Origin of the sequence: Amycolatopsis sp. WGS_07 (assembly GCF_045278895.1) — a bacterium.
Taxonomy (GTDB): Bacteria; Actinomycetota; Actinomycetes; order Mycobacteriales; family Pseudonocardiaceae; genus Amycolatopsis.
The window spans coordinates 6,196,168-6,307,871 of record NZ_CP136053.1; the positions used below are offsets into that span (position 1 = coordinate 6,196,168).

Here is a 111,704-nt window from a genome sequence, read left to right on the forward strand (position 1 = left end):
TGCTCGACGCGTCGCGGGTGGTCGGCGTGGTGTCCGACCTGCTCGACACCGACCGCGCGGACGCGCTCGACACCGCAAACCGCGCCGAGCAGCAGCGGCTGCGCGTCCAGCACGAAAACCGGCACGCGACGCCGATGCTGACGCTCGAACAGGCCAGGGCGAACGCCGAGAAGGTGTCGTTCGACGAGATCCCGACGCCGGAGTTCACCGGCGTGCGCGTGGCCGAGCCGTCGATTCCCGAACTGAGGGAGATGATCGACTGGCAGTTCCTGTTCCTGGCCTGGGAACTCAAGGGCAAGTACCCGGCGATCCTCGACCAGCCGGTCGCGCGCGAGCTGTTCGACGACGCGAACCAGCTGCTGGACGAGATCATCGAGAACGGCTCGTTCACCGCGCGCGGCGCGTACGCGTTCTGGCCCGCGCACTCCGAGGGCGACGACATCCTGCTCGACGGCGAGTATTCGGACTGGAAGTTCCCGATGCTGCGCCAGCAGACGCAGAAGCCGGACGGCCGCGCGAACCGGTGCCTGGCCGACTACATCGCGCCCGCCGGTTTCGGCGACCACCTCGGCGGGTTCGCCGTCGCCATCCACGGCGCGGAGGACCTGGCCGCGCGCTACGAGGCCGAACACGACGACTACCGGGCGATCATGGTGAAGGCACTGGCCGACCGGCTGGCCGAGGCGTTCGCCGAGTTCCTGCACCTGGAAGCCCGCCGCCGCTGGTTCGAGCCGGACGTGCAGCCGGACCTGGCGGACCTGCACGCGGAACGCTTCCGCGGCATCCGCCCCGCACTCGGCTACCCGGCGAGCCCGGACCACAGCGAGAAGAAGGACCTGTTCGCGCTGCTGGGCGCGGAGGAGCTGGGGATCGGGCTGACCGAGTCGTACGCGATGACCCCCGCGGCGGCGGTGAGCGGGCTGATCTTCGCGCATCCGGACTCGCGGTACTTCACGGTCGGCCGGCTGGGCCGCGACCAGATGGAGGACTACGCGGCTCGGCGGGGCGAGGAACTGTCCGAAGTGGAGCGGTGGCTGCGGCCCAATCTGGCTTACTGAGCCTCTTTTCGGGGCGCGGTGCCCGGAGGTCCGTGAAGGGCCCCTTGAGGGAATCAGATTCCCGTGCCGGGGCTTGAGCGGCGTGGCTTCACGCCTGTGGACCGTCCACAAAGGACGCCAGGGCCGCCGAATTGCCCGATTGATGCCCGCATGACCGTATCCGAAGGTCCGTGAGGGGAACCCTGAGGGAATCAGATTCCGTGAAGGTGCCCCTCACGGACAGCCGGATTCGCGCCCGCCACCTGTCGGCCCGCCAAGGGGTTCGCCTGGGCGGGCGGGACTCAGCCGCACCGATAGCGTCGCCTTAAGTCCCTGGCAGGGGAACCAGATTCCCGCGGCCGTTTGCGGACTTCTGCGGCGGTCTCGTCAGGACAGGAACTCGGCGAGCCGTTCGGTGTCGCGCAAGTACTGCTCGTACGGAAACCCCGACTTCAGCAAGGCCTCGCGCAGCTCGTCCCGCAGCGGCTTCCCAGTCTCGTGGAAAGCGGTGCGGCCCGCGTCGGTGAGGGTGACCAGCCGGCGTCGGGCGTGGTCGGGGTCTTGGCGCACCTGCACGAGCCCGGCCGATTCCAGCGGGCGCAGCGCGCGGCTGATCGCCGGGTCGGACACCGACATCGCCTGCGCCAGCTGATGCTGTGTCGCGGGTTCGATGTCTTCCACCGTGCCCAGCAGGCGGAGCTGGCTGTAGGTCAGCCCGTCTGAATCGTCCGCGCGTTTCCGCGCCGCTTCGCCCAACAGGAACACCACTCGATGCAGCGCTTCGGCAAGTCCGTCGTCCACGGGAGCGAGCCTACCAGGAGTGTTGACGAGTTAATATTAACTATGCAAGACTCATCGGCATGGAGATCCCTTACGTCGCTCAGACCCTGTTCCCCCTCGTCTGGCCGCTGATCGCGGTCGTCGGTGCGCTGATCCGCACCCGCAAGAACCCCTCGCCGCAGGCCCGGCTCGAAATCTGGCAGCGGTGGTGGGCCGTCGCCGCGCTCGGGTGCGGCAGCCTGTGGATGGTCCTCGCCTTCCTCGGCGCGCCGGGCGTGATGGCCGACGTGATCGGGTTCGCGCGCTCGCCGTTCCAGTTCGAGATCGCGTTCGCCAACCTCGGGCTCGCGGTGATGGGCTTCCGCGCCGCCTCGTCCTCGGCTACCGCGCGGGAGCGCATCACGATCGGCCTCGGCGCCGGGATGTTCCTGTGGGGCGCGCTGATCGGCCACGTGTACCAGTGGTTCGCGAACGGCGACCACGCGCCGGGCAACACCGGCGGCGTCCTGGTCTGCGACCTGCTGTTCCCGGCGATGGTGATCGTCTTCGCCCGCCGCGCGCAGCGGCTGGCCGCGGTCAAGGAGCCGGCGCTGGTCTAGCCGGCCTGCGCGGCCTGGCGGCGGGGTTTAGTTTCGACGCCGTGGCGAGACTCAGTATGGTCCGATTCGGACTGGTCGCGGGACTGGCGGTGCTCGCGGCCGGGGCAGTGGTGCTCAGCGTGGCGGCGTCAGCCTGGTGGTGGTTCCTGGCGGCGCCGTTGCTGGCGTTCGCGGCGACCGGCGGATACGACGTGACGCAGCGGCGGCATTCGGTCCTGCGGAACTATCCGGTCATCGGACATCTGCGATTCTTGCTCGAAAGCATCCGGCCGGAGATGCAGCAGTACTTTGTGGAACGCAATTTCGACGGCCGTCCGTATGACCGTGACGTCCGGTCGATCGTCTATCAACGGGCCAAGGGCACTGCCGCGGAAGAACCATTCGGCACCGAGCGCGACGTGTATGCCGAGGGGTACGAATTCCTTGTCCCGTCGCTTGCGCCCGTGCCGGTTCCGGAGACCGCGCCGCGGGTCCGGGTCGGCGGGCCGGACTGCACGCGGCCGTATGACATGGCGTTGCTGAATGTGTCCGCGATGAGCTTCGGTTCCTTGTCCAGCAACGCGATCCTCGCGCTGAACCAAGGTGCCGCGCGCGGCGGTTTCGCCCACGACACCGGCGAGGGCGGGCTCTCGGAGTACCACCTGCGCGGTGGTGGCGACCTGATCTGGGAAATCGGCACCGGCTATTTCGGTTGCCGGACTTCGGAGGGTGACTTCGATCCTTCGACCTTCGCCGACAAAGCAGCGCAGGACGCAGTGAAATGCGTTTCGCTGAAGCTTTCGCAGGGTGCTAAGCCCGGAATGGGTGGGGTGCTGCCGGGCACGAAGGTCAACGCGGAGATCGCCCGGGTACGCGAAGTGCCGATGGGGGAGACTGTGGTTTCCCCGCCGTATCACCGGGTCTTCTCGACTCCTCGCGAACTGGTGCTCTTTATCGCGCGGATGCGGGAGCTGTCCGGCGGGAAACCGACCGGATTCAAGCTGTGCGTCGGTTCGCGGGTGCAGGTGCTGGCGGTGTGCAAGGCGATGCTGGCCGAAGGGGTGACGCCGGACTTCATCGTGGTCGACGGTGCGGAAGGCGGGACGGGCGCGGCTCCGCTGGAGTTCGCGGACCACCTGGGCACGCCGCTCACCGAGGGCCTGCACACTGTCCACAATGCACTCGTCGGCACCGGGCTGCGGGACCGGATCCGGCTCGGAGCGAGCGGAAAAGTCGCGACCGGCGCGGACGTGGTGAAGCGGCTGATCCAGGGCGCGGACTACACGAACGCCGCGCGGGCGATGATGTTCGCGGTCGGATGCATCCAGGCGCAGCGGTGCCACACCAATAAGTGCCCGGTGGGAGTCGCGACGCAGGATCCGCGCCGGGGACGGGCGCTGGACGTGGCGGACAAGACCGAGCGAGTGCGGCGCTACCAGGAGGCGACGGTCGCCTCGGCGATGCGCATCATGGCGGCGATGGGGGTTTCGGAACCAGGAGCGTTGACGCCGGACTTGCTGCGGCGGCGGGTGGATGCGCGGACGGTGCTGTCCTATGCGGAGTGGTTCGACTGGCTCGAGCCGGGGGAGTTGCTGGCGGAACCGCCTGACGGGTGGGCGAAAGAGTGGGCGGCGGCGGATCCGGACCGGTTCGCTTGAGTCCGGACAGTTTGCTCGATGTCCGTGAAGGACTCCTTGGGGGAATCTGATTCCCTCAAGGAGTCCTTCACGGACCTCTGGGCCCGTCTTGCCCGGCCGGTGCGCGTTGGCGGGCAGCGCTGCCGAGAACCCATTGGGCGCATCTGACGCACCGGATGCGGCGTTGGGTGCGTGGGATGCACCCAACGCCACATTGGGGTCGCGGCAGGGCGGCGGCGTCGAGTTGGCCTGCGGGCGGAGTGAGCCGTCGGCAAGGCGGGGCGATCGCTTCGGCGGGGCGGGCCCGGATCGCGTTGCGGCGGCAGCGGGGTTCTGGACGTGTGGTCCGGTGCGGGCGCGGAGCCGGGTTTCAGGGGATCTTTTTGGGTGTGTGGTCCGCCGTGGGCGGTGGGCTCTCGATCAGGGCTGCGGCGCGGCGGCGTTCCGGGCGTGTGGTCCGCCGTGGGACATGCCGGGTCCCGGGCAGGCGTCGTCGCGAGCGGGTGCGGTCCGGACCGGCTGATGGCGGAGCGGGGGCGCGGCCGAGCGGCGGGGCCGGGGTGCGGCCGACCGGGGGTGCACTGGCGATCCGTCCGCTGATCGGGCACGATCGGCAATCGTGGCTTCGGGAGACGGGCAGGACGTGGGCGACCTCGAGGTTTCCGTCCGGTGGCGGGGACCGGCGGCGGTCGTGACCGTGGGCGGCGAAATCGATCTGGTCACCGCGCCGGAACTCGGCGAGTTCGTGGGCGGGGTGCTCGAGCGCGAGCCCGGGGTGCTGGTCGTCGATCTGCGGGCGGTCGATTTTCTCAGCTCGTCCGGGCTGCAGGTGCTGGCCGGCGCGCATCGCAAGCTCGACGCCGGCGCGCTGCGGGTGGTGAGCACGTCGTCGATCACCTCGCGGCCGTTCACGACCACCGGGCTCGACGAGTGGATTTCGCTCTTCCCGTCGGTCGACCAGGCGCTGGCCGGGGTGGCCGGAGCGGGCGGTTGACCGTGGACGTGCAGGAGGACACGCGCGCGCTGAGCTGCCACGGCATCGTGGCCGAGCCCGGGGCGTTGCGCGCGTTGCGGCATCGGCTGCTGGCGTGGGCACTGGAGTCGGGCATTCCGGACGACCGGGCGCACGACATCGTGCTCGCCGGGTATGAGGCGCTGGCGAACGTCGCCGATCACGCGTATCCGGGGGAACCCGGGCTGGTGGATCTCGACGCGGTGTGCCGGCCGGACAGCGTCGAGGTCGTGATCGCCGACCACGGGGAATGGCGTCCGCCCAAGGAGGCCGAGGACGATCCGGTTTCCGTGCGCGGGCGCGGGTTGCTGCTGGTGCAGGCGACGGCTGACCGCGCGGACGTGCGGACCAGCGCGGACGGCACGGTGGTCACGTTGAGCTGGCAGCTCGGTTAGCTCACCGGTTCGGCGGCGCGGCGGCGGAGCAGGTAGCGCTGCACTTTGCCGCTCGGGTTGCGCGGCAGGTCCGAGATGAACTCCACCCGGCGCGGGTATTTGTACGGCGCGGCAAGGGATTTCGCGAAGTCCTGGAGTTCTTTCACCTTCGCGTCGTCACCGGCGACGCCCTCGTTGAGGACCACGTACGCGGCGACGATCGAGCCGCGAGCCTCGTCTGGGGCGGCGACCACGGCGCACTCCAGCACGTCTGGGTGGCGCAGCAGCACCTCTTCCACCTCGGGGCCGGCGATGTTGTAGCCGGACGAGACGATCATGTCGTCGCTGCGGGCGCGGTAGTGGAAGTAGCCGTCGGAGTCGCGGACGTAGGTGTCGCCGGTGAGGTTCCAGCCGTCCTCGACGAAGACGGTTTGCCGGTCGTCGGCCAGGTAGCGGCAGCCGGTCGGGCCTTGGACGGCGAGGCGGCCCGGGGTGCCGTCGGGGACGGGGCGGCCCTCGTCGTCGACGATCTGCGCGCGGTAACCCGGTACGACGCGGCCGGTCGCGCCCGGGCGGGCGTCCTCGTCGGCGGCGGAGATGAAGACGTGCAGCATTTCGGTGCTGCCGATGCCGTCGATGAGCCAGTGGCCGGTGGCCTCGTGGAAGTCGGTCGCGACGGACTCGGGCAGCGCCTCGCCCGCCGACACCGCGCGGCGCAGGCCGGATAGCAGCGGGCGGCGGTCGGACGCCAGGATCGCCCGGTACGCGGTGGGCGCGGTGAACAGGACTGTCACGCGGTGCTCGGCGACGAGGTCGGCCAGTTCGGTCGGCGTGGCGCGCTCGACGAGCAGCGTCGCGGCGCCGGCGTGCAGCGGGAACACCAGGAGGCCGCCGAGGCCGAAGGTGAACGCGAGCGGCGGAGTGCCGCAGAACAGGTCGGTTTCCTGGGGTTTGACCAGGTGCCGGGAGAACGTGTCGGCGATCGCGAGCAGATCGCGGTGGAAGTGCATGGTCGCCTTGGGGCGGCCGGTGGTGCCCGAGGTGAAGGCGAGGAGGGCGACGTCGTCCGCGGCGGTGTCGACGTCCTCGAACGTTTCGGGGCGGGTAGCGCAGCGGGCGGCGAGGTCGTCGGGGCTGTCGCCGCCGTAGGGGATGAAGGGGAGGTCGAAGGACTGCAGTTCCTCCGGGTACCGGTGGTCGCAGAGGGCGATGACGGGGGTGCTGGCTTCGACGATCTTCGACAGCTCGTGCGCGCGCAGCATCGGCATGGTGGCGACGGCGACCGCGCCCGCCTTCAGCACGCCGAGCCAGCACGCGGCGAGCCATGGGGTGTTCGGCCCGCGCAGCAGCACGCGGTTCCCCGGTACGACGCCCTGTGCGGTGAGTTCGTGCGCGATTTGGTTCGCGCGGGTCAGCAGGTCGCGGTAGGACCAGGATTCGGTGGGGGACAGGAGCGCGGGACGGTCGGCTCCCCAGCGCGCGATCGTGTCGTCGAGCAGGCGCGTGGCCGCGTTGAGCCGGTCGGGGTACTGCAGTTCGGGCAGGTCGAACCACAACCGCGGCCACTGTTCGAACGGCGGGAGGTGGTCCCGGCAGAACGTGTCGACATGCGCACTCGGCTGGAGCTGCACCACGTGCCCCCAATTCGGACGACGGCCATTCACGCGTCCAGCTACTGTAATACTTTTTGCGACCGTCAGGAAGGCGCAACATCGGACGGCGCTCGCGGGGGCACGGAGCGCAGTCGTTATGGGCGGAGCTGTGCGCGGAAGGAGGCGATCGGCTTGCGGAGGAGGTCGACGTTTTCGGCGGTGGGGTCGAGCGTGGAGAGGATGCGTTCGAGCCGGTCGAGGTGGTCGTGGTGGGTTTGCCAGTGGGAGGGCGGGACGCGCAGCGTCGACGCGAGGAGATCGCCGGGGTAGAGGTCGCCTTCCCGGAGCGGGTCTTGCTCCAGCATGGCCAGCGCCCGCGGCACGAGGAACGGCACGCCGACGCGCTGGCCGAGCAGCAGGCGGACGTCCTCGGCGGTGAGCAGGGCGATGGGCTTGCGGCGCAAGCGATGCACGGTCTCGATCAGCCGGGTCGCGCCGGTGGGCGGATCGGCCCGGGCGGAGTTTTCGAGCTGCTGCAGCGACAGGGCGGGGCGGTCGGCTCGGTGGGCCAGGGGCGGTCACCTCATTTCCGGCGGACGCGGGCGGTGTTGCGGGAAGTTGGTGCGGGGCCTTGGGGGTCCTGCACCGGAGCGGGCTCGGGCGGGGTGCCCGGGTAGGCCGGGGCGGAAGCGGGTGGCATTGCGGGGGAGTCCGTGCGGGGCCCTGGGCCAGAGCCCCGCACGGAGCCCGTCAGGCGTGGGCGTCCAGGTAGGCCGGGTCTGGGGGCGGGATCGGGACGTCTGGTTGTCCGGCCAGCAGTTGGTTCATCGCGGCGAAGTACGGCGGCGCGGCGACTGTGCCACCGAAGGCGCCGTGGCCGCAGTCGCCTAGGTGGACGGGGGTGCCGGGGCAGATTTCCTGGGGGTGCGGGCCGTCGGCGAAGACCATGGACGAGACGGCGTAGTGGTCGACTCCGCCTACGAACGCGACCGATTCGCTTTGCTGGGTGGTCCCGGTCTTGCCGATGTCGGGGTGCGTCCAGCCGGCCGAGCGGGCCGCGCGGGCGGATGTGCCGATGGTGGTGTCTTGGCTCAGCCCGGCTTCCAGGGTGTTCGCGACGCCGGGCGGGATGACCTGTTCGCACGGTTGCTGGTGCAGGGCGACTGGCTGGCCGTGGCGGTCGGTGACGGACAGGATCGGGTCGGGCGGGCACCACTTGCCGCCGCTCATCAGGGTGGCGGAGACGTTCGCCATTTCCAGTGGGCTGACCGGGCTGTTGCCTAGGGTGAAGGACAGCAGGTTTTGGAAGTACTGCGATTGCGGTTCGTTGTATTGCGGGTTTTTTGACCGGGCGTCGGACGGGTCGGTGATCGGTTTGCTGCCTGCGTCGTTCGTGGCCATCGTGTTGCGCAGGCCCAGTTTTCGCGCCATGTCCAGCACGGCGGGCATGCCGACTTGCGATTCCAGGCCGACGAACGCGACGTTCGGCGACGTCGCCAGGCCCGCGGCCAGCGAGATCGGGTTCGGGTAGCTCGTGCCGTCGTTGCTGACCGGGTAGCAGTGCGTGTACTTGTTCATGTTGGGCGGGTTGAAGCAGTCGCTGAACGGGTTCGGCAGCGGCGTGTTCAACCCCGCCTTCCCGGCCACCATCGCCGCGGCCGAGGTGAAGATCTTGAACGACGAGCCCGCGCCGAACTTGTTGCTCGCGTCGGCCACGATGTTCGTGGACGTCTCGCCCTGGTCCGGATCGGTGCCGTAGTTGCGGTTCGCGACCATCGCGAGCACCTGGTGCCCGTCGGTGCCGGGCTGGACGACCGCGAAGGTGTTGGCGACGCCGTCCTGGGTGGTCGGGACATTCGCGTTGACCGCGTCCTTCGTCACCTGGCTCACGTGCGGGTCCATCGTGGTCTTCACGGTGTAGCCACCGGTGTCGATCTGGTCGGCGGTGAGCCCGGACTGCACGAGGTAGCGCACCGCGTACGCGCAGAAGAACCCGGCGTCCGGGGCCGCGCCGAGACACGTGCTCGACGGTGCTTGCGGCCGGGAACCGCTGAGCCCCAACGGGGTTGCCTTCGCGGCCGCCCCATAGGAGGCCGGGATCGAGCGGGCGGACACCATCGAGTCGATCACCAGATTGCGCCGTTGGAGCGCCTTGTCCGGATGCGTGTACGGGTTGTAGACGTTGGGGTTGTTCACCATTCCGGCGAGCAGCGCGGCTTGCGGCACGGTCAGTTTGTCCGCGGTCGTCCCGAAATACGCTTGCGCGGCCGCGCCGACGCCGTACACCGTGCCGGTGTATTCGACCACGTTCAGGTAGTCGGCGAGGATGTCGTCCTTGGACACGGTCTGGCTCAGCTGCACGGCGATCTTCGCCTCGCGCAGTTTGCGTGCCAGGGAATCCTCCTGATCCCGTTGCTGCGCCGTCTTGTTGTCGCGGTCCACGACGTTCACGAGGTAGTTCTTCACGTATTGCTGCGTGATCGTGGACGCGCCCTGCAGGTTCCCGCCCGAGCTGTCGTGCACCGCGGCGCGCAGCATGCCCTGCGGGTCGACGCCGCCCTCGCTGTAGAACCGGCGGTCTTCGATGTCGACGATCGCGGCTTTCATCGCCGGGGAGATCTGCGCCGCGGTGACCGGAATGCGGTACTGCGAGTACAAAGTCGCGATCGTCCCGCCGTTGCGATCGGTGACCGTGGTGACGAGCGGCGGCTCGGCGTGCACGAGATCCGCGGAGATGGCGTCGACGGAATCGCTGACCTGGTTGGACAGCACGCCGGCTCCGATCGCGACCGGGGCGAACGCGCCCGCGACGAGAATCCCGGCCAGCACGCACAATCCGAGGAGCGGGGCTATCCCCCTGCGATGAGACACGGTTCTCACGTTATGCCCGCTCTCGTGAGAAACCGGTGTGTGCGTCAGGGTGTTTCATCGAGCCAACCTTCCCAGCAGAGCCGAAGCGACCGCGATCGCCACTGCGGTCGCACCCCCTAAGACGCCGAAGTCCGCCCAAAGGTTCTCCGGGGTGCCGATCAATAATCCGCGCAAGGCATCGACTTGGTAACTCAGCGGGTTCACGTGGCTGAGCACCTTGAGCCAGGACGGCATCAGGTTCACCGGATAGAGCGCGTTGGACCCGAAAAACAGCGGCATCGTGATCGCCTGGCCGATGCCCATCAGCCGTTCGCGCGAAAGCACCAAACCGGCGATAACGATGGAAAAACAGCAGAAAAAAGCCGAACCGAGCACAACGGCCACCGCGGCGCCCAGCAGCCGCAACGGGTTCGCGGTGAGCCCGACGCCGAGCAGTGCGGCGAGGATCACCACGATGAACGCCTGCACGAGCGCGCGGATCCCGGCGGCGAATGCCTTGCCCGACACCAATGCGGCGCGCGGCGTCGGCGTGACGAGAAGCTTCGCGAGGACGCCCGCGTCGCGTTCCCAGATGATCTGGATGCCGTAGAAGATGGAGATGAACAACGCGGACTGGGCGAGGATGCCGGGCGCGAGATAGTCGAGGTAGGGCACCGGACCGGTCGGGATCGCGCGCAGCCGGGTGAACGTTTCGCCGAAGATGAGCAGCCACAGCGCGGGCTGGATCGCCCTGGTGAGCAGTTCGGTCTGGTCGCGGCGGAGTTTCTGCAGTTCCACCAGGCACATCGCACCGGCCCGGGAGAACAGCACGCGCAGCTGCCCCAGCGGGCCGGGGTCAGCCGAGACGGCGGGCGGTGCGGCGAGCGGTGCGGACATCGCGGATCCCTCCTGCGTCGAGCGCGTTCCCGGTGACGGCCCGGAACACGTCGTCCAAAGTGGACTCCGGGCCGAGCCCGGCTTCGAGGTCGGCGGGCGTGCCGAGCGCGCGGATCCGGCCGGTGTGCATCAGCGCGACGCGGTCGCAGTACTGTTCGGCCTCGTCCATGTAGTGGGTGGTGACGAGCACGGTCATGCCGGTCTTGACGCGGATTTCGGAGATCCGCTCCCACACTGTCGAGCGCGCCACCGGGTCGAGTCCGATGGTCGGCTCGTCGAGGATCAGCAGCCGGGGCGAGCTGACCAGCGCCTGCGCGAGTTCCAGCCGGCGGATCATGCCGCCGGAGTAGCGGCCGGCCGGGCGGTCCGCGTCGTTCTCCAGCCCGACCAGTTCCAGCGCCTCGCAGACCTGCGCGGCGCGCTGGGCTCGCGGCACGTCGAAGAGCCGGGCGAACAGGGCCACGTTCTCGCGGCCGGTGAGGGAGCCGTCGGCGGAAAGCTGTTGCGGGACATAGCCGATCAGCCGGCGCACGGCCATCCGGCGGCGGGCGACGTCGAGCCCGAAGACGGTGATGTGGTCCGCGGTGACGGGCAGCAGCGTCGTGATCATCCGGATCGTGGTGGTTTTCCCGGCTCCGTTCGGGCCGAGGAGGCCGAAGACTTCGCCGGGCTCGATGGCGAGGTCCACGCTGTCGACCGCGACAGTGGTGCCGAAGGCGTGGCGCAATCCGGTGCAGCGGACTGCTGGTTCGCTCATGCGGTGTCCTCCTTGAGTGCTTCGGTGAGCCGTTCGAGGGCGGGCAGCGCGGCGACGATGGCCGAGGTGTCCTCTTCGGACAGTTGGGCGAGCGCGGTGGAAACCAGCCCGATCCGGGCGCGCCGCCAGGTGGCTATCCGTTCGCGAGCCGCGTCGGTGAGCTGCAGTCGAGCCGCGCGGCGGTCGGCAGGGTCGACTTCGCGACGCAGCAGACCGGCCTCGGTGAGCGCGTTCACGAGCGTGCTCACCGAATTCCCGGCCAGGTTCAGCTCCCGGGCCGCCGCCGCGACGCCGATGCCTGGGTTTCGGTGCACCACGCGCAGCAGTTCCACTTGCGAGCCCGGCAACGGTCCAGGCAATTCGGCTCGCACGCGGCGGCGTACGACGCGGCGTACGCCCAGCACAGTGGTGAGGACGCGTTCGGCGAGGTCGATCCGGGGTGCGGGCATGCCGCCAATTTAGCTCTGACCCAGAGCCATTAGCAACGCTAAATGTCTTGTTCGCCGGAAGCCTGCTGGTTTATCCCTGGTGGAGGAGAAGAGCGATGCCCAGCGCGATCATGGTCGCCGCGATCACGCCGTCCAGGATCCGCCAGGCCGCGGGCCGGGCGAACACGCCGGACAGCTTGCGCGCGCCGAGCCCGAGCGAGCTGAACCAGACCGCGCTCGCGACCACCGCGCCGATGCCGAAAAGCCAGCGGCCGTCGCCGTGTCCGGCCGCGACGGAGCCGACGAGGAGGACGGTGTCGAGGTAGACGTGCGGGTTGAGCCAGGTGAGCGCGAGGCAGGTGAGGAGAGTGCGCTTCGGCGAGGTGAGGTCGGCGGGGGAGACGGTCAGCGCGCCCGGGCGGAAGGCGCGACGCGCGGCGAGGATCCCGTATCCCACCAGGAAGAGCCCGCCGACGATCGCGATCGCCTTGATCGCCGACGGCCACCGCTGCAGCACCGCGCCGATCCCGCTCACGCCCGCGGCGATGAGGACCGCGTCGGACAGCGTGCACACGAGGATCACCGGCACGACCAGACCGCCGCGCAGTCCTTGGCGGAGCACGAAGGCGTTCTGCGCGCCGATGGCGACGATGAGGGACATCCCGGTGCCGAATCCAGCGGTGAGGGCAGCGATCACGCCGCCGACGTTAGAAGGGCTGGCGAGCATTATTCCAGGTAAAGATTATGAACTAAGATAAGCGATCGTGATGTCCGATCTTCCGCTCGACCAGGTCCGCACGCTGCTGGCGGTGGTGGACGAGCAGTCGTTCGACCGCGCCGCGGCGGTGCTGCACGTGACGCCGCCCGCGGTGAGCCAGCGCGTGAAGGCGCTGGAACAGCGGATCGGCCGGGTGCTCGTGCTGCGGTCGAAACCCGTGCGGCTCACCGAATCCGGCGAGGTGCTGGTGCGGTTCGCGCGGCAGCTGACCCGGCTCGAAGCGGACACCCGCGCGGAACTGGGCCTCGGCGGTCCGGGCCGTCCGGCGACGCTGCCGATCGCGGTCAACGCGGACTCGCTGGCCACCTGGTTCCTGTCCGCGCTCGAGGAGGTGCCCGCCGAGCCGCCGGTGTCGTTCGACCTGCGCAGCGACGACCAGGACCACACGACCGCCCTGCTGCGCGAGGGCCTGGTGATGGCCGCGATCACGGCGACGCCGCAGCCGGTCCAAGGCTGCACGGTCAGCCGTCTCGGCACGATGCGGTACCGGGCGGTGGCGTCGGCGGAGTTCGTCCGCCGATGGCTGGACGGAGGCTCGCTGGCCGAACGGCTGCCGGGCGCGCCCGCGGTGTTGTTCGACCGCAAAGACGACCTGCAGGACCGGTTCTTGCGCCGGCTGACCCGGCGCAAGCTGCCGAGCCGGGTCCGGCACTACATCCCGGCGTCAGTGTCCTTTGTGGACGCGGTGGCGGCCGGGCTCGGCTGGGGGATGGTGCCGGAACTGCAGTTGTCCGGGCGGGAGCTGGTCGATCTGGCACCGGAGCGGGCGGTGGACGTGGCGCTGTATTGGCAGCAGTGGAAGCTCGACTCGCCTTCGCTGGCTGTGGTGGCGGAGGCGGTGGGGAGGGCGGCTGGACGGGCGCTCGGGCCGTAGGGCTCAGCCCTGCGCGATCGGCCAGAGGTCGTCGTTCAGCAGGCGTTTCACGATCTTCCCGGTGGCGTTCCGCGGCAGCTCCGGCACGAAGTACACGTCGCGCGGCACCGCGAACCGGGCGAGTTTCTGGTGGATGTAGTGCCGGACGTCTTCCGCGTGCATGCGCGCGCCGTGGCGGAGGACGACGTATGCGGCGAGGCGCTGGCCGAACTCGTCGTCCGGGACGCCGACCACGGCCGCGTCCGAGACGCCCGGCAGTGCGGCCAAGGCCTCCTCCACCGGGCGCGGGAACACGTTCTCGCCGCCGGACACGATCATCTCGTCGGCGCGGCCGGTGACGAACAGCCTGCCGGACGCGTCCTGGTAGCCGACGTCGCCGGTGGCCATCAGGTCGTGGGCGCGGGCGACGCTGGACCCGTTGGTGTAGCCGTCGAACAGCATGTCGTTGCCGACGAAGATCTGGCCCTCGTCGCCGGGCGGGACGGGGCGGCGGTCCTCGTCCAGGATCGCGACCTGGGTGCCCGGCGGGCAGCGGCCGGCGGACGTCGGGGCGGCGCGCAGGTCGGCCGGGTCGGCGATGCTCGCCCACGAGACCTCGGTGGAGCCGTAGAAGTTGTAGAGGACGTCGCCGAAGGTGTCCATGAACGAGGTGACGAACGCGCCCGGCATCGCCGACCCGCTGCTCGCCACGATCCGCAGCGACGACAGGTCGTACCGGTTGCGCACGCGTTCGGGAAGGTCGAGGATCCGCTGCAGCATGATCGGCACCGCGAACAGCGCGTCGCAGCGGTGTTCGGCGATCGTGCGCAGCGTCTGCTCCGCGTCGAACCGGCGGATCAGCGACAGCTCCGCCCGCAGCGCCATGCCCAGCTGCATCGCGGCCAGCCCCCAGCTGTGGAACAGCGGGGCGGCCACGGCGATCTTGTCCCTCGCCCGCAACGGGATCCGCGACAACACGGTCGCCGACGTGCTCACGCCCTTCGGCGTCGGACGGCGCGCGCCCTTCGGGGCCCCGGTGGTGCCCGAGGTCAGCACGACGATCCGGCCCTCGCGTTCGCTCGGCTTCGGCCGGGTCGCCGGCGCGTCCTGGAGCAGTTCGTCGAGCGTGCGGTAGCCCTCCTCGGCGTCGTCCCAGGTGCTCACGCGCGGGAATTCGCCGGGCACCGACGCGATGATCGGCGCGAACTCGTCGTCGGTCAGCACCGCGGCGGGCGGATGCTGGGTGAGCACCTCCTCGACGGCGGCGGGGGAGAGGCCGGTGTTGAGCAGCACGACGTCGGCGCCGAGCTTGCTGCATCCGACGAACGCCTCGACCATCGCCGCGTGGTTGCGGCACATCAGCGCGACCCGCGAACCGGCCTTGACCTCCAGTGCGGCCAGCGCGTTGGCCAGCCGGTTGCTGCGCTCGTCGATCTCGCCGAAGGTGCGGGTGTTGCGCTCGTCGTGCACCGCGATGTCGTCGGCGCCGCGCGCGGTCGCGGCGAGGTAGCCGCCGGCCAGTGTCGCGCCCCAGCGGGCGAACGAACTGAGCTGCTTGACCACTTTGTCCGGCCGTCCCGCGGCCAGCACGCCCGCGCGGACCAGCGTGTTCGCCGTGCGCAGGGCGGTGGCCGGCTCGTGCTCCGGCGGGTCGCCCGGGAGCCCGGACAGCTGCTGGCCGATCCGCTTCGCCAGCTGTTTGAGCAGGCCTTTCACCGTGCCGCGGGCGAGCAGGCCGGAGTGTTCCGGGGGCAGCGACGGGAGCATCATCCGCAGCACGATCTCGGTGCCGCCGCGCGGGACCGGGCGCAGTTCGACCGACACCCAGGTCCGCTCGTCCGGGAGCCCGCACCAGACGACGTGCTCGCCCGGCCGGTACACCGCCGCGTGGACGGTGCCCTCGACCATGGTCTCCCGGTCCGGGGCCAGCCGGATCAGGCAGTGCGGCCCCCGGCCCCGTTCGGCCGGCACGGTGACCTCGCACCAGCTGATCGCCGGCACGAACCTCGGGTACAGCTCGGGGCTTCCGACGATCTGCCATACCTGCTCGGGCGAATGCCCGACCACGGCACTCGCCTCGACTACATCGTCTCGCATCGCGATCCGCCTCGCCGCCGCACGCGTGTGGGCTCCCCGGTCCTTCCCGGACGCGTGTTCAGGTTGCGGGGACGCTACCAGGCAAGAGTCGTCCGGGGTACTCCGAAGGACGGGAAATCCAACTGGGTGGGAATTTTCTTCCGGCGTTCCCCCGCCGGTGACGGACGCGACCGGGCGGGTTCCGGCGCCGGCGACATAATGGGCCGGGTGGAGCAATTGGTCGAGGAATACGGACCCAGCTGGGACCCGGGCCCGTACGAACGGGGCACCGACGGACCGCGCGTGATCCTGGTCGGCGCGGACACGTCGCCGACCGGGCTGCGGGCGACGTCCTACGGCGGCGGGCTCGCCCGGCGCCAGCGCGCGCGGCTGGTCGTGGTGTACGTGGCCGCGCCGACGGTGTGGACCGGCCTCGCCGCGTCCGCGGTCGTCGACGTGCAGCAGCAGACCTTCGAGGAGGAGATCGAGCAGCTGCGCGCGGAACTGCGCGACCGCGCGGCCGACCTGCAGGTGCCGGTCACGTTCGTGGTCCGCCGCGGCGAGACCTTCCCCGAACTGCGCCAGGCCGCGCAGGAGGCGAACGCCGACATGGTGGTGGTCGGCGCGTCCGAGCAGGGCGGGCACCGGCTCGTCGGCTCGGTCGGCAACCGGCTGGTGCGCGCCGCGACCTGGCCGGTCGTCGTGGTGCCGTGAGCGACGGGGCCTTCGAGGACGTCGTCGCGCGCTTGCGGGCCGCCGGATGCGTGTTCGCGGAGGAGGAAGCCCGGCTGCTGCTGGGCCAATCGGGCGACGTGGCCGGGATGGTCGAGCGCAGGGCCGCCGGGGAACCGCTGGAGTACATCCTCGGCTGGGCGGAGTTCGCCGGCCGTCGGTTCGCTGTCGCGCCGGGCGTCTTCGTGCCCCGCCATCGGACGGAGCTGCTCGTGCGGCTGGCCGCCAGGTTCGCGCGCGGCACAAAGGTGGTGCTCGATCTGTGCTGCGGTTCCGGTGCGCTGGGCGCGACGGTCGCGGCCGAGGTGCCCGGGATCGAACTGCACGCGGCGGATGTCGAGCCCGCCGCGGTCGAGTGCGCGCGGCGGAACGTGCCTGGTGAGGTCTACCAGGGCGACCTCTACGCGCCGCTTCCGCCGGAGCTGCGCGGCCGAGTGGACGTGCTGATCGCGAACGTCCCGTACGTCCCGACCGGCGACGTCGCGCTCATGCCGCCCGAGGCGCGCGACCACGAACCCCGCGTCGCGCTCGACGGGGGAGCGGACGGCCTTGACGTGCTCCGTCGCGTCGTCGCCGAGGCTCCGGAATGGCTCGCGCCTGGCGGGCATGTGCTTTTCGAAGCCAGCGAACGCCAAGCCGAAGCCGCGGCCGTCGAGGTGCGGCGAGCGGGGTTGACCGCGTTCGTGGAAGAGGATGACGAACTCGGCGCGACCGTCGTGGTGGGACTGCGCGAACTCTGAGCGGCTAACCGGATTCGCCCGCTTTCCGTACTGCGTGCGGCCGGTCGGGACGTCTAGGGTCGACGCATGAAGGTCGGCCTGCTCACCCGGGAGTACCCGCCGGACGTGTACGGGGGAGCGGGGGTGCACGTCGAGTTCCTGGCGCGGGAACTGCGGTCGCTGGTCGACCTGGACGTGCACTGCTGGGGTCCGGACCGGCCGGACGGCGCGCACGGGCACCGCGACGCGCACGGCTACGTCCAGCCGGCGTTCGCCACCATGGACATCGCGGTCGCGATGGCCGACGCGCTCGCCGGCCACGACCTCGCGCACAGTCATACCTGGTACGCGAACCTCGGCGGCCATCTGGCGAAACTCGCGCACGGCATTCCGCACGTGCTCACCGCGCATTCGCTCGAACCGCTGCGGCCGTGGAAAGCCGAGCAGCTCGGCGGCGGCTATCGCGTGTCGTCGTGGATCGAGCGCGAGGCGTACGAGGCGGCGGACGCGATCATCGCGGTCAGCTCCGGCATGCGACGCGACGTGCTCGCCGCGTATCCGAACGTCGACCCGGCGCGGGTGCACGTGGTGCGCAACGGCATCGACACCGAGCTTTACCAGCCTGATCCGGACACGGACGTGCTTGCGAAGCACGGCATCGACCCGAACCGGCCGTACGCGCTGTTCGTCGGACGGATCACGCGGCAGAAAGGCGTGCCGCATCTGGTGCGCGCCGGGGCCGCTCTGGATGAAGACGTACAGCTGATTCTGTGCGCGGGCGGCGCGGACACGCCGGAGCTGGACGCGGAGTTCCGCGGGCTTGTCGCGCAGCTGCAGGAAAAACGGTCCGGGGTGCACTGGATCCCGGAAATGCTGCCGCGCCGCGAAGTCGTCCAGTTGCTGACGCACGCGCTGGTGTTCGTGTGCCCGTCGGTCTACGAGCCGCTCGGCATCGTGAATCTGGAAGCGATGGCGTGCGGGACCGCGGTGGTGGCCAGCGACGTCGGCGGCATCCCGGAGGTGGTCGCCGACGGCGAGACCGGCGTGCTGGTGCATTACGACGAGACCGAGCCCGGCGCTTTCGAGGCCGGGCTCGCGCGCGGGATCAACGACCTGGCCGCCGACCGGGCCCGCGCCGCCCGGATGGGCCTCGCCGGACGGGAGCGCGCGGTGGGAGAGTTCGGCTGGGCAGCGATCGCCGCCGCGACGGTCGGGGTGTACGAGGCGTGCGGGAGGGTTTCGTGATCGACGGTTCCGATGTGCTGGGCATCGTCCTCGCCGGCGGCGAGGGCAAACGGCTGATGCCGCTCACCACCGACCGCGCGAAACCCGCGGTCCCGTTCGGCGGCGTGCACCGCCTGATCGACTTCGTGCTGTCCAATCTGGTGCACGGCGGGATCCGCCGGATTTGCGTGCTGACGCAGTACAAATCGCATTCGCTGGACCGGCACATTTCGACGACGTGGCGGCTGTCGTCGCTGACCGGCGAGTACGTCACGCCGGTGCCCGCGCAGCAGCGGCTGGGCCCGCGCTGGTTCCAGGGCAGCGCGGACGCCATCCACCAGAGCCTCAACCTCGTGCACGACGAATCGCCCGCGTACATCGCGGTATTCGGCGCGGACAATATTTACCGGATGGACCCGCGGCAGATGATCGACGCGCACATCGCGTCCGGCGCGGGCGTGACGGTGGCGGGAATCCGCGTGCCGCGCTCCGAAGCCCGGTCATTCGGCGTGATCCGCACCGAGGACGGCACCAAGATCGACGCTTTCCTGGAGAAACCCGACGAACCGCCGGGCCTGCCGGATGCGCCGGACGAATCGTATGTGTCGATGGGCAATTACGTGTTCACCACGCAGGTGATGCTCGACGCCCTGCACGCGGACGCGAAGAACCCGGCGTCCAAACACGACATGGGCCGCGACATCATCCCGGCCCTGGTGGAAAAATCCGAAGCGGCGGTCTACGACTTCAGCGGCAATGTAGTGCCCGGCGAGACGGATCGGGACCACGGCTACTGGCGCGACGTCGGAACGATCGACAGCTATTACGACGCGCACACGGATCTGATTTCCACCCAGCCGATTTTCAACCTGTACAATCGGAAATGGCCGATCCTGGCCCACCCCGGCCAGCGCGCGGCGGCGAAGTTCGTGGAGGGCGGCACCGCGACTCAGTCGATCGTGAGCAACGGCTGCATCATTTCCGGGGCACAGGTGGTGGATTCGGTGCTGTCTCCCGACGTTTTCGTGGAAAACGGCGCGGTAGTACAGGGTTCGGTACTGCTGGACGGCGCGAGGGTGGGTCGTGGCGCGGTAGTACGGCGCGCGATCCTGGACAAGAACGTCGTCGTCCCGCCAGGAGCCCACATCGGCGTGGATCTAGCGCGAGACCGCGGCCACTACCACGTCAGCGATTTCGGAATCGTGGTGCTGGGCAAGGGCGAAACCGCGATCTAAACAGCCACCCACGCACCCAACAAGCGGTGCACCCAGCCCTTCCCCCGCACCCCGATACGAAGCCTCCCTGCGGTTCGGGGGTGTTTGTCAAGGCATCTTTCCCGCCTTGACAAACACCCCCGAACCGTCAGCACACTTGGGCTTCGGGGTGCCCCACCGCAACCCCTACCCGGCGCGCAGCGCCGCAATCACCCTCTCAACAACCACCGCCGGACTGGGCTGCGCAGCCATCTCATCCCGCACCTCCGCCGCAGCAACCCGGAACGACTCATCCTCAAGCAACTGCCGCACCAGCTTCCGCACCGTGTCGACGTCCACAGTGGCCGGATCATGACTGACCCCGACCCCGCGATCGACCACCCGCTCCGCCGACATCGGATTATCCGCGAAACTCGGCAAAACCAACTGCGGCACCCCGTAAAACAACGGCGCGGCAGTAGTCCCGGACCCGCCGTGATGGACAATCGCGGAACACCCGGGCAGGAACACCGACAACGGCAAATAACCCACCGACCGCACATTCTCGGGCAATTCGCCCAGCTCGCTCAAGTCCGTGGTCCCGGCCGCGAGGACGACCTCGACGTCCATCTCGCCGAGCGCGTCCAGCACCACCTTCAGGCTGCTGATCCCGGACATCACCGGCACGACCGTGCCCAGCGTGACCGCGACGCGCGGCCGTTCAGCCTTCCGCAGCGCCCATTCCGGAAGCACCGAACCGCCGTTGTAGGGCACGAACTGCATCGGCCACCAGGGCACGCCGTCGCGGTCGTCGGCGTACTCCTCGTCCGCGCGCAGGCCGCCCATGCTCGGCGCGCGCGGGTCGATGCGGGCGAGGACGTTCGGCGGTGCGTCGCCGAGGCCGAGTTTCTCGCGCATCAGGGCGATGAGGTCGCCGGACAGGAAGTCCTCGTGCTCGGAATGCCAGGAGACGTCGCGGGCGGACCACGAGATCCGATTGCCGACCTCGAGCGCGGGCACGCCGAGCGCGACCGCGGCGAGCGGGCCCGCCCCGTGGTCGGACGGGTACACGACCAGGTCCGCGCCGAACGCCCGGCCCGCCTCGATCGTGCCCGCGGTCATCGCGGCGGTGAACAGCCCGAACGGGCCCCGGTGCTGCCGGGCGATCCGGTATTCCTCGGGCTCGTCGGGGTCCGGGCCGGTTCCGTCCTTGACGCCCGCCAGCAGGTCGGTCCAGATGTCGCGGCCGGGGAAGACGTCGCAGACCGGGAGACCGGCCCGCGCGGACACCTCGGCGATCTCGGACGTGGTGGCCAGCAGCACGTCGTGCCCGGCGGCGCGGGCCGCCCAGACGAGCGGGATCAGCGGGAGGGTGAGCCCGTAGCCGGGCGCGGAGGCGAACAAGATCTTCACGTCCCCGAGACTGCCAGAACCGCATCGGTCCCCGCATCCCGGATTCCGTTTCCGCACACCGGTAACGCGCGGGGCGGCCGCGGCGACAGATCCGCAGATCGTCTCTCCCGGAAAGGCCCGGTCCCCATGCGAAGATCCCGTATCGCGGCGTTGCTGACCCTGGTCGGCTTCGGCATCGCGTTGTCCCCCGCCGTCGCCGCCGACGCGGGCCAGACCAGCACGTGGTGCACCAAAAAGAGCAGGTCGCGATCATCGGCACGTCGGCCGACACCGGCTACGGGACCACGGGCTATCAGTCCACTACGGACACTTACGCGCCCACCACGTACGGCTGGACCACGAAAATCGCCAACGACCTGCGTGCCGAATGGGGCACCACGACGAAGAACTACGCGCACAACGGCGCGATGGCCGCCGACTACCTCCCCGGCGGCCGCTGGCCCGACACCACCGCCGCGCTCGGCGACATCGCGCAGCGCCAGCCCGACCTGGTGCTCCTCGACCTCGGCGGCAACGAGCTGATCGCGCAGATCGACCCGGCGGTGTTCAAGGCGAACCTCGGCAAGGTCATCGACACCATCCGCGCCGCGCGGCCCGGGGTGGACATCCTGCTGTCGATCTACGCCGAGCTGAAGTGGACGCCCAACCCGTGGGGCGGGCAGACGCAGAAGTACTTCTGGCCGCAGTACGCCACGGCGATCTACCAGACGGCGGTCGCGAAGGGCACCGCGCTCGTGGACCTGCGGCAGTACATCCCGCCCGCCGGTTCGGCGAATCTGCCCAATCCGAGCCCGTGGCTGGCGGACAACATCCACCTGAACGACGCGGGGAACCTCGCCGAGTACGGCATGTGGTGGGGGTGGACGTCCAGTCTCGGCAGCATTTGCTGAGGAGGTCGGCGTCCGCGTGCGGCGTTCGGGAAGAACGCGAACCCGTCCGCGCGGACCCCGAAGACGGTCATGATTCCTCCCCTGACGGCGAGCTTGCCGCGGGTGCCGCAGGCTCCGGGTGGCGGAACGCGCGGACGGGCCGCCATCGGCGCTGCTCACGGCGTTTCCGCAGGTCAATGTGGGTGGCGTAACCTCGGCGTAATCAAAATCCGGGTAACGTCGCCGGCGTGGCGACTGAGCGGCGGAGGGCGGAGCGGGCCCGCGAGACGGCGGACGGACTGCGGCAGCGGATCGTCGCGGGCGAGGTCGGCGAACTGTTGCCGAGCGAGCGGGAGCTGGGCGAGTGGTTCGGCGCTTCGCGGAATGTCGTGCGGGAAGCGCTGGCGTTGCTGCGGGACGAGGGGCTTGTCGAGCGTCGGCAGGGTGTCGGGACGTTGGTGGTGCGCCCGAAGTACGGGCATGGTCTCGACCAGCTGACCGGGCTGGCGGAGGCGCTCGAAGGGCACGGCGAGGTCGTGAACGAGGTGCGCACGGCGGAGGTCGTCGCCGCGCCGCCGTCGGTGGCGGAACGGCTTGGGCTCGCGGCGGGGGAGAAGGTCGTGCACCTGGAGCGGGTCCGTCGCCTCGGCGGGGCGCCGTTGTCGCTGGACTCGACGTATCTGGTGGCGGATCTGGGGATTCCGTTGCTGGAGAAGGACTTGGCGCACCGGGATCTGTTCGCGCTGCTGGAGGAGACGAACGGGATCCGGCTGGGGCGGGCGGAAGTCGAGGTGCACGCGGTGTCCGCCGGGCCGGATACGGCCGCGTTGCTGGACGTCGCGCCGGGGACGGCGGTGTTCGCGCTGGACCGGTTGACCCGGTTGCCGGACGGGCGGCCGGTGGACGCGGAGTGGCTGCACATCCGGGCGGATCGGCTGACGCTGCGGGCTACGTTGCATCGCGGTGCCGGGTGATTGTGGCTGAGGAAGCCGGTTTGTGACGCGGTGATGTCTTGCCGTGCGGTGATTCTGCGCGGGTTTGACGACCGCGCGGCGCACGGGCAGTTGCCGTCGCGCTGTTTGGTGACTTCGTAACAAGGTTGGGAGTGGTTGTGCTCGTCGCGCTCATGGTCACCGGGTTGCTGGCCGGGATCGGGATCACCGCGGTCGGGCCGGGCGGGGTGCTGGCGACGGTCGGGTTGTTCGTCTTCACGTCGCTCTCCCCGGCGCAGGTCGCGGGGACGGCGATCGTCACGCATGTGGCGACCGGGATTCTCGGTAGTGCCGCCTTTGTCCACTCCGGACAGTTGAAAGAGCCGGGCACGCGGCGGGTGGCGGGGGTGCTCGCGGCGGTCGCCGTCGTGGGGACGCCGTTGGGAGTGCTGCTGAATTCCTGGGTGTCGGCCAAGGCCTTCGGGATTGTGCTCGGCGGGTTCGCTTTGATCGTCGCGGTGTTCGTCGGGCTGAAGGGCCGGGAGCGGCCGGTGGGGTTGCCGCTCGCGGGAGCGATCGGGGCCGGGGTCGCGGTGGTGGCGGGGCTGGTCGGGGTCGGCGGGCCGATGCTGGCGGTGCCGTTGCTGGTCGTCGCCGGGATGCCGGTGCTCGGGGCGCTCGCGGCGGCGCAGGCGCAGTCGGTGGTGATCGCCAGCGTCGGCACGGTCGGGTACGTCCTGCACGGCGCGGTCGACTGGCGGCTGGCAGCGGTTGTCGGGATTCCGGAGCTGGCCGGAGTATTGATCGGCTGGCGGATCGCGCACGCGCTGCCGACCAAGACGCTCAAGGCCGCGCTGGTCGCGGTGCTCGTCGGGATCGCGCCGTATCTCGCGTTGCACGGCTGAAGCCGGGTGGCGAACACCCGGCTTCAGCCACGGAGTTACCGGTCGAAGGGAAGTTCCATGACCGCGCCTGAGACTGGCTTTCCGGCGCGGACGGTGGTCAAGTCCGCAGTGGACAGTGCCCGCCGGTAGAGCCGGGCGTCGTCGAGCGAGCCGGTCAGGTGCTGGGCGCCGTCCAGGCGTTCGCCCAGCCACAGCTGGAACGAGACGGTTTGGGTGACCGAACCGGGGGAGTCGGGGCCGGAGGCGGCTACGGTGCCGTCGACGATGATGCGGAGCTGGCCGCCCGATCGCTGGAGGGCGATGTGGTGCCATTTCTGGTCGTCGTAGGCCGATTGTGTGGTAACCGATTTGCTTCCGGCCGAGGTGGTCATCATCGCGATCAGACGGTGCGACGCGGGTTCGGCTCGCAGCCACAGCTGGGGCGCGGTGGAGCCCATGCCGCCGAGCCACAGGATCGGCTGCGGGTCTTTCACCGCGCCGTACTTGACCCAGGTGGAGAAGGTGAAGTCGCCGGAGCCCACCAGTTGCGCCGGCGAGTACGGGACGCGCACGAAGCCGTTCTTGAGCTGGACCGCTTTGCCGAACTTGCCGGAAGCCAGACTGGCGTCGCCGAGGATGCGGGCGGGCTGTCCACTTGCGACGTCTGGAGTGGACACTCCGGGATCGCGCTTCCAGCCTAGGTAGTTCTCGTCGAAGCGGGCGAAGCGGATCTCGTCGCGGGCGTCTACGGGACCGCCTTCGTACAGCAGGCCGATTTTCGCGTTTCGGTCCTGCGGGCCGCTCAGCTGGACCAGGTCGGAGTAGCCCGACCAGTCTGTCGTGACTCGGGTGCCCTGCTCGGCGGTTTCCCAGGTGCGACCGTCGTCATAGGACGAACGGATGGTCATCCAGCGCCGTCGGTCGGTGTCCGCGGGGGAGGCGAAGAGAATCCGCTTGCCGCCGGGACGGTCGAGGCGCAGCAAGGAACCCTGCACCATCGGGGTGACGAGGTCGGGGATGGTGGTGAAGCGCTGGGCGAAGGTCTGGCCGCCGTCGCGGCTCAGCGCGTAGTCGCGGTTGCCGATGTCGGTGCCGCTTTGTTCGCGGCCGCCGGCGTAAATGGTGCCGTCCGGCAGTTCCACGACGCTGACTTCCGACGGTTTCTGCGTGAAGGTGCCGCCGACCGGATGCAGGTAGTTGTCGACCGCGCCGACGTGCCAGGTCGAGCCGCTGTCGTCGCTGTAGATGAGTCCGGCGTAGTTTTCGACGGAGTTGGTTCCGTCGCTGCGTTCGGCGTTCACGCCGAAGACGAGCCGGCCCGCGTGCTGGCCGCGCTGGAGCTGGATGCCGTGCACCGGGCCCGAGGCGTACCACGAATCCCAGGCTGGGAGTTTGGCTTGCGCGCTGATGTCGACCGGTGCCGACCAGGTACGGCCGTCGTCGGTGCTGTACTGCGAGTGCGGGGTGCGCGGGCACGGCACGTCGCAGCCCTTGTCGTCGGTGCGGCCCTTGTTGTACGTGGTGATCAGGACGATCCGGCCGGTTTTAGCGTCCACAATGGGCACTGGGTTGCCGTGGGTGTCCCCGCCGCCGCGGTTCACCACCTGCAGCGGCGACCAGGTGGTGCCGCCGTCGGTCGAACGCTTCAGGACCAGGTCGATGTCGCCGGTGTCGCCGCAGTTGTCCTTGCGGCCCTCGGCGAAGGCCAGCAGCGTGCCGTGCGTGCTGCGGACGATCGCCGGGATGCGGAAGCAGGCGTATCCTGTTTCCTGGTGCGGGTTGAAGAGCGCTTTCTGGTCGAACTGAGGGGCGGCCTGTGCCGCGCCGACGGGAGCGAGGAAAGCCAGCAGCACGAATGCCAGCACCACGCGGAGGGCGGTTCTCATCTGGTCTCCGTTCCGAACTGTCCGGAAAGGACGGCCACGCCGTGCGCGGCCAATTCCACTTCGGACGATGGCTGGGCGGGATCGGTGAGCAAATCTGTACCGGGCGAAGGAAGCGAAACCGTGACGGGATGCGCGTTGTGGTTGAGCAGGAACAGGTAGTCGTCCGCGCCGTGCCGCACGATCGCCTGGACACCGTCCGGAAGGCCGGAGAGCACCGGGGAGACTCCGGCGTCGGCGGTGATCCGGTCGAAGAGGGTCCGCATGACGGCCGCGTCCGGGCGGGTGCCGAGGTACCACGCGACGCCGGAGCCGAACTCGTGCCGGGTGATCGCGGGGCGGCCCGACAGCGGGCCTTCGGCGAAGGTGGCGACGACGTCCGCGCCCTCGGTCTCGATCCATTCGGACCAGATCGTCGCGCCCACGGAGGCGCCGTCGAGGTCGAGGGTGGTGGAACCGCCTTCGGGCAGCGGCCAAAACTCGTCGACGACCAGGCCGAGAATGTCGCGCAAGGGAGCGGGATAGCCGCCGGTGTACACCCGGTCGTTCTCGTCGGCGATGCCGGAGAAGAACGACACCACCAGGTGCCCGCCACCCTCCACATAGGAGCGGAGGTTGGCGGCGACCGCACTGTCCATCAGGTACAGATTGGGCACCACGACGAGCTTGTATCCGGACAGATCCTGCGCCGGGTGCAGGACATCGCAGGTGACGTTCGCGTCGAAGAGCGGCGCGTAGTGCGCGAGGTGCGTTTCGAGCTGGTCGAGGTCATCTGAGGGATGCGAGTTCAGCTCCAGCGCCCACCAGTTGTTCCAGTCGTGCAGGAAGGCGACGTCGGCCCGTACCCGGGATCCGGCGATCTGCTGCACTGTGGACAGTTCCTGGCCGAGATCGCGGACTCCGCGGAAGGTACGGGTCTCCGCGCCGCCGTGCGGCACCATCGCGGAGTGGAACTTCTCGGCACCGCCGGAGGTTTGCCGCCACTGGAAGAACAGCACCGCGTCGGCTCCGCGCGCGATCGCTTGCCAGCTGTCCAGTCGCATCGTTCCCGGCGGCTTCGGGCCGTTGCGGGTGCGCCAGTTCACCGCGCTTGGCGCTTGTTCGAGCAGCAGCCACGGCTGACCGTCCTTAAGGGACCGGACGAGGTCGTAGGCGAACGCCGCTTCCACGTGCGAGCGCGGATCGTGCGGGTCCGGGTAGGAGTCGAGGCTCACCACGTCCTCGTGCTGAACCCACCGGTGCCAGTCGAGCGACTTCTGCACCCGGCCGACGAAGTTCGTGGTCACCGGGACGTCCGGGGTAATGCGAGCGAGCACCTCGCGCTCGTTGAGATAGCAGCCGAGCGACGCGTCGGAGGAGAACCGGTGGAAGTCCAGCTGCTGCGCCGGGTTCGGGAAAGTCGGCGCGACCCGCGGCGGCTGCACCTCGGCGAAGTCGGAATACCGCTGCGACCAGAACGTCGTGCTCCAGGCTTCGTTCAACGCCTCGATACTGCCGTAGCGTTCGGTGAGCCAGCGCCGGAAGTCCACAGCGGACTCGTCGCAATAGCAGGCGCGGATGTGGCAGCCGAATTCGTTCCCGATGTGCCACATTTCCAGCGCCGGATGTCCGGCGTACCGCGTAGCGACCTTTTCCACCAGCCGCGCAGCGTGCTCGCGGAAAATCAGGCTGGACGGGCAGAATTGCTGCCGCGCGCCGGCGGAAAGCCGGGTGCCGTCCGCGCGTACCGGCAGGATTTCCGGGTGCTGGTGGGAAAGCCACGGCGGCGGCGAGGCTGTCATGGTGGCGAGACAGGCGCGGACCCCGCCGTCGGCGAGATTGTCCATCACCGTGTCGAACCAGCCGAAATTGAATTCGCCCGGCCGCGGTTCGACCTGCGCCCAGGAGAAGATCCCGACGGTCACCATCGAAACCGAAGCCTCGGCCATCAGTTTCAGGTCTTCCGCCCACACGTCGGGCGACCAGTGCTCGGGGTTGTAATCCCCGCCGTAGTACAGACGGTCCATCAGAGGAGACCCGCTTCCGCTAGCTTTCCCTTGATCTGCAGGAGTTCGTCGTCGTTGAGGGGGAGTTGCGGCGGTGCCATCACCGCGTTGTCGATGAACCCGCGCATCTTCATCGACGCCTTGAACGCGCCGAGCGCGGCCGAACCGCGGCCCATCCGGTGCGGCGGCGCGACGTCGGTGATGCTGAACAGCGTCAGCAGCCGTTCCTGCTCGCGCCGCGCGGCCTGCGGGTTGCCGCCGCGGAAGTGGTCGTAGATCAGCACATAGCCGACCGGGTCGACGTTGCCGAGGCCCGGCACCGCGCCGTCCGCGCCCTGCGCGAGCGCGGCGTCCACGAGGAGTTCGGAGCCGGTGAACACGGCGAACTGCTCCAGACCGCGCTCGCGGCGGGCCTGCAGCACCATCCGGAAGCCGGCCTCGTCGCCGCTGGAGTCCTTGAGCCCGGCCAAAACGCCGTCCGCGGCCAGGTTCAGCACCATGTCGCGGTCGAGTTTGGTGTGCACGGCCATGGGGATGTCGTAGGCGAAAATCGGCAGCGACGTCCGCTCGTGCAGCAGCCGGAAGTGCCGGTCGATTTCCGCGACGTGCGTGCGGGTGTAGTACGGCGCGGTCACCACGATGGCGTCCGCGCCGGCCGCTTCGGCGGTCTTCACGTGCTCCGCGACGCGCAGGGTCGTCATGTCGATGCAGCCGGCCAGCACCGGGACCCGGCCGGCGACCTGGTCGACCGCGGTTTCGACGGTGATCCGCCGCTGGTCGTCGGGGAGGAAGGCGACCTCGCTGGACGAGCCGAGCACGAAGATCCCGTGCACGCCGGCGTCGAGCTGGAAGTCGATGTGCCGCCGCAGCGACGCGGTGTCCACCGTGAAATCGTCGTGGAACGGCGTGCACAGCGGCGGGATGATGCCGGCGAACTGGGGCGCAGTCATGAGGAAGTCACTCCGATTTCTGGGTGGATGCAGCGGTAGGTGTGCTCGTCCGGCCCGGACTGCGGTGGCAAGGCGAGAGAGCACTCGTCGGTGGCTCGGGGGCAGCGCGTGTGGAACGGGCAGCCGGGCGGCGGCGCGGTGGCCGACGGCACGGGTCCACTGAGGACAATCGGTTCCACCGGGTGCAGCAGGCTCGGCGTCGCCGAGAACAACGCGCGGGTGTACGGGTGATGCGCGTGGTGCGGCAGTTCGGCGGCCGGGGCCTGTTCGACGATCCGGCCGAGGTACATCGTCACGATGCGGTCGCTCATCCGGCGCACGGTCTGGATGTCGTGCGACACGAACACCATCGCGAGTTCGAGCTGTTCGCGCAGTTCCAGCAACAGGTTCAGGATCTGCGCGCGCACCGAAACGTCCAAAGCGGACGTTGGCTCGTCGGCCACCAGCAAGGCTGGCCGCAGGGCGAGCGCACGGGCGATCGCGACGCGCTGCCTCTGCCCGCCGGACAGTTGCGACGGCAGCGCATCGGCCACACTGGACGGAAGGCCGACGAGGCCCATCAGCTCCCGGACCCGCTCGGCGCGCTCCTCGGCAGTGCCGACCTGGTGCACGTCGAGCGGGTCACGGAGGATCTTCGCGACCGGGAGCCGCCGGTTCAGCGCGGTGGACGGGTCCTGGAAGATCATGCCGACGGTGCGGCCCAGCTCGGCCGAGCGCAGCGCGGACAGCGGCTGCCCCGCGTACCGCACGGTGCCTGCCGTCGGCTTCTGCAGCCCGACCAGCACTTTGGCCAAAGTGGACTTTCCGCAGCCGGATTCCCCGACCACGCCGACGGTTTCGCCCTTCGCGATGGACAAGGTCGCGTCGGTGAGCGCGTACACCTTGTCGTGTCCGAAAAGGCTCGAACCGCGGATCTTGTGCACCACGTGCACGCCGTCGACTTCGACGAGGCTCATGCCTGCGCTCCTTCCGTCAGGACCGCGACCGGGCTCTCGGCGGGGTAGTGGCAGGCGACGAGATGTCCGTTGCCCGACGGTTCGGGTGCGACCTCGAAGCAATGCCCGCGCGCGGCGGGACACCGGCTGGCGAACCGGCAGCCGGGCGGGAAGTCCGCCGGAGCGGGTACGACGCCCTTGATCTGGGTGAGCGTCGCTTCGTTTTCCTCCAGCGACAGCACCGCGCTGAGCAGGCCGCGCGTGTAGTGGTGCTGCGGCGCGCCGACGACGGCCGCGGTCGCTCCGGTCTCGGCGACCTGCCCGCCGTACATCACCACGACCCGGTCGGCGATGTCGGACACCAGCGCGAGGTCGTGCGAAACCAGCACCAACGCGAAGCCCAGTTCCTCCTGCAACCGCAGCAACAGGGCCATGATCTGCGCCTGCACGGTCACGTCGAGCGCCGTCGTCGGCTCGTCCGCCACGATCAGTTTCGGGCTCCGGGACAGCGCCATCGCGATCAGCACGCGCTGCCGCTGCCCGCCGGACAGCTCGTGCGGGTACGCCCGCAGCGTCCGGCCCGGATCGAGGTTGACCAGTTCCAGCAGCTCTTCCGGCGTGCGGGTGCCGCCGCGCCGGGTGAACTGCTTGAGCTGCGCGCGGATCGTCATCGCCGGGTTCAGCGAACTGAGCGCGTCCTGGTACACCATCGCCAGGTCGTGCCCGAGATGCCGGCGGCGGGCGCTCGGCTTCATGGTGAGCAGGTCGTCGCCCGCGAACCGGATCTCGCCGCTGAGCCGCGCGGCGTCCGGCTGCAGGCCCATGATCGACAGCGCGGTGAGCGATTTCCCGCAGCCCGATTCGCCGATCAAGCCGAGCACCTCGCCGGAACGGACCGAAAAGGACACTCCGTCGACTACGTTGACGCCGTTGTGCCGGTCCGGGAACGAGATCGCGAGATTCTTCACCGCCAGCACGGTTTCCCGGCCGGACAGATCCCTCGCCTTGGCCGCCAGCCGTTGCCCGGCCTCGCGCAGACCACGCAGGGGCAGCACCGCTGGAGCGGTCTCCGGGGCCAGTTCGATTTCTTGCGCGGCTTCGGCCGCCTTGGCGGTGCGAGCCGACGGCGCGGCCCACGCGTCCGAGATGCCCTCGGAGAGAATGTTCAACGCCAGCACGGTGATCAGGATCAGCAGGCCGGGGAACAGCGTCGCCCACCAGCCGCCGGTCAGCACCAGGTCCTTGCCGTCCGACAGCACCGAACCCCACGACGGGTCGGGCGGCTGGATGCCCGCGCCGATGAACGACAGCGACGCCTCGAAGACGATCGCGTCGGCGACGGTCACCGTGCAGTAGACGAGGATCGGCGCGGCGCAGTTCACCGCGACGTGCCGGGCGAGGATGAACAGCCGTTTCGCGCCGATCACCCGTTCGGCCGCGACGTAGTCCTCGCCGTACTGCGCGAGCACGTTCGCCCGCACCACCCGCGCCACCGGGGCCATGTTGAGGAAGCCGATGGCGAGGATCAGCACGAGGATGCCGCGCCCGAACACCGCCACCAGCACCGCGGCGAGCGCGATGCCGGGGAAGGCCATCAGCACGTCGAGCACCCGCATGACCAGGCCGTCGACCCGGCGGCCGGACGTCGCCGCGAACGAGCCGACGAGGACGCCCGCGACCAGCGCCAGCAGCGTCGCGCCGAGGCCGATCGCGAGCGACCAGCGGGTGCCCGCGACGAGCCGGGAGAAGATGTCGCGGCCGGACTGGTCGGTGCCGAACCAGTGCGCCGCGCTGGGCCCGCCGGTGTCGGTGCTGAGCACGTCCGGGTTGTGCGTGGCGACGGCGGTGCCGAGGACCGCGACGAGCCCGAGCACGATCAGCACGCCCAGCGCGATCCACGAGGACAGGGGAAGCCGCCGGAACCGGACGCCGGGCCGCGAAAGCCGGGCGGTGAGGCCGGGGCGGAGGACTGGGCGCATCACGAGCGGCTCCGCAGACGGGGGTTGGCGACGAGGTACAACACGTCAACAATGAGGTTGACCAGCACGAACCCGGCCGCGATGGTGATCACGAAGCCCTGCACCTTGGCGGTGTCGCCGTCCTGCACGGCCTGGATCATGTTCTGGCCCATGCCGGGCAGCGCGAACATCGTCTCGATCACCACCGCGCCGCCGAGCAGGTAGCCGACCCGCAGGCCGAGCACGGTCAGCGGGTTGACCAGTGCGTTGCGCAGCACGTTCCGGCCGACCACGACGACCGGCGGCAGCCCGCCGCCGCGCGCGGTGCGCACGTAGTCCTTGTCGAGTTCCTCGACCATCGACGTCCGGATCACCCGGGTCAGCTGCGCGGCGACCGGCGCGGACAGCGCGATCGCGGGCAGCGTCAGCGAGTTCAGCCAGCCGGAGAAGGAATCCGCCGGGCTGACGTAGCCGCTGGTGGGGAAGAGACCCTTGCCGACGGCCAGCCACTGCACCAGCAGCAGCGCGATCCAGAACGCGGGCGCGGCGACCCCGGCGAGCGTCACGAAGCGGATCAGGTGGTCCGGCCAGCGGCCCCGGAACAGCGCCGAGGTCACGCCGAGCACCACCGACACGACGAGCGCGAGCGCCAGGCCGAGCAGGGTCAGCTGCACGGTGAGCGGGAGCGCGGTGGCGATGGTCTGGCCCACCGGCTCCTTGGTGATCACGCTCGTGCCGAAGTCGCCCTGCAGCAGGTGCCACACGAAGTGCACGTACTGCAGCGGCAACGGGTCGAGCAGGCCGTTCTGCTCGCGGAACTGCTGCAGCTGGTCGGCGGTGGCGTTGGCGCCGTTGAACGCGGCCATCGCCGGGTCGACCGGCGAGAACCGCATCACGATGAACACGAACAGGATCACGCCGAGCAGCAGCGGGATCAGGGCGAGGATGCGACCGGCCAGCATCCGCACGACGACTGTCACTTGCGTCTCCCGTCAGACCGGTTTGGCCTGGTTGAGGTAGATGCCCGGGTAGCCCTGGGCGCGCACGCCGGAGATCGCCTTCGGATCCCACGCGGTGCCCATTTGCGTGAAGACGACCGGGTAGATCACCGCCTGCTCGGAAATCTGGTCGAGCAGCTGCTTGTACAGCCCGTTCCGCTTGGTCTCGTCGGTTTCCGCGGCGGCCCTGTCCTGCAGCGCCAGCAACGCGTTCGTGTCGTCGCCGCTCCAGCGCGCGTACCTCGTCATGAGCACCGATTGCGCGTCGTAGTAATAGCGGATCAGCAGGTCCGGGTCGTTGCCGAACTGGAGCGGGTTGTTCGTGGTGGCCACGACCTGGAAGTCGTCGCCGTTGTCCAGTTTGGAGAACAGCGCCTTGGTGTCCTGGGAGTCCAAAGTGGTCTGCACGCCGATCGCGTCCCAGCCCTCTTTGATCACCTTCACGCAGTCGAGCACCAGCGAGGTGTTCGTTGTGGACAGTGAGATCTTCAAGCCGCTGACGCCCGCTTCGGCGAGCAGCTGCTTCGCCTTCTCCGGGTTGAACTCGAAACTCTGCGACGCCGGCTGCGAACCGGGGAGCTTGGGGTTGATGAACGACGTGCCCGCGGTTCCGGTGCCGCGCAAGCCGATCCCGATCATCTTCTTCTTGTCGATCGCGTAATGCAGCGCCTGGCGGACCCGTTTGTCGGCGAACGGCGAGTGCTTGGTGTTGAAGAGGAGGAACAGGTTGTTGCCGCCGTCGGCGAATTCGACCGTGCGGCCCGCCTTGCGCAGCTGCTCGGCGTTGGCCGGCGGGATGTTCTCCGCGATCTGCGCGTCCGGCTTCGCCCCGGAGATCGCCGCTACTCGCGGCGCAGAATCCACAATGGACTTCCAGAGCATCTTGTCGTACGCGGCCGGGCGCGGGCCGTTGTAGTCGGCGAACTTCTCGAACGTGGTGTGCGAAAGCGGGGCCTGTTCGGTGATCTTGTACGGCCCGGAGCCGACGACCTTGCCCGCGGCGGCGGCCTTCCAGTTGTTCTCGAACACGTGCTTGGGCACGATCTTGCAGATCTGGATCCGCTGCAGCGCGTACGGGAACGCGAACTTCAGCGTGAACTCCACGGTCTTCTCGTCGACCTTGGCGACCGACTGCAGCCACTGCGAGAAGAAGCTGTGGATGAGAACGTTTTCTTTGGGATCGAGGACGCGGGCGTAGGTGAACACCACGTCGTCGGCGGTCACCGGCTTGCCGTCGTGCCACTTCGCGCCGTCGCGCAGTTCGAAGCGCAGCTTGGTGCTCTTGAGGTCCGCGGGCAGCGCCTTCGCCAGGCCGGGGAAGGGTTCCCGGGTGACCGGATCGCCTTCGACGAGCGATTCGTAGCTGTGCAGGATGGCCGCCATCGCGAACGCCGACGCGGTCTGCAGCGGGTCCCAGGTCTGGTTGTTGCCGTACCCGATCACCGCGGTGACGGAACCGGACGAACTGCCGGTCTTGTTGGTCGACGCGGGACCGCCGCACGCGGCGAGCGTCGACGAAACCGCTGCGGCAGCCCCGGCGAGGCCGGCGTAGCGCAGCAGTGCGCGCCGGTTGAACTGAGTCCCCATGGCGGTTCGGGACATGGCGTCTCCTGACTTGATGCGGTGTTCCACCCAGAAAGCATCGAGAAGTAGGACGTGGGACGTCCTATGACTTGCCGGAACCCTAAGTCTCGTTCCCGCCCCGGTCAAGAGGCTTGTTCCCACCCGCGCGGGTGCAGCGGCACCAGCCGATCATGACGTAGGATGTCCTCCGATGGCGACGTGCCAGTGCAAGAAAGACATCCGGGAGACACGTGTGGCGCGCCCGCAACGCAGTGAAGAGATCACCAAGCAGATCATCGACCTGATCGTCGACCGGCAGCTGCCGACCGGCGCGCCGATGCCCACCGAGCTGAGCCTCGCCGAGGACATCGGGGTCAGCCGGAATTCGATCCGGGAGGCGGTCAAGGCGCTGCAGGCGCTCGGGATCGTCGAGGTCCGGCACGGCTACGGCACGTTCGTCGGCTCGGCGGGATCGGAAGCGCTGCAGACCTGGCTGCTCTTCCGCACGCGCAGCCGCGGCAGCACCGACGCCGGGCGGCTGCGCGACCTGCTCGAGGTCCGCGAGATGATCGAAACGGAGCTGACCAGCCGGGTCGCGCGCGATCACCGGCCGGAGCTGATCGGCGAACTGCAGGCGTGCGTGGCGCGGATGCGCCGCAAGGGACCGGACGCGGCGGTCGCCGACCGCGAGTTCCACGACCTCATCTGCGCCGAGGCGGGCTTCGACCTGGCGCGCGAGCTGACCGGGCTGTTCTGGGACGTCTACCGGGCCGCGGAAGGTGAAATGGGCGGTCCGGTGTCGTCGGCCCCGGCCACGGCGAAACGGCATCAGGCGATCGTGGACGCCCTCGTGAACGGGGACGCGGAAGAGGCCGCGCACGCGGTGCACCGGCATTTCGACGAGGTGCGCAAGCGGGCGAAGGCGGGCCGCTACGGCGGCTTCGGCGAGGCGCGGCCGGCGGTTTCCGGTTCGGCCGCGAGCTGACTGCGGTTAGGCTGGGCGGGTGACGACTCCGGAGATCGCCTTCCTGCCGCCGTCCGCCGCCGAGGATGCCGAGCTGGTGGCCACGCTGACTGAGCTGGTGAACACCGTCTACGCGAAGGCGGAAGCGGGATTGTGGGCCGGTTCGGCCGATCGGACGAACGCCGGGGAGATGGCCGGGCTGGTCCGCGCGGGCGAGATCGCGGTCGCCCGGCTCGGCGGGGCCGTCGTGGGTTCGGTCCGGATCCAGCGGCTGGGCGAGGAGCTGGGGGAGTTCGGCCTGCTGGCCGCCTCGCCGGAGGTGCGCGGCGCGGGGATCGGGCGGGAGCTGGTCCGGTTCGCGGAGAGCCATTGCCGGGCCGCCGGGTGCACGCGGATGCAGCTCGAGCTGCTGGTGCCGCGCGAGTGGACGCATCCGTCGAAGGAGTTTCTCGCGCAGTGGTACGGGCGGCTCGGGTACCGGGTCGTGGAGACCTCGACGATCGACGGGCCGCATCCGGAGCTGGCGCCGCTGCTGGCCACTCCGTGCGATTTTCTGATCTGGCACAAGGAACTCGGCTGACGCTGTCCCGGGATTCCGTCCGGTTTTGTCCTGGTGTCAATTCTGACCAAGTGGTAGAAATTGGCGAAAGCCGTCTAGCCGCTAGGAGTTGGCATGGGAGTCCCTTCGGTGCAGCTGTACTCGGTGCGCGAGGCGTTCGCGGCTGATCCGGACGAGACGTTGCGGCGGCTGGCCGCGATCGGGTTCACGCGGGTGGAGCCGTATGGGGTGGTGGAGAACGCCTCGGCGCTGAGGGCTGGGCTGGCGGCGCATGGGTTGAGCGCGCCTACCGCGCATGCGGCGGTGCTTGGCCGGGATCAGAATGCGGTCTTCGCCGCGGCTCGGGAGTTGGGGATCGGGGTGGTTGTCGAGCCGTTGATTCCGGCTTCGCAGTGGGAGGCGGTGGAGGATATTTCGGCTACTGCTTCGGGGCTTAATGCGGCGGCTGAGGTGGCTGCCGGGTATGGGGTTCGGGTGGGGTATCACAATCATTGGTGGGAGCTGGAATCGCGGATCGACGGGCGCAGTGCGCTGGAGGTTTTCGCGGATCTGCTTTCTCCGGAGATTGTGTTGGAGGTGGATGCTTACTGGGCTTCCGCGGGCGGCGAGGACGCACCTGAGCTGTTGCGGCGGTTGGGGGAGCGGGTTTTCGCGATTCATGTGAAGGACGGGGCGTTGGCTACTGATGCCAGTGGGCAGGTGCCTGCTGGGAGGGGGTCGGTGCCGATGCGGGCTGTGCTGGCTGCGGGCGCCGGAGGCGTTGCGGGTGGTGGAATTCGATCAGCATGAGGACGTTTTTCAGGGGATTGCGGAGAGTTTCGCTTATCTCGCTGAGGTGGAGAAGTGACTGTCGGGGTCGGTGTCGTGGGGGCTGGGTTTATCAGTGACACCTATCTGGAGAATTTGACGGCGTTTCCGGATCTTCGGGTGGTGGGGGTTGCTGATCTCGACGTCGGCCGGGCGCGGGGGCAGGCGGAGAAGTACGGGGTGCCGTGGGGTGGGGTGGCGGATCTTCTTGCTTCGCAAGACGTTGAGATCGTGGTGAATTTGACTGTGCCCGCGGTGCATGTCGAGGTCAGTCTCGCGGCGGTGGAGGCGGGGAAGCACGTTTGGACGGAGAAGCCGCTCGGGTTGGATCGGGGGAGTGCGCGGAAACTGCTTGATCGGGCGCGGGAGAAGGGGGTTCGGGTGGCTTGTGCGCCGGATACCCTTCTCGGTGCTGGGCATCAGACCGCGCTTCGTGCTTTGGCGGACGGGCGGATTGGGGCGCCGGTTACGGCGTTGGCGTTGTTTCAGACGCCTGGGCCGGAGGGGTGGCATCCTTCGCCGGAGTTTTTGTATCAGGCCGGGGGTGGGCCGTTGTTTGATATGGGGCCTTATTACTTGACGCAGCTGGTGCAGGTGTTTGGGCCGGTTCGGAAGGTTACCGGGGCTGGCGGGACGGTGCGGGGGACTCGGGTGGTTGGGGCTGGGCCTCGGGCTGGGACGGAGTTTTCGGTTTCGGTGCCTACTACGGTTACTGCGTTGGTGGAGTTTGTGCGCGGGGGAGTGCGCAGGTTGTTTTGACGTTTGATTCAGCCTTGCGGCGTACGGGGGTTGTTGAGGTTACTGGGGAATTCGGTACTGCGGTGTTGCCGGATCCTAATCGGTTTGATGGGGCGACTGTGGTGCATTCGGCGGGGCGGGAGGAGGTGGCCGCGGTGGGGCATGCGGGGTCTCGGGGGACTGGGGTGGTGGAGTTGGCTCGAGCCGTTCGGGCGGGGGTGCCGGAGCGGGCTTCTGGGGAGCTGGGTTTTCACGTGCTGGATGTGGTGCTGGCTGTCGAGGAGTCGATGGAGTCCGGGGTTTCGGTGGGGGTGGAGAGCGGGGTGGAGGTGGCGGAGCTGCTGCCGGTTGAGTGGGATCCGTTTGTGCGGACGTTGTGAGGGGGCTCGTCGCCTGGCGGCGACATTGCGCCCGGGCGCTGGCGTGGGGCACCCCGAAGCTTGATTGTGCTGACGGTCGGTGGGTGCTTGTCAAGGCGGGAAAGATGCCTTGACAAGCACCCACCGACCGCAGAGAGGCTTCGTATCGGGGTGCGGGGGAGGGGCTGGGTGCCTCGACAGTTGGGTTCGTTGGTGGCGGATTTTGCGGCCATCTGGGCGAGATCTGCGGATTCCCTCGGTTACGGGAACAGGGGGACGGTCAGGAGAGTTTGCAAGGAGAGGCGGAGGGAAGCGACTACATCGACTTGCGTGGGGGTGGTGAGCCACTGGACCTGGAGGCCGTCCATCAGCGCGATGAAGGTGAGCGCCGCCAAGTCCGGGTTTACGCCGGGGCGCAGCTCGCCGGTTTTGGCGAGCGCGCGGAAGGATTCGGCGATGGCTTCGCGGGCCTCGCGGTAGTGGCGGGCGAAGTAGGCGTGGGCGGGGTGGTCTTCCGAGATCGCTTCGGCGGCCAGGCGCGAGTACAGGTCGACGATGCCTCGGTGGCGGACGTTGTGTTCGGCCAGCGCTATGAATCGCCGCAGCACCTCCAGGCCTGGGGGTGCGCTCAGCTGTTCGCGGGCGGAGTCCTCGGCGTCGCGGCGTTCCAGTACCGCGGCGAGCAGCGCTTCCTTCGTCGGGAAGTGGTACAGCAGCCCGGCGTGGGTGATGCCTGCTCGTTTGGCGATTTCCCGCAGCGACGACGCGTGGTAGCCGGCCTCGCCGTACACCTTGGCGGCCGCCGAGACGAGGTCGTCGCGGCGGATGCGGCCCTTCTCGTAGCCGCTCACGGTTCGGACTCCACGCGTCCCATTCTGCCCGCCCGCACTGTTCCTGCCTGGACCCGACCCCGAAGAGGAGCCGAGCCCGATGACTGAGCTTTCCCCGCCCCCGGTGCTGCCCCGCGCGGCCCGCGTCGCCACCTGGATCGTGTTCGCGCTCTGCGGGTTCGCGGTCGGCATGTGGGTGGTGCACATTCCGGTGATCGAGCGCGCGACCGGCGTTTCGCACACCGCGCTCGGGGCGCTGCTGCTCGTGCTCGGCGGCTCGGCGCTGGTCGGGATGCAGGTCACCGGGCCGCTCGCGGACCGGTTCGGGCATTCGCGGGTGGTGTGCGTCGCGGGGGTGCTGGTCGGGGTCGCGGTGGTGCTGCCGGGGCTCGCGGCGAACTGGTGGACGCTCGGGCTGGCGCTCGCGGCGTTCGGGTTCTTCAACGGCTCGCTCGACGTCGCGATGAACGCGCACGCGGTGGTCGTGGAACGTGCCTATCCGCGGCCGATCATGGCGGCGTTTCACGCGATGTGGTCGATCGGCGGTGCGATCGCCGCGGTCGTCGGCGCGGCGGTGCTGGGGGCAGGGGTGCCGGCGATCGTGTCGCTGGGCGGCACGGGGGCGCTGTGCATCGTGATTTCGCTGGCGGTCCGCCGGTATCTGCTCGATTCGTCGGACACGGCGGTCGAGGAAACCGCCGAAGAGGCCAAACCGACTCGCACGCCGGCCCGGGTGGTCTGGCTGCTGGGGCTGCTGGCGTTCGCGTTGATGCTGTCCGAGGGCGTCGCGAACGACTGGGCCGCGCTGTATCTGCGCGACGGGCTCGGGACGTCCGAAAGCACCGCCGCCCTCGCCTACGGTTCGTTCGCGGTGGCGATGACGGTCGGCCGGTTCGCGACGGACCGGGTGGCCGCGCTGGCCGGGCCGGTCGCGGTGGTGCGGTACGGGAGCGGGCTGGCTGCGCTGGGGTTGGCGATCGCTTCGCTGGCACCGTGGGTCCCGTTGTCGCTGTGCGGCTGGGCTTTGTTCGGGCTGGGGCTTTCCGGCGGCGTCCCGCAGTTGTTCACCGCGGCGGGCAACCTCGACAAGCGCGCGTCGGGTGCGCTGATGGCGCGGGTGGTCGGCGTCGGGTACGTCGGGCTGCTGGCCGGGCCCGCGATCATCGGCGGGCTGGCGCACTGGGTGCCGCTGAACGTCGCGTTCCTGCTGCCGTTGGCGTTGTGCGTGGTGGCGGTGGTGTTCGCGCCCGTGATGAAGCAACGGGGCTGAGTCAGCCGCCGCACCCTTGCGGCCGCAGGGTCTGGCCGCCGCCGGAAAGGGTGACGGTCTTGGCCGGGCCGCCGCCGCCCGCCGCGATCACCGTGCAGACGAGCTGGCCCACCGCGTTCGGCGTCAAGTCCCGGACGTTCACGCCGATCGCCGCCTCGCTGATCCCGACCGCGATCGGTTCGAACGACGGCGGCAGCTCCGTCGTGTACCCGCTGGCCCGTTCGTCCTCGTTCGGCCCCTGCTCCAGCGCCCGGACCCGGTCGGCGGGCACCTCGCCGACCCCGTTGCGCACCACCGGAACGAGCTTCCCGTCCAGCACGAAGTACACCGTCGCGGTGTTCCCGACGCTGCCGACCGCCGGCCCGCTCGGCGCCTCTTCCCCGGGGATCACGCCGCTGGGCCGCACCCCGCAGCCCGCCGCCAGCAGCATGATCGCGATCAGTCCGAGCAGCCGCTTCATCGCACCTCCCGAGGCAGCCACAAGGTGAACACCGCACCGCCGCCCGCCCGGTTTCCCGCGCGTAGTTCCCCGTGGTGCAGGCGCGCGTTCTCCCAGGCGATGGCCAGCCCGAGCCCGCTTCCCTCGGACCGGCTCCGGGCGGTGTCCGCCTTGTAGAACCTCGCGAACACGTGCGGAAGCACCTCCTCGTCCAAGCCCGGCCCGGAATCCTCGACCGACAGCCAGACCCCGGCCGGATCGTCCCGCAGCCGGACGGTCACCGGCTCCGCGCCGTGCCGCAACGCGTTTCCGACGAGATTCGCCACGATCACGTCGAGCCGGCGGGGGTCGACCCGGGCCCGGATGCCGGACGGCAGGTCCGTCTCCACCTCGAAGCCCCGCGCCCGCAGCGTCGCGCGGACCGCGTCGGCGACGTCGACGTCGTCCAGCTCCAGCGACGCGGTGCCGGAGTCGAACCGGGTGACCTCGATCAGGTCGTTCACCAGCCGGGTGAGGTTGTGCGTTTCCTGGCTGACCAGGCGGACCGCCTCGCCCGCCGCGTCCGGCAGCCGTTCCGCCTCGTCGTCGAGCATGTCGGTGACCGCGGTCATCGCGGCCAGGGGAGTGCGCAGTTCGTGCGACACGTCGGCCACGAATCGCCGCGCGTCGGCTTCCATCCGGCGCAGTTCGCCGACGTGGCGTTGCAGCGAGTCGGCGGTCGAGTTGAACGTCTCGGCGACGCTGGCCAGCTCGTCGCTGCCGCGGACGACGATCCGGGCGTCGAGGTCGCCCGCGCCGAGCCGGCGGGCCGCGCGCTGCAGCTCTCCGACCGGCCGCAGCACGCTGCTCGCGGCCAGCACGGCGAGCACCAGCGCCACCACCAGCGCGGCCCCGCCGGCGAGCCAGGCGTCCCTGGCGAGCCGGTTCACCGCCTCGATTTCCGCGTCGAGGCTGCGCAGTTCGAAGACCTCGATGCCGGACGCCACAGCCGGTTTCGACCGGTCGCCGGTCGAGATGAGCAGCGGCGCTCCCAGCAGCAGCTGCGTCACGCCGCCGACGTCCACCCGCTGCCACGCGACCCGGCCGGATCGCACGATCGCACGCAGCTCCGGCGTGATCACCGAGGCCGGCATGTCGCCCGCGCTGTGCCCGCCGCTCGTCACCAGCGCGGAGTTCTTCCGGCCGTTCAGCCGGTCGGCGGCCGACGCCAGCGCGCTCGTTTCCACTGGCTGCCTCGGCAGCGGGTACAGCTGCTTGATCTGCGTCGTCATCTCGACGGCGGCGTTGTCCTGGGTGCGCTGCAGGATCCCGTCACGGGCCCGCACGTAGCCGATTCCGGCGACGGCCACCGCGGTGAACACGCTCAGCAGCGCGAACGCCACCAGCAGCCGGACCCGCAGCCCCCGCCACCGCCAGCCGGTCACAGCGGCCCGAAGCGATAGCCGAAACCGCGCAGGGTCTGGACGTACACCGGTTTCGCGGCGTCGTCCTCGATTTTGGAGCGCAGCCGCTGCACGCACGCGTCGACGAGCCGGGAATCGCCGAGATATCCCTGGTCCCACACGGATTCGAGCAGCTGCTGGCGGCTGAGCACGCGGCCGGGCGACGCCGACAGCTCCAGCAGCAGCCGCAGTTCGGTCGGCGCGAGCCCGATGACCTCGCCGTTCTTGCTCACCACGAGACCCTCGCGGTCGATCGTGAGGTCGCCGTGCCGTTCCGGGCCCGGTTTCGCGTCCGGATGGCGCGGTTCGCCGCCGGTGCGGCGCAGCACCGCGCGGATGCGCGCCTCCAGCACCCTGGCCTGCGCGGGTTTCACGACGTAGTCGTCGGCTCCCGCCTCGAGCCCGGCCACCACGTCGATGTCGTCGTTGCGCGCGGTGAGCATGATGATCGGCAGGTCGCCCGCCGCGCGGATGCGCCGGCACACCTCGAAGCCGTCCATCCCGGGCAGCATGAGATCGAGGACCACGACGTCGGCCGGGTCGCCGGCGAGCCGGGCGAGCCCCTCCTCGCCGGTCTCCACCGCGTCGACCGTGTGCCCCTGGTAGGTCAGGGCCAGCCGCAGGCCGTCGCGCACGGCCTGGTCGTCTTCGATCAGCAGCACCCTCGGCATGTCTCCCACTATCCCAGCCCGCCCGTCCGGCCGCCCGGACAGTCCACAGCGGACACCCGGGCCCCAGCCTGCCCGGCCCGGGTCCCCGCCCGGTGCGGGCAGTGTCATCGTTCGGTAACAGCGCGCTCGCGGGGAACTGTTACAGAGCTGTCAAACTCCGTGCGCAGTGCGCGCACACTGGGGCCCGAAAGTGGACGTCATGATCGAGTCGCTCAGCCGGCCCCGGGTCCTCGCGGCCGTCACCCGCTTCCTGGCCGTGGCCCTGCTCCCGGCGGCGTTCCTGCGTTCGCCCGGCCGCGGCCGGTACCTGGCCTGCCAGTGGGCGCTGGCGATGCGCTACCCGGCCGAGGACCTGGCGGGGCTCAGCGAACCGGCCCGCGCGGCTTTCACCGCGGCGCGCACCGAGGCGTTCTGGCGCGACGGGCAGCTCATCGGCCTCACGTCCGGCCACCGCGACGCGGCCGACCAGCACCGGATGTTCGCCGAAGAGGTGCACCGCACCGGCTCGGTCGCCGCGGCCCGGCGCCGGGTGCTGCCGCCGCACGAATCGGCGCACGTCCGCGGCACGGCGATGGACGTGCGGCCGATCGAGGGCGCGGCGTGGCTGGAGCGGCACGGGGCGGGCTACCGGTTGTACCGGCGCTACGACAACGAGTGGTGGCATTTCGAGTACCACGCGGACACGGTGCCGATGCGGTTGCCGAACCCGGACGCGCTGCGGGCGCCGCGGATGGCCCGGGTGGCCGGCTAGGGCGATCTCCCTGATGCGGCACGGGATTCCAGGTACCGCCGTTCCGGAAGGCTGAGCGTTTTCTCCGCCGCGGAACGGTAATAGGACCGCGCTCGCCCGTGTTCGCCGGCCAGATCGAGCAGGTGCGCGCGCACCACGTCGACTCGATGGTGTTCGTCCAGCCCGGTGATCTCGTCCAGCTGCCGCAATCCCTCGCGGGCGCCGTGGACCATGGCGACCGGGACGATCCGGTTCAGCGCCGCGACCGGACTCGGCGCGACGGCCAGCAGAAGGTCGTAGAGGGCGAGGACCTGCGGCCAGTCGGTGTCCTCGGCGCGCGCCGCCTCGTCGTGCACGGCGGCGATCGCGGCCTCGATCTGATACGGCCCGATCCGGGCGGTGGACAGGGTTTTCCCGATCAGCTCGAGCCCCTCGGCGATCGCGGCGGAATCCCACCGGGTGCGGTCCTGCTCGGCCAGCGGCACCGCGCTGCCGTCGGGCCGGGTCCGCGCGGGCCGGCGCGCGTCGGTGAGCAGCATGAGCGCCAGCAGCCCGGCCACCTCGCCGTCTTCGGGGACCTGTGCGTGCAGCTGCCGGGTGAGCCGGATGGCCTCGGCGGTGAGTTCGACCCGGTTGACGGCGGTCCCGGAGCTGGCGGTGTGCCCCTCGGTGAAGATCAGGTACAGCACCTGCAGCACCGCGGCCATCCGCTCGGCGCGCTCCTCCGGAGGCGGCATCCGGAACCGGGCGCCGGCCAGCCGCTTCTTCGCCCGGTTGATCCGCTGGCTCACGGTCTTCTCCGGGACCAGGAACGCCCGGCCGATTTCCGCCGTGGTGAGCCCGCCGACCGCACGCAGCGTCAACGCGAGCTGGGACGCTTTCCCGAGTTCCGGGTGACAGCACAGCATCAGCAGGGTCAGGGTGTCGTCGTCGGCTGGTGCCGATTCCGGCTGCGGCACGGCCAGCGCCGCTGCCGTGTTCTCGCGCTGCCTGCGGGCGGACTCGCTGCGTTCGATGTCGATGCGCCTGCGCGCGGCCGCGGTGATCAGCCAGCTCTTGGGGCTGTCCGGCAGGCCCTGCTCCGGCCACTTCAGCGCGGCGGCCAGCAGCGCTTCCTGCACGGCGTCCTCGCAGAGCGCGAAGTCGCCGAACCGGCGGCAGACCGCGCTGAGCACCTGCGGCGCGAGGTCGCGTAGGAGCTGTTCGAAGCCGGCCGGGGGAGTCAGAGATCCAGCTCTTTCACGCTGCGGATCGGCCGTACCTCGATCTTGCCGTACAGCGCGTCCGGCACCCGGGCCGCGTGCTCCAGCGCCCGGTCCATGCTCTCGCATTCGACCAGGTAGAAGCCGACCAGATGCTCCTTGACCTCGGCGAACGGCCCGTCGCTCGGCACCGCCTTGCCGTCGCGCACAGTGACGCACTTGGCCTCGGCGGGATCGGCCAGCCCGTCGCTCAGCACCAGTTCGCCGGACTCCTCGAGCGCCCGGTTGAGCGCGAGGTGGGCCCGGCCGAACTCGGCTTTCTTCTCGTCCGGCAGCTCTTCCCAGAGCGCGCGGAACCGCGGGTTGCTGTGGATCATGATCAGGTACCGCACGACGGCCCCCTTCAAAGTTCTTCCGCCGCCGGTGTCGCCTCCGGGATTCCGGCTCCGACGTCCCCCGTGCACAGATCAGCCGAAGAAGGAGCATAGCCGTGTTCGACACCAGCAAAGCGTTCAGCGGGTTTTCGGTGGACGACATCCCGGCCGCGCGGGAATTCTATGCCGGGACGCTCGGCATCGAGGTCACCGAAAACTGGGGGATGCTGCGCCTGCACCTCGCCGAAGGACGGGAGGTGCTCGTCTATCCCAAGGGCGACAAGCACGTTCCCGCCGAGTACACCGTGCTCAACTTCCCGGTGGACGACATCGACCAGGCGGTCGCCGGCCTCGGCGCGGCGGGCGTTTCCTTCGAGCCGTTCGACGGGGTCGACGAAAAGGGCGTCTTCCGGCTCGGCGGCCCGCTGATCGCGTGGTTCAGGGATCCGGCCGGAAACATTCTTTCGGTCCTTCAGGAGAACTGAACCGGTTGCCCGGGCGGCGCGGGCAGAATCACTGCCTGCGCGCCTGTCACCGGGCTTCGCCGCGGCGGTTCCGGCAGTAGGGTCGCGGGCATGAACGCGTTCCAGGTGTGCCTCTGGGTGTTCGCGGGCGTGTCCGCCGGCTGCTGGCTGCTGTCGGTGCTCACCAGGGAGTACTCCTGGGTGGACCGGATCTGGTCGGTGGTCCCGGTGGTCTACGCCGGGATTTTCGCCGGCCACGCGGGGTTCGCGGACGCCCGGCTGGACCTGCTGTTCGCGCTGGTCTTCCTGTGGGGCGCGCGGTTGACGTTCAACTACGGCCGCAAGGGCGGCTACGCGCCCGGCGGCGAGGACTACCGCTGGGCGGTGCTGCGCGGCCGCATGGCCCCGTGGCAGTTCCAGTTGTTCAACCTCTTCTTCATCACGCTCTACCAGAACGCGATCCTGCTGCTCATCACGCTGCCCGCGTGGACGGCGCTGGATCACCAGACCCCGCTGGGCACCGCCGACATCGTGCTCGCGGCCGCGTTCGTGGCCTGCCTCGCCGGCGAAACGATCGCCGATCAGCAGCAGTGGAACTTCCATCAGCGCAAGAAGCGCGAGACCGCCGCCGGGCGCACCCCCGACCCGCGCTTCGCGCAGACCGGGCTCTTCCGTTTTTCCCGGCACCCCAACTTCTTCTTCGAACAAGCGCAGTGGTGGCTGGTGTTCCTGTTCGGCGTGTCCGCGGCGGGCGCGGTCACCTGGACGATCGCCGGCGCGGTCCTGCTGACGCTGCTGTTCGTCGGCTCCACGATCTTCACCGAGAGCATCACCCTCGGCCGCTACCCGGAGTACGCGGACTATCAGCGGCGCGTTTCGCCGATCGTGCCGTGGTTCCCGCGCCGTCGCGCGGCGGCGTCCGGTACGTGACCGCTGTCACGTTAATGCCGTGAACCACCTCGTTGTCCGGTGAGTCGGAAGGGATACCGTACGCCCGGTACGGTCACGGTTCACACGACTGGGGGTAGTTCCATGATCGGTTTCGAGACCGACCTCGACGACCTGCGCAAGGCGAGCGGGTTCGTCGCGGCTGCCGGGGACGCGGCCGAGACCGCGCGCGGCGGAGTGCGGCGGCTCGACCTTCCCGACGCGGTCAGCCCGGCCGCGATCGTCGGCTCGATCAACCCGTTCGGCGGCGGCCCGACCACCGCGTTCGGCGGCTCGCTCGGCATGCCCAAGGTCGCTGCGGCGTACGAAAACCACCGCGCGAAGGTGGAGGAAGCGCTCGCGAAGCTGGCCTACACGACGCACCAGACGAGCGAAGCGCTCAAGCGCGTGGCTGAGCTGTACGAGGCGTCGGACGCCGACGCGCAGTCCGCGGTGCGGCGCGCCGGCGGAGAGGTGCGCTGACGTGAGCGAGCAGGAGGACTACTTCGGGCTCAGCGGCGGCGGGGAAGGCCGTCCGCGGGCGGAGCTGCTCGAAGGCATCAGCGAGGATCTGCACAAGGGCGCCAACGACGCGCTCGACGGCGTGGAATTCCTGCGCTACGCGGAGTTTTTCAACTTCGCCATGACGGAGGAGCTGTACGCCGCGTACCAGGACAAGGTCACCGAGGTCTTCCGGGAGTTCTCCGAGGCCGACCTCAAGGACACCGGCGGCGGCCTGCAGTCGATGATCAACTCGTACGAACCGGTGTGGAAGAACCTCAGCCGAGGGTCGCTCACCGAACTGCGCCGGGCGAAGGAACTGCTGGCCTCGTGGCGCGGCAACGCGGCCGAGGACGTCAAGACCTATCTCGACCGGCTGTCGGAGACCTACGAGGCGCTCGCCGCCGAGATCACCGTCGTGGAGAGCGACCTGGTCGCCAGCCGCGACGGCGTGTGGGCCGCCCGGGACGACCTCAGCTCGCTCGCGCTGACCTTCCGGGAAACCGCGGAGAAGTATCAGAAGGCGAAGGCCAAGGAGGGCGAGATCTCCTGGTCGAAGGTGGCGGCGGTGGCGTTCACCGGTGCGCTGGTCGGGATGCTCGCCGTAGTCGCCACCCCGGCGGCGGGCGCGGCTGCCGGGGCTGAGCTGACGATGAGCGCGGTCGGCGCGCAGGCCGCGGTCGCGGGTGCGGGGGCCGGGCTCACTGAGGTGACTGCGCAGGCGTCGGCGAAGGTCGAGGGCGACAACGCGAACGACATCTTCGAGAGCTTCCTCAGCGGTGCGGACAAGATCCGCTCGCACATGCAGGAGTCGGCGGGGCGGCTCGCGGACAAAATCCACGAGAAGTCGGTCGACCTGCCGCCGATCCCGAACCCGCCCGACGTGAGCCCCGGCGACACGTTCGACCCGTCCAACTTCGAGACCTCGAACACCCCGAAGGGCACCGAAAAGCGGGTCCGGGACAAGGGCGTCGACATCGCGCCGGACGGTTCGGTGTCGCAGCCGATGTCGCCGTCCACAATGGACTGACGTGGCCGGTCCGGAAGAACTGGTGCAGGCACTGTCCGCGTTGTCGGTCGAGGCGGTCTCGCCCGGCAACGCGGTCACCGCCACGGTCAACACCGACGGTGTCCTCACTGGACTGAAACTGTCCGCCGAGGTACGGAATCTGCCGCCGGACGAGTTGGCCGCGCTGGTGCTGCGCACGTATGCCGAAGCGCAGCGGGAGTCGGCGAACCGGACGGCGGCGCTGCTGGCGCCGCTGGGCACTCGCGGGTATGTGATGGACCGGCTGAAATGGCGGGCCGGGTTCGCTCCGGAACCACCTGCTGCTCCCCGGCGACCCGCGCCGCCCGCAGCCCCGGAGCCGTCGAAACCCGTTGCTGCGCCGGAGAAACCGGTCGTGCCTGCGGTAGTGGGGGAGGGCGATTACCTGCGCAACCGTTCCGCTGATCCGGAGCATCCGGCGGAACCGGATCGCCCGGTGAGCGACGAGGATTGGTACGAGGCAGGGGTCCGGTTCGACCAGGCGTGGTAGCCGCGTCTGCCGCCGGGCGAGCTGGCCGCGCAGGTATGTCGCGGCGCGGCGGGAATCCGCGAGCCGGATGGTCGCGCTGCCCGGCGAAGCTCAGCCTGCTGACCCTGAAACCCGTTACTGCGCCGCTAGATCCCCGTCGTGCTGGGGAGGGCAGCTACCTGCGCAACCGTTCCTCCGGGTCCGAGCGCCCGGCGGAGCCGGATCGTCCGGTGAGCGACGAGGATTGGTACGAGGCGGGTGTCCGATTCGACGAGGCGTGATAGCTGTATCTGCCGCCGGGCGAGGCGGCTGCGCAGGTATGTCGAAGCGCGGCTGAATCCCGTCGTGCTCGGGAAGGCGGCTACCTGCGCAACCGTTCCGCCGATCCCGAGCGTCCGGCGGAACCGGGCCGCCCGGTGAGCGGCGAGGCCTGGTAGCCGCTCAGCCGAGCGAGCCCTCGTCGCCGAGCAGCTTGCGCAGCCCGGGCAGCACGGCGGAAAGGTCTTTGCCGGTACGGAAAGCGACGACCGTCGTCTCCGTCTCGCCGGTGCTGCCGAACAACGCGACGGTGTCGGCCATCGCGGAGTCGAACGCCGCCTCCGGGTCCGCCGCCTGTCCGCGCAGCCAGCGGCGGAGCACGTGGTTGTGCGCGGTCACCACAGCCGCCGCCATGAGTTCGGCGCGCAGCGCGGTTTCCTCGCCGCCGCCCATCCAGCGGTGGACGAATTCCTGGAACAGCCGCTGGTACTGCCGCGTGCCGGCGATTTCCCGCGCCCGCAGCGCCGGCACGCTGCGGGTGAGCCGGTAGCGCGCCAGCGCCAGGTCGCCCTCCGCGACGTAATGCCGCAGCACGAGCCGCGCGGCCTCGGTGACCGCGACGAGCGCGGTGCGCGGGTCGGAACCGGCCAGCCGGGCCTCGATCGCGCTCAGCAGCACCTCGTGGTCCGGGAAGATGACGTCCTCTTTGGACCGGAACGCGCGGAAGAACGTGCTGCGCCCGACGCGGGCGCGCTCGGTGATGTCGTCCACCGTCGTCTGGTCGTAGCCGCGTTCCTCGAACAGCGCGAACGCGGCCTCGGTCAGCCGTTGCTTGGCCGGTTTCTCGGGCATCGGGCCACCTTTCGCACACACGCTGCGGCCAGCCTAATCGGCCCCGGCCCGCGGCGAGCAGGGTGAGGTGGGCCACCCCGGTCTCGCCTACTCGCCGGTACTGAGTACCGTCATCATGAAACCAAGTACCGGAGGATGGGGTGAGGCACGTGGAGCGAGTCGGCGTGGTCGGCTGCGGCCAGATGGGTGCGGGGATCGCCGAGGTGTGCGCCCGGGCCGGCCTGGACGTCGTGGCGGTCGAATCGAACCGGGCGGCCGCCGACGCGGGCCGGGCGCGGCTGGAGGCCTCGCTGGGCAGGGCCGAGCGCAAGGGGAAGATCGAGTCCGCCGCCGCCGTGCTGGAGCGGATCCGGATCACCGAGGACCTCGACTCCCTCGCCGACCGCACGCTCGTGATCGAAGCGATCGTCGAGAACGAGGCGGTCAAGGCGGAACTGTTCGGGAAACTGGACAAGATCGTCGCCGCGCCGGACGCGGTGCTGGCCTCCAACACGTCCTCGATCCCGATCATGAAACTCGGCACCGCGACCGAGCGCCCGGCGCAGGTGCTCGGCATCCACTTCTTCAACCCGGTCCCGGTGCTGCCGCTGGTCGAACTGGTCCCGAGCCTGCTGACCGGCGACGAGACCACCGGCCGCGCGCGGAAGTTCGCCGAGGGAACGCTCGGCAAGCACGCCATCCTGTGCCAGGACCGGGCCGGTTTCGTCGTGAACGCGCTGCTGATCCCGTTCATCCTCGCCGCCGTGCGCATGCTGGAATCGGGTTTCGCCACGAAGGAAGCGATCGACGAGGGCCTGGTCCGCGGCGCCGCGCACCCGCAGGGCCCGCTCGCACTGGCCGACCTGATCGGCTTGGACACCACGAAGGCCGTCGCGGAATCCCTGTACGAGGAATTCAAGGAGCCGCTGTACGCCCCGCCGCCCCTGCTGGCCCGAATGGTCGACGCCGGCCTGCTTGGCCGCAAAACCGGCCGCGGCTTCTACACCTACTAGGAGATCTCCCCATGAGCTTCGACCTGTTCAAAATCAACGAAGACCACGAAGCGATCCGCGAGGCAGTCCGCGCGGTCGCCGAAGAACAAATCGCCCCGCACGCCGCCGAGGCCGACGAGCGCGAAGAATTCCCCAAAGCGTCCTACGACGCCCTGGTCGCGTCAGACTTCCACGCCCCCCACGTACCGGAACAGTACGGCGGCGCCGGAGCCGACGCGCTGGCCACCTGCATCGTGATCGAAGAAGTAGCGCGAGTGTGCGCGTCGTCCTCGCTCATTCCCGCGGTGAACAAACTCGGCAGCCTGCCTCTCATTCTGGCCGCCAATGAAGATCTCAAGGCGAAATACCTGCCCCCGCTGGCGTCCGGCGCCGCCGGATTCTCCTATGGACTGTCCGAACGCGACGCAGGCTCGGACACCGCCTCGATGCGTTGCCGCGCCACCCCTTCCGGCGACGACTGGATCCTCAATGGACAGAAGTCGTGGATCACGAACGCCGGTGTTTCCGAGTACTACACCGTCCTGGCCGTCACCGACCCCGAAGGCCGCCGCGGAGCCAACGTAAGCGCCTTCGTGGTCGAGAAGTCCGACCCGGGGTTCTCTTTCGGCGCCAAGGAAAAGAAACTGGGCGTCAAGGGTTCCCCGACGCGTGAACTGCTCTTCGACCAGGTCCACATCCCCGGCGACCGAATGGTCGGCGAGCCGGGCCAGGGTTTGAAGATCGCCCTGCGCACCCTGGACCACACCCGCGTGACAATCGCCGCGCAAGCGGTCGGCATCGCGCAGGGTGCGTTGGACCACGCATTGGCGTATGTCAAGGAGCGCAAGCAGTTCGGCAAGCACATCGCCGATTTCCAGGGTATCCAGTTCATGCTGGCGGACATGGCGATGGCGGTGGAAACGGCCCGCCAGATGGTGTACACAGCCGCCGCGAAGTCCGAACGAGGCGACGATGATCTGTCGTTCTTCGGCGCGGCGGCGAAGTGCCATGCCTCGGATGTGGCGATGAGCGTGACCACGGACGCGGTCCAGCTGCTGGGCGGTTACGGGTACACGCGCGACTTCCCGCTGGAGCGGATGATGCGGGACGCGAAGATCACCCAGATTTATGAGGGCACGAACCAGATCCAGCGATTGGTGATGGCTCGGCAGCTGCTGAAGGGCTGAGGTTCTTCGGCGGTCGAGCGCTAAATGTGTTGAGGACGAGCGGGCAGCGCGCCATACTTCGGTTAGTCCCCGACAACAGGCGCGCGGGGCGCCCGAGGCGAAAGCCGAACCGGCGAGGGTAAGCGGCGAAGCGGGGTTCTCGCACGCGTGGTGCGCGATCGGTACCTGCGAGTCCCTGCTGGACCCGCATGGACCAGCGGCTGGTGAAGAGCTAGGTCGGAAACGGCACCGTCAAAACGGCGGTGCCGTTTCCGCGTTTACCGCTCAAGACTCCGGCTTGTGCAGCCGGTCATGCCGCCGCTGCGCCCGCACCACGTCCACGGTCCGCGCGCCGACCCAGTCCAGCAGCCCCTGCAGTGGCGTGGCCAGCTCCCGCCCCAGCTCGGTCAGCGAGTACGTCACCTTAGGCGGCGTATCCGGCTCCACCTCGCGCCTGATCAGGCCGTCCCGGGTCAGGGTGCGCAGGTTCTGCGACAGCATCTTCTCGCTGATTCCGCCGATGGTGTCGCGCAGTTCGTAGAAGCGCGCCGGTCGTTCGCGCAGCGAGAGCAGGATCAGCGTGCCCCAGCGGCTGCACACGTGGTTGAGCACCGCGCGCCCGGGGCATTCGCTGTCGAATGCGTCACCCAGCGCCGCCGCGGTGCGGCGTCCTGTCTCGGAGCCTACTCCCATGCCGGGAGCTTACCTCAGGGTTCGTACTTACGAAAAGATAGCTCAAAACCTACGGTGAGCTTCAGTGCGACACAAGGAGGTACTACCCGTGACCAGTTTGGTGATCGGCGCGACCGGCAACGTCGGCCGCCGCGTGGCTGTGCGGTTGAGCGAACTCGGCCGTCCGGTGCGTGCGTTGGTCCGGAGGCCCGAGCGGGCGGATCTGCCCGGCGTCGAGGTCGTTCCCGGCGATCTGTCTGATGTGGACAGTCTGCGTGCCGCGGTGAAGGGGGTGGAATCAGTGTTCCTGATGTGGCCGTTGGTTTCCGGCGATCCGGCCGCGGCGATTGCGGACACCATCGCCGGCAGTGCTCGTCGTCTGGTGCTGCTGTCGTCGGCCGCGGCGCAGTACGGCGACGATCCGGGCAACGTGATCGGCCAGGTGCATCTCGCGGTCGAGAAGGCGATCGAGCGCACCAGTCTGGAGTGGACGTTCCTGCAGCCGCACGGCTTCGCGGCCAACACGCTCAGCTGGGCGCCGCACATCCGCAAGGACGGCGTAGTCCGCGGCGCCTACGGTTCGATGCACTCGACGCTCATCCACGAGGCCGATATGGCGGCGGTCGCGGTGGCCGCGCTGACCTCTGACGGGCACGTCGGCGCCAAGTACGACCTCACTGGTCCCGCCGCGCTCACGCAGGTCGAGCAGGTCCGGGTGATCGGCGAGGTGATCGGCCGCGAGACCCGCTGGGAGGAGGTGTCCCGGGAGGTCGCGCGCGAGCTGCTCCTCGAACGGATCCCGGCGAAGTACGCGGACGCCATGCTCGACGCCTACGCCCGCCTGGCCGGCCGCGAACCCGACCAGCCGACGACCACGGTCGAGGAGGTCACCGGGGTTCCGGCGCGGACCTACGCCCAGTGGGTGGCCGACCACGCGGCTGAGTTCACGGGGAGTTGACCCGGGGGCGAACGGGCCGAAGCCGGCGGGCTCAGGGGCGCTGCGGCACCCCGCCGCATCCACGGTTCAGCAATTGCTAATATTCGCAATTGCTGAACCCTTCCGTCCCGCTCGCCGGGCGGGCCCGGACCGCAGGAGGCGTGTGTGAGCAAGCCGCTCTACCAGCTGAAAGCCGAGTTCTTCAAGACGCTCGGCCATCCGGCCCGGATCCGGGTGCTGGAGCTGCTGTCGCAGCGCGAGCACGCCGTCGCGGAGATGCTGCCCGAGGTCGGGATCGAACCGGCGAACCTGTCGCAGCAGCTGGCGGTCCTGCGCCGGATGGGGCTGGTCACCACGCGCAAGGAAGGGTCGAGCGTCTACTACTCGCTGATCAGCCCGCAGGTCGCGGAGCTGATGGCGGTGGCGCGCGAGATCCTGACCGGCGTGCTGTCCGGCCAGGTCGAACTGCTCGACGACCTGCGCACGGCGCAGGCGGGCAGCACGCGGCCCGCGGAGCGCTGACGTGCGAGGGGGTGCGCGGTGCTGAGGCTGTGGCGGGCGATCCGGAGGACCGGGCGGGCCGCCGAACCCGCTCCGCCGAGGCCGGAGCCGTTGCCGCGGGCGGGTGAACTCGGCGGTTCGGTCCAGTTGCGGCACGTCGACGCGGGATCGTGCAATGGCTGCGAGATCGAGATCGGCGCCGCGTTCGGCGCGGTCTACGACGCCGAGCGGTACGGCGCGCGGCTGGTCGCGTCGCCGCGCCACGCGGACGGGCTGCTGGTCACCGGACCGGTCACGCGCAATATGACCGAGCCGCTGAAACGCACGTACGAGGCCGTGCCGAGGCCGCGGACGGTCGTGGCGATCGGCGACTGCGCGCGGAATTGCGGCGTGTTCGCCGGCGCCTACGGCGTGACCGGCCCGGTGCGCGACGTCGTGCCGGTCGACCTCGAAGTGCCCGGCTGCCCGCCGCGGCCCGAGGCGATCGTCGAGGCGGTGCGAAAGCTGACGGGCCGGTGAACCTCGCGGCGACAGCGCTCGGGACGGCGGTGGCGAGCGGGGCGGCGGCAGCGCTGGTGAGCCTCGTGACTCCCGCCAAGGCCCGGACGCGCGTGTCCGGAATCGGCACGATGCTCACGGGCGCGGCCGGGGTAGCGGCGGGGGCGGCGGCGCTCGCGGGGCAAACCGCGCAGGCCAGTTTTCCGTGGCTGCTGCCGTTGTCCGGGTTTTCGCTCGAACTGGACCGGATGGGCGGCCTGTTCACCGCCGTCACCGGCGCGGTGGCGATCGCGGCGGGCCTGTACGGCATCGGTTACGCGCGATACGGGCGCACGGTGCAGGCGGTGCAGCCGCTGTTCGTGGTCGCGATGCTGCTGGTGCCGGCGGCGGCGTCGGTCGGCACGTTCCTGGTGTGCTGGGAGCTGATGGCGGTCACGTCGCTGGTGCTGCTGCTGGCCGAGCACCGGCTGCGGCCCGCGGTCGCGTCGGCGGGCCGCTGGTACGCGGTGATGACGCATCTCGGGTTCGTGACTGTCCTCATCGGACTGCTCTGGTTCGCCGCGCTCGCGGGCGGCGACAGTTTCGCGGGATTGCGCGCCGCTTCGCCGCCGCCAGCTGCGGCGAGCGCGATCTTCCTGCTCGCACTGGCCGGATTCGGCTCGAAAGCCGGGATCGTGCCGCTGCACGCCTGGCTGCCGCGCGCGCATCCGGAGGCGCCCAGCCACGTGTCCGCGCTGATGTCGGCGGCGATGGTCAATCTCGGCGCGTACGGCGTGCTCCGCGTCGGGTTCGACCTCCTCGGCGGCGGCCCGCGCTGGTGGTGGGTCGTCGTCCTTACGCTGGGCGCGGGCTCTGCCGTGTACGGGATCCTCCAGGCGGCCATGGCCTCGGATCTCAAGCGGCTGCTGGGATATTCGACGACGGAGAACCTCGGGCTGGTCTTCGCCGGGATCGGGGCGGCCGGGCTGCTCGCGTCCTCCGGGGCCAGGGCCGCAGCCGGGCTGGCGCTCGCCGCCGCGCTGCTGCACACCGTGGGCCACGCCGCCTTCAAGACGCTGCTGTTCCTCGCCGCCGGATCCGTCGTCCACGCGACCGGCACCGGCGACCTCGACGCGCTCGGCGGTCTGCGCACCCGGATGCCGTGGACCACCGGCCTGTTCGGGCTCGGCGCGCTGGCCGCCTCGGCACTGCCGCCCGGCACGGCTTTCGTGTCGGAATGGTTGCTGCTGCAGGCTTTGGTGCACGGTCTCCCGGCCGCCGGAATGGTGACCGCGATCGCGATGCCGCTCACGATGGCCGCCGTCGCGCTCACCGCGGGCCTGGCGGTCGCGACGTTCGTCAAGGCGTTCGGCATCGGTTTCCTCGCGAAACCGCGTGGCACCGCCGCGGAACGAGCGCACGAAAGCCCGAAGCCGATGCTCTTCGGCATGGGCCTCGCGGCGGTGGCGTGCGCGGTGCCCGCACTGCTCCCGACGCTGGTCTTGCCCGCGGTAGGCGCGGCGGCGGGCTTCGGCGATCCGGCCGAGCGCGATCTGCTTACCCTGCGGCTGAACGGTGTCTCGGGCACGGTTTCCCCGTTGCTGATCACCGTCGGCCTGCTCGGCGGCGCGCTGCTCGTGGTCGCGGCGGTGCGGATGCTCGCGGCGGGCCGGGCGCGCCGGGAAGCGCGGCTCTGGGACTGCGGCGGCGGTCCCGCGACGGCCAGGGCGGAGTACACCGCGACGTCGTTCGCCGAGCCGCTGCAACGGGTTTTCGACAACGTGGTGCGCCCGGAGACCGATGTGGACGTCGGCCACTACGACGAAGCGCGCTACCTCGTGCGCCAGGTCGCCTACCGTCGCGAGGTGCCGGACCGGATCGAACGGGTGCTGTACCGGCCGGTCCTCGCCGCGGTCGCGACGTGGGGCCGCGCCGGGCGGCGGCTGGCCACCGGCAGCGTGCACCGGTACCTCGGTTACGGCTTCTCCGCGGTGGTCCTCGCGCTGATCCTGCTGGCGGTGACGCGATGACCGGGTTCGCCGTCGCCGGAGCGGTCGTGCAGACCGCGCTCGTGGTCGCCGGAGCGCCGGTGCTGACCGGCCTGATGCGGCAGGTCCGCGCCCGGCTGGAGGGGCGCGCGGGCGCTGGCGTGCGTCAGCCGTGGCGTGACCTCCGGAAGCTGTTGCGGCGCAAGGAATCGGTGACGCCGCGCGGCACCGGCCAGGTCTTCCGGACCGCGCCGGTCCTGCTGATGGCGACGACGCTGCTCGTCGCGTTCGCGGCCCCGTTCGTCACCACCGCGTCGGCGCTGCCGCCGGTGGCCGACCTCTTCGCGGTGGTCGCGCTGCTGGCGCTCGGCACGGTCGCGCTCGCGCTCGCCGCGCTCGACACCGGCACCGCGTTCGGCGGGATGGGCGCGAGCCGGGAGATCACCGTCATCGCGCTGGTCGAGCCGACGCTGCTGGTCGCGATCCTGGCGCTGTCCGCGCGGGCGGGCAGCACCGACCTCGCCGCGATCGTGTCGTCCACAGTGGACGATCCGGCGCGGGTCGGTTCGCCGGTGAGCCTGCTGGCCGCGGTCGCGCTGGCGATCGTGGCGGTCGCGGAGACCGGGCGGCTGCCGGTGGACAACCCGGCCACGCACCTCGAGCTGACGATGGTGCACGAGGCGATGGTGCTGGAGTACGCCGGGCCGGATCTCGCGCTGGTCGAACTGGCGTCCTCGATGCGGCTGACGGTGTTCCTCGGCCTGCTGGCCAACCTGTTCGTGCCGTGGGGGATCGCGACCTCGGCGTCGCTGCCCGCGCTGCTCGTCGGCGTCGCGGCGTTCGCGGTGAAGGTCGGCCTGCTGGGGGTGCTGCTCGCGGCGGCCGAGGTGTTCTTCGCGAAGCTGCGGCTGTTCCGGGTTCCGGAGCTGCTGGCCGGGTCGTTCCTGCTCGCGTTGCTGGCGGTGGCGGCGTCCTTCGTCCTGCCGGGAGGGGTTTCGTGACCCAGTTGCTCTACCTGGTCTGCGGCGTTTTCCTGCTGACCGCGGTGCTGGTGCTGTGGCGGCGCGAGCTTTCGGTGCTGGTGCGGGTGCTCGCGGTGCAGGGCTGCGCGCTGGCGGGCATGGCCGCGGTGCTCGCGGGCTCGGTCGAGGCCGGACTGACCGCGGCGGGGCTGCTGATCCTGCGCGCCGGTGTCCTCCCGTGGCTGGTCCGGCGGATGACCGCGCGCCAGGGCCCGGACCGGCGCGAGACGCGTCCAGTCGTGAACGTGACGGCTTCCCTGCTGTCGGCCGCTTTGCTGGCGCTTGTCGCGTACGCCGTGTCGCGCCCGCTCGTGGAACTCGATCCGTCTCCGGCGTCGGCGGCCGCTCCGGTGGGCCTGACCGTGGTCCTGATCGGGTTCTTCGTGCTGGTGACCCGGCGGCGCGCGGTGTCCCAGCTCGTCGGATTCCTGGTGCTGGACAACGGAATCACCGCGACCGGCCTGCTGCTCGGCGCGGATCCGGGGCTGCTCGTGGAGATCGGGGTGTCGCTGGACGTGCTGCTGGCGGTCCTCGTGCTGCAGATCCTGTCCGGCCGGATGCGGCAGCTGTTCGGCGGCACGGACCTCGGCGAGCTGCGGGAGTTGCGCGACTGATGGCGATCCTGGTCTTGGCGATCCCGGTGGTGACGGCGCTGGGTTTCCTGGTGCCCGCGTGGCGGCGCGGAATGCTGTGGGCGGGCGCGGCGAGCGCGATCGCGAGTCTCGCCGCCGCGATCGCGCTGGCCGCGACGGTGGTGCGAGCCGGTCCGGTCACCGCGCTGGGCGGGCTGCTGCGGGCCGATGCGTTGTCGGCGTTCCTGCTGGTGGTGATCAGCGCGGTCGCGGTTCCGGCGACGCTGGCCACGCCAGGGCATTTCGCGGCCGAACGCGCCGCAGGCCGCGCGACCGCGCGCACGGCGGCGAGGCACGGCCTGCTGGTGCACCTGTTCCTCGCCGCGATGACGCTCGCCGTTCTCGCCGCCAACCTCGGCCTGCTGTGGGTGTCGATCGAAGCGACGACGGTCGTGACCGCGTTCCTCGTCGGCCAAAGCCGCACCCGGACCGCGGTCGAAGCGGCGTGGAAGTACGTGGTGATCTGCTCGGCCGGGCTCGCGCTGGCGCTACTGGGCACGCTGCTGCTCGGGTACGCGTCCGGACACGCCGGGGGCGGCCTCGACCTGGCTGGCCTGGCGGCCGGGGCGGACGGCCTCGACAACGGCGTCACGCGGATCGCGGTCACCCTGCTGGTGCTCGGCTTCGGAGCGAAAGCGGGCCTGGCTCCGCTGCACGCCTGGCTGCCGGATGCGCATTCGCAAGCGCCCGCACCGGTGTCGGCGCTGATGTCCGGGGTGCTGCTCGCCGTCGCGTTCTACGCCGTGCTCCGGGTGAAGGTGGTCGCCGACGCCGCGCTCGGCCCCGGGTTCGCCCGCGGCCTGCTGCTCGTGATGGCGCTCGCGTCGCTGCTGGTGGCCGCGACTTTGCTGCTCGCCCAACGCGACTACAAGCGGATGCTGGCCTATTCCAGCATCGAGCACCTCGGGCTGGTGTCGTTCGGCGCGGCGGTCGGCGGTCCGGTCGCGACGGCGGCGGTGCTGGTGCACGTGCTCGGCCACGGCCTGGTCAAGGCGGTGCTGTTCCTGGGCGCGGGCCGGGTCGCGCAGGGGACCGGCACGAGCCGGATCGACCGGGTGCGCGGGCTGGCCGTGCGCGGCCCGGTGCTCGCCGGGTGTCTCGGCGCCGGGGTGCTGGCGCTGGCCGGAATGCCGCCGTTCAGCCTGTTCGCCAGCGAGCTAGGGCTCGCTCGCGCCGGTTTCGCCGGCGGCCTCGGCTGGGCGACGGCGATCGTCCTGGTCCTGGTGCTGGTCGTCGCGGCGGCACTGGCCGGGCACACGACGCGGATGCTGCTGGGCGAACCGCCCGGCGGCCCGGCGCCGCGCGCGCTCCGGTGGCGATGCCGTGGGCGACGCGCGCCGCGTTGGCGGTTCCGCTGGTTGCGGCCGCGGTGCTCGGGTTCTGGACCGGTCCGCTGGCGTCGTTGCTGGACGCGGCCGTGCGGACTGGGGGAGGAGGCTCGTGAACGTCCGGGATGTGACGCCCGCCGAACTGCCCGCAGCGGCGGAATCGTTGCTGGCAGAGGGTTTCCGCGTCGCGCTCGTCTCCGGCCACGACGACGGCGACCAGCTGCGCGCGGTGTATCTGTTCCTGGCCGAGGGCAACCGCCGGGCCGAGCTGCAGGTGCGGCTCCCGGCAGCCGACCCGAGGCTGCCGAGCCTGGCCCGGTTGTCGTTCCCGGCGGGCCGGTTCGAGCGCGAAATGCGGGACCTGTTCGGCATCGTCCCGGAGGACCATCCGCTGCCGCGCCGGCTGGTCCGGCATTTCCACTGGCCGCGCGGCTGGTACCCGATGCGGGCCGGGGCCGGTGCGCCGCCGGAGTTCGGCGAGGTCGCCGGGCCGTATCCGTTCCGCGCGGTGGAGGGGCCCGGGGTGTCGGAGATCCCGGTCGGCCCGGTGCACGCCGGGATGATCGAGCCGGGGCACTTCCGGTTCTCCGTGGCGGGCGAGACGATCCTGAACCTCAAGGCCCGGCTGTGGTTCGTCCACAAAGGACTGGAAGCCCTGTTCGCCGGCCGGGCGCCCGACGCCGGGATCGAGCTGGCCGAACGGATCAGCGGAGACACCGCGGTCGGCCACGCGCTGGCCTACTGCCTCGCCGTGGAGGACGCCCTAGGCCTGGAAGTGTCCGCGGACGCCGCGCGGGTCCGGGCGGTCCTGCTTGAGCTGGAACGGATCCACAACCACGTCGCCGATCTCGGTGCGCTGTGCAACGACGTCGGGCACTCGGTGCTGAACTCGCACGCACAGGTAGTGCGAGAAAAACTGTTGCGGCACAACGAAGAAGTCGCCGGACACCGGCTCCTGCGCGGCGGCGTGCGGCTCGGCGGAGCCCGGCTTGCCCGGCTGCCGGACCCGGCGAAAGTGCGGGCATTGGCCGCCGAAGCCGGGGAGATCGCCGCGCTGGCAGTGGAGCATTCCGTAGTCCGGGACCGATTCGCGGGCACGGCAGTGCTTTCGCCACAGCAAGCGGCGGACCTCGGCACCCTCGGCTACGTCGCGCGAGCCAGCGGCCTCCGCCGGGACGCGCGGTACGAGCACCCGTTCCTCGACCTGGGCGAACCAGTTGAGCACACGCGCACCGACGGCGACGTCCTGTCCCGTTTCCTGGTGCGGGCGGAGGAAATCAGCCATTCGGCGGCACTCGTGGAGCGGCTGACCGGTTCGCTGGGCAGCCAGTCGGCGCTCGCTGGTTCCGCCGGTTCCGGGGTCGGAGTGGCCGAGGGCTGGCGCGGCACGATCGTGCACCGCGTCGAACTCTCCGGCGGAGTGCTGACCCGCGTCAAAGCCGTCGACCCGAGCTTCTTCAACTGGCCCGCGCTGCCGGTGGCGCTCGTGGACACGATCGTCCCGGATTTCCCGCTCGCCAACAAGAGTTTCAACCTCTCCTACGCGGGCAACGATCTGTGAACCCATCGACCGGAGGCAGTATGCCGAGTGAATTCGTGCGGGAATTGAAGCGGGGCGTCGCGGCGGCGCGCCAGGCGCTGGAATCCGCGGGCGAGGACGAAGCCGACGCGCACCGCGCGCGGCTGGCGGAGTTGCGGGAAATCGCGCGGCACAACGGAGTCGACCTCGACGTCCCGGACGCAGGCGAGGCCGGCAGGTGAACGAGGTGCGAACCGGGCTGGCGGTGGTCGGGGACAGCGCACCAGACGAGCCGGAACCGTCATTGGCGCTGCTGCGCTCCGACGCGCAAGCGATCCGCGAACACACCGGCGTACCGGCATCGGCTTTCGCGGTGCGCTCGCGGAACGCGGGCGAACTGTCCGCCGCGCTGCGCTCCCTGCCCGCCGAGGTCGAAGCGGTCTACCTGACTGGGACGGAACCCGCGAAAGCCCGTGCGGCACAACGAGACATCGCCTCCGGCGGCGGGGTGCCAGTGATCACCGAGGAGGAAACCTCGGGCATCGTGCTGACCGCCGCCGTGCTGACCAGGACCCGCCGGCTGCAAGTCGCGCCGTTCGCGGCGAAGGTCGTGGTGGCGGGCTCGGACACGATGCCGCTGCTGGTGCCGTTGCTGGTCGCGTCGGGGATAGGGGAGGTCGTAGCCTGGCGCCGCGACGACGCGGCCGGCTACCCGCTGTCCGAAGTCGCCCGGAACGCGACCGTGGTAGTAGACGCGTCCGGCGACCTCGGCGGGACGGTGCTGGTAGCGCCGGACCGAAGCGCGGGCCTGCTCCCACTGCCCGGCCTGTTCGCGGCATTGCGCCGGGGGTTGGTCGCACGGCCGGTGAACGACCCGCTGTACCAACTGGACGTGCACCGGGCGTGCGCGCACGCGTTGACGACGCTGACACCGGTGGATCGACTGCTGCCGGAACTGTCGGATCCGGATTTGGCGGTGCGGGTGCTGGACGCGATCGAGGAGGCGCTGCGGCCTCCTCGACGGTGCTAGACCTCGTCGTCGAGGCTCAGCCGATCGGATTGGAGCTGCGGGGGCCGCGCCGTTGAGGGTGGTGCCGTCGAACCCGACGTCCCCGTCGAAGTACGCGCTCTGCGTCGCAGCCTCGTCGTCGAACACCACAGCGGTCATGAAACCGGCACCGTCGAACCTCGCGCTGTGTTCGAATTCGGTGCCGCTGAACCGGGCGACGCCGCGCAGGAGTGCTTGATCGAAACGTGCGGCTTGCTGGAATTTGGCGTGCCGGAACATGATGGTCCCGACGAATTCCGTGTCCTCGAAGCGAGTCGTGCCGGTGAAGGTGACCTCGTGAAACCAAGCGTCGCCGATGAACCGCGCCCCGGTGAAGCGGGCGTTGTGGAGCGCGGCACCGTTCAAGACGAAGTCGAACAGCACGGCCCCCGACAGGTCGAGTTCCACGTCGCTCCAGAACAGGTCCCGCTTGGCGTCGGGGATCAGGTGCTGGGCCAGCAGCCGTTGCGCGGTGAGCCGGACTTCGCGTTCCGTCGGGCAGGTCGTACGGCATCCGAAGGTAGGCGCTCAGCACGTTGGCGATGGTCGGTCGCAGCCGCGGGTTCTCCTGGGCGAGGCGGTCCAGCGCGTACAGGCCAGCCAGCCGCACCGGAGCCTGTCCGGCCCCGAGTTGCTCGACGGCCTTGAGGTAAAGCTCGTTGATCCGCCGTTCGGTCGCGTCGTGCCGGGCGTCGGCGTTCGCCTGTTCGCGCAACCGCAGTTCCGCACGTTTCGTCGCGAGGTCGCGTTCGGCGGTTTGCTGGCACCCACCGTCCGGATGCCGTCCAGCCGGATGCGGTCGCCTTCGGTGCGGGAATCGTCCGGGGAGGAGCCAGCCATTCCTCCATGATCAGCCTTCGGCCGGCGGAAGAAAGCCGCAATCGGGGTGGACTCGACCGGAACTGCTCAGCGGTCGTAATACGTAGTCGGCCCCTCCGGCCACTGCCGGGTAGGCGGCGGAGGCTCCGCCCGGCTGCTGCGCTTCCGCCGATGCAACGTCCGCGCGCTCGCCGCCATGCTGCTCACCAGCGAAGCGATCACCAGCCCGATCACCAGGTTGATCGCCGCCGTCGCGATTTTCGCTTCCATGCCGACGGTCAGGGTGAGCGGAAGGACCACCGCGATGGCCGTCACCAGCACCATGATCCAGCCGAAGAACTGGCCCGGCGCGGGGGTCGCCACGCTCAGCAGGTGCATCAGACCCGTCGCGAGCAGGGCGACGGCCGCCGCGGAGATCGCGTAGGTCGGCGTGCTCGCCTTGCCCCACAGGCCGTCGCCCTTGGGAGCCAGCACCGGCACGTCGAAGATGCCGCGTGCGATCAGCAGGCCGACCACCGCCACGAGCGCCGCGACCACCGCGGTCGCCACACCGCCCGCCCACAGCCGCGCCGCGTCGATTCCTGGCCGGGTGTCCTCCCCGTAATCGCCGGGGTACTGCTGCGCCATCGGCGGTTCCTCCGTCGCACAAGTCGCGGAAAACGGTCGTCCCGATTGTCGCGCTACTCAGGCTGTTCCGCCGGGTCGGCGGATTTCGCCAGCGTGCGCAGCCGGAACGACAGGACCACCAGGGTTACCCCGTAAATCACCGCGTAAATCCCGATCAGCAGCGCGACGCCGAACGCGCCCGCGATCGGGTGGAACAGCACGAGCACCCCGGCGATCACCGAAAGCGCGCCCGCCACGATCAAAAACGCCTCGCCGGTGATCTGTTTCCGCAGCCGGATCGCGGCGACGATTTCCATGATCCCGGTGACCACCGCCCACGCCCCGACGAGCGTCGCCAGCACCAGCACGGTCACCCCGGGCCACACCAGCGTCAGCACCCCGGCGACCAGGCCGAGCACGCCGAGCAGCGCGTACGCGATCCGATGCCCGCCGTCGCCCGGCCGGAATGCCTGCATGAGCGCGCCGACCGCGTCGATCAGCACGTAGATCCCGAACAGGAAAGCCAGCGCCAGCACGGTGATCCCGGGCCACACCAGCGCCAGCACGCCGAACAGGACGCCCAGGATCCCGCGCGTGAGCACGAGCGGCCACGCGCGCCGCGGGTCGAGCACCGCGAAGCCGAGGACGGGCGGAGTGGGCGTGGTCATGGGTGCCTCCCGGGGTGTCGAGCCGACCTGGCGAAACGGTAGCCGGACCTGGGCGGCGCCGCCGGGACCTCACCCGATCGAGGGCGCTACCAGGCGACCGTCAGCCCGGCGAGGCGCCAGGTCCCGGGGTCGGGTACCCGCTTCGCCTCCAGGACACGCAATCCGGGGAACCGCTCCAGCACCGCGGTCAGCGCCACCTCCGCCTGGACCCTCGCGAACGACGCGCCCAGGCAGAAATGCGGCCCGTGCGCGAAACCGAGATGCGCGCCCGCCGAGCGGCGCACGTCGAACCGGTCCGGATCGGCGAAGACGCGCGGATCCCGGTTCGCCGCCGCGATCGACGCGGTCACCGGCTCGCCCGCGCTGATCCGCACGCCGTGCAGATCGAGGTCCTCAGTCGCCCGCCGCGGAATCGTCAGCAGCTGCGAACCGCACCAGCGCATCAATTCCTCGACCGCTCCCGGCCACAATTCCGGTTCCGCGCGCAGCACCGCGAGCTGATCCGGATGCGAGAGCAGCGTTTCCACGGAATTGGCGATGAAGTTGGCCGGCGTCTGCCCGGCCAATACGAGCTGCCAGACCAGCGCGACGGATTCCGTTTCGGTCAGGCCCGCATTCGTCAGATGCGCCAGCATCGCACTGTCCGGATGCGCGACCAAGGTCCGCGAACTGTCGATGATCCCGGGCACGGCCGTGGCGAATTCGTCGCCGGACACCTGGACGACCGCCGAGCCGTATTCGTGCCAGCGCGGCCGCTGCGCCTCCGGAACGCCGACGAGCGCGCAGATGACCTCCATCGGCAGCGGCCGGGCGAACTCGGCCAGCAGATCGACCGGACCCTCCGCGGGCAGCGCGTCGAGGTACCGGGCGACGATTTTCTCGATCTCCGGCCGGAAGTCCAGCGCCCGCCGGGCCGCGAACGCGGGCGTGGCCAGCCGGCGCAGCCGGGCGTGCTCGGCGCCCTCCATCTCCTGCATGGTCCGCAGATACGGACGGCAGTGCTCGGGCACGTCCGGACGCTGGTAGCTGGCTTCGCTCAAGGCGAAGCGCGGGTCGGTGAGCATCGCGCGCGCCTCGGCGTGCCGCGTCAGCACCCACATCGGCGGGAAGCCCGGACCGGTCAGCTTGGCGACCGGACTCTGTTCGCGGGCGGCGCCGTAGGCGGTGAACGGATCGCTCGTGACGGCCGGATCGGTCAGGTCGAGTTCGGGGACGGGGGACACCAGAGACCTCCAAATGTTCAATTCAGATGATCTCATCATATGAATGGTGGCGGTATCTTGGCAAGGAGCCGACCGGAAGGACGCACGATGGCGCGGCTGACCAGGGCGCAGACGCAGGAGCGCAACCGGGCGAAGGTGCTGGCCGCCGCCCGCGAGGAGTTCACCGACCGCGGGTTCCGCGACGCCAAAATCGACGTGATCGCCGAACGCGCCGAGCTGACCCGCGGCGCGGTCTACTCCAACTTCCCCGGCAAACGCGCGCTCTACTTCGCCGTGCTCGCGGCCGAGGCGGAACGGTTCGCCGCCCAGCCGCCCGCCCCGGACCCCGGCCTGACGCCGGCGGAGGTGCTCGGCGCGTTCGCCCGCGCCTGGGTCGCCCGGCTGCCGCTGGCCACCGATCCGGACGCGCGCCTCGGCGTCGACCTGCTGCCGGAAATCCTCGCCGACGAACTCACCCACCGGCCGTACGCGCAGCTGCTGCGGTTCGACGCGATCGTCCTCGGACTGGCGCTGGAACGGCTTTCGCCGTCGTCCGGACGCCTGGTGCGGGTGGCGGAAGCGGCGCTGACGATGCTGCACGGGGCGAGCCAGCTCGCCGCCGCGGCGCCCGGGTTCGGCGAGCCGTTCAACGTCGTGCGCGCGTGCGAAGCGCTGCCCACGCTGGGTTTGGCCGACACCTGGCCGGAGCCGCCGATCGTGCCGCAAGCCCGCGCGGCCGGGGAAACCTGGTCCCCGCCAGAGGTTTTCGACGCGCTGCGAGCGCGTCCGGCGCGCATCGACGGCGACGGGGTGGTCGCGGTGATCGGCCTGCACCGACTGTCCGCGGTGGAAGAAGCCCTGCGCGCGGCCGAGGACGTCACGCTCGTCGTGGTGACCGGCCAGCCGGCGGAGCTGGTGCCGTTGACCAGCCTGGTGCTGGCGGATCTGCGGGGCTTGCTGAAGAAATCCTGCCCGGAGCAGGCCTGGCCGGGCGTGCGGGTAGTCGTGGACGAAACCGGCGCGGTGGCGGCCGCGGCGGGGGTTTCGGCGGTGAGCGACGCGACCGAGACCGCGATCCGGGTCCACAATGGACGGATCCTGCTGCGTGCCGAGGGCTTCGGCGCCTGCCACGCCGCCGCGACCAGCACTGAGCCCGCGGAAAGTCCGTGAGGGGAACCCTGAAGGAATCAGAGTCCCTGAGGGTTCCCCTCACGGAACGTCAGCCGATGCGGTAGCTGTACGGCAGGGTCGCCAGCACCTCACCGGTTCCGACCTGCGGCAGACCGGTCACGCCGGTCGGCAGCGAAGGCACGGTCACGATGTTCAGGTGCCCGGCCGCCTGGTCGCCGCGCTTGCCGGACGGCGTGATCGTCACCAGGATGGTCGCGGTCTCGCCCGGCTTCACCAGCTGCGGAGTGCCGCCGGTGCCGTTCGGGTCCACCGACTGGCCGTACGGGTCGCCGGTCGACGACGTCACCGAGCGGTCGAAGCCCGCGGTCTGGATCGACGCCGTGTAGCTGGAACGCCCGGCGGGCGCGCCTTCCGGACCGAACGGGCCGATCTCCTGCACGTCGGCGAACCAGACGCCCTTGGTGACATACCCGGTCTTCTCGCCGATCGTCGCGACCGACACCGTGCTCCCGTTCTGCGCGGACTTCAGGTCGCCGAGCACGTCGACGCCCGCCGCCGAACCCTGGATCTCCGCCTGCGCGGGCACGGTCGAGGACGTCGCGACGGTGAAGGTGCTCGTCTCCGGCGGGATCGAGTACACCGGCGCGTTGGCGTTCAGCTCCGGCAGGTCGACCTCGGTCGAACCCTGGATCGGCTGCGGCTGCAGCGTTTGCCGGGCGTTGGTGCGTGCGTCGATGCCGATCGCGATCGGCTCGACCCCGGTGTTGCGCACCGTCACCGGCACGGTCACCGCCTTGCCCGCCGCGAGCGAAGCGGACTGCGGCAGCGCGGGCGCGCTGGCCGAGACCTGGTCGAAGCCGACGGTTCCGGTGAACGGCTGGTCGATTTGCTTGCCCGTCACTGGGTTCTGCACCACCAGCACCAGGTGCCAGCGGCCCGGCAGCGGATTCGCGTCGACGAGCTGCAGGCCGGTGCCCTGCTTCAGCGTCGTGGCCGAATCGAGGTAGGCGTTGCTGTTCACGTCGGCGAGTTCGCCGTTCGGGTCGACCAGGACGCCGTCGAGCAGCGTGCCCGGATCCTGCAGCTTCACCGCGACATCGAGGTCCCGTTTGCCGCGCGGCACGTCGAATTCGTAGGAGAACGTCTGCGCGGGAGACACCGCGCGGGCGTTGCCGCCGGTGATCGTGCCGCTGAAGGTGCCGGGGCCGTTCTTCGTCGGGATCAGCGCGCGCAGCACGGCCGACACGGTGGTCTGGTGGCCGTCGGAGCTGCCGAAGGTGATCGAGTAGTCCGCGTCGCCGCCGCTGGCCGGGGTCTGCAGCGAGACGTGCACCGGCTTCGTCTGGCCCGGCTTGAGCTGCAGGATCTGCGGCGTGACCTGGCCGTACGGGACGGCTCGTTGCGCGGTGGCCGCCAGCTGGACGTCACCGGTGTAGCCGACCGGTCCGGACGCCGAGTACAGCACAGCGGTCCACGTGCCCGCCGCCGGTCGCGTGACGTCCACGTTGGCGTAGTTCGCCGTCGCGGCCCCGCCTTGCGGACGGCTGTTGGCGACGAAAGTGCCGTCCGGCGCGAGCAGCGTCAGCCGCACCACCGGGGTGACCGACTGGCCGTTGACCGTCTTCGGGCTGCCCTGCCACGCCATCCGCGCCAGCAGCCGCTGCGCGCCGTTCGGCACGGAGAAGGTGACCTTCTTGTACGCCCAGTTCGTGCCGTTGAAGTACGGGAAAGTCGGCAGCTTGGTCGAGTCGAACGCGGTGGTCTGCGTCTGCGTGCCCATCGGGACGAACGTCCGCGTGCCGGTGCTGACGGTGAGCGGCTTCGTGCCCGAGTTGGTGACGTTCACCGACGCCTGCTGCGTGCTTCCCGGCGCGCCTTCCAGCGTCAGCTGGTCGGCCGACAGCGTGATGTTCGACGAGACGCCCGCCGGAGCCCCGGTCGAGCCCGGAGCGGTGAGCGCTGCTTCGACCGCCGCGCGCGCGTCGAGAAGGCCAGCACCCTGCTCGTCGGCCGGGAGGTTGAGGTCACGCGCGGTGCTGGTGATGATCTGCTTCACCTGTGCGGGCGTCGGCGACGCACCGCGGTGCGCGTTGCGGTAACTCTGGATCACCAGCGCGGCGACCCCCGCGGTCAGCGGAGCGGATTCACTGGTGCCGCCGAAGGATTCGAGGTCGGTCGGCTGCGGAACGGTGTTGAAGTTGCGGCATTCCGCGTACGCCGGCGAGCAGTCGGCCCAGTTGCCCTCACCGGGTGCGACGAGGTCGATGGTGCGGCCGTTCTGCGTGATGCCGGACGAGGACAGCGCGGAGATGTTGTCGCTCACCCATTTCCCGTTGGAGAACGGGAAAGCCGCGTAGCCGGTCTGCGCGTACAGCCGGTTGTCGGTCGTCGCGCCGGTCGAGATCACCAGCGGGTCGGTGGCCGGGCTGCCGATCGTGGACGTGGTGCCCGCGTCGCCGCTGGAGGCGGTCACCGTGACGCCCGCGGCCACGGCCTGGTCGTTGAAGACCTGGAACAGGTTGCGGGAGCTGGAATCCGGGTACTGGTTGAGGCCGAGCGATTCGTTGATCACGTCGACGTGGGCGACGGTCACCGCGTAGTCGATCGCCTGCAGCACCGCGGAGTTCGTGGCGGTCTTGCCGAACACGTTGAGGCCGACCAGGCTCGCGCCCGGCGCGACGCCCTTCACGACGATGTTGCAGCCCGCCGGGAGCGGATGCTTCTCGTTCACGAACTTCGACAGGTCGTGCACCACGACGCCCTGCGCGGCGATCGACGAAGCGTCCCCGAACGCCTCGGCACCGGAGTCGGTCGTGTTCGGCCCGTCGCCGGAGAAGTCCTGGTAGTCCGAGAAAACGTGGCTGCCGTCGGGCCGGATGAAGTCGGCGTAGTTCGGGTCCATGTTGTCGGCGAGGAACGCGACCTTCACCCCGGCTCCGTTGGCCAGGTCGGACGCGCTCTTTCCGCCGTTGGTGCTGTACGCGCGGATCGACGTCAGCGCTTCGGGCTCCAGCAACGGTTTCGCCGGATCGCTCGGGCAGGTCGCGTTCGGCGTGGCCTGCGCGGCCGGTCCGCCTGCCTTCGGCGCGGCGGCCGGGGCGCTCGGTTTGGCGTCCGGCAGCGTGACTTTGCTGTCCGGCAGCACCTGCGCGACAGCCGGGTCGTGCGCGAGCTGTGCGGCCTGCTCGGGCGTGACGGTGGCGGAGAACGCGTTGCCCAGCGCGAAGTGCTTGACCTTGGCCGGTGCCGCGCCGGTGAGCTTGGCGAGCACCGAATCCTGTTCTTGGGCGGCTTTGGCGCGGCGGGTGTCCGAGGCTGCCTTGGTGGGCGGCGCGCCGGGCAGCTGGTCCGCGAGGACGACGATCACCGATTGCGGCGCGCTGCCGGCTGTCGCCGCGGCAGCCTGCGCGGGCTGGGTGACCCCGGCCAGCACCAGGCTGCCGGTCGCAGCCATGACGAGGGCACGAACGGATCGCGAGGAACGCCCCATGTGCAGTTCCCACTTCCTGCTAGAAGGGTTCGTGAGTTACCGGCCCCGACGAAATCGGGCGCGATCGTGCCGCGTGCGATTTCCCGATGCCGAGAACTCTTTCCGAATCCTCCGCGATCCACAAGAGACAATAGTGGGAAACAAATCCGGCAAACGGGACCGAATTGCCGCGCGGGGCGCGCCTTCGGTCCCGTTTGCCGGAATCCGGGTCAGTCCTGCGGCAGGTGCCGGCGCGAGTGCCGGGTCACCACAAGGGTTCCCGCGACGGCGACCAGCGCGACGCAGGCGAGCAGCACCGGGTAGCCCGCTACTCCGTTCAGCGCCGCCAAAAGTGACGGCAAGAGGAATCCGACATAGGCCAGCGCGTAGTACACGCCGGTCAGTTCCGCGATTTCCTCCGGCCGGGCGAGGCGCTGCAATTCCAGCAATCCGGACACTACGACGATGCCGTAAGCGGCGCCGAGCACCACCGCCGCGCCGAGCGCGATCCACGGCGATTCCTTCGCCGCCGCGAAGACGCTCAGGACAAGTCCGGCGCACAGCACCGTCATCCCGGTGAGCACGGCCCGCGCGCTGGTGGCGCGGTCGACCCGCTTGGCGATCGGCTGAATCCCGACGCCCGCGCCGATCGCGCAGACAGTGAGCAGGGTCGAGTAGGCCAGCGACCACGACCCGGTCCGCGGCTCGACGAGCTGCGGCAGGATCGCGTACGCCACGCCGCACGAGCCGAAGATCCACGGCGCGGCGGGCAGGATCACGCGGCGGAACCGCGGATGCCGGGCAGTGGCGGGCAACGCGGCGCGGACCGAGTCCGTCCGGACGGCAAGGGTTTCCGGACTGCGCGTGATCGCGGCCAGCGCGGCCAGCGCGAGTCCGATGTGGACCAGGTAGGGCAGCACCATCGGCCACGGCCCCCACTGCGCGAGCACCCCGGCGACCCCGGGGCCGATGCCGAGCCCCAGCGTCAGGCACAGCGCGGCGCGGCGGGTGCCGAGGTCGGCGGCGCTGTACGGGTCGGCGTCGGCGAGTTCCTTGATCCAGGTGGAACCGACGGCCATCGCGACCGCGACCGCGATGCCGGAGAGGAACCGGCCGGCGGCGATCCACGCCACGCCGAGCGGGCCGAGCGCCAGCAGCGTGCTCGCCAGCAGGGAAAGCGCGGTGCCGGCGAACATCACCGGGCGGCGACCGTACCGATTGGACAGTCCGCCGGACAGCAGCAGGCCCGGCACGAGGCCGACGACGTACGCGCCGAGCAGGGCGTCGACGGTGAACGCGGAGTAGCCCGCGGCGTGGTACATCACGAGCAGCGGGGTGAACTGATTGCCGCCCCAGCCGGCCGCGAACACCGCGGCGGCGGCCGGGAACCAGGCGGGCCGGGTAGTGGTTTCGGGCAGGGGAGCGCGGTCAGCGGTAGTGGTCATCGACGGTGCACCGAATCCAGGTGAGCGCGCAGCGCCGGGGCAAAGGTGTCGGCCTTCGTCTCGGCCTGCGCGATGATGGTGAGCAGTTCTTCGTGTTCGCCGACGACCTGCGGCAGGCGAGCCGGGATCGGCGCGAGCGCGTGGACGTTCATCCGCCGCTGCCGGTCGGCGAGCGTCGAGTAGAAGCTGAGCAGCAACGCGTTGCCGCCAGCCTCGACGATCGTGCGGTGGAACAGCTGGTCGGCCTCGGCGAACGCGGGTACGTCGCCCGCCTCCGCGTGCCTGCGCTGGGTGTCCAGCACTGCGCGCAGCTTCTCGAGCGCGTCCGGAATCAGCTCCGGACGACGGCCCAGCCGATGCACCGCGGCGCTCTCGACGGCCTCGCGGGCTTCGAGTACGTCCTCGGCTTCGCCGGGAGTGATCGGCACGACGATCGCGCCGCGCTTCGGGATCAGGTTGAGCAGCCCTTCGACCTGCAGCCGCAGGAAAGCTTCCCGCACCGGAGTCCGGCTGACCCCGAGGCGCTCGGCTATCTCGCCCTCGCTGAACAGGTGCCCGCCGGGCAGTTCGCCGGTGAGGATCAGCTCCTTGGTGAGCTGGTAGGCGCGGTCGGCGGCGGGTTTCGCGACGTTCACAGCTGCGACGCTAACATGCATGCCACCTTGTATCTAAGGCGTTGTGACCTGCGGCTCAACAGTTCTGTCGGTGCCCTGTGCGAGGGTGCGGGGGTGCGATTGCTCCTCGATGCCCGGCCCACCGTCCAGCAAGCCATTGAAGCCGTCCGCGCGGCCCTCGCCGCCGGTCTCGACCCCGATCAGGACCCGCCGCGGTCCGTCGTCCCCGTGCCCACCGGGCAGTTTCTGCTGATGCCCGCGTTCTGGGACCGCTACGCCGGGGTCAAGGTCGCGTCCGTCGCACCGGACAACCCGGCGCGGGGCCTGCCGCGGATCCAAGGCCACTACCTGCTGATGGACGGCCCAACCCTCACACCGATGGCGCTCCTGGACGGCGTCGCCCTCACCTCGGTGCGCACCGCGGCCGTCTCCGCGGTGGCAGCGGACCTGCTGGCCGAGCCAGACGCAGAACGCCTGGTGGTGTTCGGAACCGGCCCGCAAGCCGAGAGTCACATCGAGGCGTTCCAGACCGTGCGGCCGGTGCGCGAGGTAGTGGTGGTCGGCCGGAACGCGGAACGGACGCAAGCCTTCGCCGCGCAGTACCCGTTCGCGCGGGCCGGAACGCCAGACGACGTGGCTGAAGCCGACCTGATCGCCTGCTGCACCTCGTCGCGGACGCCGGTGTTCGACGGCGCGAAAGTGCCGGAACACGCCACCGTGGTCGCCGTCGGCTCGCACGAGCCAGCCGCCCGGGAAGTCGACGATGTCCTGATTGGACGGTCCACAGTGGTCGTCGAAGGCATCGGCGCGGCCACTCGCGAAGCCGGGGATGTAATGCTGGCAATGGAATCCGGCGCGCTGGCCGCGGATACCCTGGTATCGCTCGCCGCGCTGGCTTCCGGCCGGACAGTGCCGCCGGGACCTCGGCTGTTCAAGAGCGTCGGGATGGCTTGGGAGGATCTGGTGGTCGCCGCGGCCACGTATGAAGCTGTCACGTGACATCCCGACGGAGTGGGAACGCGACCGCCAGCCCGGCGGCGACCAGCGCGTACCCGAGGAGAACGAGCGCGCCGCCCGCCGTGGGCAGCAGTTGCCCGCCCGCGTGGCCGGTCTGCTGTGCCAGCGCGTCGGTGAGGTAGCCGAATTCGGTGAGCGCCGCGGTCGCTCCGCCGGGCAGATAGGGGTAGATCGTGTTCACGCCGGGAATAGCGAGGAGGGCGATTTCGACGACGTACAGATACCCGATCACGACCGCGAGCGCCGCGACCTGATTCCGCAGCAGCGCCCCGATTCCGACGCCCAGCACTGTGTAGATCGCCATCGCGGCGGCCGTCCGGAGAAGCAGCTCGGCGACTGTCGCGGGCGCGAGACCGACTGTCACGCCATGGAACGCGGCGCTGCAGTAGAGCGCGAGCCCGGCGGCGGCAGCGGTGACCACGCCGTAGCAAAGGCCGCCGACGGCGAACGCGGCGAGTTTCGCGGTGAGGATCCGCCAGCGCCGCGGTGCGAAAAGGAAGGTGACGCTGATCGTGCGGTGCCGGTATTCCGACGTCATCGCCACGGTGCCGAAAACGGCGGGGAACAGGACGGTCACGGTCGCCATGCCGAGCACGTTCCGCACCCCGGCGGCGGTGTCGAGGCCGGGCATCGGCGGCTGGACGTGCTCCGGGCCGATCAAGCCGATCAGCCCGACCAGTCCGCCGCCGCACACCGCGGCGGTGCCCAGCGCCCACAGCCACAGCCGGGTGGAGCGCAGGCGGCGGAGTTCGGCGGCGATCATCGGGGCGCTCCGTCGGTGAGGGCGAGGAAAACCTGTTCCAGGCCGGGCTTTTCCGGGATCAGCTCGTGGACGCGCAGGCCGCTGGCCGCCGCCCGGTCCGCGATCTCGGCGGTGCTGAGGCCGCGGACGCGAAGGAGGTCCGGCCCGATCCGGTCGGCGGGTTCGCCCAGCGCGCGGGCGAGGTCGTCGGCGTCGGGGGAGCGGACGAGCGCCGCGGGCACGGTCGAGGCGGACAGCTCCGCGAGAGTGCCGGCGGCGACGAGGCGGCCGTCGCGGACGACCACGACCTGCCCGGCGATCTGCTCCAGTTCGCTGAGCACGTGGCTGGAGATCAGGACCGTGCGACCACTCGCGGCGAACCCGGTCAGCACCTCGCGCAGCCACGCCATGCCTTGCGGATCGAGCCCGTTCCCGGGTTCGTCGAGCACCAGCACGCCCGGGTCGCCGAGCAACGCGGTCGCGAGGCTGAGCCGCCGCCGCATGCCGGTCGAATAATCGCGCGACGGCCGGTCGGCGAAAGCGGTCAGCTCCAGTTGCTCCAGGACCTCGTCGACGCGTCGGCGCGGCAGCCGGGCCATCGCGGCGTAAATGCGCAGGTGCTCGCGCGCGGAGCAGGACGGGTGCGGGTCGGCCCCGTCGAGGACCGCGCCGACCGCGCGTGCCGGATGCGGCAGGTCGGCATACCGGACGCCGTCGATCGTCGCGGTTCCGGCGGTTGGCCGGACCAGGCCGAGAAGCATCCGCATCGTGGTGGTCTTCCCCGAACCGTTCGGCCCGAGGAAACCGGTGATTTCGCCGGGGGACGCGGAAAACGTCAGATCGGCGACCGCGGTCACCGCGCCGAACCGCTTGGTCAGGTTCTCCGCCGCGATGCTCATGCGCGGGCCTTGATCGCGTCGGCCAGCCCGGCCGGATCAGGCAGGCTGAGGAGCAGTTCGCCGAACTCCCCGCCGTCGACGGCGATCCGCAGCGCCGGGGCCGACCGGCGCACCGACACCAGCTGCCGCGTCCCGGTGCCGAGCCCCCACACGCCGACCTTGAGCACCCCGCTGACCAGCAGCCCGATCCGCCCGCCGCGCGTGCGGGCCAGCGCGTTCCCGACCGGTTCGGCCGTCCGGATGCGCGCCAGCGGGACCGTGACCTCCTCCCGCCACACCGCGAGCCGCTCCCACCGGGCGAACCGCACCCGGAGCCCGTCGCCGACGATTTCGGCCGTCGCCATCGCCACCACCCCCTGCGTTATCTGTTCTATTAGATGTATAGCAGATATCATGGACGGGTGCTGCTGACTTTGGATCTCGACAGCGAGACGCCGATCTACCTGCAGATCCGCGACCGGGTGGTGGAGGCGATCGCCGACGGCGACCTCGCCGAGGGCGATCCGCTGCCGTCCACCCGGCAGCTCGGCGCCGACCTCGGCATCAACTTCCACACCGTGAACAAGGCCTACGACCTGCTCCGCGCGCAGGGCCTGATCCGGATCAACCGCAAGAGCGGCGCGGTGATCCGCCGCGACCCCCGGTCCGGCCCGGCCGAGCCCGGGTTCGCCGGCGAATGGCAAGACCGCCTCCGCACCCTGCTGGCCGAGGCGGTCGCGCTCGGGCTGGACGCGGACGAGGTGACCGTCCGCTGCGCCACGGTGCTCGAATCCTTTCGCGCCAAGACCCCGTCGTGACTTCGTCGGTCTATCTGGATCTCGCGGTGGTCGCGCTGCTGGCCGCCGCGTTCTGGTCCGCACCCGCGCTGGCCCGGCCGACGCTCCCGTTCGGGGTCCGGGTTCCGGCGGCGCACGTCGCCGAACCGGCGATCATCCGCGCGCACCGTCGTTACGCGCGCGGAGTGCTGGTAGCCGGCACTCTCGCGTTCGTCCTGGTTGCTTTCGCCTCGGCCGGACTGCGCTGGGAGCGAGCGGCCGCGTTCGCCGCGCCGGCTCTCGCGGCCGTTTGCTGCGGGCTCGGCTATCAAGCGCACCGCACGATCGCCGCCGCGAAACGCTCCGGCGACTGGTATTCCGGCACCCGTCAGGCAGTCGTGACCGACACGTCCCTGCGCACCGATCCCGTCCGTCCACAGTGGAGTTTCCTGGCACCGGCGGTGGTGCTGTTCGGGATCACGGCGGCGATCGGGGCGTGGCGGTACGGCGCGCTGCCCGACACACTGCCGACTCCCAACGGCGTCATCGTCGACTCCGCCCGGCGCAGCGCGACGACGTTCGGCCGCGCGTTCGCGACCGTCACCGCGCAGCTGTTGATCATCGTTCTCGTGGGCCTGCTGGCGATTGCTCTCCCGCGCGCCCGGCCGGAACTCGATGCCGCGCAGCCGTCCGCTTCGGCGGCCCGGTACCGCGCCTACCTCGCGAGCGTGCTGCGGCTGCTGTTCGGCACCGCCGGATGCGCGGCGGCGAGCCTGCTGGTGGCGTCGCTGGAGGTATGGGAGATCGTCCCGGCCACGACGGGGGCGACAGTGGTCAGCTACCTTCCGCTCGCCGCCGCTTCGGTCGCCTGGGTGGCTTTCGCGTTCCGGGCCGGCGACGCCGGACATCGGCTGCCCGCCGAAGAGGAAGACTCCCGCCGCGTGCAGCGCGACGACGACCGGTACTGGCACCTCGCGGGCATGGTCTACGTCAACCGCGGCGACCCGGCGGTTCTCGTGCACCGGAGATCCGGCGTCTCCTGGACGCTCAACCTCGGCCACCCGGTCAGCTGGGCGATCCTCGGGGCACTCGCCGCGGTCGCCGCGCTGGCCGGGTTCGGCGTCGTCGAACTGCCTTCCCGGGGCGGATAGCCTGGATTCCTTCGACGGCGAGGGGAGAACGGGATGTCGGAAGAGCTGACCACCGCGGAGCTGTTCGACGCGATCGGCGCCAGGTACGAGGAGGCGTTCGGCCGCCGGCCAGTGGTGGACGCCGCGGTGCGGGAACTGATCGAGGCGCTGCCGCCGTCGGCGCGGGTCCTCGACGTCGGAAGCGGGACCGGCCGCCCGGCCGCGGCGGAGCTGGCCGCCGCCGGACACCGGGTGACCGGGATCGACGTGTCGGCGGAGATGGTGCGGATCGCGCGCGAGCAGGTGCCCGGGGCCGAGTTCGTGCAGGCCGACGTGCGGGATTGGGAGTCGGGACCGGAGACGTGGGACGCGGTGTGCGCGTTCTTCTCGTTCGTGCAGCTGCCGCGCGCGGAGACCGAGCGGGTGCTCGGCCGCATCGCCGGATGGCTGGCGCCGGGCGGGCGGTTCGAGCTGGTCACGGTGCCCGCCGACCTCGAGGACGTGCCGATCGACTTCCTCGGCCACTCGATCCGGGTGACGAGCTTTCCGGCGGAGGCGCTGGTCGATCGGGTACGGGCGGCAGGCCTGGAGATCACCGGCACCCGGACGGAGACGTTCGCCCCGGACGAATCGGGAGCGGAACCGGAGGAACACCTGCTGATCTCAGCCCGCAAACCCGCCTGACCCGGCCCCGGAAAACGCGCGGTGGACTACCGGGACATGAAATAAATTCGGCGAATCGAAGGCTGGGGGAAGCGCTGGCGAAAATCGGGGCGGCATTTTCGCGTGGTCCGGGTGAACACACCGGAAATCGCGCGGAAAATGCCGCCCCGTTCGTTCGATGCGACCGGATCTCCGCTCCGGCCGGATTGCGCTTGACCACGGCCTGATATTCGCCGGCGGAGCACCGCTCGCCGTTGCGGCTGCTTCGACAGTTCAGCGCCGCTGGCCGCGGTTGCCGCTGCAGCTGGCCGGTTCAGTGCCGCTGGCCGAATTTGCTGCCGCAGCTGGCCGTTTCGCTGGCCGCACTTGCCACGGCGTCGCGGTTCCCGAGCGAGCCTGGCGGTCCGATAGCTGCCAGTTCAGCAGCGTCCGCTTGTGGCGACTGGCCAAGGTTTCGCCTTGCCGCAAGCCCGTTCGCCGCGGCTGGTTGTGGCCTGGCGCGGTCAGCTCGGAGCCGCTGGCGTGCGGCCGTCGCGTGCGGCGCGGAACTCAGCCCTTGCTACTGCTGGTTGCCCCACTGCTGCTCACCCTGCTGGCCGCCCTGGTCGTAGCCGCCCTGGTCGCCTTGGCCGTAACCGCCCTGCTGACCGCCTTGGCCGAAGCCCTCTTGCTGGCCGCCCTGGTCGAAGCTCTGCTGGCCGCCTTGCTGGTAGCCGCCCTGGCCGCCCTGGTCGAACCCGCCTTGGCCACCCTGGTCGTAACCGCCCTGGCCACCTTGGTCGTAACCACCCTGGCCGCCTTGATCGAATCCGCCCTGCCCGCCTTGGCTGCCCTGGTCGAATCCGCCCTGCTGCCCGCCTTGACCGCCTTGGCCGCCTTGGTCAAAACCGCCCTGGCCGCCCTGGTCCTGTTCTCCCTGCTGCCCTCCGCCGAAGCTTTCCTTCAGCTTGTCCGCGCCCTGGCGGATCTGGTCGCCGTGCTGGCCGCCGGTTTTCTCGTCGATGAATTCGGCGGCTTTGTCGACGCCCTGGCCGACCTTGTCCTGGTTGTTGCCCGCGAATTCCTGGATCTTGTCCTTGGCCTGGTCGAAAAAGCTCATCGAAATCCTCCTTGATCTATTCGTGACACATGGATACCAGCCGGGTACCCGGCTGACGCGGCGGCGAGACGCCAGTCCCCGGTTCGGGTGAGGTGCGGCGCCGGTTCTGCCCGGGTCGGGCCACGGGTGGGTTACCCCACACGCCCGGTCGCGGGACCGACCGGCCGGTAGGGTCGCGGCGGCACAGGCGCCGAGAGCCGAGGAGGGCACGTGGCGGGACCGTTGAGCGGGCTGAAAGTCGTCGAGCTGGCCGGGATCGGGCCCGGGCCGCACGCCTGCATGGTGCTCGCCGACCTCGGTGCGGACGTCGTCCGCGTGGAGCGGCCGTCCGGGTCGCTCGACCTCAGCGGCGGCAAGCCGGACCCGTTGCTGCGCGGCCGCCGGTCGGTCGCCGCGGACCTCAAGACCGCCGACGGCCGCGAACTCGTGCTGCGGCTCGCGGCGAAGGCCGACGTGCTGATCGAGGGCCTGCGCCCGGGTGTCACCGAACGGCTCGGCGTCGGCCCGGACGACTGTTTCGCGCGCAATCCCCGGCTCGTCTACGGCCGGATGACCGGATGGGGTCAGGAAGGCCCGCTCGCTCAGCGCGCCGGGCACGACATCAACTATCTCGGCCTCACCGGCGTCCTGCACGCGATCGGCCGCGCGGGCGAGCGCCCGGTGCCGCCGCTGAACCTGGTCGGCGACTTCGGCGGCGGGTCGATGTTCCTGATCGCGGGCGTGCTCGCGGCGTTGTGGGAATGCGGCCGGACCGGGCGCGGACAGGTCGTGGACGCGGCGATGGTCGACGGCGCGAACGTGCTGTCCCAGATGATGTGGGCCTTGCGCGGCCTAGGTTCCTGGTCCGACGAACGCGGCACGAACCTCCTGGACGGCGGCGCGCCGTTCTACGACACCTACGTCTGCGCGGACGGCCGTTACGTCGCCGTCGGTTCCCTCGAACCGCAGTTCTACGCGGCGCTCCTGAACGGCCTCGGCCTCGCCGGGGAAGACCTCCCGCCGCAGCTGGACCGCGACGGCTGGCCGACGCTCCGCGCCACGTTCACCCGCGCCTTCCTCAGCCGCACCCGCGACGAATGGGCCGAGACCTTCGACGGCACCGACGCGTGCGTCACGCCAGTCCTCACCCCCGACGAGGCCGCCAAGCACCCGCACATCGCCGCGCGGTCCGGACTGATCACGCTGGACGGGATCGTCCAGCCCGCCCCGGCGCCGCGGTTTTCGCGCAGTGCTACGGAAACGCCGTCGTCACCGCCGGTGCCGGGCGCGCACACGGAAGAGGTGCTGGCCGAATGGGAGTCGTGAGTGTTTATGCCGGTTAGAACCGGGATCGCCACTCACGACAGCCGCACCGGCAGTGTCAGATGCCCGTTGGTGATGAACGACGGCACCGGTTCCAACTCGTCCCCAGGCCGCGCCAGCGCGAGACCCGGGAACCGCTCGAACAACGCGGGCAGCCCGAGTTCCGCTTCCATCCGGGCGAGCTGCGCGCCGAGGCAGTAGTGCACCCCGTGGCCGAACGCGAGCGTGGTCTTGTCCTTGCGGGACAGGTCGAACTCGTTCGCGTCCGGACCGTGGTGGCCCTCGTCGCGCCCGGCCGGGCCGAGTGACGCGAGGATCGGGTCGCCCTCGCGGATGGTCGTGCCCTCGACCTCGATGTCCTCCAGCGCGAACCGCAGCGGCAGGTGCGAAAGCGGCGACTGCCAGCGCAGCGTCTCGTCCACCACGTCCGACCAGGTGCGCGTCCCGTCCAGGACCTGCCGCAGCTGCGCGGGATGCGTCAGCAGCGCGGTCACGGCCTGGTCGAGCAGGTTGACCGTCGTCTCGTGCCCGGCGGTGATCACCAGGATCAGCGTGTCCACCAGTTCTTCTTCGCTGAGCCGGGAGCCGTCCGTGTCGCGGGCGGCGATGAGCGCGGTCGCCAGGTCGTCGCCCGGATCGGCGCGCCGCTCGGAGACCAGGTCGGCCAGGATTCCGTACAGCAGCTCGACATTGGCGGTCGCTTCGTCCGCGGTCGCGGCCGTCGCGAAGATCCCGGTCACCGCGGTGCGCAGGCCGGGCCGCGCCTGTTCGGGGACGCCGACCAGCCGGCAGATCACCTCGATCGGCAGCCGGTAGCAGTACTGCTCGCGCAGGTCGGTTTCCCTGGGCCCGGCGGCGAGATCGGCGAGCAGGCCCTCGGCGATCTCCGCGACCACCGGGCGCAGCGCGGCGATCCGGCCGGGCGCGAAAGCCTTGGACACCAGCGAGCGCAGCCGCCGGTGCTCCTCGCCGTAGGCGGTGAACATGTTCTGCACCGAGACCCAGATGGCCAGCGGCCAGTCGGCGCCGATCTCGCCGTCCCGGTACGCGGGCCAGTGCCGCCGGGCGTCCTTCGACACCCGCGGGTCGGCGAGCAGGCTGCGCAGCAGCGGCAGGCTGGTGACCGACCAGGCGAGCACGCCGCCCGGCAGTTCGACGACGGTCAGCGGCCCGCGTGCGCGGAGCCGGGCTCCCTCGCCGTGCACGTCCGGCGCCGCCGGGTCCAGCACGAAAGGGGTGACGGCGTGGTCCATCGGAACTCCTCGAGGCCCGGCGGTCCACAAAGGACTGACGATGGGGGAGGTGTCCGTCGCGGCCGCCGGGTCCGGAAAGAGCGTAGCGCGGCTAAGGATCTGCCGGTCCGGCTTGAGGGGTGGTCCGGACCAGCCGGGAGAAGGGGTTGACGTCAGCCGTCGGCGCGCTTGCGGTGCAGCGAGAACCGCTCGAAAACCGACAGTTCGCCGGTCGGCTTGTTCACGTTGTAGTAGGTCACGTGCAGGGTCGTGGTTCCGCCCGGACGGCGTCCGGGGTCCACGGTGAAGGCGGCGAACCCGTAGGGGTGGTCGAGGTCGCGGACCGCGCTCCACACCGCTTTCTCGCGCACGTAAGTCGGTTTCCGCTTGCGGGTGGCCGGATCCCGCTTGTCCGCGACGGCGGTCAGCACCTTTCCGGTGCCGTCCTTGAAGAAACTGCCGTTGGTGGTGCCCGAGACGCCGCCTCCGCCGAGGATCATGTGCACGGTCCCGTGCGTCGTGTCGATGTTGTCGGTCGCGTCGGACACCGGGTTCGGCGTGAGCGTCTCGCTTTCCGAGACGACGCCGCGCACGGCGAGGGAGCGTTCGTAGTCGTGCTCGTGCCCGCACAACACCAGGTCGACGCCGTAGCGGTCGAACAGCGGGCCGTACTTCTCGCGGAGGCCGAGGTCGGCGCCGTTCGCGTCGGAGGAGCTGATCATGACCTGGTGCATCGCGACGACGATCCAGTCCACGTCGCGCGCCGCCCGCGCCGCGGCGAGTTCCTTCTCCAGCCAGGCCAGCTGGCGGCCGCCGGAGTAGCCGTTGACGTAGACGTCGCCGCCGTCCTGCAGGCAGTTGTCGTCGTTCTGCAGCACGACGACCCGCACCGAGCCGACGGTGAAGCCGTACCAGAGACCGGCGAGTTCCGGGTCGGTTTCGGTGGAGGGCAGCCGGAAGTACGCCTGGTAGGCGTCGAGTCCGATCGCGCCGTTCTGTTTCTCGATCTCGTGGTTGCCGGCGGCGGGCATCCACGGCCGGTACCGCGCCGAACGGGTGTTGTTGGTGAAGAAGTTGTTCCAGGTGCGCACGCGGTCGACGTCGAGGTTGGCGTAGCAGAGGTCGCCGTTGAGCAGGTGGAACAGCGGCGCGACGGTCTCGATGCCGGTCACGATGTCCTTCGTGGCCGGGGTGGAGAAGAAGTCGAGCGCGGGCGCGCCCTTGAGATCCCAGGTGACCTGCGGCGCGGACTGGTCGCCGAAGCTGGTGAAGGTGAACGCGGACCGGCCGCTGGGCGCGGTGCGGAAGGTGCCGGCGTCGGGCGTCGCGCCGTCGTGCTGGGCGATGTAGAGGTACTCGGTGTTCGGGCAGAGGCGGTCGATCTCGGCGTGGTGCACCCAGACCGTGCGGTTGGAGGTGCCGTCGACATAGGTGCGCGTGACCGCGGGCGCGTACGAGCCGAAGCCGTCGTCGAGCGTGCCGTAGAGGACGCGCGGGTGGCGGACCGGACCGTCGGTGAGCCACGAAACCACCATCTGCCGCGCGGGATCGCGGCCGAACGTGAGATGCAGACCCTGCACCGGGGTCGCGCCGCCGCCCGGCGCGGGAGACAGCGGCGCGGCTGCCGCCGGACCAGTGCCGAGCAGTGGTACGGCAGCGCTCGCGCCCATTAGGCCTAATGCTCCTCGACGGCTGACGGCGTTGGACATGGCGGCGGCCTCCTCCGGCTCCGGGCGGAAGCGAAGCTATGCTGGCCGCGCGGCCCGCCGATGAACGCGAGCTGTCCGGGGCGTGAAGTGTCGTCTGGGTCGTTCCCGGTTCGTTCCCTTTGCCGGGAAACGGTTTCCGGACTGTCCGAAGTGGATTCTCCCGGCTTCGCCGGATCGATTCAGAACCCTTCTGCTAGCCTCCGTTGTGACGTGCGGCTCGCCGTGGTGCCGCCAAGCTGTCCGGAGCGCTTCACGGAGCGTTCGCTGAGTGCTTCGGCTGGAACCTCCGAGGAGCGTTATGACAGGCATCGTCCGGGTCCGGGGCCGTGAGGTGCTCGACAGCCGGGGCAACCCGACGGTCGAGGTCGACGTGGTGCTGGCGGACGGGTCGGTGGGCAGGGCGGCGGTGCCGTCCGGTGCCTCCACCGGCACGCGCGAGGCCGTTGAGCTGCGGGACGGCGACGCGAAGCGGTTCCACGGCAAGGGCGTGCGCAAGGCGGTCGACGCGGTGAACGGCGAGATCGCCGAGGCCGTCGTCGGCATGGAGGCCGAGGCGCAGGCCGACGTCGACCGCGCGCTGATCGCCCTCGACGGCACCGAGAACAAGGCGCGCCTCGGCGCGAACGCGACGCTCGGGGTCTCGCTGGCGGTGGCGAAGGCGGCCGCCGCGGCGAACACGCTGCCGCTGTACCGGTACGTCGGCGGGGTGTACGCGCACCTGCTGCCGATGCCGATGATGAACATCATCAACGGCGGCGCGCACGCGGACAACCCGATCGACTTCCAGGAGTTCATGATCGGCCCGGTCGGCGCCTCGACGTTCGCCGAGGCCGTGCGGATGGGCTCGGAGGTGTTCCACACGCTGCGGAAATCGCTGCACGAGGCGGGACACAACACGAATGTCGGAGACGAGGGCGGGTTCGCGCCGCAGCTGGGGTCGGCCGACGAGGCGCTCGAGTTCGTGGTCCGCGCGATCGAGAAGACCGGCTACGAGCCGGGCAAGGACATCGCGCTGCTGCTGGACCCGGCGGCGTCGGAGTTCTACCGCGACGGCGTCTACGACTACACCGGCGAGGGCCGCAAGCGCAGCGTCGAGGAGCACGTCGCGTACCTGACCGAGCTGACCGAGCGCTTCCCGATCGTGTCGATCGAGGACGGCCTCGCCCAGGACGACTACGCCGGCTGGAAGCAGCTGACCGACGGCATCGGCGACCGCGTGCAGCTCGTCGGCGACGACCTGTTCTGCACGAACGTCGAGATCCTGCGCGACGGCATCAAGCGCGGCATCGCCAACTCGATCCTCATCAAGGTCAACCAGATCGGCACCCTGACCGAGACGCTGTCCGCCGTCGACACCGCGCACAAGGCGGGCTACTCGGCGGTCATGTCGCACCGCTCGGGCGAAACCGAGGACACCACGATCGCCGACCTCGCCGTGGCGACCGGCTGCGGCCAGATCAAGACCGGTTCTCTGTCGCGGTCCGACCGCACGGCGAAGTACAACCAGCTGATCCGCATCGAGGAGGAGCTGGGCACCGAAGCTCGTTACGCGGGCTGGGACACCCTGCGCTGAGCTTGTCTTTCAGGGCGGCCCGGGCTTTTTCGCCCGGGCCGCCTTTCGCTATTTCTTGGCTTTGAGCACCATCGCCACGGCCGTGAACGCCGCACTCACCCAGAACGCCGCACGCGCATGCGCCGCGTCGAAGACAACGGCCCCGGCTACCGCGGGCCCGACCACCGCCCCGAGATTGAACGCCGTGGTCGCGATCGCCCCGGCCACCCGCGGTGCCTCCGCGCTGGCCGCAGTGACAATCGCCGCGATCAACGCGGACCCGACACCGAACGCCATCGCCCCAGCGACCAACGCGGCGGCGAGAAGCCCCGGAAGACTCTGCGCCGCGAAGAACGCCGCCACCCACACAGCGGTAAGCACCACGGTGCCCGCCTTGAGGATCCTGGGATCCGCCTTGCCAGCAACGGTGACCCCAACAAACGAGCCGACCCCGAACACCGCCAGCACCACCGGAACCCACGCAGGTGTCGCCGCAGCCATCGTGCCGAGATAGGTGAAGGCGGCGAACGTCCCGCCGTTGACGAGAATCCCCTTAACCACAGTAATCGCTGTGCTCGGCCGGGTCAGCACTCGCCACTCGCGGTACACCGGGGTAGTCGCCGGCGGATCGTCGAACGAAGCTGTCGCGAGCGCCGCGGCAGCCAACGCGGTAATCGCCGCGATCGCCCAGAACGCGGCCTGCCACCCGGCGTACTGCCCGAGCACCGTCCCAGCGGGAACACCGACGATGCACGCGAGCGTCACGCCGGAGAGAAGCACGGAAGTAGCCCGCCCGACGGCTTCTGCCGGAACGAGCGAGCCCAACGCCGCGAGCGAGACAGCGAGAAACCCCGCGTTGGCGAACGCCGCGAGGGCCCGGGTGACGAGGAGAAGCGGGAAGTCGGTGGTGAGGGCGCCGATGACGTGTGCCGCGCAGAAAAGCCCGAGGAAACTGAGCAGGGCGAGCTTGCGGGGCAGCTTGCTGCCGAGCATCGCGAGCAGCGGAGCGCCGACGACCATCCCGGCCGCGAAGAGGGACGTGAGCAACCCGGCGGTGCCGAGGGAAACGCCGGTGTCAGCGGCGATCTGGGGGAGCAGCCCGGAAAGGACGAACTCGGACGTGCCTTGCGCGAAGACCGCGCTGGCGAGGATGAAGAGGACTGGGGGCAAGGGAAATCGACTCCGGAAGGTGGGGCGTCGGTGGGACGCCGGGGGTGCGGACGGTTTGTGGGCGGAGTTGGGGTGCCGCTTGGGGCGCGTCGGCCCGGGTTGGGCGGGTCCGCCGGGCTGGCAGGGCGTTGGCTGGGTGCCTGGCGCAGGTGCCGCCTGGATCGGCCGGGCTCGCCGGTGACCGCCGTTGCGCCGGTTGCCGTGGCGTCGTTGGCGGTGCGCTGGGTTGCCGTGATGTGGCTGCCGTTGCAACGGGCTTTGCCTGGCGTCGTTGGCGTTGCGCCGGGCCTTGCCGTGGCGTGGCTGCCGTTGCGCCGGGCTTCGCCGTGGCGTGACTGCCGTTGGAAGGCCTTGCCTTCGGCGCGGCCGCGTCGGGCAGGCTCTTCCATCGGCGCTGCGGCAGGCACTTCGTCCCGGCTGCTCTGCTGAGCAGGCTCCGCCAGCGACGTGACCGCGACGGCCGCTCGGCTGCGGTGACGAGGCTTTGCCCGCCGCGTTGTCGCAGCGAGCAGGCTTCTCCCGGCGCGGCTGCGCTGTGGGACTTTGCCTACGCCGCCACCGCAGCGAGCGGACTTCCCCTGGCGCGGCTGCGTTGGGAACGTTGCCTGCGATGCTGCAGCGGTGAGCAGATTCCCAGTTGCGCGGCTGCGTCGGGAGGCTTCGCATCAACGCTGCTGCGCCGAACCAGCCTTCCCGGTGGCACGGTCGCCACGCAGGCTTCTCCCGGACACGGCTGCGCTGGATGGCCTGCTGCCAGCAGCACCATTGCGGCCTTCGCCGGTGGCACCACTGAGGGCAGGCTCCGCCTCGGCGTGTCCGCCGTCAGGCGGCCTTCGCCGGTGGCGTCAGACTTCGCCGTGACATGACCGCTGTAACGCGGGCTTTGCCTCGGGGCGTCCGTTGCCACGTGACATGGCCGTCCTACGCAGGCATTGCCTTGGCTCGTCTGCTGCCACACGACATGGCCCTAGGCAGGCGTTGCCTTGGGCGTCCGCTACAGCGTGACATGGCCGCCGTGCGCAGGCTTGCTCTGGGCACGGTTGGCTGTGGCCAGACCTTGCCGTCGGCACAGTCGCATGAGGACGGCCCGCTGGGTGGGCCTGGCTGTGCCGGTTGCGGCGACTGTCGTGAGTGGTGAGGCCGGTTAGAACCGGTGCCAACACTCACGAGAACGTGCTCGCGGCACGGCTCGATGGCTCAACCGTGCGGTGTCTGCGGTGAAGCTTCCGCCGGTCAGCGCGGCTCGGGAGGAAACCCGGGCACCTGTCACTCCGCCGCCCAGCTTGCGGCTGGGCGGCTACCGTCTGCTGGCCTCCGGCGACGTCATGTTCTGGATCTTACCTTGCCTCGCTCGGGGAGTCGCGCGAAATTTGGTGGTTTGCTGTGCTTGGGGACTCGCGCTTGATGTGGTGGCTCGACGCGTCTGGGGAGACGCGCGGTTCGTTACCGTGCCTCGCGGCCTCGCGGCCTCGCGGCCGGGTGCCGAGGCGGGGCACGGCGTTCGGTTCTCCCGTCCGTCTTGGCGTCTGCAGGCGTGGGAACCCGGCTCAGCTGGGCGCCATGGTCGTGACGCGGTCGTCGCCGTAGCGCGAAGCCATCATTCGGCCTGGAGCCGAGGGGGTCAGCTCGGGCCGGAGTGGGCGGCGATGTCGTCGGCGAAGGACGTCACCCTCGTGTACATCCCGGGTTTGCCCGGCTTTCCGCATCCGTCGCCGTAGGACACGATGCCGACTACCGCGTCTCCGACCATCAGGGGGCCTCCGGAGTCGCCTTTGCAGGCGTCGATGCCGCCGTGGGGGTAGCCGGCGCAGAGCATGGCTGGTGCGGAGTATTCCGGGTAGGCGGTGTGGCAGGCGGAATCGTCGGCGATCGGGACGGTGGCTTGGCGGAGGTAGTCGGAACGGTCGCCGCCGTCGGCGGTGCGGCCCCAGCCTAGGACTGTGGCGTTGGTGCCTGCTGGGTAGCGGCCGGGGTCGCGGGCCAGGTCGGCGGGGCGGTAGGGGAGCGAGCCTCGGACGGTCAGGACGGCGATGTCCGAACCTTGTTGCGGCGTGCGGTAATTCGGGTGTTGCCAGGCGGTGGACACCGCGCGGACTATGCCGTCCTGGCTGCGTTTGTCCTCCCGGCCGGCTACTACGCTGAGTTCGGCGGTCGGCACCTCCGCGGCACAGTGGGCGGCGGTCGCGACGGCGGTGCGGCTGACGATGACGCCGCCGCAGAACTGGGTTCCGTGACTGTCCACTAAGTACACTGCGTACGGATGCTGGGCCAGGGAAGCCTTTTCACCGCCGATGATGGCTGGCGTGGCACCGGCGGTGGTGGTGCTCAGAGAGATGATGAACAGGACGATGGTGGCGATGAGTGCGAAACGGCGTGGCATGGCGGACCCCCTCGGCTGCGGCAGCGCACGTTAGCCACTTTAACCGGCGGTTGAGCGGGAAACCGTCGCTGAACCGGGTGGAACCTGCGGCGAGGGCGGGCTGCGGAAAGGCAGTTCGGGCAAGGGGATCCCAGCGGGACTCCGAGGATCGGCGACAGGATCCGTGAAGCACGGGGAACCGGTTCGGCGGAAGCACGGGGAACCGGTTCGGCGAGGGGAATCCTTCAGCTGAATTGGTGTGTGGAAGCGAGAAAGGGGGACTCGCTGGAGAGGGACGGTTCGGGATCGGTGCCGCAGCAGCAAACCAGTAAACCGCCGGGAGTCGCCGGCGCGGAACCACCCCAAAGCTCCGCACCGGCAACCCCGACCGCCTCAGCAGAGCGGTGCCACCGGCCCGTTCGAACCGGTCTTCACGTACGTGTCCGAGATGTAGTGCCCGGGCCCGATCCGGTCCCAGATCTTGCTCGTCCCGAACTTCCCGGTCACCGTGTCCCCGTTGACGTAGCACTCGATGTTCACCCTGGCGTAGTTCGCCGCCAGGCCCTTCACCGAGGACGACGTGTGCGCGCCCGACCGGACGTTCACCGGGTCGCCCGCCGTCTGCACCAGGCCGGTGGCCGCGGCGGAGCCCGTCCACAGGTAGGTGACCTTCACGTTCCCGTTGTCGCCGAGGCCGACGCCGGAGCTGAACGTGCCGTCGGCGAGGTCGATCCCCGCGGGGTTGCCGACTTTGTAGCCGAGGTCGTCGCGGCCGCCGTTGTAGCCGTTGTGGTAGGCGGCGTATGCCTCCGGCTGGCCCTGCGGCAGGTCCTTGAACTCCGCGCGCACCGAGGGCGGGTTCCAGTAGTCGTCCTTGGTGTTCCACGGGCCGACATCCCAGACTGGCGCGTATTCGCAGCGGCTGTTGTCCGTCTTGCACACGCGCACGCTGTAGTTGCCGGTTCCCTTGGGCGACAAGGCTTTCCCGGACGGAAGCGCGACGAAGTGGTCGTTGCTCGTGATGACGTGGCCGTTCGCGGTGGTGTGGCCGGTGAGGCCTTCGCGGGTGGCGTAGATGGTGTAGGTGAGCGGGGTGGCCGCGGCGAGGGCGTTCGCTTGCGGGGCCAGTGAGCTGGTGAGTTCGACGTCGCGCACAGTCGGACGCGCGGTGGTGGTGCCGGACAGGGTGATTCTGGTCTGCACGACGGTCACCGCGCGGGGGAGCGACGTGCCGGCGGGCGTCCATTCCGTCCAGTCGTCGGCGCCGGAGCGGCCGCGGACGTCGACCTCGACGGACGTGCCCTGCGGTGCGTCCGCGGAGATCTCCGCGGCTATCCGGTTGGCCGGCGCGGACAGGTTCCGTTCGGCGGAGAGCAGGTAGCCCTCGCTGCCCGCGGCCCGGTCGGCGGGTCTCCACGCGGAGTCCCGCAGCGTGAGTGCGCCGCTGGACGTCGCGACGTTGACGTCGTCGCCGTCCACTGCGGACAGGTCAGCGCGCCAGGTGCCGGAGGTCTCGGCGGCGCTCGCGGGGGTCGCTGCTGCGGTGACGGCTCCCGCGGCGAGCAGCGCGGCGACTGCGCGCCGGACCAGCACATTCCCGACCACGACGGATCTCCCTTCGCTCGTCCGAATCGAACTGCCGGGAGTGTCGGAGGGATCCGTACACGATCCATACAACGATCTCGCCCGGTCGTGTACCGGCGGCGCGAGGTTGACAGCGGTGGGTCACGCGGATAGCTTTGCGAGCAAAGTTAATTTAAGAGCAAAAGGAGTGCGGGATGACCATCCTGGTGACGGGGGCGCGCGGGAACGTCGGGAGCGAGGTCGTCCGTGCGCTGCGGGCTGGCGGCCACGCGGTGCGGGGGTCGGCGCGCGACGCGACCGTGCTGGATCTGCCGGACGCGGTGTCGCTGGACCTCGCGGCAGATGGCGGGTTCGAGGACGCGTTGCGCGGCGTGGAGGCGATCTTCCTCTACCCGACGCGGCCGAACGGGGCGGCGGATTTCCTTGCGGCAGCGCGGAAAGCGGGAGTTTCGTACGTCGTGCTGCTGTCGTCGCCGGACGTCTACGAGGGGGCTGCGGACAATCCGATCCGGCGGGGGCATCTGCCCGCGGAGGCGGCTGTCGCGGAGTCCGGGCTGCCGTTCACGGTCCTGTACCCGGGCTGGCTGGCGGGCAACACCCGGCGCGACTGGGGTACGGCCATCCGGGCCGGGGAGCCGGTGCGGCTCGTCGCGCCGGAGTCGCAGTGCACGCCGACGGCGGAGGCGGACGTGGCCGCGGTCGCGGCGAAGCTGCTTACCGAGCGTAGCTATCCGGGGCGGGCGCTGGCGGTGACCGGACCGGAGTCGATGACGCAGCGTGCGGTCGTGGAGACCCTCGCGGAGGAATTGGGTCGCTCGATCGAAGTGGTGACCGAAACGCGGAGCGAGGCATTGGCCCGGCGGCCGGAGTGGATGCCGGAGGCGGTCCTGGAGCATCTGATGGCCGTCGAGGAGGCGGCCGTCGGACGAGTGGCGCCGGTGAACAACACGGTGGAACGGTTCGCCGGGCGAGCGACGTCATTCCGCGAATGGGCGCGGGCGCACAAGGACGACTTCGCCGCATAGTCCGATGTGGACAGTTAGGCGAGCTTCCACGAAATCCCGGCGGGCCGCAGCCGGGACTCGCACAGTTCCCGCACCGCGCGCAGGACGTCCTCGGCGGGAACCTCGCTGCCCGGCGGCTGCGGGAAGTGCGCCCCTTGCAGGCTGAAGTAGTCGACAGGCTCCTCGCCCCGGCCGTCAGCGGGCAGGTAAGTCTCGCCGTTTTCGTGCCACACCAGGCTTCCCTGGGCGCCGCGCAGGCCCGCGACCAGATACGGCGTCCGCGGCTTCCGGCCCGCGTACAGCCACCACACGACCCCGGCGTCCGGGGTGGGCGGCTCGGCGGCGCGCAGCGCGGAGAGCACGGTGTCGACAGTCGCCTCGGTGACGTCATATCCGGTCCGGCGACGGGCGTCCTCGATGCTCGCCATGGTGCGCTCCGCTCGTGAAGTGTCCTGATACTACTCGGTACCGATTGGCGAGCGAACTGTGGAATGATCGGCGCGCAGCCGGGCCGCGCGCAGCGTCAGATAGCGCTGCTCGGCGGTGTTCCCGGTGCGCGCGGCGGCCGCGGTGTAGTGGCGGATGGCTTCCTCCGGTTCGCCAGCCAGCTCCAGCAGGTGCGCGCGGGCGGCAGCGAGGCGGTGGTGGCCGGGGAGCAGGTCGTCGAGGCCGGCCAGCATCGCGAGCCCGGCGTCCGGCCCGTGCACCATCGCAGTCGCGATCGCGCGGTTGAGCGTTACGACCGGGTTGCCGGTCAGCGCCTCGAGCCGCGTGTAGAGCGTGAGCACGCGCGGCCAATCGGTGTCCTCGGCCCGCAGCGCGATGTCGTGCGTCGCGGCGATCGCCGCCTGCAGCCGGTACTCGCCGATGCCGTCGCGGGCCAGCGCGGCGGTGATCAGCGCGACGCCCTCCCGGATCAGCGAACGGTCCCATCGCGACCGGTCCTGGTCGGCGAGCGGGATGAGGTCGCCGTCCGGTCCGGTGCGGGCCGGTCGGCGGGCGTCGGTGAGCAGCATCAGCGCGAGCAATCCGGCAGCTTCGCCGTCCTCCGGGAGTGCGGCGTGCAGCAGCCGCGCCAGCCGGATCGCTTCGGCCGACAGTTCGGTGCGGTGCAGGCGGCCGCCGCCGCTGCTCGTGTATCCCTCGTTGAACACCAGGTACAGCACGTGCAGGACGGACCGCAGCCGCGCCTGCCGCTCGTCGTCGGCGGGCATCCGGAACGGCAGGCCGGACTTCTTGATTTTCGCCTTAGCCCGGCTGATCCGTTGCGCCATCGTGGTTTCCGGCACAAGGAACGCGCTGGCGATCTCCGCGGTCGTCAGCCCGCCGACGGCCCGCAGCGTCAGCGCGATCGCCGACGCCGAGGTCAGCGACGGATGCGCGCACAGGAACAGCAGCGTCAGCGTGTCGTCCCGGTCCGGCACCTCGGCGGCCCGCGGCTCGGCGGCGACGGTGTCCTCGCGCCGCCGCCGGGCCTGGTCGCTGCGGAAGCTGTCGATGACCCGGCGGCTGGCGGTCTGCAGCAGCCAGCCGCGCGGATTCTCCGGAATTCCCTCGACCGGCCAGTGCTGCACCGCCGCGAGCAACGCTTCCTGCGTCGCGTCCTCGGCCGCGCCGAAATCGCCGGACCGGCGCGCGAGGACGGCGAGGACCTGGGGCGCGAGCGTGCGCACCAGGTCCTCGACCTTTGCCTCGGCCATCAGACGGCCGGCGCGCTCATGACCTGGCGCACCTCGATCGGCACCCGCAGCGGCGCGCCCTCCGGGCCCGGCGCGGCGGAAATCCGGGTCGCGATCTCCAGCGCCCGCGCCTCCGATTCGACGTCCACCACCCGGTATCCGGCCAGCAGTTCCTTGCCTTCGGGGAACGGGCCGTCGGTGACGACCGAGCCGCCGTTGCCGTCCGAGACCACGGTCTTGGCCGCCTCCGGCCCGGCCAGCCCCTCCGCCTCGACGAGTTCCCCGGCCTCGGCCAGTTCGGCGTTGAGCACGTGCTGGAACTGGATGTGCGCGCGGATGTCCTCGGGGGCCCACTCCGGCAGCGGCACGTCGCAGCCCTCGCCCTTGGCGTAGGTCTGCAGCAGCATGTACTTCGGCATGGCGTTTCCTCCAGTGTCCGGCTCGCCGCTTCCGGGCGGGCTCACCAAGGGAACGGAACCCGCGCGCTATCTTCGACACGTATCGCGGACATCTTGCCGGGGAAATCCGCGGGCCGGGGGCTTCTCGGGTGGCGTGAGTCTCAGCGACCGGGACGCCAGGGCGGTCTAGCAGGTAGGTTGCGGGAAGCAACTCACCTGGAGGGACCGTGAGCACGACGACCTTCGCCGCGGTGTCCGCGGTCAAGCAGCAGTCGGACACCGGGTTCAGCGTCGACCTCAGCCCGGCGTGGACCATCGGCGGCCGCCCCAACGGCGGGTACCTGCTGGCCACCGTCGCCCGCGCGGCGACGGTCGTGTCCGGGCATCCGGACGTCCTCGCCGCCAGCGCGCACTACCTGCGCTCGCCCGAACCGGGCCCGGCGGAGATCGAGGTCGAGGTGCTGCGCACCGGCCGGACCGCGACCCAGCTGCGCGGACGGCTGCTCAAGGACGGCGTGCCGCAGGTCGAGGCCCTGCTGACGCTCGGCGTGCTCGGCGAGGCCGAACCGTTCTGGCAGGACGGCGTGCCGCGGCCGGAGTTCGGCACGTTTTCGGACGAGCCGTGGGGCGGGGCCGCGGAGTCCGCGAGTTTCCCGATCGCGATCCGCGACGAGATCGACGTGCGCTTCGACCGCCCGATCGCCGACGGGCCCAGCGGCCGCGGCGAACTGCGCGGGCTGCTGTCGCTGCCCGGCGGCGAGCCGTTCGACCCGGTGAGCCTGCTGTTCGCGGTCGACGCGCTGCCGCCGGCGACCTTCGACGTCGCGCCGTCCGGCTGGGTTCCGACGCTGGAACTGACCGCCTACGTGCGGGCGCACCCCGCTCCCGGGCCGGTGCGGGTGCTGCACCGCGCCCACCTCATCGGCGACGGGCGGGTCGACGAGTCCTGCCACGTGTGGGACAGCAAGGGAACGCTGGTCGCGCACAGCACGCAGCTGGCCGGAATCCGGCTCGGCTGAAGCAGCCAGGCAGGGTCCGTGAAGGACTCCTTGAGGGACTCTAATTCCGTGAGGGGCCCCTTCACGGACTTTGGATTCCCACGAATTACCTGATTGGTGCTCGCCTGACCGTGTTCGCGGGTCTGTGAAGGACTCCTTGAGGGAATCTAATTCCCACAAGGAGTCCTTCACGGCTTTGCGCGCGGGTCAGCGAATCCCGGCCAGTGCGCCGGTCGTGACCAGCCGGTAGCCGGTGCGTCCGGAGAACTCCGCGGTCAGCGCGAACCGGTCGCCGCGCACCAGGGTGTGCCGCCATTCGATCCGTTTGCCCGCGCTGGTGCCGAGGCGTCCGATGGAGAACGCGCCGACGGTTTCGCCGCAGCCAAGCAGGGTGCGTTCGGCGCGCGTCGGCACGACCGCGCGGATCTGCTCCTCGCCGTGGTCGAGCCGGACGCCGGTGCGGCGGTGCAGTTCGCCGTACAGGCTGGTGTGCTGGAAATCCGCGTCCAGCAGCGGGCGCGCGAGGTCGGCGGGCAGCCATACCCGGTCGACGGCCAGCGGGTCGTTTCCGGCCAGCCGCAAGCGTTCCAGGTACAGCAGGGGAGTGGAGCCCTCCAGCGAAAGGCGTTCGGCGACCACCGCGTCCGCGCGGATGTCGAGGCGGCGCACGACGCTGTGCTGGTCGAGCCCGGCCTCCTCGACCGCGGCGAACAGGCTGTAGAGCGCGCCGAGCGGCTGCTGGATCTCCGCGGCCGCGGCGACGCGGGGCTGGCGTCCGCGTTCGGCGATGAGCGTGCCGTCCGCGCGCAGTTCGCGCAGCGCCTGCCGGACAGTCTGGCGGCTCACGCTGTATTCCTCGGCGAGCGCGAGTTCTCCGGGGAACGCGCTGTCGAACTCGCCAGCGCGGATGCGCACCAGCAGCCGCTGCTGCAGCTGCCGCCACAGTGGCTGCCCGCCCGCGCGGTCCAGCTCCGCCTCGCCCATGCCGGAACAGTACCGCTTGCCAAATGTACGCACAGCTCCTAGATTAAATGTACGTACATTAGCGAGGAGGCCGAAGTGCGCACAGGAGCAGACCGGTGACCGGGGCGACGCTGGGGGCGACCCGCGCGACCGCGGAATGGCGGGCCAAGCTCGCTCGTCCGGTGCCCGGGCTCGCGGTCGCGCTGCTGGTCGCGGCGGTCGCGACGGCGGGCGGGAAGCTCGTTCCGGTGGTCGGCGGGCCGGTGCTCGCGATCCTGCTCGGCGCGGTCGCCGGGGCGGTCGTGCCGGGGCTGCGCGGCTGGCGGTTCAGCCCGGGCTACGCGATCGCGTCGCGGCCGGTGCTGCAGCTGTCGATCGTCGTGCTGGGCACGGGACTGTCGATCCAGCAGGTGGTGCACGTCGGCGGGCAGTCGCTGCCGGTGATGCTCGGCACGCTCGCGATCGCGCTCGGCGGCGCGTGGGTGCTCGGCCGGCTCCTCGGCGTCCGCGGCGACACCCAGACCCTGATCGGCGTCGGCACCGGCATTTGCGGTGCGTCCGCGATCGCGGCGACCAGTGCCGTGCTGAAGCCGAAGGAAGCCGACATCGCTTACGCGCTCGGCACGATCTTCACCTTCAACGTCGCCGCGGTTCTGCTGTTCCCGCCGCTCGGGCACGCGCTCGGGATGTCGCCGCACGCGTTCGGCCTGTGGGCCGGAACCGCGGTGAACGACACGTCTTCCGTCGTCGCGGCTTCCTATGCGTATGGCGGCGACGCCGGTGCGTACGGCCTCGTCGTGAAGCTCACCCGCACGCTCACGCTGATTCCGATCGTGCTGTTCCTCGCCGTGCTCGCCGCGCGCAAGCAGTCCGACGGCCGGGTTTCGCTGCGCGCCATGCCGTGGCACCGGCTGGTCCCGCCGTTCCTGATCGGCTTCCTCGCCGCGGCCACGGTGGAAAGCGCGGGCTGGATCCCGGAATCGTGGCACGCGCCGCTGTCGGCGCTCGGCACCTTCCTGATCACCATGGCGCTCGCCGGAATCGGCCTCGCGCTCAAGCCGTCCGACCTCCGCAAGGCAGGACACAAGCCGCTGCTGATGGGCGCGATCCTGTGGATCGCGGTCGCCGCGTCGAGCCTCGGCTTGCAGGCGCTGACCGGCGGGATGTGACGGGCTAGCGCACGCGCGGATTCCGCTTCCGCCGCCGTCGCTCCGTCAACGCCGCGAGGAGCCGGGGGAGACCTCGGTTCCGCCGCACAAACACAATGGATTCGCCGTGTGAGGCCGTCCCGGTCTCCGCGGCGTTTTCCGTTCGCGAGCCGCGCCGGAACTCCTCGAGCCGGGCGGCGAACTCGGCCGGGTCGCCGCCGACGTCCGGGTGGTGGGTGCGCACGAGCCGGCGGTAGGCCGCCTTGTCGGCTTCGGACCACGTCCTCCGCTCGTCCACCGCCGTCCTTCCCCGGTTGAGGGTTCTGCCCACTGCCCCTGCCGGGATTCGGCTGGAAGTGCCAACCGGCAGTTCAACGATACAGTTCAAGAACATGATCGAACTCAGCCTGGGCGAACTGCGCTCCGTCACTGCGTATGCGGTGGCCTGTGCGGAACCCGCGTTGTCCATCTTCGAGCAAGCTCGTCCGGACGACCACCGTCCGCACGGGGCGATCGAAGCGGCCCGTGCGTTCGCCGAGGGAGCCAAGCGCAGCAAGGCAATCCGGGACAGCGCGTGGTCGGCGCAGCGGGCGTATCAGGAAACTTGCGACGCCGGTCAGGCGGCGGCGAGCGAGGCCGCGCGGGCCGCGGTCGCCGCTGCGGGTGCGGCGTTTCTGCATCCGCTCGCGAAAGCGACGCAGGTGTGGCACATCCTGGGCGCGGCTGGGCATGCGGCGTATGCGTGCGAGCTGGCTGGCAGGCCAGTGCAACGCCCGGTGGCCGATCCGGTCGTCGTTCGGGTGCTGTCGCGGTATCCGAACGCGCCGGGCGGGCGCGGCCGGGCGGGGGAGCTGGTGCGCGAGCTGGATGCCTTGCTGCGCAAGGGTTAGCGGACTCGCTCCACCCGCCGTTCGTCCCAGACCGGTTCCGGGGTTTCGCGCACCACGCCGTCCGAGCCGAAGACCAGGTAGCGGTCGAACGAGCGCGCGAACCAGCGGTCGTGGGTGACCGCGAGCACCGTGCCCTCGTAGGACTCGAGCCCCTCCTGCAGCGCTTCGGCCGATTCCAGGTCGAGGTTGTCCGTCGGCTCGTCCAGCAGCAGCGCGGTGGTGCCTTCCAGTTCCAGCAGGAGGATCTGGAACCGCGCCTGCTGACCGCCGGACAGCCGGTCGAACGTCTGCTCGCCTTGGCGGTGCAGCTCGTACCGGCGCAGCGCGGACATCGCCGCGCCGCGGTCGCGCGCGTGTTCGGTCCACAGCACGTCGGTCAGCGTGCGGCCAGTGAGTTCCGGACGCGCGTGCGTCTGCGCGAAATGGCCGGGCACGACGCGCGCTCCGGTCTTCCACTCGCCGGTGTGCGCGACGTCGCCGCCCGCGAGCAGCCGCAGGAAATGCGACTTCCCGGAGCCGTTCGAGCCGAGCACCGCCACTCGCTCGCCGAAGAAGATCTCCAGCGAGAACGGTTTCATCAGCCCGGTGAGTTCCAGGTTCGCGCAGGTCACCGCGCGCACGCCGGTGCGGCCGCCGCGCAGCCGCATCCGGATGTCCTGCGGCCGCGGCGGTTCCGGCGGCGGACCGGCCTCCTCGAACTTCCGCAGCCGGGTCTGCGCCGCCTTGTACCGCGACGCCATCTCGTCGCTGCGCGCGGCGTACTGCTGCATGTCGCGGACAAGCCGTTTGAGCTGCGCGTGTTTCTCGTCCCAGCGCCGGCGCAGCTCGTCGTAGCGGGCGAACCGTTCCTGACGCGCCTCGTGATAGGTGCCGAAACCGCCGCCGTGCACCCACGCGTCCGCGCCGTCGCCGCCGGGCTCGACGCTCACGATCTTGTCCGCCGCCCGGGCGAGCAGTTCGCGGTCGTGCGAGACGAACAGGACGGTTTTGCGGGTTTCCTTGAGCCGGGCTTCGAGCCAGCGTTTGCCGGGCACGTCGAGATAGTTGTCCGGCTCGTCCAGCAGCAGCACCTCGTCCGGCCCGCGCAGCAACGCTTCCAGCACCAGCCGTTTCTGCTCGCCGCCGCTGAGCGTGCGCACGAGCCGCCACCGCGCGCGGTCGAACGGCACGCCGAGCGCCTCGGTGGTGCACATGTCCCAGGTGGTCTCGAACTCGTAGCCGCGGGCTTCGGCCCAGTCGCTGAGCGCCTGCGCGTACTGCATTTGCGCGGCCTCGTCGTCGACCTCGAGCATCCGCTCCTCGGCGGCGTCGACCGCTGCGGCGGCGTCGCGAACCCGTTTCGGGGCAACGGAAACCAGCAGATCCCGCACCGTGCGTTCGTCGCGCACCGAACCGACGAACTGCGCCATCACGCCCAGCCCGCCGGACACGGTGACCGCACCCTCGTCCGGCTTCAGCTCTCCCGACAGCAGCCGCAGCAGCGTGGTTTTGCCCGCCCCGTTGGGGCCGACCAGCGCGACGACGGCGCCCTCGCCGACCCGGAACGAGACGTCGCCGAGCAGCGGACGCCCGTCGGGCAGCACGTAGCGCAGGTGCGCGGCTTCCAGATGGCCCATGGCGGGGACTCTACCCAGAGCGCCGCGAATGGCCGCACGGTTTTCGGGGGTCGTGAGCGGCGATCCCAGTGAGAACCGGGATCGCCGCTCACGAGCAGTTATGCCTTGCGCTGCATGCTTTCCCGCGCCGGGTTGGCCTGCTCCGCCGCCTTCGGGTCCTTCTCGCCCTGCTTCGCGCGCACGCCGGATTCGACGCGGTCGCCGAGATCCTTGTCCACGTTGTGCCAGTACTCGAAGGCCCGCTTCAGCACCGGTTCGGTGACCCCGTTCAGCAGATGCCCGACGATGTTGTCCACCAGCCGTTCGCGCGCGGCGTCGTCCAGCACGTCGCGCACCATCGTGCCGGCCTGGCCCCAGTCGTCGTCCTCGGCGTGGTCGACGTAGGCCGACCGGACCATCTCGCCGTCGGCGTGCCAGCCCGCGGGCGTGCCGTAGCGCTCGGTGTCGGCGCGCGGGCCGCCCTTGGAGTTCGGCGCGTACACCGGGTCGGAGACCTTGGCGTAGCGCATCGCGCCGTCCTTGCTGTAGCTGTGCACCGGCGCGGCCGGCGCGTTCACCGGCAGCTGCTTGTAGTTCGCGCCGATCCGGTACCGGTGTGCGTCGGCGTAGGCGAACAGCCTGCCCAGCAGCATCCGGTCCGGGCTCGGGCCGATGCCGGGCACCAGGTTGTTCGGCTCGAACGCGGCCTGCTCGATCTCGGTGTGGTGGTCGGTCGGGTTGCGGTCCAGCGTCATCCGGCCGACCTCGATCAGCGGGTAGTCGCCGTGCGGCCACACCTTCGTCAGGTCGAACGGGTTGAACCGGTAGGTTTTCGCGTCCTCGAACGGCATCACCTGGACGTGCAGCGTCCAGCTCGGGTAGTCGCCGCGCGCGATGGCCTCGAACAGGTCGCGGGTGTGGTAGTCGGTGTCCGCGGACGCCATCTGGTCGGCCTCGTGCTGGGTGAAGAACTCGATGCCCTGGTCGGTCTTGAAGTGGTACTTGACCCAGAACTTCTCGCCGGCGGCGTTGACCCACATGTAGGTGTGCGAGCTGTAGCCGTTCATGTGCCGCCAGGTGCGCGGGATCCCGCGGTCGCCCATCAGCCAGGTGACCTGGTGCGCCGATTCGGGGGACAGGGTCCAGAAGTCCCACTGCATGTCGTGGTCGCGCAGGTTGCTGTCGGCACGGCGTTTCTGCGAGCGGATGAAGTGCTGGAACTTCAGCGGGTCCTTGATGAAGAACACCGGGGTGTTGTTGCCGACGAGGTCGTAGTTGCCCTCGGAGGTGTAGAACTTCAGCGCGAACCCGCGCGGGTCGCGCCAGGTGTCCGGGCTGCCGCGTTCGCCGGCCACGGTGGAGAACCGGGCGGCCATCTCGGTTTTCGCCCCCGGCTGGAACACCGCGGCCTTGGTGAACCGGCTGACGTCGCTGGTCACCTCGAAGCGCCCGAACGCGCCGCTGCCCTTGGCGTGCGGCTGCCGCTCCGGCACCCGTTCCCGGTTGAACTGCGCCATCTGCTCGATCAGGTAGTGGTCCTGCAGCAGGATCGGGCCGCCCGGGCCCAGGGTGAGCGAATGCTCGTCGCTCTCCGCCGGGATCCCGGAGTCCGTGGTGGTCGCCGGGGGTTTCGGTTCTTCGGTCATCTCGCGAACTCCTCGTGGTGGTCGGAAACGCCGGAGCAGTCCGGGCACAGGCCCCAGAAGACGATCTCGGCCTCGTCGACGGCGAACCCGTGCCGGTCGTGCGGCGTCAGGCAGGGGCCTCGCCGCGCACGCAGTCGACGTCCTCGGCCCGGCCGCAGCGGCGGCAGACCACGTGGTGGTGGTTGTCGCCGGTCCGCCGCTCGAACCGCGCCGGATGCCCGGACAGCTCGATCCGGCGGACGAGCCCCGCGTCGCCGCACGCGGCGAGCACGTCGTACACCGCCTGGACCGACACGCTGCCGAGGCTTGCGCGCACTCCCGCCACGATCGCCTCGACGGTCGCGTGCGGGTGCTCGCCGAGCCAGCCGAGCACGGCCTGCCGGGGCTTGGTGACGCGCAGGCCCGCCGCGCGCAGCGCGGCCGCCGAGTCCGGCATCGGAGTCCTCCCGGGGATCTGGAACCGCTCCAGTTCCGCCGGTTACCCGGGCTCCCCGGCGCTTACACCTGGGTGTCGCCCACCGGACGGGTGAGTTCGGCGAGGTGGGCGCGGAGGACGGCGACGCACTCCTCGGGCGTGGTGAGGTCCGGCTGCAGGACGGTCCGGAACGCGATCCCGTCGATGAGCGCGGCCAGCCGGGGCGCTTCGATCTCCGGGTCGCGCGGCTCGTACCGGCCGCTGCGAGCCTGGGCGTCGACGATGCGCCGGGCCAGCGTGACGGTGCCCTGGACCGCCTCCCTGGCCAGGTCGTCGAGGCCCGGATTCGCGCGCGCGGCGATCAGGAACTCGACCAGCACGGTGATCTCGGTGCGCCGCCGCTCGTCCAGCGGCAGCAGTTCGGAGAGGAACTCGGTGAGCCGGTCGACGGCCTCCTCCGGCGACACTTCCGCCAGCGAGCCCATCGCTTCGCGGCGTTTGACGAGCCGCGCGGTCGTCTGGTCGATGGTGGTGCGCATCGCGAACCGCATGAGCGCGTGCTGACTGTCGAAGTAATGCCGCACCGACCCGATGTTCAGGCCGGACTCCGCGGCCACCGCGCGCAGCGAAACCGCGTGCAGCCCGCCTTTCGCCGCCAGCCGCAGCACGGCGTCGGCGATGTGCGCTCGCCGCGCTTCCTCATCCACCACTCGGGGCACTGGACTTTTATATCACAGCCGTGATAGAACTTTTAGTATCACAGGTGTGACAGAAAGGGGTGCGCTGTGGAGACGGTGCTGAACATCCTGCTGATCCGGTTCGGCATCATCGCCGGGATCGTCGTGGTCGTCGGCCTGGCCGGCTTCGCGCTGATCGTTTCGCTGCGCCGGCGCGGCAAGGGGGAGCGCGTGCGGGAAGGCGCGGCGGCGCTGGCGAAGTCCGCGGCGAGGGCCATGGACGGACGCGGGGCGCGGGGAGTGCGCGGACGCGTCGGCGGCGAGGTCGTGCGCCAGGCCGCGCGGTGGCTGGACGAGGACCCGGGCCGGAAGCGGTCCGGCCGGTGAACGCGGTGCTGCTCGCGGACGGCGACGAGATGTTGCGGCACCTCATGCACGACTTCCTGGTGAAGGGGCTGATCGTGCTCGGTGCGGTGCTGGTGGCGGTGATCGGCGTGGTGGTGATCTGGAAGAAGGTCGGACGCTGAAGCGCGCGCCATCCGGCGGGCTGGCCCCGCGCGGTACGCGACACGTGGCGGTGCCGGGCGGTCGCGGAATTTCGGCACGATGGAGTCTTCCCCTGGAAGACGGAGGCCGTTGATGAGTTATCCGTTCGATCCCGAGATCGCCGCCGCGATCCCGATGCTGCCCGAGGTCGACTTCCGCGATGTCGACGCTTCGCGGGCGGGCATGTCCGAGCTGATCGCCTCGCTGCGAGGCGAAGTCGACGAAACCGGCGTGACCACGCGCGACGTTGCAGTGCCCGGTCCCGAGGGCGCGCCGGACGTTCCGGTGCGCGTCTACATCCCGGATCGCGTCGCGACGAAGGCGCTGCTGTTCGACATCCACGGCGGCGGTTTCGCGCTCGGCGATCTGGAAGTCGACCACGCGTCCAACCTCGAATCGGCGCGGGAACTCGGGGTCGTGATCGTGTCGGTCGAGTACCGGCTCGCGCCGGAGAACCCGTATCCGGCCGGGCTGGAGGACTGCTACGCGGCGCTCGAATGGTCGGTGAAGCACGCGGACGAACTGGGAGTCGACCCGGAACGGACGGTGGTCCACGGCGTGAGCGCGGGCGGCGGACTGGCTGCGGCGCTGGCGCTGCTGGCGCGCGACCGCGGCGGCCCGGCGATCGCGTTCCAGTTCCTCTCCGTGCCCGAACTGGACGACCGCCTCGACACCGGCAGCATGCGCCGGTTCGCCGACACGCCGATCTGGCACTCGCGGGCCGCCGAGGCCAGCTGGGACTACTACCTCGGCGGGCCGGGCAAACGCGGCGGCCCGGACGTCGAGATCTATGCGGCGCCGGCCCGGGCGACCGACCTTTCCGGCCTGCCGCCCGCGTACGTGTCGGTGATGGAGTTCGACCCGCTGCGGGACGAGGGAATCGCTTACGCACAGGGGCTTTTGGCCGCCGGAGTGCCGACTGAGCTGCACCTGTTCCCCGGTACGTTCCACGGATCAGGGGTGATCCAGCACGCGACGGTGAGCCGCCGGGAGTCCGCGGAGCGTCGGGCGGTGCTGGCTCGCGTGCTGGGGGTCGAACCGAGCTGAGCCGCTGTCCTCAGGCTGGTTGCGCTGCTCGTTCGATGAATGCGGTCAGCGCGGCCACGACCGCGTCGGGTTGTTCGTCTGGGATGAAGTGACCGGCCTCGGGGATGACGACGCCGGTCACGTTGTCCGCCCACGGGCTGAGGGACGCGGCCATGTCCGGGATCGAGCCGTGGGAGCTGGAGATTCCCAGGACGGGGACGGTCAAGTGTTGTCGTTCAAGGGCTTCGTGGTTCTTGCGCGCCGATTCCGCGGCGTCGCGGTAGTAGGCGAGAGAGGCTCGGAGACCGCCTTCGGCGGCGATGGCGTCGGCGTAATGGTCGATGTCGGCGCTGTCGAACGTGGTGGGGGACAAGGCTTTGGCCTTCAGGAACCAGTCGACGTATTCGCGCTCGCGACCGGCGAGCAGGGTCTCGGGCAGTTCGGGCACCAGGTGGAACGCGAAGTGCCAGGTCTTCCACGCTCGGTCGGGGTCGGTCGGGATGCTGTCGGGGAGGGTGATTCCGGGGATGCCGGCGTCCAGCAGGGCGACGCCGTGCAGGCGGTCTTCGTGCTTCAGAGCTAGCGAGAAGGCGACCCAGGCCCCGATGTCGTGGGCGACGAGCCAGTACTTCGGCACGCCGAGCGCGGTCACCGCGGCCTGGACGCGCGAGGCGACAGTGTGCGTGTCGTAGCTGTCGTGCGGGCGATCGGAGTTTCCCTGTCCCGGCAGGTCGATCGCGAGCACACGGAATCGCTCGGCGAGGCCTGGCATCGTGGTGCGCCAGGCCCGCCAGGTCTGCGGGAAGCCGGCGAGCAGGACGACCGCGGGGCCGTCCGGCCGTCCGCCTTCCACGGCGTGGAGCCGGATGCCGTCCGCGTCGGCCCAGCGGTGGGTGAATCCCGGCAGTTCGTCAGTCATGGCTTGAGCCTAACTCATCTTGAACTGTTTGGTTCAAGATGAGTTAGGATGGTCACGACGGCTTGGTTCGGGCACAAGGGGCGTGGGATGGCCGGAAAGAAGCAGTTCGATGTGGACACCGCGCTGGACGCGGCGATGGTCCAGTTCTGGCGGGCCGGGTACGCCGACACGTCCCTCGACGATCTCTCCCGGGCGACCGGGCTGAACCGCAGTTCGATCTACTCCTCGCTGGGGGACAAGGATTCGCTGTATTTACGCTGCCTGGACCGTTATGCCGCGCGCTATGGTGGCCGGTACGACCAAGCGCTGTCCGGTGCTTCGGAGGATCCGGTGCGGGCGGTACGGGAGTTTTTCGAGGTGACGCTGAACCGCATTGCCGATCCTGAGGTGCCGGACGGATGCTTGGTCGCCCAGACTGCGATGGCGATTCCGGTGCTGAGCCCTGATATCGCGGCGCGTGCCGTCGAGGCTTTGGGCGTTCAGCAGGCGCGGCTGCGGACTGCTTTGAAGGCTGCGGGGGTGGTTGATGCCGATGGCCTCGCTGTGCATTTCGCGGCGGTGAACCAGTCGCTGGCGGTGATGAGCCGGGCGGGGGTTGGGCGGGAGCAGCTTCGGGCGGTGGTTGAGGTCAGTGTGGGGGCGCTTTCTCGGGCGGTGTCTGGTGTTTGAGGCCGGTGGTTTTCCTCAAGTCGCGTGTTCGTTGTGGACAAGTCGGATTGAGGCGCCGATGCTGTCGGTGGCGGGCGATAGAGTGGAATTCGGGGGTACCCCGAAGCGGAACTGCGGCTCGGGGCTACTGGGGCGGGGCCGCTGCTGCTTGGTTTGGTTCGGGAATGGGGCCGTTGTCATTCGGCGTGGTTCCGGAGCGGACCCCACCGCCCAGCCCCCGGTCAGCCCGATTCCGCCAACCTCCGCGCCATCAGGGCCAGCCGGGCCCGGAAGCGGCCCTCCGGGCTGTCCAGGGACCAGCCCAGCGCGTCCTCCACGTGCGCCAGCCGGGCTGCCACCGAGCTGTGGTGGCGGTGGAGGGCGATCGCCGCCTGGCGCAGGGAACCGGTGCGGCAGAAGGCTTCCAGCGTTTCTAGGTCCCCGTGCCCAGCGAGCGCGTTCAAGGCCAGCACGTCCGGCTGCGCGCGCAGCTGTTCCGCCGGGATCTCCGCCAGCAGCGTGACCGCGCCGAGGTCCTCGTGCACGATCAACGGCCGCGCGGGCGCCGCGAATCGTTTGGCCAGGCGGGCTTGCAGCCACGAGCGGCGGGCTTCCAGGCCGTCGACCGCGTCGCCGATGCCTACCCGGACGGTGTTCGGCAGCGTGCCGTCTTTGGCCCGCAGCGCAAGCGTTTCGCGCAACGTCGAGACGACCGAATCCGGGCCTTCGCGCGGCTGAAGCACCACTGCGGCCACCCCGCCGACCACGGCTACCCGCGCGCCGAGCGGTCCGCCGCGGGCGACGAGGGCGACCGCGTCCGCGCCGGCGTCGCGGCCAGCGCCCGAACCGACCGCCACCACTCGCAGCGGGCGTGTGGTGTCCAGGCCGAGCAGGGTCAGTGCCCGCGCCCGGTCCTCGTCCGCCGCTTGTTCGCCCAGGACCAGTTCGACCAGCGCCGGGTCGGCGAGGTGCGGTGCGGCGGCGGGCGGCGGTTCGACCGGATTGAGCACCTTTGCCGAGATCGCGAGCCGTTCGAGCACCAGGACGTCCAGCGGGCCCGGTTCGCCGGTGCGCTCCAGCCACACCCGCCCGGCGCCGTCGAGGTCCACGACGACGGCCCCGGGCGGAATCGGGCCGTCGCCGCCGGGATCGCCGTTCGGCCGGAACCGCAGCACGGTTCCGTTGACACAGCGGATCCCGGCGACGCATTCGGCGAGAAAAGCCGTGGCGCGCAGCAGATCCGGCAGCGTGGCGCGGCGGGCGATCAGCTCGTCGAAATACGCGATGACGCGCACCGCCGTTTCCGCGCCCGAATCGACCGTCGACAACCGCAGCAGCAAGCCCTTCACGGAGTCCAGCTTAGCGCGAGTCTCATGTGGACAGTCCGGTCAGCGGATGCAGCTCCTCCCAGCGCGGGACGCGCGGCGCGAACCGGAGCGTGAGCCCGGCTTCGGCGGGCGTGCGGTCGGCCTTGCGCGCGTTGCAGCTGCGCGCCGAACCGCCGCAGGCGGCGACGGTGTTGAGCCAGCTCGTGCGCGGGCCGCCGCGCGAAACCGGCGTGATGTGGTCGACCGTGGTGGCCCGGCGGCCGCAGTAGGCGCAGGTGTGCCGGTCGCGCCGCAGCACGCCGGTTCGGGACCAGCGCGGCGGCCCGGAATAACGCCACTTCATCACGACGTAGCGCAGCAGCCGCACCACCTTCGGCCGGGGAAGACGCCGAGGTCCGGCCCGTCGCTTTCGTGGACGACCGCGACCTGGCGGACCAGCATCCGGATGGCATGGGGGAGCGAGACGGTGTGCAGGGGCTCGTAGCCGGCATTGAGGACCAGGACTCCCATGGCGACGGGCACCTCCTTCCAGGGCGAAACGGGCCGCGAACGCAAAAGCCGCCCGGCCGGTGGTCCGGCGGGCGGCTCCTCGCTCACGGCGTGGCAGGCCACGTCATGGCGTGGAGCCAGGAATGCCCGGCAGGCGCATGCGTTCAGTGCGGTGCGGCATTCCGTGGTTCCTTTCGTGGCTGGACGAGTTCATCATTGCCGCCCCGCGCCGCCGCGTCAACGGAAAATGATCGCCCCGGTTTCAAGATCTACAGTGGACTGACCGCGCCTCACCGTTTCGGCGGCGTGCGGTACAGCTCGCCGAGCAGGGCCACCGCGGCGTGCGTGGCCGGATGCGGATCGTGGGCACGCCAGGCGAGCCGCACCGGCACTGGCGGGGCGTCGCGGACCCGGCGGTACACGATTCCGTCGCGGCGGTACTGCGTCACCGTCGCGTGCGGCGTGATTCCGACGCAGCGGCCGGTCGTGATGGCGGAGAGCCAGTCGTCGACGTCGTGCGTCACCTCGATCCGCGGGCGCGCTTCCGGCGGCCACATTTCGGCGGAAGTGGTGCCGGTGCGCGGATCGACCACCAGCAGCCGGGACGCGAGATCGGCGAGCACGACGGTGCGGCGGCGGACGAGCGGATCGTCGACGGCCATGGCGCAGTAGCGGTCCTCGCGGCCGACCGTCGCGTGCGCGAACTTCCCCGACGGCATCTGATGGCGCACCACGGCGAGGTCGGCCAGCCCCTCGGCCAGCCCGGCGGTCGCGGTGTTGGCGCGCACGAGCAGGAGTTCGATGTCCGGGTACCGGGCGGCCCACCGCCGCTGGAACTCCGCGGTGTGCTTGCCCACCGCCGACCACGCGTGGCCGATGCGCAGCCGCGTGTGCCCGGTGGTCGCTTCGCGGACGAGGTCGTCGGCCTCGGCGAGCAGGTGCCGGGCACGGGCGAGCACCTGGACGCCCGCTGTCGTCGGTTCGAGGCTCCGGCTGGTGCGGTGCAGCAGCCGCACGCCGAGAACCCGTTCCAGCGACGCCAGATTCCGGGATACCGCCGCCTGCGAGACGCCCAGTTCCCGCGCGGCGTCGGTGAACGTCCCGGTGTCCACGATCGTCACGAGGCAGCGCAGCTGACGCAGCTCCAGATCCATGCGTCCAGCGTATCGCTGGTGCAATCAATGCATTATGCGCATGGATCCGGCGGTCCCATGCTCGGCCGTATGGCGACTACGGAACTGGCTCCGCGAACGCGCGACAAGGCCCGGGCGACCGGTGCCGCGATGCTGCTCGGCAGCGCGCTGTCCAACCAGACCGGCGCGGCGACGGCGGCGCTCGCGTTCCCGGTGCTCGGCCCGCCGGGCGTGGTGGCGGTCCGGCAGTGGGTGGCGGCGGTGGTGCTGCTGGCGATCGGACGGCCGCGGCTGCGCAGTTTCACCGCGCGGCAGTGGTGGCCGGTGCTGGGGCTGGCCGCGGTGTTCGCGACGGTGAATCTGTGCCTGTACACGGCGATCGACCGGATCGGCCTCGGACTGGCCGTGACGCTCGAATTCCTCGGCCCGCTCGCGATCGCGCTGGCCGGTTCGCGCCGTCGGATAGACCTGGTGTGCGCGGTGGCCGCCGCGGTCGCGGTGGGCGTCCTGATGCGGCCGCAGCCGACCACGGACTATCTCGGGATCGGGTTCGCGCTGGTCGCCGCAGTGTGCTGGGCCTGCTACATCCTGCTGAACCGGACCGTCGGGCGGCGCGTGCCCGGCGCGGCGGGTTCGGCGGCCGCGGCCGGGGTGTCCGGTCTGCTGTACGTGCCGATCGGGGTGGTCGCGATGCTGCACCACCCGCCGACGTTCGGCGCGCTGGCGGCGTCGGTCACCGCCGGTCTGCTGGCTTCGGCGGTGCCGTTCCTCGTCGACCTGATGGCGCTGCGGCGGGTCCCGGCGCAGTTCTTCGGGGCGTTCATGAGCGTCAACCCGGTGATGGCCGCGCTGGCCGGGCTCGTGGTGCTGGACCAGCGGCTGGACGCGATCGCCTGGGCCGCGATCGGGGTGATCGTGGCGGCGAACACGGTGGCCGTGCTGCGGCGGGCGCGGTAATTGTCGGTGCGGCGGGATAACGTAGGTGGTGCTGGTGTCGCGGGTGAGGAGGTGTGGCGTGGTGCGGATCGCGGATCAGGAGTGGCCGTCCACGGTCGTGCCCGCCGACGCGCGCGAACGCGCTCAGTCGACCGGCGTGCTGGTCCGCCGCATGGGCTGGATTTCCGAGCGGCTGACCCGCGAAGAGCGCGACGACGTCGAGCGGCAGCTGGAATTCTGGTACTCCCACGGCTACTGCCCGGACGCGCTGCTGATCGCGATGAGCACGCTGCCGGACGGCACGCGCCAGCGGCCGCGCCGGTCCGGCGAGAAACCGGGAGACTTCCTGCGCTCGCGGATGAAGGGCTGGTTCGCCGACGAGTCCGACGCCGCGATGACCGAGGTGCGCGAGCCGCCGAGGCAAGGGCAGACGTTCGAGGCCTGGCTCGCGAACCGGCGCAAGCAGGTCGCCGACGAGGGCACGTATCAGCGGCGCTCGCGGCTCACCGGCGCGGGAGAACGGGCTCGGGCCGAGGCTCGGTCGATCGCGGCTTCGCGGCGGAAGGATCCGCTCGCGCGCGTGCGCGAGAGTGAACGGCGGCGTGCCGCGGCGCTGGAGAGTCTGCGGGTGGTGGGCGAAGCGGTCGAGGTGCCACCGCCGCCCGCCGAAACGCGCGCGACGCCGAGGATGGTGGCGTCGTTCGCCGGACGGCAGTCGCTGGCGGCGCATTCGCCGCAGGTGCTTCGGATCGTCGAGCGGTTGCGGGCGGAGAAACGCGGGCCCTCGCCGGCGGAGCTGGCGGTGCTGCGGAACGCGGTTCGCGACGCGCACCACAATGCCGGGCTGGGCACGCTCGAGGCGGCGAGCGCGGAGGTCAACGACGTGGACGAGCTGACGCCGGACGGGCAGCGGATCAAGGATTTTCTGGCCCGTGCGGCGGACGATCGGCTGCCGCTCGACGCGACGGTGCGGTTGCTTCACTCGATGCGGTGAGCCGTGCGTGTCGGGTCACCCGCGGCGGGGATGGTGCTTCCAGACTCGCCCGGTGACGAACACCTCGATGGACGATGCCGGGCGCTGCTTGCTTTCGGTGGCGTGGAATATCCGGACCGGCGGTCCGCGAGCGGATCCTCGGGCGGACGCGGTGCGGGAGCGGTTGCGGACGGTGTGCCGGGGGCTGGGGCATGCGGCTTGCCGGTGGGCGGCGGGGAATTCGGGTGGGGATCCGGTGCCGTTGTTGCGGTTGGCTGATCGGGCTTATGAGATTGACACGTTGCTGTTGCTGGTGGGGACTTCGTTGATTCCGGATTCTTCGCGGGATTCGCGGCGGTGGGGGGAGATTGACGGGTTGGTGGCTGAGGTGGACGGGATGGTGGGGGAGGCTTGGGCTGTGGTCGAGGGTGTTGTCGGGGTTTCTTGAGGGTTGCTTGAGGGGCTCGTCGCCTGGCGGCGACATTGCTCCTCGGTGTGGTGGTGGGCACCCCGAAGCTTGATTGTGACTACGGCGCGGAGGTGCTTGTCAAGGCGGGAAAGATGCCTTGACAAGCACCTCCGCGCCGTGTTTTGGCTTCGTATCGGGGTGCGGGGGGTGTGGGTGCCTTGATGGGGTGGGTGCACCGGCTGCGGTTTGGGTGGGGTGGGCTTGCGCCCCAATGTGGCGTTGGGTGCGTCAGATGCACCGAACGCCACATTGGGTGCGTGGGATGCACCCAATGCCACATTGGGGTGCGTTGGCGGGCGTATCGGCGGCGGGTTGTGTAGGGCCTTCGCGGAAATTCAGGTGTGCGAGGGGAAGTCCGGGCGTGTGGGGGAAGCCGGGTACGCGAGGGAAGCCGGGTGCGAGGGGGCGCGCGGAGGCGATGTCTGTGAGGGGAACCCTGGGGGAATCTGGGGGCTGTGAAGGTGGCCTCACGCAAGTGATGTCCGTGAAGGACTCCTTGAGGGAATCTAAGTCCGTGAAGGTGGCCCTCACGGCGGCGGCGGGCGTGAGGGCGGCGAAACGGGGGCGTGTCAGGGGCGCTGGCGCACTCCGGCCAGGACGGCGCTCACGCTCGGCAGCCAGCGGTGCCTCGGGTCGGGGGCGGTTTCCCATTCCGGGCCCAGGCCGGGGGTTTGCTGTCCGGTGGGCAGGGGGAGGAGCGCGCCGCTGTCCAGGACGGTTACGTCGGGCGGGAGGGTGCCTCGCAGGAGGAGTTCGCCGTCGGTTTCGGCGAGGATGGCCAGGCGCGGGCCGTGCTGGGTGGGGAGGATCAGGGACGGGCCGTCGCAGCCCAGGGCGGACAGGTGGGTGTGCACCGGGCCTGCGGTGAGTTTGGGCAGCGTGACCGCGCACAGTCCGTTTTCCAGCGCCAGGAACAGCCTCGCGCCCTGCCTTCGGACGGACCAGCCGAACACCCCGCCGTAATACGCGTCCGCCGGGTCTTGGGCCGTGTGGTGGTCGGGCCGCAGTTGCTGGTCGAGTGTCATCGTCGACGCCTTCCGCTCGCATGGGGTGCGTGACCATGCTAACGGCACTCAGTGCCACTAGCAACCCGACTGCTACCGTTCGGGGATGACCGAGACGCCGCGCACCCGGGTCGGGGCCACGCCCGCCGGGCGGCGGCAGTTGCGGCGCGCGCTCGCGACGGCGGCGGTGGATCTCTTCGCCGCCAACGGGTACGAGGCGACGACCATCGACGACATCGCCGCGGCGGCGGGGGTCGGGCGGCGCACGTTCTTCCGGTACTTCGACAGCAAGGACGACGTCCTCTTCGCCAACCACGACGAGATCGTCGCCGAGATGGAGCAGGTCTTCGAGGCCGCCGATCCGGCGCGCGACCCGGTCGAGGTGGCCACGGCGGCGGTGTCGCTCGTGCTCCAGTCCTACGCGGCGGAGCTGGACGTCTCGCTCAAGCGGTTCTCCCTCACCCGCACGGTGCCCTCGTTGCGGGACAAGGAGGTCGCGACTGTCGACCGGTACCAGCGCGTCCTCGCCCGCTATCTGCAGGACCGCTTCGCGGCCGCCGGCGACGAGGCGGCGACGCTCCGGGCGGCGGTGGCCGCGGCGGCGATCGCGGCGGCCAACAACCACGTGCTGCGGCGCTGGCTGCGCAGCGGCGGCCAGGACGACATCGCGGCCGCGGCGACGGAGGCGTTCACCCTGGTCGCGGACGCGTTCCGGACGTCGGACGGGAAGGCACCCGGCAAGCGCGGGACGAGCACGGTCGTGGCCGTGCTCAGCACAGAGACGCCGCTGCACGAGGTCGTGAACCGGATCGGCGCCGCGCTCCGGCAGGACGAGTCCGGGTGACGCGCTTGCCGTTCGGCCAGTGAAGTGCACTGAGTGCCATTGGGCCGGGTGGTACGGCGAGCGGACCATCGGCAGCGGCGGTGATCGGCAGTTGAGCCGGATCACGGTCGAAGCGGAAACGCCGCGTGCCGATGATCGCTATGACCGCGGGGGAGCGGTCAGGCCTTCTCGACGGCCGGCTTGAGGACTTCCTCGCACCACTGCCGGAAAGTGGTCGGAGTGTCGACGGCATTCTGCGGCGTGCGGACGACGCCTTCGTCCAGATGGTTCAGCTTCGCGGTCATCATGTCCATCATGGACTGGGCCATGGCCTCGGAATGGCCGCGCGCGAGGACCTGCGCGCCGAGCGCCGAGACCGGGATCTGCTGGTATTTCACCGAAATCCCCAGCACGTCGCTGACGATGGCAGCCTCCTGGTTCGGCGTCAGGTCTTCCGGGCCGAGCACCGGGACCTCTTCCCGGCCGGTCCACAAAGGATCGAGCAGCAGCCGTGCGGCGACTGCGCCGATGTCGCCCGTGCAGACGGTCGGTGCGGCGTAGTCCGGCGGCAGGACGTCGTAGAACGCGCCTTGTTCTTTGATCACTGTCGTTTGGCGCAGCAGATTGTCCATAAAGGTCGGATTCGCCAGCGCGCGGAAGGCGACGCCGGTGTCGGCGATCAGGTCGTCCATGGCCAGCGTCGCGGTGACGTGCCCGGCCCGCTCGGCGGACGCGGTGCCGCGGCCGAGCGCGCTGACCGACACGACGCGGCGGACGCCGTGGGTGCGGATCGCCTCGACGGCGGGGCGGGCGAAACCTGAGTAGGCCTCGTCGATGCTCGGGGCCCGCGGGTCGGGCGGGACGAGCCAGAACACGGTGTCCGCGCCGTCGAAGGCGCGGGCCAGCACGGCGGGATCACTGTGCGAGCCGGGGACGACTTCGCACCGTTCGCGCAGGTCAGCGGGCAGTTTCGCGGGGTCGCGGACGATCGCGCGGACGGGGCGCGAGCCGTCGGCGACCTCGGCGAGCACGCGGCTGCCGATGTTCCCGGTGGGGGCGGTGACGACGATCATGCGAGTACTCCAGGAGACTGTCGAAGAGGTGGAGCAGGAAGTAAACTCCACCGTACCGTTTACTTTTGGCGGAGGCAAGGCCGATGGCGCGTGAAGGCGGTTCGCAGCTGCGGGGTGCGGAGTTGCGCAAGCACATCCTGCTGGCGGCGAAGAACGTGTTCCTCGAGACCGGGTTCGAGCGCGCGTCGATGGACGCGGTCGCGGCCGGGGCGGGGACGTCGAAGCGGTCGCTGTACGCGCACTTCGAGAGCAAGGACAAGCTCTTCCTCGCGGTGCTCGACCTCGTCCGCGAGCTGTACCTCGGCAAGCTCATGACCCCGGACGCGTACGCGGCCGACCCGGTCGAGGCGGTCGCGCTCTTCTGCGGCCGGTTCCAGCAGCTGCTCACCTGGGAGCCGCAGGCGCGGACGTGCCGGCTTTGCATCTCGGCCGCGGAACGACTGCCGGACAGCGCGAAGGCGTACTACGACGCGATGTTCGACGTGATGTACACGCGGCTCGCCGAGTATCTCGCGGCACAGTACAAAATGGACCGCGCGGCCGCGGTGGCGCTCGCGGAGGATTTGGTGGGGCGGACTGTGCTGCCGCGGGTGTTCCGGGTGCTGCTGAAGGCAGAACCGGCGATCGAGGATCTTCCTGGGGCCGAGGCGGCGGTGGAAAACGTTGACCTGGAACCGATCCGGCGGGTTGTTGCGGCGGAATTGG

111 protein-coding genes and 3 pseudogenes (2 of these 114 only partly in view) are annotated in these 111,704 nt (G+C 70.3%); 57 read left to right on the forward strand and 57 right to left on the reverse strand.

All coding sequences use genetic code 11. The features are described 5' to 3' along the window. Positions 1-1,058 carry the end of a methionine synthase gene (metH, locus tag RPX00_RS29300; protein WP_406630181.1) on the forward strand. 2,548 nt of this gene lie to the left of the window's left edge, so the window shows 1,058 of its 3,606 coding nt (coding positions 2,549-3,606); its start codon lies off the left edge, out of view; the stop codon is at positions 1,056-1,058. A gap of 366 nt (positions 1,059-1,424) precedes the next feature. Here the strand turns inward: metH and RPX00_RS29305 are convergent, their stop codons facing one another. Further along, positions 1,425-1,838, reverse strand: coding sequence for a MarR family winged helix-turn-helix transcriptional regulator (locus RPX00_RS29305; RefSeq protein ID WP_406630183.1), 414 nt, complete (start codon positions 1,836-1,838; stop codon positions 1,425-1,427). A gap of 59 nt (positions 1,839-1,897) precedes the next feature. On the opposite strand from RPX00_RS29305, the gene RPX00_RS29310 reads away from it, so the two are divergent. The 4 genes from RPX00_RS29310 to RPX00_RS29325 all read left to right on the forward strand — a co-directional run bounded on the left by RPX00_RS29310 (position 1,898) and on the right by RPX00_RS29325 (position 5,439). After that, on the forward strand, positions 1,898-2,416 hold the full coding sequence (locus RPX00_RS29310) for a DUF6790 family protein (RefSeq protein ID WP_406630185.1): 519 nt from the start codon (positions 1,898-1,900) through the stop codon (positions 2,414-2,416). Between the two features lie 41 nt (positions 2,417-2,457). After that, positions 2,458-4,053 carry an FMN-binding glutamate synthase family protein gene (locus tag RPX00_RS29315; RefSeq protein ID WP_406630187.1) on the forward strand — a complete coding sequence of 532 codons (1,596 nt, stop codon included), beginning with the start codon at positions 2,458-2,460 and terminating at the stop codon, positions 4,051-4,053. A gap of 598 nt (positions 4,054-4,651) precedes the next feature. Then, positions 4,652-5,026: an STAS domain-containing protein gene (locus RPX00_RS29320; protein WP_406630189.1), complete on the forward strand. Its 375-nt coding sequence runs from the start codon at positions 4,652-4,654 to the stop codon at positions 5,024-5,026. Between the two features lie 2 nt (positions 5,027-5,028). Next, positions 5,029-5,439 carry an ATP-binding protein gene (locus RPX00_RS29325; protein ID WP_406643130.1) on the forward strand — a complete coding sequence of 137 codons (411 nt, stop codon included), beginning with the start codon at positions 5,029-5,031 and terminating at the stop codon, positions 5,437-5,439. Here RPX00_RS29325 and RPX00_RS29330 read toward each other — a convergent pair. The 7 genes from RPX00_RS29330 to RPX00_RS29360 form a co-directional block, all read right to left on the reverse strand. Continuing rightward, on the reverse strand, positions 5,436-7,049 hold the full coding sequence (locus tag RPX00_RS29330; protein ID WP_406643132.1) for an AMP-binding protein: 1,614 nt from the start codon (positions 7,047-7,049) through the stop codon (positions 5,436-5,438). The two genes, RPX00_RS29325 and RPX00_RS29330, sit on opposite strands and share 4 nt — an antisense overlap. Before the next feature lie 116 nt (positions 7,050-7,165). Next, positions 7,166-7,582 carry a contact-dependent growth inhibition system immunity protein gene (locus tag RPX00_RS29335; RefSeq protein WP_406643133.1) on the reverse strand — a complete coding sequence of 139 codons (417 nt, stop codon included), beginning with the start codon at positions 7,580-7,582 and terminating at the stop codon, positions 7,166-7,168. Between the two features lie 178 nt (positions 7,583-7,760). Further along, the gene (locus tag RPX00_RS29340) at positions 7,761-9,881 is read right to left on the reverse strand and encodes a transglycosylase domain-containing protein (RefSeq protein WP_406630191.1); all 2,121 of its coding nucleotides are present in this window, start codon (positions 9,879-9,881) and stop codon (positions 7,761-7,763) included. A gap of 54 nt (positions 9,882-9,935) precedes the next feature. After that, the gene (locus RPX00_RS29345; RefSeq protein WP_406630193.1) at positions 9,936-10,757 is read right to left on the reverse strand and encodes an ABC transporter permease; all 822 of its coding nucleotides are present in this window, start codon (positions 10,755-10,757) and stop codon (positions 9,936-9,938) included. Beyond that, a complete protein-coding gene (locus tag RPX00_RS29350; protein ID WP_406630195.1) occupies positions 10,717-11,514 on the reverse strand; it encodes an ABC transporter ATP-binding protein in 798 nt (265 codons plus the stop codon). The genes RPX00_RS29345 and RPX00_RS29350 overlap by 41 nt, the downstream gene beginning before the upstream one ends. Next, positions 11,511-11,963, reverse strand: coding sequence for a MarR family winged helix-turn-helix transcriptional regulator (locus RPX00_RS29355; protein WP_406630197.1), 453 nt, complete (start codon positions 11,961-11,963; stop codon positions 11,511-11,513). The genes RPX00_RS29350 and RPX00_RS29355 overlap by 4 nt, the downstream gene beginning before the upstream one ends. Positions 11,964-12,033: 70 nt before the next feature. Then, positions 12,034-12,669: a LysE/ArgO family amino acid transporter gene (locus RPX00_RS29360; protein ID WP_406630199.1), complete on the reverse strand. Its 636-nt coding sequence runs from the start codon at positions 12,667-12,669 to the stop codon at positions 12,034-12,036. A 40-nt stretch (positions 12,670-12,709) separates the two neighbouring features. Between RPX00_RS29360 and RPX00_RS29365 the strand changes: the two genes are divergently transcribed. Then, a complete protein-coding gene (locus RPX00_RS29365; protein WP_406630201.1) occupies positions 12,710-13,594 on the forward strand; it encodes a LysR family transcriptional regulator ArgP in 885 nt (294 codons plus the stop codon). Between the two features lie 3 nt (positions 13,595-13,597). On the opposite strand, the gene RPX00_RS29370 is transcribed toward RPX00_RS29365, so the two are convergent. Beyond that, positions 13,598-15,670 carry an AMP-binding protein gene (locus RPX00_RS29370; RefSeq protein WP_406630203.1) on the reverse strand — a complete coding sequence of 691 codons (2,073 nt, stop codon included), beginning with the start codon at positions 15,668-15,670 and terminating at the stop codon, positions 13,598-13,600. A gap of 198 nt (positions 15,671-15,868) precedes the next feature. On the opposite strand from RPX00_RS29370, the gene RPX00_RS29375 reads away from it, so the two are divergent. From RPX00_RS29375 to glgC, 4 genes are all read left to right on the forward strand, one after another. Further along, entirely contained in the window at positions 15,869-16,363 is a 495-nt protein-coding gene (locus tag RPX00_RS29375) for a universal stress protein (RefSeq protein ID WP_406630205.1), read from the forward strand. Continuing rightward, positions 16,360-17,121 (forward strand): putative protein N(5)-glutamine methyltransferase, encoded by a 762-nt coding sequence (locus tag RPX00_RS29380; protein ID WP_406630207.1) that lies wholly within the window; start codon positions 16,360-16,362, stop codon positions 17,119-17,121. Before RPX00_RS29375 ends, RPX00_RS29380 begins: the two co-directional genes overlap by 4 nt. A 66-nt stretch (positions 17,122-17,187) precedes the next feature. Next, a complete protein-coding gene (glgA, locus tag RPX00_RS29385; RefSeq protein WP_406630209.1) occupies positions 17,188-18,345 on the forward strand; it encodes a glycogen synthase in 1,158 nt (385 codons plus the stop codon). After that, positions 18,342-19,559: a glucose-1-phosphate adenylyltransferase gene (glgC, locus tag RPX00_RS29390; protein WP_406643135.1), complete on the forward strand. Its 1,218-nt coding sequence runs from the start codon at positions 18,342-18,344 to the stop codon at positions 19,557-19,559. The genes glgA and glgC overlap by 4 nt, the downstream gene beginning before the upstream one ends. 165 nt (positions 19,560-19,724) lie before the next feature. Here the strand turns inward: glgC and RPX00_RS29395 are convergent, their stop codons facing one another. Continuing rightward, positions 19,725-20,930 carry a glycosyltransferase gene (locus tag RPX00_RS29395; protein WP_406630211.1) on the reverse strand — a complete coding sequence of 402 codons (1,206 nt, stop codon included), beginning with the start codon at positions 20,928-20,930 and terminating at the stop codon, positions 19,725-19,727. Between the two features lie 224 nt (positions 20,931-21,154). On the opposite strand from RPX00_RS29395, the gene RPX00_RS29400 reads away from it, so the two are divergent. The 3 genes from RPX00_RS29400 to RPX00_RS29410 all read left to right on the forward strand — a co-directional run bounded on the left by RPX00_RS29400 (position 21,155) and on the right by RPX00_RS29410 (position 23,636). Next, positions 21,155-21,820 (forward strand): SGNH/GDSL hydrolase family protein, encoded by a 666-nt coding sequence (locus RPX00_RS29400; protein WP_406630213.1) that lies wholly within the window; start codon positions 21,155-21,157, stop codon positions 21,818-21,820. A gap of 227 nt (positions 21,821-22,047) precedes the next feature. Then, positions 22,048-22,773, forward strand: coding sequence for a GntR family transcriptional regulator (locus RPX00_RS29405; RefSeq protein ID WP_406630215.1), 726 nt, complete (start codon positions 22,048-22,050; stop codon positions 22,771-22,773). Positions 22,774-22,904: 131 nt separating this feature from the next. Then, positions 22,905-23,636, forward strand: coding sequence for a sulfite exporter TauE/SafE family protein (locus RPX00_RS29410; RefSeq protein WP_406630217.1), 732 nt, complete (start codon positions 22,905-22,907; stop codon positions 23,634-23,636). A 35-nt stretch (positions 23,637-23,671) separates the two neighbouring features. Here the strand turns inward: RPX00_RS29410 and RPX00_RS29415 are convergent, their stop codons facing one another. Genes RPX00_RS29415 through RPX00_RS29445 form a run of 7 tightly spaced genes read right to left on the reverse strand, consistent with a single transcriptional unit; the run spans position 23,672 to position 33,926 of the window. Next, positions 23,672-25,501 carry an exo-alpha-sialidase gene (locus RPX00_RS29415; protein ID WP_406630219.1) on the reverse strand — a complete coding sequence of 610 codons (1,830 nt, stop codon included), beginning with the start codon at positions 25,499-25,501 and terminating at the stop codon, positions 23,672-23,674. Continuing rightward, the gene (locus RPX00_RS29420) at positions 25,498-27,504 is read right to left on the reverse strand and encodes a beta-galactosidase (RefSeq protein WP_406630221.1); all 2,007 of its coding nucleotides are present in this window, start codon (positions 27,502-27,504) and stop codon (positions 25,498-25,500) included. Before RPX00_RS29420 ends, RPX00_RS29415 begins: the two co-directional genes overlap by 4 nt. Beyond that, positions 27,504-28,433: a dihydrodipicolinate synthase family protein gene (locus RPX00_RS29425; protein ID WP_406630223.1), complete on the reverse strand. Its 930-nt coding sequence runs from the start codon at positions 28,431-28,433 to the stop codon at positions 27,504-27,506. Before RPX00_RS29425 ends, RPX00_RS29420 begins: the two co-directional genes overlap by 1 nt. Next, entirely contained in the window at positions 28,430-29,389 is a 960-nt protein-coding gene (locus RPX00_RS29430) for an oligopeptide/dipeptide ABC transporter ATP-binding protein (protein WP_406630225.1), read from the reverse strand. Before RPX00_RS29430 ends, RPX00_RS29425 begins: the two co-directional genes overlap by 4 nt. Next, positions 29,386-31,347 (reverse strand): dipeptide/oligopeptide/nickel ABC transporter permease/ATP-binding protein, encoded by a 1,962-nt coding sequence (locus RPX00_RS29435; protein WP_406643137.1) that lies wholly within the window; start codon positions 31,345-31,347, stop codon positions 29,386-29,388. Before RPX00_RS29435 ends, RPX00_RS29430 begins: the two co-directional genes overlap by 4 nt. Continuing rightward, positions 31,347-32,306 carry an ABC transporter permease gene (locus RPX00_RS29440; RefSeq protein WP_182892053.1) on the reverse strand — a complete coding sequence of 320 codons (960 nt, stop codon included), beginning with the start codon at positions 32,304-32,306 and terminating at the stop codon, positions 31,347-31,349. Before RPX00_RS29440 ends, RPX00_RS29435 begins: the two co-directional genes overlap by 1 nt. A gap of 12 nt (positions 32,307-32,318) precedes the next feature. Beyond that, positions 32,319-33,926, reverse strand: a complete 1,608-nt coding sequence (locus RPX00_RS29445; protein ID WP_406630227.1) for an ABC transporter substrate-binding protein — start codon at positions 33,924-33,926, stop codon at positions 32,319-32,321. 214 nt (positions 33,927-34,140) lie between these two features. On the opposite strand from RPX00_RS29445, the gene RPX00_RS29450 reads away from it, so the two are divergent. The 5 genes from RPX00_RS29450 to RPX00_RS29470 all read left to right on the forward strand — a co-directional run bounded on the left by RPX00_RS29450 (position 34,141) and on the right by RPX00_RS29470 (position 37,335). Then, positions 34,141-34,872 carry a FadR/GntR family transcriptional regulator gene (locus RPX00_RS29450; protein WP_406630229.1) on the forward strand — a complete coding sequence of 244 codons (732 nt, stop codon included), beginning with the start codon at positions 34,141-34,143 and terminating at the stop codon, positions 34,870-34,872. A 19-nt stretch (positions 34,873-34,891) separates the two neighbouring features. Continuing rightward, positions 34,892-35,431, forward strand: a complete 540-nt coding sequence (locus RPX00_RS29455) for a GNAT family N-acetyltransferase (protein WP_406630231.1) — start codon at positions 34,892-34,894, stop codon at positions 35,429-35,431. 108 nt (positions 35,432-35,539) lie between these two features. Beyond that, positions 35,540-36,199, forward strand: a complete 660-nt coding sequence (locus RPX00_RS29460; protein WP_406630233.1) for a sugar phosphate isomerase/epimerase family protein — start codon at positions 35,540-35,542, stop codon at positions 36,197-36,199. A gap of 75 nt (positions 36,200-36,274) precedes the next feature. Further along, entirely contained in the window at positions 36,275-36,976 is a 702-nt protein-coding gene (locus RPX00_RS29465) for a Gfo/Idh/MocA family protein (protein WP_406643138.1), read from the forward strand. A 173-nt stretch (positions 36,977-37,149) separates the two neighbouring features. Then, positions 37,150-37,335, forward strand: a complete 186-nt coding sequence (locus tag RPX00_RS29470) for a hypothetical protein (protein WP_406630235.1) — start codon at positions 37,150-37,152, stop codon at positions 37,333-37,335. A gap of 239 nt (positions 37,336-37,574) precedes the next feature. On the opposite strand, the gene RPX00_RS29475 is transcribed toward RPX00_RS29470, so the two are convergent. Further along, positions 37,575-38,165, reverse strand: a complete 591-nt coding sequence (locus RPX00_RS29475; protein ID WP_406630237.1) for a TetR/AcrR family transcriptional regulator — start codon at positions 38,163-38,165, stop codon at positions 37,575-37,577. Positions 38,166-38,244: 79 nt separating this feature from the next. Between RPX00_RS29475 and RPX00_RS29480 the strand changes: the two genes are divergently transcribed. Next, positions 38,245-39,414: an MFS transporter gene (locus RPX00_RS29480; RefSeq protein WP_406630239.1), complete on the forward strand. Its 1,170-nt coding sequence runs from the start codon at positions 38,245-38,247 to the stop codon at positions 39,412-39,414. 1 nt (position 39,415) lies between these two features. On the opposite strand, the gene RPX00_RS29485 is transcribed toward RPX00_RS29480, so the two are convergent. Genes RPX00_RS29485 through RPX00_RS29495 form a run of 3 tightly spaced genes read right to left on the reverse strand, consistent with a single transcriptional unit; the run spans position 39,416 to position 41,966 of the window. Then, positions 39,416-39,874, reverse strand: coding sequence for a hypothetical protein (locus RPX00_RS29485; RefSeq protein ID WP_406630242.1), 459 nt, complete (start codon positions 39,872-39,874; stop codon positions 39,416-39,418). Further along, complete coding sequence (locus tag RPX00_RS29490; protein WP_406630243.1) at positions 39,871-41,277, reverse strand: ATP-binding protein; 1,407 nt, start codon at positions 41,275-41,277, stop codon at positions 39,871-39,873. The genes RPX00_RS29485 and RPX00_RS29490 overlap by 4 nt, the downstream gene beginning before the upstream one ends. Beyond that, positions 41,274-41,966, reverse strand: coding sequence for a response regulator (locus RPX00_RS29495; RefSeq protein ID WP_406630245.1), 693 nt, complete (start codon positions 41,964-41,966; stop codon positions 41,274-41,276). The genes RPX00_RS29490 and RPX00_RS29495 overlap by 4 nt, the downstream gene beginning before the upstream one ends. Before the next feature lie 199 nt (positions 41,967-42,165). On the opposite strand from RPX00_RS29495, the gene RPX00_RS29500 reads away from it, so the two are divergent. After that, complete coding sequence (locus RPX00_RS29500) at positions 42,166-42,717, forward strand: D-alanyl-D-alanine carboxypeptidase (RefSeq protein WP_406630247.1); 552 nt, start codon at positions 42,166-42,168, stop codon at positions 42,715-42,717. On the opposite strand, the gene RPX00_RS29505 is transcribed toward RPX00_RS29500, so the two are convergent. Both RPX00_RS29505 and RPX00_RS29510 read right to left on the reverse strand, forming a co-directional pair. Then, positions 42,714-43,922, reverse strand: a complete 1,209-nt coding sequence (locus RPX00_RS29505; RefSeq protein ID WP_406643139.1) for an RNA polymerase sigma factor — start codon at positions 43,920-43,922, stop codon at positions 42,714-42,716. The genes RPX00_RS29500 and RPX00_RS29505 overlap by 4 nt on opposite strands. Next, positions 43,919-44,290 (reverse strand): YciI family protein, encoded by a 372-nt coding sequence (locus RPX00_RS29510; protein ID WP_406630249.1) that lies wholly within the window; start codon positions 44,288-44,290, stop codon positions 43,919-43,921. The genes RPX00_RS29505 and RPX00_RS29510 overlap by 4 nt, the downstream gene beginning before the upstream one ends. A gap of 98 nt (positions 44,291-44,388) precedes the next feature. Between RPX00_RS29510 and RPX00_RS29515 the strand changes: the two genes are divergently transcribed. The 5 genes from RPX00_RS29515 to RPX00_RS29535 all read left to right on the forward strand — a co-directional run bounded on the left by RPX00_RS29515 (position 44,389) and on the right by RPX00_RS29535 (position 47,702). Continuing rightward, positions 44,389-44,757: a VOC family protein gene (locus RPX00_RS29515; protein ID WP_406630251.1), complete on the forward strand. Its 369-nt coding sequence runs from the start codon at positions 44,389-44,391 to the stop codon at positions 44,755-44,757. Between the two features lie 90 nt (positions 44,758-44,847). Then, a complete protein-coding gene (locus RPX00_RS29520; protein ID WP_406630253.1) occupies positions 44,848-45,666 on the forward strand; it encodes a DUF1295 domain-containing protein in 819 nt (272 codons plus the stop codon). Positions 45,667-45,768: 102 nt separating this feature from the next. Further along, positions 45,769-46,146, forward strand: coding sequence for a hypothetical protein (locus RPX00_RS29525; protein WP_406630255.1), 378 nt, complete (start codon positions 45,769-45,771; stop codon positions 46,144-46,146). Between the two features lies 1 nt (position 46,147). Next, entirely contained in the window at positions 46,148-47,194 is a 1,047-nt protein-coding gene (locus RPX00_RS29530) for a hypothetical protein (RefSeq protein WP_406630257.1), read from the forward strand. A gap of 1 nt (position 47,195) precedes the next feature. Beyond that, the gene (locus RPX00_RS29535) at positions 47,196-47,702 is read left to right on the forward strand and encodes a YbaB/EbfC family nucleoid-associated protein (RefSeq protein ID WP_406630260.1); all 507 of its coding nucleotides are present in this window, start codon (positions 47,196-47,198) and stop codon (positions 47,700-47,702) included. Positions 47,703-48,122: 420 nt separating this feature from the next. Here RPX00_RS29535 and RPX00_RS29540 read toward each other — a convergent pair whose 3' ends face one another. Beyond that, positions 48,123-48,791, reverse strand: a complete 669-nt coding sequence (locus tag RPX00_RS29540) for a TetR/AcrR family transcriptional regulator (protein ID WP_406630261.1) — start codon at positions 48,789-48,791, stop codon at positions 48,123-48,125. Positions 48,792-48,931: 140 nt separating this feature from the next. On the opposite strand from RPX00_RS29540, the gene RPX00_RS29545 reads away from it, so the two are divergent. Both RPX00_RS29545 and RPX00_RS29550 read left to right on the forward strand, forming a co-directional pair. After that, entirely contained in the window at positions 48,932-49,783 is an 852-nt protein-coding gene (locus tag RPX00_RS29545) for a 3-hydroxybutyryl-CoA dehydrogenase (protein ID WP_406630263.1), read from the forward strand. Between the two features lie 11 nt (positions 49,784-49,794). Then, positions 49,795-50,949 carry an acyl-CoA dehydrogenase family protein gene (locus RPX00_RS29550; RefSeq protein ID WP_406630265.1) on the forward strand — a complete coding sequence of 385 codons (1,155 nt, stop codon included), beginning with the start codon at positions 49,795-49,797 and terminating at the stop codon, positions 50,947-50,949. Positions 50,950-51,213: 264 nt separating this feature from the next. Here RPX00_RS29550 and RPX00_RS29555 read toward each other — a convergent pair whose 3' ends face one another. After that, a complete protein-coding gene (locus RPX00_RS29555) occupies positions 51,214-51,621 on the reverse strand; it encodes a winged helix-turn-helix transcriptional regulator (protein WP_406630267.1) in 408 nt (135 codons plus the stop codon). An 88-nt stretch (positions 51,622-51,709) separates the two neighbouring features. On the opposite strand from RPX00_RS29555, the gene RPX00_RS29560 reads away from it, so the two are divergent. The 11 genes and pseudogenes from RPX00_RS29560 (at position 51,710) to RPX00_RS29610 (ending at position 61,034) form a co-directional block, all read left to right on the forward strand. Beyond that, complete coding sequence (locus RPX00_RS29560; protein WP_406630269.1) at positions 51,710-52,558, forward strand: NAD(P)H-binding protein; 849 nt, start codon at positions 51,710-51,712, stop codon at positions 52,556-52,558. A 144-nt stretch (positions 52,559-52,702) separates the two neighbouring features. Beyond that, on the forward strand, positions 52,703-53,059 hold the full coding sequence (locus tag RPX00_RS29565; RefSeq protein WP_406630271.1) for an ArsR/SmtB family transcription factor: 357 nt from the start codon (positions 52,703-52,705) through the stop codon (positions 53,057-53,059). A gap of 18 nt (positions 53,060-53,077) precedes the next feature. Beyond that, positions 53,078-53,557, forward strand: a complete 480-nt coding sequence (locus RPX00_RS29570; protein WP_406630273.1) for an NADH-quinone oxidoreductase subunit B family protein — start codon at positions 53,078-53,080, stop codon at positions 53,555-53,557. Next, the gene (locus tag RPX00_RS29575; RefSeq protein ID WP_406630275.1) at positions 53,554-55,545 is read left to right on the forward strand and encodes a proton-conducting transporter membrane subunit; all 1,992 of its coding nucleotides are present in this window, start codon (positions 53,554-53,556) and stop codon (positions 55,543-55,545) included. The genes RPX00_RS29570 and RPX00_RS29575 overlap by 4 nt, the downstream gene beginning before the upstream one ends. Continuing rightward, on the forward strand, positions 55,542-56,504 hold the full coding sequence (locus RPX00_RS29580; protein ID WP_406630277.1) for a respiratory chain complex I subunit 1 family protein: 963 nt from the start codon (positions 55,542-55,544) through the stop codon (positions 56,502-56,504). The genes RPX00_RS29575 and RPX00_RS29580 overlap by 4 nt, the downstream gene beginning before the upstream one ends. Then, positions 56,501-57,139: a hypothetical protein gene (locus tag RPX00_RS29585; protein ID WP_406630279.1), complete on the forward strand. Its 639-nt coding sequence runs from the start codon at positions 56,501-56,503 to the stop codon at positions 57,137-57,139. Before RPX00_RS29580 ends, RPX00_RS29585 begins: the two co-directional genes overlap by 4 nt. Positions 57,140-57,483: 344 nt before the next feature. Continuing rightward, a pseudogene (locus RPX00_RS29590) lies at positions 57,484-58,320 on the forward strand (proton-conducting transporter membrane subunit); the annotation flags it as partial. Positions 58,321-58,475: 155 nt separating this feature from the next. Next, complete coding sequence (locus RPX00_RS29595; protein WP_406630281.1) at positions 58,476-58,601, forward strand: hypothetical protein; 126 nt, start codon at positions 58,476-58,478, stop codon at positions 58,599-58,601. Beyond that, positions 58,598-60,046, forward strand: a complete 1,449-nt coding sequence (locus RPX00_RS29600; protein ID WP_406630283.1) for an NADH-quinone oxidoreductase subunit C — start codon at positions 58,598-58,600, stop codon at positions 60,044-60,046. Before RPX00_RS29595 ends, RPX00_RS29600 begins: the two co-directional genes overlap by 4 nt. A 20-nt stretch (positions 60,047-60,066) precedes the next feature. Beyond that, positions 60,067-60,246, forward strand: coding sequence for a hypothetical protein (locus tag RPX00_RS29605; protein ID WP_406630285.1), 180 nt, complete (start codon positions 60,067-60,069; stop codon positions 60,244-60,246). Next, the gene (locus RPX00_RS29610; protein ID WP_406630287.1) at positions 60,243-61,034 is read left to right on the forward strand and encodes a hypothetical protein; all 792 of its coding nucleotides are present in this window, start codon (positions 60,243-60,245) and stop codon (positions 61,032-61,034) included. Before RPX00_RS29605 ends, RPX00_RS29610 begins: the two co-directional genes overlap by 4 nt. 174 nt (positions 61,035-61,208) lie before the next feature. On the opposite strand, the pseudogene RPX00_RS29615 reads toward RPX00_RS29610, so the two are convergent. The 4 genes and pseudogenes from RPX00_RS29615 to RPX00_RS29630 all read right to left on the reverse strand — a co-directional run. Then, positions 61,209-61,460 (reverse strand): annotated as a pseudogene (locus RPX00_RS29615) (pentapeptide repeat-containing protein); the annotation flags it as partial. Positions 61,461-61,958: 498 nt separating this feature from the next. Continuing rightward, positions 61,959-62,498 (reverse strand): DUF6069 family protein, encoded by a 540-nt coding sequence (locus tag RPX00_RS29620; RefSeq protein WP_406630289.1) that lies wholly within the window; start codon positions 62,496-62,498, stop codon positions 61,959-61,961. 53 nt (positions 62,499-62,551) lie between these two features. After that, a complete protein-coding gene (locus tag RPX00_RS29625; RefSeq protein ID WP_406630291.1) occupies positions 62,552-63,145 on the reverse strand; it encodes an HdeD family acid-resistance protein in 594 nt (197 codons plus the stop codon). A gap of 86 nt (positions 63,146-63,231) precedes the next feature. Then, complete coding sequence (locus RPX00_RS29630) at positions 63,232-64,368, reverse strand: cytochrome P450 (RefSeq protein WP_406630293.1); 1,137 nt, start codon at positions 64,366-64,368, stop codon at positions 63,232-63,234. 87 nt (positions 64,369-64,455) lie between these two features. On the opposite strand from RPX00_RS29630, the gene RPX00_RS29635 reads away from it, so the two are divergent. Beyond that, the gene (locus RPX00_RS29635; RefSeq protein WP_406630295.1) at positions 64,456-65,517 is read left to right on the forward strand and encodes a TetR/AcrR family transcriptional regulator; all 1,062 of its coding nucleotides are present in this window, start codon (positions 64,456-64,458) and stop codon (positions 65,515-65,517) included. A 49-nt stretch (positions 65,518-65,566) separates the two neighbouring features. Here the strand turns inward: RPX00_RS29635 and RPX00_RS29640 are convergent, their stop codons facing one another. The 3 genes from RPX00_RS29640 to RPX00_RS29650 form a co-directional block, all read right to left on the reverse strand. After that, a complete protein-coding gene (locus RPX00_RS29640) occupies positions 65,567-68,932 on the reverse strand; it encodes a S8 family serine peptidase (protein WP_406630297.1) in 3,366 nt (1,121 codons plus the stop codon). Positions 68,933-69,177: 245 nt separating this feature from the next. After that, complete coding sequence (locus RPX00_RS29645; RefSeq protein WP_406630299.1) at positions 69,178-70,392, reverse strand: MFS transporter; 1,215 nt, start codon at positions 70,390-70,392, stop codon at positions 69,178-69,180. Continuing rightward, positions 70,389-71,027 carry a GntR family transcriptional regulator gene (locus RPX00_RS29650; RefSeq protein ID WP_406630301.1) on the reverse strand — a complete coding sequence of 213 codons (639 nt, stop codon included), beginning with the start codon at positions 71,025-71,027 and terminating at the stop codon, positions 70,389-70,391. The genes RPX00_RS29645 and RPX00_RS29650 overlap by 4 nt, the downstream gene beginning before the upstream one ends. A 93-nt stretch (positions 71,028-71,120) precedes the next feature. On the opposite strand from RPX00_RS29650, the gene RPX00_RS29655 reads away from it, so the two are divergent. Further along, entirely contained in the window at positions 71,121-72,005 is an 885-nt protein-coding gene (locus tag RPX00_RS29655; protein ID WP_406630303.1) for an ornithine cyclodeaminase family protein, read from the forward strand. On the opposite strand, the gene RPX00_RS29660 is transcribed toward RPX00_RS29655, so the two are convergent. From RPX00_RS29660 to RPX00_RS29670, 3 genes are read right to left on the reverse strand one after another with little or no spacing between them, the layout of a single operon-like run. Further along, on the reverse strand, positions 71,998-72,786 hold the full coding sequence (locus RPX00_RS29660) for an ABC transporter permease (protein ID WP_406630305.1): 789 nt from the start codon (positions 72,784-72,786) through the stop codon (positions 71,998-72,000). The genes RPX00_RS29655 and RPX00_RS29660 overlap by 8 nt on opposite strands. Further along, complete coding sequence (locus RPX00_RS29665; RefSeq protein WP_406630307.1) at positions 72,783-73,664, reverse strand: ABC transporter ATP-binding protein; 882 nt, start codon at positions 73,662-73,664, stop codon at positions 72,783-72,785. Before RPX00_RS29665 ends, RPX00_RS29660 begins: the two co-directional genes overlap by 4 nt. Then, entirely contained in the window at positions 73,661-74,008 is a 348-nt protein-coding gene (locus RPX00_RS29670) for a hypothetical protein (protein ID WP_406630309.1), read from the reverse strand. Before RPX00_RS29670 ends, RPX00_RS29665 begins: the two co-directional genes overlap by 4 nt. A 57-nt stretch (positions 74,009-74,065) precedes the next feature. Between RPX00_RS29670 and RPX00_RS29675 the strand changes: the two genes are divergently transcribed. From RPX00_RS29675 to RPX00_RS29685, 3 genes are read left to right on the forward strand one after another with little or no spacing between them, the layout of a single operon-like run. After that, complete coding sequence (locus RPX00_RS29675; protein ID WP_406630311.1) at positions 74,066-74,461, forward strand: GntR family transcriptional regulator; 396 nt, start codon at positions 74,066-74,068, stop codon at positions 74,459-74,461. After that, positions 74,458-75,570 (forward strand): DUF1648 domain-containing protein, encoded by a 1,113-nt coding sequence (locus tag RPX00_RS29680; RefSeq protein WP_406630312.1) that lies wholly within the window; start codon positions 74,458-74,460, stop codon positions 75,568-75,570. The genes RPX00_RS29675 and RPX00_RS29680 overlap by 4 nt, the downstream gene beginning before the upstream one ends. Before the next feature lie 33 nt (positions 75,571-75,603). Beyond that, positions 75,604-76,233: a class I SAM-dependent DNA methyltransferase gene (locus RPX00_RS29685; protein WP_406630313.1), complete on the forward strand. Its 630-nt coding sequence runs from the start codon at positions 75,604-75,606 to the stop codon at positions 76,231-76,233. A gap of 538 nt (positions 76,234-76,771) precedes the next feature. Here RPX00_RS29685 and RPX00_RS29690 read toward each other — a convergent pair. Then, the gene (locus tag RPX00_RS29690) at positions 76,772-77,311 is read right to left on the reverse strand and encodes an antitoxin (protein WP_406630314.1); all 540 of its coding nucleotides are present in this window, start codon (positions 77,309-77,311) and stop codon (positions 76,772-76,774) included. Between the two features lie 210 nt (positions 77,312-77,521). Here RPX00_RS29690 and RPX00_RS29695 point away from each other — a divergent pair, with 210 nt between their 5' ends. Next, entirely contained in the window at positions 77,522-78,616 is a 1,095-nt protein-coding gene (locus RPX00_RS29695) for a CaiB/BaiF CoA transferase family protein (RefSeq protein WP_406630315.1), read from the forward strand. A gap of 32 nt (positions 78,617-78,648) precedes the next feature. Here RPX00_RS29695 and RPX00_RS29700 read toward each other — a convergent pair whose 3' ends face one another. Then, entirely contained in the window at positions 78,649-79,866 is a 1,218-nt protein-coding gene (locus RPX00_RS29700) for a cytochrome P450 (RefSeq protein WP_406630316.1), read from the reverse strand. 152 nt (positions 79,867-80,018) lie between these two features. Then, on the reverse strand, positions 80,019-81,515 hold the full coding sequence (locus RPX00_RS29705; RefSeq protein WP_406630317.1) for a purple acid phosphatase family protein: 1,497 nt from the start codon (positions 81,513-81,515) through the stop codon (positions 80,019-80,021). A 337-nt stretch (positions 81,516-81,852) separates the two neighbouring features. Here RPX00_RS29705 and eno point away from each other — a divergent pair, with 337 nt between their 5' ends. Continuing rightward, positions 81,853-83,127 (forward strand): phosphopyruvate hydratase, encoded by a 1,275-nt coding sequence (gene eno / locus RPX00_RS29710; protein WP_406630318.1) that lies wholly within the window; start codon positions 81,853-81,855, stop codon positions 83,125-83,127. Between the two features lie 48 nt (positions 83,128-83,175). Here eno and RPX00_RS29715 read toward each other — a convergent pair whose 3' ends face one another. The 3 genes from RPX00_RS29715 to RPX00_RS29725 all read right to left on the reverse strand — a co-directional run bounded on the left by RPX00_RS29715 (position 83,176) and on the right by RPX00_RS29725 (position 88,240). Further along, positions 83,176-84,276, reverse strand: a complete 1,101-nt coding sequence (locus tag RPX00_RS29715; RefSeq protein ID WP_406630319.1) for an MFS transporter — start codon at positions 84,274-84,276, stop codon at positions 83,176-83,178. A gap of 1,621 nt (positions 84,277-85,897) precedes the next feature. Next, positions 85,898-86,656 (reverse strand): S1 family peptidase, encoded by a 759-nt coding sequence (locus RPX00_RS29720; RefSeq protein WP_406630320.1) that lies wholly within the window; start codon positions 86,654-86,656, stop codon positions 85,898-85,900. 372 nt (positions 86,657-87,028) lie between these two features. Then, positions 87,029-88,240, reverse strand: a complete 1,212-nt coding sequence (locus tag RPX00_RS29725; RefSeq protein WP_406630321.1) for a hypothetical protein — start codon at positions 88,238-88,240, stop codon at positions 87,029-87,031. 173 nt (positions 88,241-88,413) lie between these two features. On the opposite strand from RPX00_RS29725, the gene RPX00_RS29730 reads away from it, so the two are divergent. Continuing rightward, a complete protein-coding gene (locus RPX00_RS29730) occupies positions 88,414-89,244 on the forward strand; it encodes an SDR family oxidoreductase (protein ID WP_406630322.1) in 831 nt (276 codons plus the stop codon). Between the two features lie 14 nt (positions 89,245-89,258). Here the strand turns inward: RPX00_RS29730 and RPX00_RS29735 are convergent, their stop codons facing one another. From RPX00_RS29735 to RPX00_RS29745, 3 genes are read right to left on the reverse strand one after another with little or no spacing between them, the layout of a single operon-like run. After that, positions 89,259-89,651, reverse strand: coding sequence for an Imm1 family immunity protein (locus tag RPX00_RS29735; protein ID WP_406630323.1), 393 nt, complete (start codon positions 89,649-89,651; stop codon positions 89,259-89,261). Positions 89,652-89,681: 30 nt separating this feature from the next. After that, positions 89,682-90,923 carry an RNA polymerase sigma factor gene (locus RPX00_RS29740; protein WP_406630324.1) on the reverse strand — a complete coding sequence of 414 codons (1,242 nt, stop codon included), beginning with the start codon at positions 90,921-90,923 and terminating at the stop codon, positions 89,682-89,684. Further along, the gene (locus RPX00_RS29745; RefSeq protein WP_406630325.1) at positions 90,923-91,321 is read right to left on the reverse strand and encodes a YciI family protein; all 399 of its coding nucleotides are present in this window, start codon (positions 91,319-91,321) and stop codon (positions 90,923-90,925) included. Before RPX00_RS29745 ends, RPX00_RS29740 begins: the two co-directional genes overlap by 1 nt. A gap of 206 nt (positions 91,322-91,527) precedes the next feature. Here RPX00_RS29745 and RPX00_RS29750 point away from each other — a divergent pair, with 206 nt between their 5' ends. Further along, positions 91,528-92,319, forward strand: a complete 792-nt coding sequence (locus RPX00_RS29750) for a thioesterase family protein (protein ID WP_406630326.1) — start codon at positions 91,528-91,530, stop codon at positions 92,317-92,319. A 186-nt stretch (positions 92,320-92,505) separates the two neighbouring features. On the opposite strand, the gene RPX00_RS29755 is transcribed toward RPX00_RS29750, so the two are convergent. After that, on the reverse strand, positions 92,506-93,282 hold the full coding sequence (locus RPX00_RS29755) for a GntR family transcriptional regulator (RefSeq protein WP_406630327.1): 777 nt from the start codon (positions 93,280-93,282) through the stop codon (positions 92,506-92,508). 95 nt (positions 93,283-93,377) lie between these two features. Between RPX00_RS29755 and RPX00_RS29760 the strand changes: the two genes are divergently transcribed. Next, positions 93,378-94,430, forward strand: coding sequence for a YeiH family protein (locus RPX00_RS29760; RefSeq protein ID WP_406630328.1), 1,053 nt, complete (start codon positions 93,378-93,380; stop codon positions 94,428-94,430). Between the two features lie 4 nt (positions 94,431-94,434). Here the strand turns inward: RPX00_RS29760 and RPX00_RS29765 are convergent, their stop codons facing one another. Next, positions 94,435-94,707 carry a hypothetical protein gene (locus tag RPX00_RS29765; RefSeq protein ID WP_406630329.1) on the reverse strand — a complete coding sequence of 91 codons (273 nt, stop codon included), beginning with the start codon at positions 94,705-94,707 and terminating at the stop codon, positions 94,435-94,437. Positions 94,708-94,801: 94 nt separating this feature from the next. Here RPX00_RS29765 and RPX00_RS29770 point away from each other — a divergent pair, with 94 nt between their 5' ends. Further along, complete coding sequence (locus RPX00_RS29770) at positions 94,802-95,299, forward strand: putative immunity protein (protein WP_406630330.1); 498 nt, start codon at positions 94,802-94,804, stop codon at positions 95,297-95,299. Here RPX00_RS29770 and RPX00_RS29775 read toward each other — a convergent pair. From RPX00_RS29775 to RPX00_RS29790, 4 genes and pseudogenes are all read right to left on the reverse strand, one after another. Beyond that, positions 95,296-96,915 carry an ABC-F family ATP-binding cassette domain-containing protein gene (locus RPX00_RS29775; protein ID WP_406630331.1) on the reverse strand — a complete coding sequence of 540 codons (1,620 nt, stop codon included), beginning with the start codon at positions 96,913-96,915 and terminating at the stop codon, positions 95,296-95,298. The two genes, RPX00_RS29770 and RPX00_RS29775, sit on opposite strands and share 4 nt — an antisense overlap. Positions 96,916-97,013: 98 nt before the next feature. Then, positions 97,014-98,540, reverse strand: a complete 1,527-nt coding sequence (locus RPX00_RS29780) for a catalase (RefSeq protein WP_406630332.1) — start codon at positions 98,538-98,540, stop codon at positions 97,014-97,016. Then, a pseudogene (locus RPX00_RS29785) lies at positions 98,537-98,976 on the reverse strand (Fur family transcriptional regulator). Before RPX00_RS29785 ends, RPX00_RS29780 begins: the two are co-directional and overlap by 4 nt. Positions 98,977-99,038: 62 nt before the next feature. Further along, entirely contained in the window at positions 99,039-99,674 is a 636-nt protein-coding gene (locus RPX00_RS29790) for a TetR/AcrR family transcriptional regulator (protein ID WP_406630333.1), read from the reverse strand. Positions 99,675-99,740: 66 nt separating this feature from the next. Between RPX00_RS29790 and RPX00_RS29795 the strand changes: the two genes are divergently transcribed. The 3 genes from RPX00_RS29795 (at position 99,741) to RPX00_RS29805 (ending at position 101,225) form a co-directional block, all read left to right on the forward strand. Further along, a complete protein-coding gene (locus RPX00_RS29795; protein ID WP_406630334.1) occupies positions 99,741-100,019 on the forward strand; it encodes a hypothetical protein in 279 nt (92 codons plus the stop codon). After that, positions 100,016-100,159 carry a hypothetical protein gene (locus RPX00_RS29800; protein ID WP_406630335.1) on the forward strand — a complete coding sequence of 48 codons (144 nt, stop codon included), beginning with the start codon at positions 100,016-100,018 and terminating at the stop codon, positions 100,157-100,159. Before RPX00_RS29795 ends, RPX00_RS29800 begins: the two co-directional genes overlap by 4 nt. 112 nt (positions 100,160-100,271) lie before the next feature. Next, positions 100,272-101,225 (forward strand): alpha/beta hydrolase, encoded by a 954-nt coding sequence (locus RPX00_RS29805; protein ID WP_406630336.1) that lies wholly within the window; start codon positions 100,272-100,274, stop codon positions 101,223-101,225. Between the two features lie 10 nt (positions 101,226-101,235). Here RPX00_RS29805 and RPX00_RS29810 read toward each other — a convergent pair whose 3' ends face one another. After that, on the reverse strand, positions 101,236-102,123 hold the full coding sequence (locus RPX00_RS29810) for an alpha/beta fold hydrolase (RefSeq protein ID WP_406630337.1): 888 nt from the start codon (positions 102,121-102,123) through the stop codon (positions 101,236-101,238). Positions 102,124-102,210: 87 nt separating this feature from the next. Between RPX00_RS29810 and RPX00_RS29815 the strand changes: the two genes are divergently transcribed. Further along, positions 102,211-102,792, forward strand: coding sequence for a TetR/AcrR family transcriptional regulator (locus RPX00_RS29815; RefSeq protein WP_406630338.1), 582 nt, complete (start codon positions 102,211-102,213; stop codon positions 102,790-102,792). A 221-nt stretch (positions 102,793-103,013) separates the two neighbouring features. On the opposite strand, the gene RPX00_RS29820 is transcribed toward RPX00_RS29815, so the two are convergent. The 4 genes from RPX00_RS29820 to RPX00_RS29835 all read right to left on the reverse strand — a co-directional run bounded on the left by RPX00_RS29820 (position 103,014) and on the right by RPX00_RS29835 (position 105,742). Then, on the reverse strand, positions 103,014-104,120 hold the full coding sequence (locus RPX00_RS29820; RefSeq protein ID WP_406630339.1) for a PucR family transcriptional regulator: 1,107 nt from the start codon (positions 104,118-104,120) through the stop codon (positions 103,014-103,016). Between the two features lie 22 nt (positions 104,121-104,142). Then, on the reverse strand, positions 104,143-104,466 hold the full coding sequence (locus RPX00_RS29825) for an HNH endonuclease (RefSeq protein WP_406630340.1): 324 nt from the start codon (positions 104,464-104,466) through the stop codon (positions 104,143-104,145). Next, positions 104,442-104,609 carry a hypothetical protein gene (locus tag RPX00_RS29830; RefSeq protein WP_406630341.1) on the reverse strand — a complete coding sequence of 56 codons (168 nt, stop codon included), beginning with the start codon at positions 104,607-104,609 and terminating at the stop codon, positions 104,442-104,444. Before RPX00_RS29830 ends, RPX00_RS29825 begins: the two co-directional genes overlap by 25 nt. A 269-nt stretch (positions 104,610-104,878) precedes the next feature. Further along, positions 104,879-105,742 (reverse strand): LysR family transcriptional regulator, encoded by an 864-nt coding sequence (locus RPX00_RS29835; protein ID WP_406630342.1) that lies wholly within the window; start codon positions 105,740-105,742, stop codon positions 104,879-104,881. A 69-nt stretch (positions 105,743-105,811) separates the two neighbouring features. Here RPX00_RS29835 and RPX00_RS29840 point away from each other — a divergent pair, with 69 nt between their 5' ends. Beyond that, positions 105,812-106,678, forward strand: coding sequence for an EamA family transporter (locus tag RPX00_RS29840; RefSeq protein WP_406630343.1), 867 nt, complete (start codon positions 105,812-105,814; stop codon positions 106,676-106,678). A gap of 58 nt (positions 106,679-106,736) precedes the next feature. After that, entirely contained in the window at positions 106,737-107,651 is a 915-nt protein-coding gene (locus RPX00_RS29845) for a hypothetical protein (protein ID WP_406630344.1), read from the forward strand. Positions 107,652-108,668: 1,017 nt separating this feature from the next. Here RPX00_RS29845 and RPX00_RS29850 read toward each other — a convergent pair. Continuing rightward, a complete protein-coding gene (locus tag RPX00_RS29850; RefSeq protein WP_406630345.1) occupies positions 108,669-109,124 on the reverse strand; it encodes a hypothetical protein in 456 nt (151 codons plus the stop codon). Positions 109,125-109,209: 85 nt separating this feature from the next. Between RPX00_RS29850 and RPX00_RS29855 the strand changes: the two genes are divergently transcribed. Further along, positions 109,210-109,947 (forward strand): TetR family transcriptional regulator, encoded by a 738-nt coding sequence (locus RPX00_RS29855; protein ID WP_406630346.1) that lies wholly within the window; start codon positions 109,210-109,212, stop codon positions 109,945-109,947. A gap of 158 nt (positions 109,948-110,105) precedes the next feature. Here RPX00_RS29855 and RPX00_RS29860 read toward each other — a convergent pair whose 3' ends face one another. Further along, a complete protein-coding gene (locus tag RPX00_RS29860; RefSeq protein WP_406630347.1) occupies positions 110,106-110,999 on the reverse strand; it encodes an NAD(P)H-binding protein in 894 nt (297 codons plus the stop codon). 83 nt (positions 111,000-111,082) lie between these two features. On the opposite strand from RPX00_RS29860, the gene RPX00_RS29865 reads away from it, so the two are divergent. After that, on the forward strand, positions 111,083-111,704 hold the 5' portion of the coding sequence (locus RPX00_RS29865; RefSeq protein WP_406630348.1) for a TetR/AcrR family transcriptional regulator. 14 nt of this gene lie beyond the right edge of the window; the window shows 622 of its 636 coding nt (coding positions 1-622); it begins with the start codon at positions 111,083-111,085; its stop codon lies off the right edge, out of view.

Coding starts and splice junctions, on each gene's coding strand:
- RPX00_RS29310 (WP_406630185.1), top strand. CDS start 1,898: ATGGAGATCCCTTACGTCGCTCAGACCCTGTTCCCCCTCGTCTGGCCG.
- RPX00_RS29345 (WP_406630193.1), bottom strand. CDS start 10,757: ATGTCCGCACCGCTCGCCGCACCGCCCGCCGTCTCGGCTGACCCCGGC.
- RPX00_RS29350 (WP_406630195.1), bottom strand. CDS start 11,514: ATGAGCGAACCAGCAGTCCGCTGCACCGGATTGCGCCACGCCTTCGGC.
- RPX00_RS29355 (WP_406630197.1), bottom strand. CDS start 11,963: ATGCCCGCACCCCGGATCGACCTCGCCGAACGCGTCCTCACCACTGTG.
- RPX00_RS29360 (WP_406630199.1), bottom strand. CDS start 12,669: ATGCTCGCCAGCCCTTCTAACGTCGGCGGCGTGATCGCTGCCCTCACC.
- RPX00_RS29365 (WP_406630201.1), top strand. CDS start 12,710: ATGTCCGATCTTCCGCTCGACCAGGTCCGCACGCTGCTGGCGGTGGTG.
- RPX00_RS29370 (WP_406630203.1), bottom strand. CDS start 15,670: ATGCGAGACGATGTAGTCGAGGCGAGTGCCGTGGTCGGGCATTCGCCC.
- RPX00_RS29375 (WP_406630205.1), top strand. CDS start 15,869: ATGGGCCGGGTGGAGCAATTGGTCGAGGAATACGGACCCAGCTGGGAC.
- glgA (WP_406630209.1), top strand. CDS start 17,188: ATGAAGGTCGGCCTGCTCACCCGGGAGTACCCGCCGGACGTGTACGGG.
- RPX00_RS29415 (WP_406630219.1), bottom strand. CDS start 25,501: ATGAGAACCGCCCTCCGCGTGGTGCTGGCATTCGTGCTGCTGGCTTTC.
- RPX00_RS29420 (WP_406630221.1), bottom strand. CDS start 27,504: ATGGACCGTCTGTACTACGGCGGGGATTACAACCCCGAGCACTGGTCG.
- RPX00_RS29425 (WP_406630223.1), bottom strand. CDS start 28,433: ATGACTGCGCCCCAGTTCGCCGGCATCATCCCGCCGCTGTGCACGCCG.
- RPX00_RS29430 (WP_406630225.1), bottom strand. CDS start 29,389: ATGAGCCTCGTCGAAGTCGACGGCGTGCACGTGGTGCACAAGATCCGC.
- RPX00_RS29435 (WP_406643137.1), bottom strand. CDS start 31,347: ATGCGCCCAGTCCTCCGCCCCGGCCTCACCGCCCGGCTTTCGCGGCCC.
- RPX00_RS29445 (WP_406630227.1), bottom strand. CDS start 33,926: ATGTCCCGAACCGCCATGGGGACTCAGTTCAACCGGCGCGCACTGCTG.
- RPX00_RS29480 (WP_406630239.1), top strand. CDS start 38,245: ATGACTGAGCTTTCCCCGCCCCCGGTGCTGCCCCGCGCGGCCCGCGTC.
- RPX00_RS29485 (WP_406630242.1), bottom strand. CDS start 39,874: ATGAAGCGGCTGCTCGGACTGATCGCGATCATGCTGCTGGCGGCGGGC.
- RPX00_RS29495 (WP_406630245.1), bottom strand. CDS start 41,966: ATGCCGAGGGTGCTGCTGATCGAAGACGACCAGGCCGTGCGCGACGGC.
- RPX00_RS29500 (WP_406630247.1), top strand. CDS start 42,166: ATGATCGAGTCGCTCAGCCGGCCCCGGGTCCTCGCGGCCGTCACCCGC.
- RPX00_RS29520 (WP_406630253.1), top strand. CDS start 44,848: ATGAACGCGTTCCAGGTGTGCCTCTGGGTGTTCGCGGGCGTGTCCGCC.
- RPX00_RS29525 (WP_406630255.1), top strand. CDS start 45,769: ATGATCGGTTTCGAGACCGACCTCGACGACCTGCGCAAGGCGAGCGGG.
- RPX00_RS29540 (WP_406630261.1), bottom strand. CDS start 48,791: ATGCCCGAGAAACCGGCCAAGCAACGGCTGACCGAGGCCGCGTTCGCG.
- RPX00_RS29550 (WP_406630265.1), top strand. CDS start 49,795: ATGAGCTTCGACCTGTTCAAAATCAACGAAGACCACGAAGCGATCCGC.
- RPX00_RS29555 (WP_406630267.1), bottom strand. CDS start 51,621: ATGGGAGTAGGCTCCGAGACAGGACGCCGCACCGCGGCGGCGCTGGGT.
- RPX00_RS29580 (WP_406630277.1), top strand. CDS start 55,542: ATGACCGGGTTCGCCGTCGCCGGAGCGGTCGTGCAGACCGCGCTCGTG.
- RPX00_RS29595 (WP_406630281.1), top strand. CDS start 58,476: ATGCCGTGGGCGACGCGCGCCGCGTTGGCGGTTCCGCTGGTTGCGGCC.
- RPX00_RS29605 (WP_406630285.1), top strand. CDS start 60,067: ATGCCGAGTGAATTCGTGCGGGAATTGAAGCGGGGCGTCGCGGCGGCG.
- RPX00_RS29620 (WP_406630289.1), bottom strand. CDS start 62,498: ATGGCGCAGCAGTACCCCGGCGATTACGGGGAGGACACCCGGCCAGGA.
- RPX00_RS29625 (WP_406630291.1), bottom strand. CDS start 63,145: ATGACCACGCCCACTCCGCCCGTCCTCGGCTTCGCGGTGCTCGACCCG.
- RPX00_RS29635 (WP_406630295.1), top strand. CDS start 64,456: ATGGCGCGGCTGACCAGGGCGCAGACGCAGGAGCGCAACCGGGCGAAG.
- RPX00_RS29640 (WP_406630297.1), bottom strand. CDS start 68,932: ATGGCTGCGACCGGCAGCCTGGTGCTGGCCGGGGTCACCCAGCCCGCG.
- RPX00_RS29645 (WP_406630299.1), bottom strand. CDS start 70,392: ATGACCACTACCGCTGACCGCGCTCCCCTGCCCGAAACCACTACCCGG.
- RPX00_RS29660 (WP_406630305.1), bottom strand. CDS start 72,786: ATGATCGCCGCCGAACTCCGCCGCCTGCGCTCCACCCGGCTGTGGCTG.
- RPX00_RS29665 (WP_406630307.1), bottom strand. CDS start 73,664: ATGAGCATCGCGGCGGAGAACCTGACCAAGCGGTTCGGCGCGGTGACC.
- RPX00_RS29670 (WP_406630309.1), bottom strand. CDS start 74,008: ATGGCGACGGCCGAAATCGTCGGCGACGGGCTCCGGGTGCGGTTCGCC.
- RPX00_RS29685 (WP_406630313.1), top strand. CDS start 75,604: ATGTCGGAAGAGCTGACCACCGCGGAGCTGTTCGACGCGATCGGCGCC.
- RPX00_RS29690 (WP_406630314.1), bottom strand. CDS start 77,311: ATGAGCTTTTTCGACCAGGCCAAGGACAAGATCCAGGAATTCGCGGGC.
- RPX00_RS29700 (WP_406630316.1), bottom strand. CDS start 79,866: ATGGACCACGCCGTCACCCCTTTCGTGCTGGACCCGGCGGCGCCGGAC.
- RPX00_RS29705 (WP_406630317.1), bottom strand. CDS start 81,515: ATGGGCGCGAGCGCTGCCGTACCACTGCTCGGCACTGGTCCGGCGGCA.
- eno (WP_406630318.1), top strand. CDS start 81,853: ATGACAGGCATCGTCCGGGTCCGGGGCCGTGAGGTGCTCGACAGCCGG.
- RPX00_RS29720 (WP_406630320.1), bottom strand. CDS start 86,656: ATGCCACGCCGTTTCGCACTCATCGCCACCATCGTCCTGTTCATCATC.
- RPX00_RS29730 (WP_406630322.1), top strand. CDS start 88,414: ATGACCATCCTGGTGACGGGGGCGCGCGGGAACGTCGGGAGCGAGGTC.
- RPX00_RS29735 (WP_406630323.1), bottom strand. CDS start 89,651: ATGGCGAGCATCGAGGACGCCCGTCGCCGGACCGGATATGACGTCACC.
- RPX00_RS29740 (WP_406630324.1), bottom strand. CDS start 90,923: ATGGCCGAGGCAAAGGTCGAGGACCTGGTGCGCACGCTCGCGCCCCAG.
- RPX00_RS29745 (WP_406630325.1), bottom strand. CDS start 91,321: ATGCCGAAGTACATGCTGCTGCAGACCTACGCCAAGGGCGAGGGCTGC.
- RPX00_RS29755 (WP_406630327.1), bottom strand. CDS start 93,282: ATGGGCGAGGCGGAGCTGGACCGCGCGGGCGGGCAGCCACTGTGGCGG.
- RPX00_RS29770 (WP_406630330.1), top strand. CDS start 94,802: ATGATCGAACTCAGCCTGGGCGAACTGCGCTCCGTCACTGCGTATGCG.
- RPX00_RS29775 (WP_406630331.1), bottom strand. CDS start 96,915: ATGGGCCATCTGGAAGCCGCGCACCTGCGCTACGTGCTGCCCGACGGG.
- RPX00_RS29780 (WP_406630332.1), bottom strand. CDS start 98,540: ATGACCGAAGAACCGAAACCCCCGGCGACCACCACGGACTCCGGGATC.
- RPX00_RS29805 (WP_406630336.1), top strand. CDS start 100,272: ATGAGTTATCCGTTCGATCCCGAGATCGCCGCCGCGATCCCGATGCTG.
- RPX00_RS29810 (WP_406630337.1), bottom strand. CDS start 102,123: ATGACTGACGAACTGCCGGGATTCACCCACCGCTGGGCCGACGCGGAC.
- RPX00_RS29815 (WP_406630338.1), top strand. CDS start 102,211: ATGGCCGGAAAGAAGCAGTTCGATGTGGACACCGCGCTGGACGCGGCG.
- RPX00_RS29830 (WP_406630341.1), bottom strand. CDS start 104,609: ATGGGAGTCCTGGTCCTCAATGCCGGCTACGAGCCCCTGCACACCGTC.
- RPX00_RS29835 (WP_406630342.1), bottom strand. CDS start 105,742: ATGGATCTGGAGCTGCGTCAGCTGCGCTGCCTCGTGACGATCGTGGAC.
- RPX00_RS29840 (WP_406630343.1), top strand. CDS start 105,812: ATGGCGACTACGGAACTGGCTCCGCGAACGCGCGACAAGGCCCGGGCG.
- RPX00_RS29850 (WP_406630345.1), bottom strand. CDS start 109,124: ATGACACTCGACCAGCAACTGCGGCCCGACCACCACACGGCCCAAGAC.
- RPX00_RS29855 (WP_406630346.1), top strand. CDS start 109,210: ATGACCGAGACGCCGCGCACCCGGGTCGGGGCCACGCCCGCCGGGCGG.
- RPX00_RS29860 (WP_406630347.1), bottom strand. CDS start 110,999: ATGATCGTCGTCACCGCCCCCACCGGGAACATCGGCAGCCGCGTGCTC.